The organism is Paraburkholderia sp. BL18I3N2 (assembly GCF_003001875.1).
Classification (GTDB): domain Bacteria; phylum Pseudomonadota; class Gammaproteobacteria; order Burkholderiales; family Burkholderiaceae; genus Paraburkholderia; species Paraburkholderia phytofirmans.
The window spans coordinates 345,182-455,694 of record NZ_PVNC01000005.1; the positions used below are offsets into that span (position 1 = coordinate 345,182).

A 110,513-nucleotide genomic window follows, 5' to 3' on the forward strand; every position below is an offset into this window, starting at 1 on the left:
CCAGACGGCCGCCGATCGCGAGTTGTTCAAGTAATGCTTGCGGTACGTCGAGCCCCGCCGCGGCGATCACGATCGCGTCGAACGGCGCCGCCGCCGGCAGTCCCAGGCGCCCATCGCCGTAATGCAGGCGAATGTTCGGAATGCGCAGCGGACGCAAGTTCGTCTTCGCGCGTTCGGACAACGGCTTGATGCGCTCGATCGAGTAAACCTCGCGCGCGACCTGGCTCAGCACGGCCGCCTGATAACCGCAGCCGGTGCCGATTTCGAGCACGTTGGCGAGCACGCGGCCGGCGGCGGCCAGTTCGATCATTCGCGCCACCACCGACGGCTTGGAGATGGTCTGGTGATGACCGATCGGCAACGCCGCGTCTTCGTAGGCCTGAACCGCGAGACCCGGGTCGACGAACATGTGGCGCGGCACAACCGACATCGCGTTCAACACGCGCTGATCGGTCACGCCGTTCGCACGCAGGCGTTCGACCATGCGTTCGCGAACCCGTTCCGACGTCAGTGCCATCGCGCCGTTCAAAGCGACGTTCGGTGCGGCGCTGCGCTCGCCGGATCGGGCAACAGGTTTGGCCGACGCCGCCGGCTGCGCAGCGGTGCGGGTCGTCGAACTTTGAACGACTGGCTTGGCCGGCGTTTTAACCGAAGGCGCGGCCACCGGCTTCGGCGGCGTCGCCGCCGAGGGCTTGGCTTGCGGTTTAATCTGCGCCGCGGTCTGCGCCCTTGTCGGCCTGGATTGGGATTTACCCGCGGAACCGGGCGGCGCATTCTTCGCGGGTTGCTGACGCGCGTTCAGCGCAGCGCTTGCGGCGAGCGCCGCCGCGCGGATTTCTCCTGGGCGTCCTTCGGGCCGGCGCGGTTCGCGCACCAGGTCCTCGAGGCCGAGCGGAAAGCGCTTGGCGCGCTCGCTGGTCATGAAGCGCCGCCGCCGGCGCGCGCCCAGTCGCGCGCTGCGGGCAGCATTTGCGTGTGGGTCAGGTCGAGCTGCAACGGCGTGATCGACACGTGGCCGTTGGCGACGGCGTAAAAGTCGGTGCCTTCGCTCGCGTCGCGCGCGCTGCCCGCCGGACCGATCCAGTAGATCGGCTCGCCACGCGGGTTGGTCTGGCGGATCACCGGCTGCGACGGATGCCGTTTGCCGAGACGCGTAATCTGCCAGTCGCCGAGTTGTTCGTACGGCAAATTCGGAATGTTGACGTTCAGAAGCGGATGCCCCGGCAACGGCTGCTCGAGATAGTGCGCGACGATTTCAGCGGCGACCCGCACGGCGTCGTCGAGATGCACCCAGTCCTTGTCGACCAGCGAGAATGCGATGGCCGGCACGCCGAACATGATGCCTTCGGTGGCGGCCGCGACGGTGCCCGAATAGAGCGTGTCTTCGCCCATGTTCTGACCGTTGTTGATGCCCGAGACCACGAGGTCCGGCGTATGGTCGAGCATGCCTGTCAACGCGATGTGCACAGAGTCGGTGGGCGTGCCGTTCACGTAGTAGAAACCATTGCCCGAGCGCAGGACAGAGAGCGGTCGCGACAGCGTCAGGGAATTCGACGCGCCGCTGCAATTCTGTTCGGGTGCCATCACGGTGACGTCCGCGATCGGCTTGAGCGCTTCGTAAAGCGCAGCAAGGCCGGGCGCCAGATAACCGTCGTCATTGCTGAGTAGGATTCGCATGCGGCGATTGTAACCGAGGAAAGAAGACGCGCGAACGACACGGCGGGCCGTGCGCATGACGTATGCAACGCGCACGCGTCGGGATCGTGAAAGGCTGGCGCGAGTCGGCGGCCGGACATGCATCGCGCACTTGTCGATCACATGCGAGGCAATAAAAACGCACGGTCGTGCTGATTGTTTTACACTCAGAATACTTGCGAACCCCTGATCGAAATGGAGACACGATGCGCGCGATTCGCTGCAAACAATATGGGCCGCCGGAGAGCCTGATCGTCGAAAACCTGCCGGACCTCGAAGCGCCGCCAGGCCACGTCGTGATCGACGTCAAAGCCGCAGCCGTCAACTTTCCCGACGTGCTGATCATCGAGAACAAATACCAGTTCAAACCGCCCTTGCCCTTCACGCCCGGCTCGGAAGTCGCGGGCGTGGTGCGCGCGGTCGGCGCCGACGTCGCGCAGTTCAAGCCCGGCTCGCGCGTGGTCGCCTTCACCGGTCAGGGTGGCTTCGCGGAGCAGGCGCTCGCGCCGGCCGCGGCGTGCGTACCCTTGGCGGACGATGTCGACTTCGATCTGGCGGCGGCGTTCACGCTGGCGTACGGCACGTCGCATCACGCCGTGGTCGATCGCGGCGCGCTGCAAGCGGGCGAAACGATGCTGGTGCTCGGCGCGGCCGGCGGCGTCGGGCTGGCGGCGGTCGAAATCGGCAAGGCGCTCGGCGCGCGCGTGATCGCGGCCGCGTCGAGCGACGAGAAACTCGCGACCTGCGTCAAGCACGGCGCGGACGCCACCATCAACTACAGCACCGAAGATCTGCGCGAGCGCATCAAGGCGCTCACCGACGGTAAAGGCCCGGACGTGATCTACGATCCGGTCGGCGGTGTGTATGCGGAGCCGGCGTTTCGCAGCATCGGCTGGCGCGGGCGTTATCTGGTGGTGGGCTTCGCCAACGGCGAGATCCCGAGGCTGCCGCTCAACCTGACGCTGCTCAAAGGCGCGAGTCTGGTCGGCGTGTTCTGGGGTGACTTTGCGAAGCGCGAACCGCAGCACAATCACGCGGCGTTCCAGCAGATGACGCGGTGGATCGGCGAAGGCAAGCTCAAGCCGTATGTCTCGGCGCGCTATGCGCTCGAGGACACTGGGCGCGCGTTGCGGGATATGGCGGAGCGTCGCGTGATCGGGAAGGTGGTGGTGACGCCTTAGTTTTCGCGTAACCGATTTGTTCTGGTAGCAACCAAAAGAAACGACGCGCGGGTTTCCAACCGGCGCGTCGTTTCTGTTTCGCTAAGCGTAGTGCGTTGCGTGTTGTGCGTTGCGTGTTGGACATTGAGCTCCGCGCGTATCGAACGCACGCCGCTCTGCCCTACAGCTTCTCCGTGTCGCCCGTCTTGGGCTGCCACTTCATCAAGCGTCGCTCGCCGATGCCCACGATCGCATCCAGAATCAGCGCGAACGCGGTCAACACCAGAATCCCGGCAAACACAGTATTGATATCGAAGGTGCCTTCGGCCTGCAGAATCAGATAGCCGACGCCGCGCGCCGAGCCGAGATACTCCCCCACCACCGAGCCGACGAACGCCAGTCCCACCGACGTATGCAGGCTCGAAAACACCCAGCTCATCGCGCTAGGCAAGTAGACGAAACGCAGCAAATGCTTGCCGTTCGCGCCGAGCATGCGCGCGTTGGCGAGCACGACCGGACTGACTTCCTTCACGCCCTGATAGACGTTGAAGAACACGATAAAGAACACCAGCGTGACGCCGAGCGCCACCTTCGACCAGATGCCCAGCCCGAACCACACGCCGAAGATCGGCGCGAGAATCACGCGCGGCATCGAGTTGGCGGCCTTGATGTACGGATCGAACAGCGCGCTCGCCAGCGGCGAGAGCGCGAGCCACAAGCCCACGCCGAGCCCGAGCGCCGTGCCGAGCGTGAATGCGAGCACGGTTTCGACCAGCGTGATCCATAGGTGCAGATAGATCTCGCCGCCCACGAACCACTCCCAGATCCGCTGCAGCACTTTCTGCGGCTCGCCGAAGAAGAACGCGGCTTTGTTAGGGTCGTCGAAATAGAAAGGCGGCAGCAGCGTCGGGCTGGTCAGCACGTACCAGAGCACGAAGCACAGCACGAGCAGCAGCCATTGCCAGATCACCAGATTCGCCCGGTTCGGGCGCAACGTCTTCCACATGACTCGGTTTGCCTTGGACGATTGATTGACGCGAATACGTGACGCGTTTACGGCGTTTGCGTTTATACGGCGGTGAGTTGCTGCTGATAGCCCTTGAGCACTTCGTCGCGCAGCACGCTCCAGATCTGCGCATGCAACTCGACGAAACGCGGATGCGAACGGATTTCGGCAACGTCGCGCGGACGCGGCAGATCGATCGTGAATTCGCCGATCGGATGCGTGCCCGGCCCGGCCGAGAGCACCACCACGCGATCCGACATCGCGATCGCTTCGTCGAGGTCGTGCGTGATGAACAGCACCGCTTTGCGTTTCGCGGCCCACAGGTCGAGCAACTCGTTTTCCATCAACTGACGCGTCTGGATATCGAGCGCGGAAAACGGCTCGTCCATCAGAATGATGTCCGGATCGAGAATCAGCGTCTGCGCCATCGCGACACGCTTGCGCATGCCGCCCGACAATTGATGCGGATAGCGATCGCCGAAGCCGCCAAGACCGACGCGCTTCAACCACTCGTCGGCTTTGATGCGGGCTTCGGCCGGCGGTACACCGTGGAACGCAAGGCCGGCCATGACATTGTCGATGGCCGAGCGCCACGGCATCAGCGCGTCGGCCTGGAACATATAGCCGGCGCGCCGGTTGATGCCCTTGAGCGGCTCACCGAACACGCTGACCGTGCCCGACGACGGCCCTAGCAAACCGGCGCCGACATTCAACAGCGTGGATTTACCACAGCCGGTCGGGCCGACCACCGAGACGAACTCGCCCGGCGCGATGCGCAGCGTGGTTTCCTTCACCGCCGTGTAGCGCTGCGCGCGGTTGTCGCGCGCAGCGAACGTGCAGGTGATGTTGTCGAGCGCCAGTGCGGCAACGGTCATCGTTCAGCTCGCTTCGAAAGATCGGATTGGTTTGTGATCAGGTCACGTCATGGCACGCGGCGCCGGGACCGAGCGATCGCGACGCGCGTTGCGTCGCCTCGCGGCCCGAATGCCTGTGCTCGACTCAAGCCTTGACAGTAGTCAGCGCTTTCTTGACGAAGTCGTTGGTCCACGTCTTCGACAGATCGATCGGCTTGCCCTGCACGTTCGGATCGAACGCCTGCAAGGTCTTCAGCGACGTCGCGGGACCGTCCGCCGGCATCAGGCCATCGGGCGACATCGCTTCCTTCACGTGCTGCCACGCGTCCAGATACACCGCGCGGTCGCCGAGCAGGTAGCCTTCCGGCACCGTGTTGATCAGTTCGCTGCCGGTCGCCGTTTGCAACCACTTGAGCGCACGCACCATCGCGTTGGTCAGCGCCTGCGTGGTGTTGGGATTCTTCGTGATGAACGTTTGCGATGCGTACAGACACCCCGCCGGCATATCGCCACCGAAGACGCTGCGCGTGTCGGCAAGCGTACGCGTGTCGGACACCACGCGAATCTCGCCGGTGCGTTCGAGCTTGGTCATGACCGGATCGAGATTGGCGATGGCGTCGATCTGCCCCGACTGCAACGCGGCGATCGCGCCGGCGCCCGCGCCGACGCCGATAAACGCCACGTCTTTCGCGCTCAGCCCCGCTTTCGCCAGCACGAAGCTCGCCATGATCGAGGTCGACGATCCCGGTGCGGTCACGCCGATTTTCTTGCCCTTGAGGTCGGCAATCGACTTGTAGTTCGGCATGGTTTTCTTCGAGACCGCGAGCACGATCTGCGGCGCGCGCCCTTGCAGGACGAACTCGCGGAACATCTGCTTTTGCGCCTGCAGCAGCAAGGTATGCTCGAATGCGCCGGACACCACGTCCGCGCTGCCCCCGACCGCCGCCTTCAACGCCTGCGAGCCACCGGCGAAGTCGGAGATTTCGACGTCGAGCCCTTCGTCTTTGAAGTAATTGCGGCGCTCGGCGATGGTGAGCGGCAAGTAGTAGAACAGGTTCTTGCCGCCGACGGCGATCGCCACCTTGCTGGTTTCAGGTTTGCCCTGCGCGAAAGCAAGCGGCGTGGCGGCGAGCGTGGCGCCCGCGAGTGCGGCGGTGCCGGCGAGAAAACTTCTCCGTTGCATGGTCTCGAGTCTCCAAACTTTTGTGGTCCGGCTTTCTGTCCGGCTTTCCGTCCGGCTTTTTTTGCCGGCTTTCTTTGCTGCCGTCGCGCTCGTGAGCGCCGCGTTAGCATCCGCATTCGAGTCACGGCTTGCGCGACGTCGCATGCGCGGCAACCATGAATCACGCGCGGCAGGCATGCCGCGCGGCGCGCTCACTCAAACGATCTGTTGCGCGTGCAACCTTGCAATGTGGTCTGCATCATAACCTAGCGATTGCAGGACTTCATCGGTATGTTCACCCAGTTCCGGACCCAGCCAGCGCGTCTCGCCCGGCGTGGCCGAGAGCTTCGGCGTGACCGACGGCAGCGTAATTTCCTTACCGTCCTGCCACTTGAAACGCTGGATCATCTGGCGCGCCATGAACTGCGGATCGGTGAACATGTCCGCCACACTATAGATGCGGCCCACCGGCACGTCGGCGGCGTTCAGTACGGCGAGTGCTTCGTCGATGGTGCGCGTGGCGAGCCAGGCGGCGATCGCGCCGTCGATTTCCTGGGTGCGCGGCACGCGGCCGTCGTTGTGCGCGAGCGCCGGATCGTTCGCGAGATCCTCGCGCTCGATCGCGATCATCAGGCGCTTGAAGATTGGATCGCTATTGCCGCCAATCACGATGCTGCCGTCGCGGCACGGATACGTGTTGGACGGCACGATACCCGGCAGCGACGCGCCGGTGCGCTCGCGCACCATGCCATACACGCCGTATTCGGGCACCACGCTTTCCATCATGTTGAAGACCGCCTCGTACAGCGCGACGTCGACGACCTGCCCTTTGCCGCCGTTCACCTGCTTGTGATGCAGCGCCATCAGTGCGCCGATCACGCCGTGCAGCGCGGCGATCGAATCGCCGATTGAAATGCCGATGCGCGGCGGCGGCAAATCCGGGTAGCCGGTGATATGACGCAAGCCGCCCATCGACTCGGCAATCGCGCCGAAACCGGGCCGGTCGCGATACGGACCGGTCTGGCCGTAGCCGGACAGACGCACCATGACGAGGCCGGGGTTTTCTGCCGACAGCACGTCATAACCGAGGCCGAGTTTCTCCAGCAAACCCGGCCGGAAATTTTCGATGACGATATCCGCTTCTTTCGCGAGGCGCCGCACGATCTCCTTGCCCTCTTCGGCCTTCAGATTGATCGTGACGGATTTCTTGTTGCGCGCCTGCACGGCCCACCAGAGGGACGTGCCGCCGACTTCCGGATAGAGCTTGCGCCATTTGCGCAGCGGGTCGCCGCCCTTGGGATCTTCGATCTTGACGACGTCGGCGCCGAACTCGCCGAGAAAACGCGCGGCGAACGGTCCGGCGATCAGCGTGCCGAGTTCCAGCACCTTGACGCCGGCGAGCGGGCCGGTTTTATCTTGCGGCGCGGTGCTCGCGCCTGATTCTGGGGTGGCGCTCATGTGTCTCCTTTGTCGACCAGAGTTAGCGCTTTAGCGCTTACTCTGGTCCCATGCAAAGCGGTCGACCAGAGTTAGCGCTTTAGCGCTTACTCTGGTCCCATGCAAAGCTGTCGGCGGGAGTTCGCGCTTTAGCGCGTTACTCCGGTCCCATGCAAAGCACTCATGTCGATCCTGAATCAGCGCTTTATCGCCCTCTCCGGTCCCACAGCGCGCCCTGGTCTCATGCAAGCTGTTTGCTGTTCCGATTCCAACGCGCATGGCGTACCGTTGTAGTTGTTCCCTTGCGCTACATCGAGCGACGGTCGAGCATGGCGCGTGCGATCGTGCCGGCGTCCACGTATTCGAGTTCGCCGCCCACCGGCACGCCACGCGCAAGGCGCGTGACAGCGAGGCCGCGCGCCTTGAGCGTCTGCCCGAGGTAATGCGCGGTCGCCTCGCCTTCGTTGGTGAAATTGGTGGCGAGCACGACTTCCTTGACCACGCCATCCGATGCGCGCCGGACCAGCCGGTCGAAATGAATCTCCTTCGGACCGATGCCGTCGAGCGGACTCAGACGCCCCATCAGCACGAAGTAGAGGCCGCGATAAGTCATTGTCTGCTCGAGCATGATCTGGTCGGCTGGCGTTTCGACGACGCACAGCAAAGTGGGATCGCGCTCCTCATCGAGGCAGACCTCGCAGATCTGCGCTTCGGTGAAGGTGTTGCACTTCTCGCAGTGCTGCAGATGCTCAGTGGCGAACAGCAACGAGCGGCCGAGTTTTTCGGCGCCGTCGCGATCGTGTTGCATCAGGTGGTACGCCATGCGTTGCGCGGACTTCGGCCCGACGCCGGGCAGCGCGCGCAGCGCTTCGACGAGCGCCGACAAGGCGGAAGGTTGTTTCATGCGGATCGGCGTCGAAGTGGGTAGTGCCCGGCTATTCGGGTGGCGATGCGGTTGATTCGATCAGTTTCCATCATTCCGGCAACGGCCGGCTCGAGAGCGCACGATGCACGCCTCGGCCGAACGACGGCCAGTTGGGTCAAGCCGGAACACGCGCGCAGCGAGTGCAGCACCGGCGGCACGCGCAGCGTGCGCAACTCACGCGCTCCGTTCACGCCGCGGCGACAACCGCCACGGCGCCTGACCCGCCGCCTTGCAGCGGTGTCGTTCAGAACGGCAGTTTGAAGCCCGGCGGCAGCGGCAGACCCGAAGTCATGCCGCCCATCTTTTCCTGGGCGGTGGCTTCGGCCTTGCGCACGGCGTCGTTGAACGCGGCGGCGACGAGGTCTTCCAGCATGTCCTTGTCGTCGGCGAGCAGGCTCGGGTCGATCGATACGCGGCGCACGTCGTTCTTGCAGGTCATCGTCACCTTCACGAGACCGGCGCCCGACTGCCCCTCGACTTCGATCAGCGCGAGTTGCTCCTGCATCTTCTTCATGTTTTCCTGCATCTGCTGGGCTTGCTTCATCAGCCCGGCGAGTTGGCCTTTCATCATGGACATGCTCCTTCTTGATAGCGTGAAATTCGGAAATCGGGCGCGCTATGGCGTGTCGCGCGGCGAATCAGTGGACCGACGGCGCGCCGTTCGAACCGGCGTCCGGAGTAATCGGGCGAATCGAGCCAGGCACGATGCTCGCGCCGAACTCGCGAATCAGCGACTGCACGAACGGATCGGCGCCGATCTCGCGCTCCGCCTCCTGTTGACGCTGCGCGCGCAAGGCGGCGTCGTGCGCGGCGGCCGTGCGGCGCGCCGGACCGACTTCGACGAGCACGTCGACAGTCTGGCCGAGCCTGTCGGCGAGCGCGGCTTTCAGTTTAGCGACTTGCGAGGCTTCCGCGTACTGCGGCACCGGCACGTTCAGTTTGAGCGTGCGGCCTTCGAGCGCCATGAGTTCGCTGTTGAACGCGAGCTGATACGAAATGCCCTTGAGCGGCAGATCGACGGCCAAGGCCGGCCAATCACCCTTGAAGCCCAGCGGATCGAGCGGCACGGCGGGCGGCAGTGGACGTTGATCGACCACCGGCGCCGACGCGGGGGCGGCGGAATTCACGCGGACGTCGTCGGGGCCGCTGTCGAACACGGGCATGTAGCCGTCGTCCGGCAGGCCGTAATAGCCTTCGTCCGCGGCGGTGAGCGGCATGTATTCGTCGGGCGGCATGTCGTCCCACGGCGGCGCCGACGCGCCGTTCTGCTCGGCGCCGTTGCGCTGTGCGGGCGCTGAAGATGCGGACGTGCGAGCGGCGGGCGCTGCCGGCGCGGCATCCTGCTGTGGCGCGCGGCGCGGTGCGCCCGGGGTCGGCACGGGAACGACGACGCGCGGCGCAGCCGGTTTTGGCGTAGCGGGCGCAGCGGGCTTCGCGGTCGCGCGGCCACGGTCCGACGACACTTTCAAACCGGCGCTGCGCAAGACGTCGAGCGCGGCGCTTGCGCCACCTGCGCGACGCGGTGCGCTGTCGGCAACGGGCGGCGGCTCCTGCGAATTTTGTGACGGTGTTGTTGCCGCGGCCTGCTCGGTGCGGGCGAGTGCAGCCGCTGCGGGTGCGCTCAACGAAGACGCGGGCGCTGAGTCGTCGAGAAATGTGGCCGCGGCGACATTCGTCTCCGAGCCGTTGGCGACAGCGGTTACGGAAGCTTCGTTCGCGGCCGAGTCGGCGGGCGCGTCATCCCACGGCGCCAAGGCGGCGGTAGGAGTTGCGGGCGACGCGGATGCCGCGGCGGCATCGTCCTCCGCCGACAACGGCGCTGAATTTACCTCGTGAGCAACCGGCGCCGGCTCTGCACCAGGCGATTGCTCTGTCGTTACGCCTTGAGCAGAATCCGGCGGCGTAGCCTGAATTCTGTTACCAGCAGCCTGCACTTCAATTGCGCCATTCGCTTGCTGCGCAGGCTGAACCGATGCGCCGACCGCTGCGCCCTTGTCCAGCACCGCAGCATCGCCAGGCTGCGTCTCACGAACCGGCGTGGTAGCGTTCACGCTCGCTTCACGCGAACTCCCCGATGCGGGTGTCGCGGCTGCCGTCGCCGGCAAACCCGAAGCGCCCTGTTGCGCGGCCACGGCCGGCGCGCCGGTACGTTTCGCTCCGTTCGCCCCCGCCTGGCCCGGCGCACGCGCCGAACCTACGGTGCCACCGCCGCCGCCCGCGGGCGCCGGTTCGAACGCCAGCATGCGCAGCAGCGTCATGGTGAAGCCCGCGTATTCGTCCGGCGCGAGACCCAGTTCGCTTCGACCGATCGTCGCGATCTGATAGAACAGTTGCACCTGTTCGGCGCTCAGCGCTTCAGCGAAGCGGCGCAGGTCGGCCGCCTCGGGCCACTCGTCTAGTACCGACGACGGCGCGAACTGCGCCCACGCGATCCGGTGCAGCAAACTCGCCAGATCCTGCAGCGCCGTCGAAAACGACAGACTGCGCAACGCCATCTCGTCGGCGACCGACAGCACCGCGGCGCCATCGCCGTCCGCGAGCGCGTCGAGCAGACGAATCAGGTAGCTCTGGTCGAGCGCGCCGAGCATGCCACGCACGGCTTCTTCATTGACCTGATTAGCCGAATAGGCGATCGCCTGATCGGTCAGCGAAAGCGCGTCGCGCATCGAGCCGTCGGCCGCGCGCGCGAGCAGACGCAGCGCCTGGGCGTCGTACGGCACCTTCTCTTCGCCGAGAATATGTTCGAGATGCGAGACGATGTGGCCGGCCGGCATCTGCTTCAGATTGAACTGCAGACAGCGCGACAGCACCGTGACCGGAATCTTTTGCGGATCCGTCGTGGCGAGAATGAACTTGACGTGCGCAGGCGGTTCTTCCAGCGTCTTCAACATGGCGTTGAAGGCGTGGTTGGTCAGCATGTGCACTTCGTCGATCATATAGACCTTGAAGCGCGCATCCACCGGCGCGTAGACGGCGCGCTCGAGCAGCGCCGCCATTTCGTCGACGCCGCGATTACTCGCCGCGTCCATCTCGACATAGTCGACGAAGCGCCCTTCGTCGATCTCGCGGCACGCGCGGCACACGCCGCATGGCGTGGAAGTCACGCCGGTTTCGCAATTCAGCGCCTTGGCGAAGATGCGCGACAGCGTGGTTTTGCCGACGCCGCGTGTGCCGGTAAACAGATAGGCATGGTGCAGACGGCCGCCGTCGAGCGCGTGCGTGAGCGCGCGCACCACGTGCTCCTGTCCGACGAGCGAAGCGAAATCCTTCGGCCGCCATTTGCGTGCGAGAACTTGATAGGTCATCTGGAAATTGTATCAGTAACGATGCCACGCAAAACCGATTCGCGACGGCGCGCGAACGCATGCTGTCACTTCATTGGAAGTGGCTAACGGACCGATAGAAAAAAATAGATGAGGCGCGCGAGAAACATCGGCAGAGATGGCTGAATGCCGCGGCGCTCAGGGTAAAACAGGAGATGGAATGCGTTTGCGGAAGAACCCGCGGAGAACAACAAGAACCGGCAGAAGCAATGAGAAAGGAAGGTGACGAGCCCGACCCTCGGCACTGGTGGAAAACGGCTGTGGCTGCTTCGTTCCCGACCTGACCAGGTTGACCATCCCTCCATGCGAGGAGGCCCGTCACGAAACATTCTATCACCGCTTGAGCCGTCGTGCGACTGTTAATACGAGCAAAGCGCCAATGGCGCGCTGAATCGCTACTTCCGCACTATATAGACGAACTCGCGGCGAGTCGCATTGAAGCCACTTGAGTTTGGCCGGCAAGCCACCAGATACGTTGCGTCATGGTTTCACGAATCACGGTGGCACTTCGTCGGCAGCCATTGGCCCCACTGCCCTGATGAGTACTATCGGCCCCGGCAACGCATAGCGAATTAAGCTAAACTGCCGTACGGATGACCCGCAAACGCGAGCCTTCCGCATATTCCGAAACAGGTTTCCCCTTTTTCGGCGTGTGTCGGCAAGGCTGCGGTTGCGGCAAAGCGAACGGAAGTTTCCTTAGGTTTTGACGTATCGTGGCGAGCAATTCAGGCGGGCCTCGAACCGATAGAGGTATTCATAAATGAGCGAACAAATCAAGCATATTAGCGACGCATCGTTCGAACAGGACGTCGTGAAATCCGATAAACCCGTGCTGCTCGATTTCTGGGCCGAATGGTGCGGTCCGTGCAAGATGATCGCGCCGATCCTCGACGAAGTCGCGAAGGATTACGCCGATCGCCTGCAAATCGCCAAGATCAATGTCGACGAACATCAATCGACGCCGGTCAAGTTTGGCGTGCGCGGTATCCCCACGCTGATCCTGTTCAAGAACGGCGCTGTCGCCGCGCAGAAAGTCGGCGCACTGTCGAAGTCGCAACTCACCGCGTTCCTCGACGGTAACCTGTAAAGCTTCACAGCGGCGCGCCGCGAGGCCTCTGAGGCCCGCGGCGCGCTGTGTTGAGCGTGTTGTCAGCCGGCAACACGCTCAACAAGAAAGATGCCATGCCGTCGCACCGGCGGAAACTGGCGTGTGCTATGCTAGAATCCGCAAAACGTCGAAAAGACGTGTAAGTCCTTGAGCGGTTCCGCTCACTCTCCTCCCAGATTCCATTTCGTCGCACCTTCTCCTGCGGGTTCTCCGTATGCATTTATCCGAGCTTAAGACTCTGCACGTGTCCGAATTGATCGAGATGGCCAATGGCCTCGAGATCGAAAGTGCGAACCGCCTGCGCAAGCAGGAATTGATGTTCGCCATTCTAAAAAAACGAGCCAAAACGGGCGACACGATCTTCGGCGACGGCACGCTCGAAGTGCTGCCGGACGGCTTCGGCTTCCTGCGTTCGCCGGAAACCTCGTACCTCGCCAGCACGGATGATATTTACATCAGCCCGTCGCAAATCCGCCGCTTCAACCTGCATACGGGCGACACGATCGAAGGCGAAGTGCGTACGCCGAAAGACGGCGAACGTTATTTCGCGCTGGTGAAGGTGGACAAGGTCAACGGCCAGCCGCCGGAAGCCTCGAAGCACAAGATCATGTTCGAAAACCTGACGCCGCTGCACCCGAACAAGGTGCTGCTGCTCGAACGTGAAATGCGTGGCGAGGAAAACGTCACGGGCCGCATCATCGACATGATCGCGCCGATCGGCAAAGGCCAGCGCGGCCTGCTGGTGGCGTCGCCGAAGTCCGGCAAGACCGTGATGCTTCAGCACATCGCCCACGCGATCAAGCAGAACCATCCGGATGTCGTGCTGTTCGTGCTGCTGATCGACGAACGCCCGGAAGAAGTGACCGAAATGCAGCGTTCGGTGGCGGGCGAAGTGATCGCCTCCACGTTCGACGAACCCGCCGCGCGTCACGTTCAGGTCGCCGAAATGGTGATCGAAAAAGCCAAGCGCCTCGTCGAAATGAAGAACGACGTGGTGATTCTGCTCGACTCGATCACGCGTCTCGCGCGGGCGTACAACACCGTCGTGCCGGCTTCGGGCAAGGTGCTGACGGGTGGTGTCGACGCCAATGCGCTGCAGCGTCCGAAGCGCTTCTTCGGCGCGGCGCGCAATATCGAGGAAGGCGGTTCGCTGACCATCATCGGCACGGCGCTGATCGAAACCGGCAGCCGCATGGACGACGTGATTTATGAAGAGTTCAAGGGCACCGGCAACATGGAAGTGCACCTTGAGCGCCGTCTTGCTGAAAAGCGCGTCTATCCGTCGATCAACCTGAACAAGTCCGGCACGCGCCGCGAAGAACTGCTGATCAAGCCCGAAGTGCTGCAAAAGATCTGGGTGCTGCGCAAGTTCATTCACGACATGGACGAAGTCGAGTCGATGGAATTCCTGCTCGACAAGATCCGCCAGACAAAGAGCAACTCCGAGTTCTTCGACATGATGCGTCGCGGCGGCGGCAGCTAAGTAATTGAGCTGATACAGCCGCAGCAATCGCAGCATACGCACCGCATAGAAAAGCCGCTCGTCGCAAACGAGCGGCTTTTTTTCGCCCTTCGATTTGCCATTCGCGCAGGTGCGCAGACCGCGTCCGGTTGCCGACAGCGACGTTGATTATGGATGCAACCTGTACGTGAACGTACAGGTTGCAGTACAATGCGACCAGTCCGTCATGTCAGTCACACACCTATGCCCAAGGACTCACCCACTCTGCTAACGGTGCGCGACGCCGCCGAACGTCTCGGCGTCACACCCCGCACGCTGAAGTACTACGAGGAACGCGGCCTCGTGTCGCCCACGCGCAGTGAAGGCCGCTACCGGCTTTACGACGAGGACGATCTGAAGCGCTTCGGCCGCATTCTGCGTTTGCGCTCGCTCGGTTTCTCGCTGCACAGCGTCACCGAAATGCTCAAGCGTCCGCTGGAACCCGTCGACGGCGGCCACCGCTACTCGACCGAATCGCTGCAGCAGATTCACGACGCCATCGAGCAACAGGTCGCAGCACTCGACGCGCGCATCGAAAGCGTGCGCCGCGAACTGAAGGAAGCGCAGAAGCTGCGCGCCGAACTGAGCCCCGACCTCGACTACCTGAAACGGCGCCTCGCCGGCGAGAATGCGGAGGCGTTGCTCGAGCAGCGCCGCAATGCGCGCGCCAAGACAGCCAACGCGACATCTTCAAAACAGGCAAAAGAGCCGCACGACCCCACGCCGGGCGAATCCACGCCGGGCGAGCCCACGCCGGGCAAATCCTCATGAGCACCACGTCGCCCCGCGTGTCGTTGTTCAGCGTCGAAAAACTGCGCGGCGATTTCTTCCCCTGGGTGCTGGCCGTCGTCACCGGCCTCGACTATTTCGACAATTCGATCTTCTCGTTTTTCACCAGCTATATCGCCGGCGGCATCAACGCGTCGCCCGATGAACTGGTGTGGGCGTCGAGCGCGTATGCGGTCGCGGCGGTGCTGGGCATCCTGCAGCAGCAATGGTGGGTCGAACGCTTCGGTTACCGGCGTTACGTGGCCGGCTGCATGCTGCTCTATGCCGGCGGGGCAGTGGCCGCGGCGCTGTGCGAATCGTCAATCGAACTGGCGTTCGCGCGTGGCTTTCAAGGCTACTTCATCGGCCCGATGATGGGCACCTGCCGCATCCTGATCCAGATGAGTTTCAAGCCGCAGCAGCGTCCCGCGGCCACCCGCGCGTTTCTCATACTGATCGTCCTGAGCAGTGCGCTGGCGCCGCTGATCGGCGGCCAGCTGGTCGGGCATTTCGACTGGCGCGCGCTGTTCGCCTGCACGGCGCCGGTGGGCGTGCTGTTCGCCGTGCTGGCCTTGCTCGCGTTGCCCGACTCCGGCAACCGTCTGCCGGAGGAACGCGGCTCGGCGCATTTCTGGCCGTACATCATCTTCGCGTTTGCGCAAGGCGCGCTGCAGATCGTGATGCAGCAAGTGCGCTTCCAGTTGTTCAGCGCGTCGCCCGGACTGATTCTGCTGACCGTCGCCGGGATCGCCGCCCTAGGCTGGTTCGCCTATCACCAGTGGCATCATCCCGCGCCGCTCGTGCGCCTTCATGCGCTGCGCGAGAAGGTCTTCCAGGTCGGGCTCGTGCTGTACATGTTCTACTACTACATCTCGACTGTGTTCAGCTACCTGATCTCGCGCTTTCTCGAGAGCGGTCTCGGCTATCCGGTCGAAAACGCCGGGCAACTGGTCGGCGTGACGTCGCTGATTTCGGCGAGCGCGCTGTTCGTCTATTTGCGTTATGCGAAGCTGCTGCCGCGCAAGAAGTGGATCATCGTGCCCGGCTTCGCGGTCGCCGCGTTCGCCGCGGCATTGATGACGCGCATGTCGCCCGGCGTCGGCGAGGCGGCGTTGATGCTGCCGTTACTGTTGCGCGGCTTGCTGCTGCTATTCATCGTGCTACCGGTCGCCAATCTCACATTCAGAATTTTCGCCATCGAAGAATTCACCCACGGCTACCGGCTGAAAAACATCGTGCGGCAACTGACCATGTCGTTCGCGACGGCCTCCGTGATCATCGTCGAGCAACATCGCCAGGCGCTGCATGAAACTCGCCTCGCGGAGTTCGTGAATCCGTACAATCCTGTGTTCCAGAACTCGCTTGCCGCGCTGACGAAAGACTTGGCCGCCGCCGGCCGCTCGCCCTCCGAGGCGCACTCGCTGGCGCTCGTGGAAATCAGCCGCACGGTGGCGCAACAAGCCAGCTTTTTGACCTCGCTGGACGGCTTCTACTTTCTGATCGGCGTGGCGATATGCGGCGGCCTGTTTGCCGCGTGGCAAAAACAGATCGACTAAAGGTTGCTTCAGGCCATGCTCTCGAAACTGACCCAATGGTTCGGCACACGCCGGCGCGAGCGCGCGCTACGCGACTACGCGATCGAGGATTCGCTCTGGCAAGCCACGCTCGACGGCCTGCCGTTCCTCGCGCACCTCGCTGCGCCGGACCTCGTGCGTTTGCGCGAACTGACGAGCCTGTTCCTCGCGCAAAAAGAATTTTCGACCGCGCACGAGCTCGAACTCACCGACGCGATGACCGTGGCGATCGCCGCCCAGGCTTGCTTGCCGGTGCTGAACCTGAGCCTCGATCTGTATCGCGGCTGGGTCGGCGTGATCGTCTATCCGGGCGAGTTCGTGATCCGCAAGACGGTCGAGGACCAAGACGGCGTGGTGCACGAGGTCGAACAGGACGCGAGCGGCGAAGCATGGGAAGGCGGGCCGGTGGTGCTGTCGTGGGAAGACGCGCAAATGACGGACGGCTCGGACGCCTACAACGTCGTGATTCACGAATTCGCGCATAAGATCGACATGCTGAACGGCGAAGCGGACGGCCACCCGCCGCTCATGCGCCGCTGGCACGCGCCGCTCGATTCGCAGGCTTGGGCCGATGTGTTCGACCATGCTTACGACCACTTCTGCGCCAAGGTCGACGCGGTGCCGGAGCGTCGCTGGGCACGCTTCGAGCGCGACTCGTTGATCGATCCGTACGCGGCGGATCATCCGTCGGAATTTTTTGCCGTCTGCAGCGAGGCGCTGTTCGTTCAGCCGCAGGCGTTCGAAGCCGAGTATCCGCAGCTTTACCGGCTGCTCGCGCAATATTACCGGCAGGATCCGGCGCGGGTCGGTATGACGTTCACGCCGCCCGCCTGACGCGAACGCCCGCCAAACAAGGGCCGGCGCCCGATACGCGTGACGACCGCCGAGCGCGCCAGACAGCCGTGAAAACGGCGCGTGCCGCTAGCAAAAAGCCTCTGCAAAAGTCGTCAAGCGACTGATTTTCTGGCATAATCGCCGTTTTTCGACCATAGGCAAGTGGCTCGCGCCTAGATGCGGTTCGTTTAAATACGGCCGCACGCGGGTTGGCTACCGCCAGATTAAAGGAAAGATCATGAAAGAAGGCATTCACCCGGATTATCGCGAAGTTCTGTTCATCGACGTGTCGAACGACTTCAAGTTCGTGACGCGCTCGACCATCCAGACGCGTGAAACCGCCGAATTCGAAGGCAAGACCTACCCGCTCGCCAAGATCGAAGTGTCGTCGGAATCGCATCCGTTCTACACCGGCCAGCAAAAGATCATGGACACGGCAGGCCGCGTCGAGAAGTTCCGCAACAAGTTCGGCTCGCGCGCTACCGGCAAGGCAGCAGCGAAGTAATACCTGGCTCGTCGCCGGCTTTGGCCGGCAGCGAAGCAGGAACAAAAAGGGCAGCGCGAGCTGCCCTTTTTTGTCGCCTGGCTGATCATCCATAGCCAATGCGGCGGCGAAAAGCGCACGAGCACGGCGCGCCACCCAAACCGTGTTACAGCTTTTCCAACCACGTTGCGAGCCGTTACCGGCCGTGACGCGCATCGCACGGCACGACTACAATGCCGGATGCTCCAAATTGGCCTTCGAGCCGGACATGCCGTCCGGTCCCGGCTGCACCGCTTATCCAATACCACACACCGCATGAGACCTGTCGTTCGCCTCACTGCCTCAGCGACCAGTGCGTTGCCGCGCTGGCTGCTGCTGACCATCTGTATCGTCTACGCATCGTTCGGACTATTCGGCCGCGATCCGTGGAAGAACGAGGATGCAGCCGGCTTCGGCGTCATGTGGACCATGGCGAACGGCGGCGCGCACGACTGGCTCCTGCCGAATCTGGTCGGCAAATACCTCACTGAAGACGGCCCGCTCGGCTACTGGTTCGGCGCCAGCGCGATCCGTCTGCTCGCGCCGTGGGTCGACGCGAGCAACGCCTCGCGCGTCTTCACGGGCCTGATGTTCTGCGCGGGCTGCGCGTTCGTCTGGTACGCGGCTTACCTGCTCGGCCGGCGCGCCGAAGTCCAGCCGTTCAAATACGCGTTCGGCGGCGAGCCGGAGCCGCGCGACTACGGCCGCACGCTCGCCGACGGCGCACTGCTGATCCTGCTTGCCTGTTTCGGTCTCGCCGAGCGCGGCCACGAAACCACGCCGCAGCTCGCACAGTTCTTCGGCATCGCGATGCTCGTGTACGGGCTCGTGCGCATGATCGACAAGCCCATTCAGGGCGCGCTGATCTGGGGTCTCGCCATCTCCCTCGTCGTCCTGGCCAGCAGCCCTGTGCTGGTCGGCGCGCTGCTGCTCGGCACGCTGGCGATGACCCTGATCGTGCGCGAAACGCGCTCGCGCTGGCTGCTGCTGGCAGGCCTGCCGGTGGCGCTCGTGTTGTCGGCGGCGTGGCCGATCGCCGCGCTCGCCACCTTCCCCGTCGACGCCGTCTGGTACCTCAATCAATGGGTGCACGTCAGCTTGAGTTCGTTCGCCGGGCCGCCCGGCTCGGTTGCCGGCTACGCGCTGAAAAACCTGCCACTTTTCACATGGCCGGCGTGGCCGCTGGCACTGTGGGCGTGGTTCAGCTGGTCGGGATTGCGGCGCGCACCGCACGTGGCCATTCCGCTTTCGGTGATCGGGCCGCTGTTCGTGCTGGTCGTGTTGCAGAGCCACCAATCGAACCGGCTTTACATGCTGCTGCTGCCGCCGCTCGCCGTGCTGGCCGCGTTCGCGCTGCCCACGCTCAAGCGCGGCGCGATCAATGCAATCGACTGGTTCGCGCTCCTGAGCTTCACGATTCTCGGCAGCTTCGTCTGGCTGGTTTATATCGCGGGGTTGACCGGCTTCCCGCATCCGCTCGCGCGTAATCTCGCGCGTCTCGCGCCGGGCTTCGCGCCGCAGTTCAAGATCCTGTCGTTCGTGTGCGCGGTCGCCGTGACGGTCTGCTGGTTCGTGCTGGTGCAGTGGCGGCTCGCGCGCCACCCGAAAGTCTTGTGGCGCAGCGTGGTGCTCTCGAGCGCCGGCACCACCCTCATGTGGGTGCTGCTCATGACGCTGTGGCTGCCGGTCGTCAACTACAGCCGGACTTATAAGGACGTCGCCGAACAGATCGCCGCCCATCTGCCGGACGACTACACCTGCATCTCGCCGGTGCGCCTCGGCAATGCGCAGATCGCGACCTTCGCCTATTTCGGCGACATGCACTTCTCCTTCGACCAGGACTGCGACGTGATCCTGCGTCAGGATACGCAGGACTACGGCGAACCGAGCGCGATGTCCGACTTCGTCTGGAAGCTGGTGTGGGAAGGCCGCCGCGTGGCCGACCGCGACGAACGCTTCCGTTTGTACGTGCGCATCGACCGTCCGAAGCCGCCGGTCGTCAAACGCCGCAGCTGGCGCAAGAAGTCCGACTGAGCATGTTCGCCGACGTACGGAAAATCGCCGGCCTCGCCTGGCCGGTGCTGATCGGCCAACTGGCGATCATCGCGTTCGGCGTGATCGACACGGCGATGGTCGGCCGTTACTCCGCTGTCGATCTCGCCGCGCTCGGCCTCGGCTCGTCGATCTATATCTCCGTGTATATCGGCCTGACCGGCATTCTGACCGCGCTGCAACCGATTACCGCGCAACTCTACGGCGCGCGCCGCTACATCGAGATCGGCGAGGAAGTTCGCCAGGCCTTGTGGCTTGCGCTGGCGCTGACCGTGATCGGCTTCCTGATCCTGTTCTTCCCGGGCCCCGTGTTGCAGGTCGCGCGCGTGCCCGAGGCGCTGCACGACCGCACCGTCGCCTACCTGCGGATTCTGGCTTTCGGCTTGCCGGCCGGCCTCGCTTTTCGGGTCTACAGTTCGGTCACCAACGCGGTCGGCCAGCCGCGGCTCGTGATGATCCTGCAGATCGGCGCGCTGCTGCTCAAGGTGCCGCTCAATACGTGGTTCATCTTCGGCGGATTCGGCGTGCCGGCGCTCGGTGGGCCGGGTTGCGCGCTCGCCAGCACCACGATCAACTGGGCGCTGGCCGCGCTCGGCATGCTGCTGCTGACGCGCGTCGACATCTTCCGGCCGTTTGCGATCTTCGCGCAGTTTTGCTGGCCGGTCTGGCGGCGCCAGGCGGCGCAACTGCGGCTGGGTATTCCGATGGGCCTGTCGTATCTGATCGAAGTCACCTCCTACACGTTCATGGCGCTCTTCATTGCGCGCTTCGGCACGACGACGCTCGCCGGCCACCAGATCGCCGGCAATATCGGCGCGGTGCTGTACATGACGCCGCTGTCGATCGGCATCGCTTCGTCGACGCTGGTCGCGCAGGCGCTCGGCGCGCATCGTCCGGAAGCGGCGCGCACGCTGTCGCGTCACGGCATCATGATGGCGATGGCGATTGCCTGCTGTTACGGCGCGATCGTGCTGGTGCTGCGGCCGTACATCATCGAAGGCTATACGCCGAATGCGCAGGTCGTGACGGCGGCGTTGCCGCTGGTGTTGATCGTCGTGTGCTATCACCTGTTCGATGCCTTGCAGATCACCACCGCGTTCGTGCTGCGCGCGTACAAGGTGGCGGTCGTGCCGACCGTAATCTACGCGGTGGCGCTGTGGGGCGTGGGGCTCGGCGGGGGCTATGTGCTCGGTTTCAACGTGACCGGCGGCACGCCGGAATGGCTGACCGGCGCGCGTGGCTTCTGGGTGGCGAATACCGCGAGTCTGGCGATTGCCGGCATTGGCTTGCTGATGTACTGGCGCGTGGTGAGCAAGCGGTATTTGCGTGCCGAGGCGGCGCTTCGGGTGGATTCGGCGGCTTGATGGGGCTGTGTAGGCGGCAAGAATTTTGGCTTGCGCGCCGGTAAGCCGCAGTTATCCTGGGCCGGAAAAATTGCCCGGCTTTGCGCTAGTAAGCCTCGGTTTGATCCTTAGCCGGAAAATTGCCGGCTTTGCGCTCGTAAGCCTCGGTTTGATCCTTGGCTGGAAAATTGCCTGCTTACCACTGCGAAGCCTCGGTTTGATCCTTTAGCCAGAAAATTGCCGGTTTCTTACTGATAGCCGTAGTTTGACCCTCGGCCACTGACGCGGAATCGCAGCGGTTGCTCAAAGCAGACCGTTAGTTGCGTCGGCACCTCAACAAAAAGCGGCCGCACAAAGCAGCCGCCTGCCCTACCATTGTTGTCGCGGCGCCTCGCGGATATCAATCCGCGGCCGCGTGGACCCCTTCTTCCACCACCCGGCCGGCACTCGCCGCTTGCACGTCATTCGCCGCCCGATCACGGCGCTCAAAAATCTCGCGCGCGGCAAACAGCGCATTCAGCGCCGCCGGAAAGCCCGCATAGAGCGCCATCTGCATGAACACCTCGACGATCTCCTCGCGCGTGCAGCCGACGTTCAACGCCGCCTCGATATGCACCTTCAACTGCGGCTGCGCGCAACCAAGCGTGGCCAGCGACGCGATCGTAGCAATCTCACGCGCGCGCAGATCGAGTTGCGGCCGGCTGTAAATATCGCCGAAGCCGAATTCGATCAGCAGACGCCCGAAATCCGGCGCGATCGGCGCGAGCGCGGCGATCACCTGTTCGCCAGTCGAGCCGTCGATCTGCTTCAGTTTTTCCCAGCCTCGGGTGTAGCGGTCGTTGTGTGCGTGGTCCATGGTGAGTCCTCTTCCAAATGTAAATGCGCGTGGGTTTCGTCGGTCTGTCGTGGCGAGTGCTCCGCGGCGGGTGCGCGCCCGGCCGCCTCGTAGTACGCGATCTTGTCGACGATCGCGCCGAGGTTGCTCTGCAACTCCGCGATCCGCGCCAAAACCGCATCCCGATGCGCCACCAGCAGGTCGCGGCGCGCGCCCATGGTCGGCTGGCCTTGCGCGCGCAACGCCGCGAACGCCTGCATGCCGGCGATCGGCATGCCAGTCGCCTTCAGGCGCATCACGAACCGCAGCCAGTCGAGATCGGCCGGCGAATACAGCCGATGCCCCGCCTGTGTGCGGCCGACCTCGCGAATCAGCCCGGCCTGCTCGTAATACCGCAGCGTGTGCGTCGAGACGCCGATCGTTTCAGCGACCTGCCCGATGGTGAGTGCTTTCGAGATATTCGACATGACGGAACTCAGGTTAGGACTTCGAGTGCACTCTAAGTCAAGTGCGTCTTGCTGTCATTTGTCTGCGTCGTCATTTTTTACGGCGCATGGATTTGATCGATAAACTCATATCAGCCTAATGACGAGGCAAAAGGTTTAAATCTTGTTCACACTGATTTACTTGTCATGAATCGATCGGTATAAATCGTCCGCGTCGGCAAATAAGGGCGCGCAATTTGTTCTATGCTTAAGCGCAGCGAAAGCTGACAGGATGCTGTCGTCCAGGTTGTGTACGTGTCGTCCCTTCGCGGCTAACTTTTTTGCCCACAATGGAGTGCTTGCCATGCTGAAGAAGCTTTTAATGCTTTGCGTTGCTTTGGCTTTGTCGCTGTCGGCCGGATTTGCGGCGGCCGTCGAAGTGAATTCCGCCGACCAGGCGGCGCTCGAATCGGTCAAGGGTATCGGCCCGGTGCATGCGAAAGCGATCATCGACGAACGCACCAAGAATGGCCCATTCAAGGACGCCGACGATCTCGCCACGCGCGTGAAGGGCATCGGCGCGAAATCGGTAACCAACCTCGAGGCGGCCGGCCTGACGATCAACGGCTCGTCCACGCCGCCGAGCGGCGCCAAGCCCGCCACGAAGCCGAGCAGCACGGCCAGCACCAAGGCAGCGCCGGCGCCTACCGCGCCTACGGCGGCGCCAACCACGGCCGCGAACACGACGCCGGCCGCGCCGGCGGATGCTTCCGGCGCGAAGGCGTCGAAGTCGAAGAAGAAGAGCAAGGCTGCGGCGTCCGACGCGGCGGCGGCTTCCGCTCCGGCCGCGACGACCGCGACGACCGCGGCGGCGCCGGCTAGCGCCTCCGACAGCAGGGCTTCGAAGAAGAAAGCGAAAAAGAGCAAGGCCGCGTCGGCTGCGGCGGCCTCGGGCGGTGCCTGACAGTACGAAACGAGGACCGGACAGAATGAACCGGAGTACGAAACAGGATTGAGCGCCGGCAGCGCGACAGCCCAGGTGATCCGCGCGTGATGCCCACGCGAATGCACGCATCGGCGCCGTCTCGCCACCGCCCGCCTTCCTTCCACGCCGCCGCGCAACCGCGCGGCGTTTTCACCCGCTGACCCGTCAAGCACGTGTCGGCATTCAAGAGAGACCGTCATGAGCCTACTCGACACACTCGGTTCCCTGGTTGGCAAATCCCCCGAAGGCGGTGGCCAGCAAGCCCTGGTTTCGGCCGCACTCGAATTCGTCAATAGCCAGCCGGGCGGCCTGAACGGCCTGATCGAACGCTTCAAGGAAAAAGGCCTCGGCGACGTCGTGACCTCATGGGTCAGCAACGGAGAGAATCTGCCGATCGCGGCCGACGCGCTGCACAGCGTGCTCGGCTCGGAAACCGTGACCAACCTCGCGGCGAAAGCCGGCGTGCAGCCGGACCAGGTCACCGGTCTGCTGTCGCAAATTTTGCCGCACGTCGTCAACGCGGCCACGCCGGAAGGCGAAGTGCCGGCTGAGGGCAAGCTGAACGCCACCACGGTGCTCGGCGCGCTCGGCGGTTTGTCGGCGCTGTTCGGCAAGGGCAACGCGTAACAAAGCGGCCTCGCCTGCCCGTTTTGCGTAATCAGGACGGGCAAGAAAAAACGGCAACGAAGTCGCCTTCGTTGCCGTTTTTTTACGTCGCCAGGAACAGCTCGACTGCCGCGGTTCCTGCCTTCGAAGAAGAACGCGATCCGCTTAATGCACGACGCGCTCGAACACCAGTTTGCCGTCTTCCACTTCGACCGGAATCACATCCTTAGGACCGAACTTGCCGGCCAGGATCAGCTTGGCGACCGGGTTTTCGATCTCTTGCTGGATCGCGCGCTTCAACGGCCGCGCGCCGAACAGCGGATCGTAGCCGACCTTGCCCACATGCTCGAGCGCCGAATCCGACACCACCAGTTGCATGTCGAGCTTGGCGAGCCGCTCATGCAGACGCTGCAACTGGATCCGCGCGATCGACTGGATGTTCGAGCGGTCGAGTGCATGGAACACCACGACGTCGTCGATCCGGTTCAGGAACTCGGGCCTGAAGTGCAGCTTCACTTCTTCCCAGACCGCGTCCTTCACCGCTTCCTGCGGCTCGCCGACCATCGACTGGATTACTTGCGAACCGAGGTTCGACGTCATCACGATCACCGTGTTCTTGAAGTCCACGGTACGGCCCTGTCCATCGGTCATGCGGCCGTCGTCGAGCACTTGCAGCAGCACGTTGAACACGTCCGGATGCGCCTTCTCGATTTCGTCGAGCAGGATCACGCTATACGGCTTGCGACGCACGGCTTCCGTCAGATAACCGCCCTCTTCATAGCCGACGTATCCCGGCGGCGCACCGATCAGGCGCGCGACGCTGTGCTTCTCCATGAATTCGCTCATATCGATACGGATCAGATGATCTTCCGAATCGAACAGGAACGACGCCAGGGCCTTGCACAACTCCGTCTTGCCCACTCCGGTCGGACCGAGGAACAGGAACGAACCATACGGCCGGTTCGGATCCGAGAGACCCGCGCGCGAACGGCGGATCGCGTCGGCCACCGCACTGATCGCCTCGTCCTGGCCGACCACGCGCGCGTGCAGCTTCTCTTCGATCTGCAGCAGCTTTTCGCGCTCGCCCTGCATCATGCGCGACACCGGAATGCCGGTGGAACGCGACACGACTTCAGCGATTTCCTCCGCACCGACCTGCGTACGCAACAGGCGCGGCCGCGTCGGATTGTTCTGCTCGCTGGCCTCGGCCTTGGTCACTTCCTTCAACTGCGCTTCGAGACCCGGCAGCTTGCCGTACTGCAACTCGGCGACCTTCTCCAGCTTGCCTTCACGTTGCAGGCGCGTGATTTCCGCACGCGTCTTTTCGATCTCTTCCTTCAGTTGCGCGCTGCCTTGCACCGCGGCTTTTTCCGCGGTCCAGATTTCTTCGAGGTCCGAATATTCGCGATTCAGCCGCTCGATTTCTTCCTCGATCAATTGCAGACGCTTTTGCGACGCTTCGTCCTTTTCCTTCTTGACGGCTTCGCGTTCGATCTTCAACTGGATCAAACGACGGTCGAGCCGGTCCATCTCTTCCGGCTTCGAGTCGATTTCCATCTTGATCTTCGACGCGGCTTCGTCGATCAGGTCGATGGCCTTGTCCGGCAGGAAGCGGTCCGTGATGTAGCGATGCGACAGTTCGGCCGCCGCGACGATCGCCGGGTCGGTGATATCCACGCCGTGATGCAGCTCGTACTTTTCCTGCAGACCGCGCAGAATCGCGATGGTCGCTTCGACCGTCGGTTCGTCGACCAGCACCTTCTGGAAGCGGCGCTCGAGCGCGGCGTCCTTTTCGATGTACTTGCGATATTCATCGAGCGTGGTCGCGCCGACGCAATGCAGTTCGCCGCGCGAGAGCGCCGGCTTGAGCATGTTGCCCGCGTCCATCGCGCCTTCGGCCTTGCCCGCGCCAACCATGGTGTGAATTTCGTCGATGAAGACGATGGTCTGCCCTTCGTCTTTCGCGATGTCGCTCAGCACGGCCTTCAGACGCTCTTCGAACTCGCCGCGATACTTGGCGCCGGCCAGCAAGGCCGCCATATCGAGCGACAGCACGCGCTTGCCCTTGAGCGTTTCCGGGACTTCGCCGTTGACGATCCGCTGCGCGAGACCTTCGACGATCGCGGTCTTGCCCACGCCCGGTTCGCCGATCAGCACCGGATTGTTCTTGGTGCGGCGTTGCAGGATCTGGATCGAACGACGGATTTCGTCGTCGCGGCCGATCACCGGATCGAGCTTGCCGGCCCGCGCGCGCTCGGTCAGATCCACGGTGTATTTCTTCAGCGCTTCACGCTGGCTTTCGGCGTCCTGGCTGTGCACTTGCGAGCCGCCGCGCACCGCGACGATCGCGCTTTCCAGCGACTTGCGCGACAAGCCGTGCTGACGCGCGAGACGGCCGGCTTCGCCTTTGTCGTCCGCGACCGCGAGCAGGAACATCTCGCTCGCGATGAACGTGTCGTTGAGCTTTTGTGCTTCCTTGTCGGCCTGGTTCAACAACCCGGTCAACTCGCGGCCGATCTGCACGTTGCCGTCCGTGCCCTGCACTTGCGGCAGACGCGTGATGGCGTCGCCGAGCGCCGTTTGCAGCGCCTGCACATGCACGCCGGCACGCGAGAGCAGCGAGCGCGCCGAGCCGTCGTGCTGGGCGACGAGCGCCGACAGGACGTGAACCGGTTCGATATATTGATTGTCGTGGCCGACGGCCAGACTCTGGGCGTCGGCCAGTGCTTCCTGGAATTTAGTGGTGAGTTTGTCGATTCTCATCAAGAGACCTCCAATTTTCGATTACCACCAAAATGAGGCGTTTTATCCAGGTTTCAAGCGTTTTTTTGCCTCAAGCAACAACTATTTAACATTTGACGCACGAGAAATGCCCGGCGCATTCATGCTGTCGACGGCGACTCGTCGCTAGCATGCGCGACCGGCGTGATCGGAATCACATCGCTCAAGCCGAGCAGCGCGGCGAGCGGGCCGTGCGGCTGCGCCACCTCACCAATGGTATGACTGTCGAGCTCGGCGAGGAAGGCATTGCGCGCCGCCTCGAGCACGCCTCGCAAACGGCATTGCGCCGTAATAACGCAGCCTCGGCGCTCGCCGTGCTGGTCCGGAAAGCAACCCACCAGCGCAAAGTCGCTTTCCGTCGCGCGCACGATTTCGCCGACCGTCAGCGCCTTTGTCTGCTCGGCGAGCCGCAGGCCGCCGTTGCGGCCGCGCACGGTCTCCACCCAGCCGAGTTCGCCGAGCTGCTGCACGACCTTCATCAAATGGTTCTTGGAAATGCCGTACGCGTCCGAAATGTCCTGGATCGTCGACAACCCGCTGCCGCGAACGGCGAGGTAGAGCAGGACGCGCAGTGAGTAATCCGTATAGTCGGTCAGTCTCATGAGTGCAGGTAGTGCAATGAGCGCAAGCCGCGATCCGGGAGATAACCGCGTCGATGCAAGGGTTGCCGTGGGCCGTCGCTTCGCCCTAAGATGCAGGCGCTACGCATATTTTCCAATTCTGCGCAGACAGGCGGAGTGCGTGATTCGGCAGTAATGGTAACGTTTCCTGCCTGGGGCATTCATACGAAAAGCGGGGTATTCGCATCCTACTTCCGCACGTTCGGGCTCAATTCGAGGCTATTTCCGACGTTGCGTGGCACCTTGTGGCGATCCGCGATGCATCGCTGCACTTTTTGGAACCTGCATGAACCCGTCCTTCCCTGCCGCGCCCGTGGTCGAGCGCGCCGCCGAGCCCACCGAGGCGAATATCCGCGACCTCGTCTACGGCTTCTACGACCGCGTGCGTGCCGATACGCTGCTTGGTCCGGTCTTCGAGGCGACGCTGGCGGGCCGCTGGGACGATCACCTGCCCAAGATGTGCACCTTCTGGGGCAGCCTCGTGCTGGGCGCCAAGCAATACCGCGGCAACGTGCAACAGGCGCACCAGCCGCTCGAGGGCATCGAGCCGCAGCATTTCAGCCGCTGGCTGTATCTGTTTCTGGACACGGTCGAATCGCGTTATCAGCCGGCTGCGGCGGTGCGCTTCATGGAACCGGCGCTGCGTATCGCGCAAAGTCTGCAGTTGAGCCGTTTCGGCTGGGACTACAAGATCCCGGACGAGCAACAGGCGTTGCTGGACCGTGTCGCGCCGAAACGGCGTGCGCGCGACGGTGAGGATGGCCACGCGGCGCGGCCGCCCGGCGAGCCGTTCCCGACGCGGATCGTCGGCCGGGCGCGGGACGAGTGAGACAGCCCGGTTCTGGCTGACGGCCGCTTTGAACCGCTACGACGGCACGGCGTGAAGTGTAGCTGGCATCCACAGCCTTGGAAGCGTTTCAGACCGGCGTGTGAGACGCGCCAAGACGCTCTCTGACCCGCAGATCGACACGCCCATACCCGCGCCCTATTCCACCGTCCGATTGCCTGACTCGATGCCCCAACGGGCGAGCGCCGCGTCGTCGGTAACGCGCGCATCGACCCAGCGCTCACCGGCCTCGGTCTTTTCTTTCTTCCAGAACGGCGCCTGGGTCTTCAGATAATCCATCACGAATTCGCACGATGCGAAGGCTTCCCCGCGATGCGCGGCCGTGGTCGCCACCAGCACGATCTGGTCGAGCGGATAGAGCTTGCCGACCCGATGCACGATCGACACCTCGATGCCCGGCCAACGCTCGCGCGCGCTCACGATGATCGCCTCCAGCGACTTCTCCGTCATGCCTGGATAGTGTTCGAGCTCCATCGTCTCGACCGTTTTGCCGTCGTTCAGATCGCGCACGGTGCCGACGAAGCAGGCCACGGCGCCGACCTTGGGATTGCGCGCGCGCAACGCGGCGACCTCGGCGGTGAGGTCGAAGTCTTCCGTCTGGACGCGAACGGGCATCTAGGGCTCCTATACGGTTAAGCGGCGTTGTGGCGTGGCGGTTCAGCCGCCGGTAACGGGCGGGAAAAACGCGACTTCGCAGCCTTCGGTGACGCGAGTGCCGGCGCCGGTCATCACGTGGTTGCAGGCCATGCGCAGCGCGCGGCCTTCGGCCAGCGTGTCGGCCCAGATGCCGCCGCGCACGCGCAGCCACGCGCGCACATCGCCGACGGTCGCGATGCCGTCGGGCAGATCGACGGCTTCGTCGGCCAGCTCGAGCGCTTCACGCACGCTCGCAAAATATCGGAGTTGAATCTTCATCGGGATGCCGCCGGTGCTTGCCGGCCTCGCTCAGTTCAGCAATTCGGAAAAAGGAATGAAGCGCACGGTCTCGCCGGCGCTTATCGCGTGATTCGGCGGATTGTCGATCAGACCGTCGCCCCACACTGTCGACGTCAACACGGCCGAACTCTGATTCGGAAACAGATCGAGGCCGCCGGTCGGGTTGATCCGCGCGCGCAGGAATTCGTTGCGGCGGTCGGCCTTGCTCTGCGTGAAGTCCGCCCGCAGCGACAGCGCGCGCGGCGCGACCGTCTGCACACCGGCCAGGCTGAGGATGAACGGCCGCACGAACAGCAGGAAGGTGGCGAAGCTGGACACGGGATTGCCCGGCAGGCCGATAAAGAAGGTTTCTGCCGCGGCCGGGGCTGAAGCCGAAGCCGACCGCTCCGCCACGGTCTCACCGCGCCGCGCCGCGCGCCGCACTGCACCGAACGCAAGCGGCTTGCCCGGCTTCATCGCGATCTGCCACATCGCAAGCCGCCCCTCCGCTTCCACCGCCGGCTTCACGTGATCCTCCTCGCCCACCGATACACCGCCACAAGTCAAGATCAGGTCATGCGCCTCGGCCGCTTCGCGCAGCGTCGCGCGGGTCGCGTCGAGCTTGTCCGCGACGATGCCGTAGTCGGTGACCTCGCAACCCAGCTTCTCCAGCAGGCCGCGCAGCGTGAAACGGTTCGAGTTGTAGATCGCGCCCGGCTTCAGCGGCTCGCCGGGCATGGTGAGCTCGTCGCCCGTGAAGAACACGGCCACCTTGACGCGCCGCCGCACCGCGAGTTCGGCACAGCCGACCGAGGCGGCCAGTCCCAGCGCCTGAGGCGTGAGCCGCGTGCCCGCCGGAAGAATGACCGAACCGCTGCGGATATCCGCGCCCCGCGCCGTGATCCATTCGCCCGGTTGCGGACTGTGCAGGATCGCGACGTCCGCGCCGGCGGCTTCGGTTTGCTCCTGCATGACGATCGCGTCCGCGCCGGGCGGCACCGTGGCGCCGGTGAAAATGCGCGCGGCCGTGCCGGGCTTCAGCGGCTCCGGCGCGCGACCTGCCGGAATGCGCTGCGAGACCGGCAAACGGCTGTTGCCCTGCGCCGTCAGATCCGCCGTGCGGATCGCGTAGCCGTCCATTGAACTGGTGTTCATCGGCGGGACGTCGAGCGGCGACGTGACGTCGGCCGCAAGCACGCGGTTCAGCGCTTCCAGCGTGGGGATCGACTCGGTGCCGGCAATCGGGCTCGCTGCGCTGAGCAGAGTCGCCAAGGCATCGGCGGTGGCGAGCATCGGCGCGCGGGGCGTGGGTGTGGACATCTCAGGTCTCGAAGCCGCAGGTTAAAAGAATATTGTAGCGGTCGAAGCAGATAGCCTGGGCGCTCTGGGGTTGTGCGGGCATTTTTGGGATTCGAGCGCTTGCCCCGAGGTTCCGCGGCAAGCGTCGTTTTGCCGGAGCGCATGGTGCGCGTCTGTTTGCACAGAGCGTGTGAAACAGCGAACGCAGGTACATCGCGTGCCGCTCGCAAAACTGGCGGCGCACATGGACAGCGTGCAGCGCATCAGAAAGTCGGCGTGAGCCGCGGAACCGCTCACGCTGAACGACAGCCGCGGCTTACGCGCCCGCGTTCGCCACAATGAAGTCCTTCACGCGCTGCACGTCCGCCGGCAGCACTTCGAAACGCTGCGGGAGCGCCTCCAGGCCCGAAAACGCCGCGGGTCTCTCCGGCTCGCGCAACAGCGCTTCGCGGATCGTCTCGCCGAACTTGATGGGTTGCGCCGTCTCCAGCACGATCATGGGAATGCCCGGCTGCAGATGTTCGCGCGCCACCTTCAGGCCGTCGGCGGTGTGCGTGTCGATCATCGTGTCGTAACGCTCGAACACATCGCGGATGGTGTCCACGCGGCTGTCATGGCTGCTGCTGCCGGACACGAAACCGAACTCCCGCACGCGCGCGAAATCGCCGCCCGCCGCAAGGTCGAAGCCGCCCTTCTCTTCGACGTCGCGGAACAGTTGCAGCACGCGCGCCGGATCGCGGCCGAGCAGATCGAACACGAAACGCTCGAAGTTCGAAGCCTTCGAAATATCCATGCTCGGACTGCTGGTGTGATACGTCTCGGCCGCCTTGCGCACGCGGTAAATGCCGGTGCGGAAGAACTCGTCGAGCACGTCGTTTTCATTCGTCGCCACGACCAGCTTCTCGATCGGCAGGCCCATCATGCGCGCGATGTGACCCGCGCACACATTGCCGAAGTTGCCCGACGGCACCGTGAACGACACGCGCTCGTCGTTCGACTTCGTGGCCGCGAAATAGCCCTTGAAGTAGTAGACGACCTGCGCCACGACGCGCGCCCAGTTGATCGAGTTGACCGTGCCGATCTTGTACTTCGCCTTGAACGCGTGATCGTTCGAGACGGCTTTGACGATGTCCTGCGCGTCGTCGAACACGCCTTCAACGGCGATGTTGAAGATGTTCGGGTCTTGCAGGCTGTACATTTGCGCGGTCTGGAACGCGCTCATCTTCTTGTGCGGCGACAGCATGAACACGCTGATGCCCTGCTTGCCGCGCATCGCGTATTCCGCTGCGCTGCCGGTATCGCCCGAGGTCGCGCCGAGAATGTTCAGCGTTTCGCCGTGCTTGGTGAGCGCGTATTCGAACAGGTTGCCGATCAACTGCATCGCCATGTCCTTGAACGCGAGCGTCGGACCGTTCGACAGCTCCAGCAGCGACAGCGGCGCGCCGTTCTCGACGCCCAGCGTCTTCAGCGGCGTGATCTGCGCGGCGCTTTCGTCGTCGCGCACGTTGCAGTACGTGGCCGCCGTGTACGTCTTGCGCGTGAGCGCGCGCAGGTCTTCGGCGGGAATGTCGTCGCTGAATTTCGACAGGATCTCGAAGGCGAGGTCCGCGTACGGCAGCGTGCGCCAGCGCGTCAGTTCGTCGGCGCTGACACGCGGATACTCGGCCGGCAAATACAGGCCGCCGTCTTTCGCGAGACCGCCCAGCAGGATGTCGGAGAAGGTGTGGCGCTCGCCGGCTCCGGCGCCGCGCGTGGAGAGATAGTTCATAAGTTCAGCCTAGTTCAGCGCTTCCATGCGCAGCTTCGTGACTTGCGAGACAACGGTCTTCAACGCTTCGATCGTTTTGATCGCGGCGTTGACGTTCTTTTCAACCGTTTCGTGCGTAATCAGGATGATGTCGGTCTCGCCCTTGCCGTTCGCGTCGACCTGCTCCGATTCCTTCTGCAGCAGCGCGTCGATCGAAATGCCGGTGTCGGCCAGAATGCGCGTGATGTCGGCCAGCACGCCGGTCACGTCCGCCACCCGCAGACGCAGGTAGTAGCCGCTCGTGACTTCGTCGATCGGCAGGATCGGGGTGCTCGACAGGCTGTCCGGCTGGAACGCCAGATGCGGCACGCGATGCTCCGGGTCGGCCGTGTGCAGACGCGTCACGTCGACCAGATCGGCCACCACGGCGGAAGCGGTGGGCTCAGCGCCCGCGCCCTTGCCGTAATAGAGCGTGGTGCCGACCGCGTCGCCGTGCACGACCACCGCGTTCATCGCGCCTTCCACGTTGGCCAGCAGACGCTTTTCCGGAATCAGCGTGGGATGCACGCGCAATTCGATGCCTTTGTCGGTACGGCGCGCGATGCCGAGCAGCTTGATGCGGTAGCCGAGTTCCTCGGCATATTTGATGTCGATCGCCGCGAGCTTGCTGATGCCTTCGACGTAAGCCTTGTCGAACTGCACCGGCACGCCGAACGCGATCGCGCTCATGATGGTCGCCTTGTGCGCGGCGTCCACGCCTTCGATGTCGAAGGTCGGATCGGCTTCGGCGTAGCCCAGTTCCTGCGCGGCTTTGAGCGCGGTCGCGAAATCGAGCCCACGGTCGCGCATTTCCGAAAGAATGTAGTTCGTCGTGCCGTTGATGATGCCCGCGATGTACTGGATGCGATTGGCCGTCAGCCCTTCGCGCAGCGCCTTGATGATCGGAATGCCGCCCGCCACCGCCGCCTCGAACGACACCATCACGCCGTTGGCGCGCGCTGCTTCGAAGATCTCCGTGCCGTGCACCGCGAGCAACGCCTTGTTGGCCGTGACCACGTGCTTGCGGTTCTTGATCGCGCGCAGAACGAGGTCGCGCGCCACGCCCGTGCCGCCGATCATTTCGGCCACGATATCGATCGACGGGTCGTCGACCACCGCGTTGAAGTCATCGGTCAGCGCCACGGTGCTGGCTTCGCTGCCGAGCGCCGCGGTCGCCTTGGCGGGATTGCGCACGGCAATGCGCGCAATCTCGATGCCGCGGCCCGCGCGGCGTTTGATTTCTTCCTGATTGCGGCGCAGTACCGTGAAGGTGCCGCTGCCTACCGTGCCGAAGCCCAGCAGTCCAACTTTGATCGGTTCCATGCAGCGTGTGTTTTCGAGTAGATGATTAAAAGGGAAACGGGTGGCGCCCGGCGGACGGCGCGACGCGGTGGGAGCCGCGTCGTACGCTCTATTGTGCGCTAGGCAGAGTGACGCTTGCGGTAACCGTCGAGGAAGCGCGCGATCCGGTTGATGGAATCCGCGAGATCGTCCACGTTCGGCAGGAACACGACGCGGAAGTGATCCGGCGTCGGCCAGTTGAAGCCGGTGCCCTGCACGAGCAGCACGCGCTCTTCCAGCAAAAGGTCGAGGATGAACTGCTGGTCGTCCTGGATCGGATAGATCTTCGGGTCCAGACGCGGGAACATATACAGCGCCGCTTCGGGCTTCACGCAGCTCACGCCGGGGATCGCCGTCAACATGTCATACGCGAGTTCGCGCTGTTTGTACAGGCGCCCGGTCGGTACGATCAGGTCGTTGATGCTCTGGTAGCCGCCGAGCGCGGTCTGGATCGCGTACTGGCCCGGCACGTTCGGGCACAGGCGCATGGAGGCCAGAATGCCGAGCCCTTCGAAGTAGTCTTTGGCGTGACGGCGGTTTTCACCGGCGGTCAAACCCGAGATGAACATCCAGCCGGCGCGATAGCCGCACGAACGGTAGCTTTTCGACAGGCTGTTGAAGGTGACGGTCAGCACGTCTTCGGAGAGCGCCGCCATCGACGTGTGCTTCTTGCCGTCGTAAATGATCTTGTCGTAGACCTCGTCGGCGAAGATCACGAGGCCGTGCTGGCGGGCAATCTCGATCAGGCCGAGCAGCAGTTCGTCCGAATACAGCGCGCCAGTGGGGTTGTTCGGGTTGATGACCACGAGCGCGCGCGTGTTCGGCGTGATTTTCGCGCGAATGTCGTCGAGGTCGGGCATCCAGCTATTCGATTCGTCGCAGATATAGTGCACCGGCGTGCCGCCCGACAGGCTTACGCCGGCGGTCCACAGCGGATAATCGGGCGCGGGCAGCAGCACTTCGTCGCCGTCGTTCAGCAGCCCTTGCAGCGCCATCACGATCAGTTCGGAGGCGCCGTTGCCGATGTAGATGTCGTCCAGCTCGACGCCATGCACGCCTTTTTGCTGCGTGTAATGCATGATCGCCTTGCGCGCGGCGAACACACCTTTGGAATCGGAGTAACCCGACGAACCCGGCAGGTTCAGGATCATGTCCTGAATGATTTCGTCCGGCGCCTCGAAGCCGAAGGGCGCGAGATTGCCGATGTTCAGCTTGATGATGCGGTGGCCCTCTTCTTCGAGCCGCTTCGCATGTTCGAGGACTGGCCCGCGAATGTCGTAGCAGACATTCAACAACTTGTTGGATTTGAGAATCGGTTTCACGGCGGGCACTTCATCCTGGTTGATGGCGGGGGCGAACAGGCGTGCGTTCCTCGGGCGCACCAGCGGTCAATTGCACCGGTACAGCTGCGAGAAGAACCACACAGACAAATGCAGACGAAAGCGGCCGAAAGCGGGCAAAACCAGGCGGGTAGCCGGTGGGCCGCGCCCATGGACTCAGCGCGGCTTGTGGCGGCACATGAGCGAGGGGCGCCGCGAGGCGGCTAAAAAGTTATAATTTAGCGGATTTTGGCCGACTTCCGCAATGCACCAACCGCAACGGCAAGCCTTTTCGGCCGCTTCTGTCCCGCTAGTACCCCATGCGCGTGTCCCACTCGCGTCGAATCGCCCTGCCCCGGCTGCATCGGTCAGGCCGCCCACACGCATGATGTCTCACGACGACTTCGGAAAACCAATTTGAAACTACATCAGGATTCGAGCGGCGCCCTCAATACCGTTACCGGCTACGGCGCCGACTATGTCGAAATCAATCTGGTGCGCCACTCGGGCAGCATTCTCGTGCTGCCGGACGCGCCGGTCATCGCCTGGCCCGTCTCCTCTTTCGAGCAGTTGAGCGCCGAGCACTTCGCCATGCTGATCGACGCCGCGCCCGAAGTGGTCGTGTTCGGCAGCGGCGAACGGCTGCGCTTTCCGCATCCGCGGCTGACCGCCGCGCTCACCGCGAAGCGCATCGGCGTCGAGACGATGGACTTCAAAGCCGCCTGCCGCACGTACAACATTCTGATGGCCGAGGGCCGCAAGGTCGCCGCCGCGCTGCTGATCGAGGCCTAGAGCCCGGGCGGCGCAGGCCTCGTACGCGCGGTTTACGATGCGCTGCGAGGCCGCTGCGCGTCCGTATCTGACGCGTTCGCGCGGCCGGGCTGAACTGCGCGCCCTGGCCGCGTCGCGGCCGATAACGTACACTGCGCGCCATTGATTGCTGGACCGGCAGCTTGAGCACGCCCGCGCGAGCCGAGAGGGATCTGTCGACGGAAGGCGCCGCAGCGCCGCCGTCGAAGCCGACGGCGCGAGGCAAGGCAACCAGAACGCGGCGCGAACAGTCTGATACAAGCCGCCGGCCGCCTCGCGGACAGCCGCGTCCAACCGGTCGCCATTTCCGAACAACACCGCTTCGCCGCCTGCGCGGCGTCGCCATAAAGGTTGAAATCCATGAACGATACGCCGACGAGGCTACCGCTCAACCGCACCACGATTCTGCTGCTGGTGCTGGCCCTTGCCGTGATCTGGTTCGTGCCGCTCGGCTGGCGCCATCTGCTGCCTAGCGACGAAGGCCGCTACGCCGAAATGGCGCGCGAGATGTTCGTCACCGGCGACTGGATCACGCCGCGCTACAACGGCTACAAGTACTTCGAGAAGCCGCCGCTGCAAACGTGGGCGAACGCGCTCACGTTCGCGTGGTTCGGCATCGGCGAATGGCAGGCGCGTCTTTACACGGCGCTGACGGGCTTTGCCGGCGTGCTGCTGGTCGGCTTCACCGGCGCGCGCGTGTTCAACACGGCGACCGGCGTGTTCGCGGCAATCGTGCTGGCGACTTCGCCGTACTGGAACCTGATGGGCCACTTCAACACGCTCGACATGGGCCTGTCGTTCTGGATGGAGCTGACGCTGTGCGCGCTGATGCTCGCGCAGCGCCCCAACCTTCCGACCGGCAGCGTGCGCGGCTGGATGTGGGTGTGCTGGGGTTCGATGGCGCTGGCCGTGTTGTCCAAGGGCCTCGTCGGCGTGATCCTGCCGGGCGCGGTGCTGGTGCTTTACACCGTGATCGCGCGCGACTGGGCCGTGTGGAAGCGCCTGCATCTGATCGGCGGCCTGATCGTGTTCTTCGTGATCGTCACGCCGTGGTTCGTGCTGGTGCAGCAGCGCAACCCGGAATTCCTGAACTTCTTCTTCATCGTCCAGCAATTCAAGCGCTATCTGACACCTGAGCAGAACCGTCCGGGGCCGTTCTATTATTTCGTGCCGGTGCTGATCGTGGGCTTTCTGCCGTGGCTTTCGGTCACGCTGCAGAGCGTGCGTCACGCGTGGCGCCTGCCGCGCCAGCCGAACGGCTTCGCGCCGGTCACGCTGATGCTGACGTGGACCGTCTTCATCTTCCTGTTCTTCAGCGCGTCGCACTCGAAGCTGCTGTCCTACACGCTACCGATCGCGCCGCCGATCGCGCTCCTGATCGGCATGTATCTGCCGCTCGTCACGCGCGACCAGTTGCGCCGCCATCTCGCCGGTTATGCACTTTTTCTCGTAGTCGCCGCGTTCGCCGCGCTGTTCATGTCGCGCTTCGGCAGCGCGCGCAATCCGGCCGAACTGTACGCCGAGTACCGCACCTGGGTGCTGGCGGCGCTGGCCGTCGCCTTCGCGCTGACGCTCGCCGCGTTGTGGCTGAACCGCCGCAGCCGGGCCGGCAGCCTGGGCGCCGTCGCCACCTTCGGCGCGGCGTGGCTGCTGCTCGGCACCATCGCCGGCACGGGTCACGACGTGTTCGGCCGCCTGAGCTCCGGCGCGCCGCTCGCGCCGGCCATCAAAACCGAGATCGCGAAGTTGCCGGCGGATACGCCGTTCTACTCGGTCGGCGTGCTCGACCATACGATGCCGTTCTACGTCGACCACACCATGATCATGGTCGAGCATCCTGACGAACTGGCCTTCGGCGTGTCCGTCGAGCCGCAGAAATGGATCCCCTCCATCGATGCCTGGGTCGAGCGCTGGAAGGCCGACCGTTACGCGCTTGCCCTGATCCCGCCGCAGACCTACGACCGCCTCCTCAAGGAGGGCCTGCCGATGCAGATGATCGCCCGCGACTCGCGTCGCGTGGTGGTGGAAAAGCCGACGGCCACGCCCGCTTTGCCCGGCGCGCCCGTCGCCGAAGCGCCGGCACCGACGCCGGCGTCGGCCCCGGTAGAAAAAGCACAACAATGACCCCATATCAGGATCTAACCGTTCGATGAACCCGATTTCCCTCTTTTGCATTCTTGCTGGCGTTACGTTGAACGCCGGTGCGCAGTTGCTGCTCAAAGCCGGTACGAATGCCGTTGGACACTTCGAATTCAGCCGTGCGAACATCCTGCCCATCGCCTTTCGCCTGGCGACCCAGCCGCCGATCATCGGCGGGCTGGCCTGCTATGTGGTCAGCGTGGCAGTGTGGGTCATCGGGCTGTCGCGGGTGGACGTGTCGATCGCCTATCCGATGCTGTCGCTCGGCTACATCGTCAATGCGTTCGCGGCATGGTACCTGTTCGGCGAAGTGCTGTCGGTACAGAAGCTGATCGGCATCGGCATCATCCTGGTCGGCGTGGTGGTGCTGGCGCGCAGTTAGATGCCTGGGTCCGGCGGCAACGAGGTGCCGGACACAATTTATTACTGTTTCTCGCCAGCGCCGACTGGGGAAGATGCAGACGGCAAAAGATACCGTAAGCGGAGACCCCGGCCGGCTAAGGAATTTGTAAGGTTGACCACGGTATGCTGTGCGGTTGCGCCCTTTTTCGCCGCGGCCCTGGGTTTTGCGCATAGTGTGGTGTCCTGCGCGCCCTTCGGGTAGCGCCCCTTCAATCGAGCGAAGCATTCATGACCCAGTCAACAGTCCCGTTTTTGCCCTTTGTCAAACCCGAGATCGATGAGGAAACGATCCAGGGCGTCGCCGACGTGCTGCGCTCCGGCTGGATCACCACCGGTCCGCAAAACCAGAAGTTCGAAGCGGCGCTTTCCGAGTTCTGCGGCGGGCGTCCGGTGCGCACGTTCAATTCCGGCACGGCGACGCTGGAAATCGGCCTGCGTATCGCCGGCGTGGGCGAAGGCGACGAAGTGATCACGACGCCCGCCTCGTGGGTGTCGACCAGCAACGTGATCTATGAAGTCGGCGCGACGCCAGTGTTCGCCGACATCGACCCGGTCACGCGCAATATCGACCTCGATCTGCTCGAAAAAGCCATCACGCCGCGCACCAAGGCGCTGATTCCGGTGTATCTGTCGGGCCTGCCGGTCGACATGGACCGCCTCTACGCCATCGCCCGCGCGCACAAGCTGCGCGTGATCGAAGACGCGGCGCAAGCGTTCGGCTCGACGTGGAAAGGCGAGCGCATCGGCAAGCTGGGCGACATGGTCTCGTTCAGCTTCCACGCGAACAAGAACCTGACCTCGATCGAAGGCGGCGCGCTGGTGCTGAACAACGAAGAGGAAGCGATCCTCGCGCAGAAATACCGCCTGCAGGGCATCACGCGCACCGGCTTCGACGGCATGGACTGCGACGTGCTGGGCGGCAAGTACAACCTGACGGACGTCGCCGCGCGCGTCGGCCTCGGCCAGCTGCCGCATCTGAAGCGCTTCCTCGCGCAGCGCCGGAAACTGGTGCGCGCGTATTTCGCCGGTTTCGAAGGCGGCGCGGCGGCAAAACTCGGCGTCGGCCTGCCGTTTGCTGACTATGAAAACAGCAACTGGCACATGTTTCAGATCACGCTGCCGCTCGACAAACTGTCGATCGACCGCGCCGGCTTCATGGGTCAATTGAAGGAACGCGGCATCGGTTCGGGTGTGCACTACCCGGCGATCCATCTATTCTCGCTGTATCGCGCGCGCGGCTTCAAGGAAGGCATGTTCCCGCATGCGGAGAAGTTCGGCGCGACCAATGTCACGCTGCCGCTCTTCACATTGATGAACGAAGGCGACGTGGAGCGCGTGTGCCGCGCGGTCAATGAAATTTGCGAACAATACGGAAAATAAGCGGAAATGATTTATTCGGAACATCGCGCTGCAGCGTCGGATACGCCGGAAGTGTCGGTCATCATCCCGGTGTACAACGAGGAAGCCGGTCTGGCCGCGCTGTTCGCGCGCCTGTATCCGGCGCTCGACGCGCTCGGCACCGGTTATGAAGTGATCTTCATCAACGACGGCAGCCGCGACAAATCCGCCGCCCTGCTCGCCGAACAGTTCCGCGCGCGTCCCGACACGACGCGCGTGATTCTGCTCAACGGCAACTACGGCCAGCACATGGCGATTCTGGCGGGCTTCGAGCAGTCGCGCGGCGAGATCGTCATCACGCTCGACGCCGACCTGCAGAATCCGCCGGAAGAAATCGGCAAGCTGGTCAACAAGATGCGCGAAGGCTTCGACTACGTCGGTACGATTCGCCTGCAACGCCAGGACAGCCTGTGGCGCCGCAAGGCCTCGCGCGCGATGAACCGGCTGCGCGAGCGCATCACCCGCATCAAGATGACCGACCAGGGCTGCATGCTGCGCGCGTATAGCCGGCACATCATCGACACCATCAACCGCTGCGGCGAAATCAACACGTTCATTCCGGCGCTCGCCTACACCTTCGCGCAGAATCCGGTGGAAATCGAGGTCGCGCACGAAGAGCGTTTTGCCGGCGAATCGAAGTACTCGCTGTACTCGCTGATCCGCCTGAACTTCGACCTCGTGACCGGCTTCTCGGTCGTGCCGTTGCAATGGCTGTCGTTCATCGGCGTGATCCTGTCGCTCGGCTCCGCGGCGCTCTTCGTGCTGCTGCTGATTCGGCGCTTTATCATCGGCGCGGAAGTGCAAGGTGTGTTCACGCTGTTCGCTATCACCTTCTTCCTGCTCGGCGTGATCATCTTCGCGCTCGGCCTGCTCGGTGAATATATCGGCCGGATTTATCAGCAGGTGCGCGCGCGTCCGCGCTATCTCGTGCAGACCATTCTTGAGCAGCGCGACGGCACGACCGTGACCGAAGCGCCGCGCCAGACCGTCGTGCAAGCCGTGCAGGCCGCGCCGCTCCTCGATCAGGGCCCGAATCCATGAAGCCACGCGCCGTCGTATTCGCGTATCACAACGTCGGCGTGCGCTGCCTGCAGGTGCTGCTCGCGCGCGGCGTGGACGTAGCGCTCGTCGTCACGCACGAAGACAGTCCGAGCGAAAACATCTGGTTCGGCAGCGTCGCCTCGGTCGCGGCCGAGCACGGCATTCCGGTCGTCACGCCGAACGATCCGAAGAGCCCCGAGCTGCGCGCCGCGGTGAGCGCCGCGCGCCCGGATTTCATCTTCTCGTTCTACTACCGCCACATGTTGCCGGTCGACGTGCTGGCGCTCGCCGCACGAGGCGCTTACAACATGCATGGCTCGCTGCTGCCGAAGTACCGCGGCCGCGTGCCGACCAACTGGGCGGTGATTCACGGCGAAACGGAAACCGGCGCGACGCTGCATGAAATGGCCGCCAAGCCGGACGCTGGCGCGATCCTCGCGCAAACGCCGGTGCCGATCCTGCCCGACGACACCGCCGCGCAAGTGTTCGACAAGGTCACCGTGGCCGCCGAGCAAACGCTGTGGCGCGTGCTGCCGTCCCTGCTGGCGGGCGAAGCGCCGCATCTGCCGAACGATATCGCGCACGGCAGCTATTACGGCGGCCGCAAGCCGGAGGACGGCCGCATCGACTGGACGCAAACGGCGCAGCAGGTCTACAACCTGATCCGCGCGGTCGCGCCGCCGTATCCCGGCGCCTTTACAGATATCGGCGAGCGGCGTTTCATCGTCGCGCGCGCGCGCCTGGCCGCGCCCGGCGCGCTTCGCTCGGATTTGCCCCCGGGCCTGCACGTAAGCGATAATGCCGTTTTCGCGATATGCGGCGACGGCCGCGCGATCGCCATCCACGAATTGCGGCACCAGCACGACGGCAGCGAGTCTGTCGTCACTCCGGCCGAATTTGCCCAGCTCATCCAAACTCCCCGTCATCAATGAAAAAAGTCCTGATTCTGGGTGTGAACGGCTTCATCGGCCATCACCTGTCCAAGCGCATTCTCGAAACGACCGATTGGGAAGTGTTCGGGATGGACATGCAGACCGAACGTCTGGGCGACCTCATCAATCATGAACGGATGCACTTCTTCGAAGGCGACATCACGATCAACAAGGAGTGGGTCGAATATCACGTCAAGAAGTGCGATGTGATCCTGCCGCTGGTCGCGATCGCCACGCCCGCCACTTATGTGAAGCAGCCGTTGCGCGTGTTCGAACTGGATTTCGAGGCGAACCTGCCGATCGTGCGTTCAGCCGTCAAGTACGGCAAGCACCTCGTGTTTCCGTCCACGTCCGAGGTCTACGGCATGTGCACGGACGAGCAGTTCGATCCGGAAGAGTCGCAACTGTCGTACGGCCCGATCAACAAGCCGCGCTGGATCTACGCCTGCTCCAAGCAGTTGATGGATCGCGTGATCTGGGGTTACGGCATGGAAGGCCTGAACTTCACGCTGTTCCGTCCGTTCAACTGGATCGGCCCGGGCCTCGACTCGATCTACACGCCGAAGGAAGGCAGCTCGCGCGTGGTCACGCAGTTCCTCGGCCATATCGTGCGCGGCGAGAACATCAGCCTCGTCGATGGCGGCGCGCAAAAGCGTGCGTTCACGGACATCGACGACGGCATCGGCGCGCTGATGAAGATCATCGAGAACAAGGACGGCGTCGCCACGGGCAAGATCTACAACATCGGCAACCCGACCAACAATTTCTCGGTGCGTGAACTCGCGCACAAGATGCTGACGCTCGCCGCCGAATTCCCCGAATACGCGGACACGGCCAAGCAGGTGCAACTGGTCGAAACCTCGTCGGGCGCGTACTACGGCGCGGGCTACCAGGACGTGCAAAACCGCGTGCCGAAGATCGACAACACGATGCAGGAACTCGACTGGGCGCCGAAGTCGACCTTCGACGAAGCGCTGCGCAAGATTTTCGAAGCGTATCGCGGCCACGTCGGCGAAGCGCGCGCGCTCGTCGAACAGCAATAAGGGCTGATCCTTGGCTCGCATCGTCCTGAAGATCGACGTCGACACGCTGCGCGGCACCCGCGAAGGCGTGCCGAATCTCGCTCGCATTTTCGACCGCTTCAAGGCGCGCGCCACCTTCCTCTTCAGCCTCGGGCCCGACCACACCGGTTGGGCCATGCGGCGCGTGTTGAGGCCGGGCTTTCTGAAGAAGGTGTCGCGCACTTCGGTGGTCGAACACTACGGCGTCAAGCAGCTGATGTACGGGGTGCTGCTGCCCGGTCCGGACATCGGCGCCAAGGCCTCGGCGGAGATGCGCGCGATCCATGAAGCCGGCTTCGAATGCGGCATTCATACGTGGGATCACGTGTACTGGCAGGACAACGTGCGCACGAAAGATCGCGCATGGACCGCGGCGCAGATGCAGCAAAGCCACGACCGCTTCGTCGAAGTGTTCGGCGCGCCGCCGGTCACGCACGGCGCGGCCGGTTGGCAGATGAACGGCCACGCATTCGAACAGATCGACGCATGGGGCATGCACTACGCGTCCGACGGGCGCGGCCACTCGCCGTATCTGCCGGTGGTCGGCGGCCGCACGCTCTCGCATGTGCAGATGCCCACCACGCTGCCCACGCTCGACGAAGTGCTCGGCGTGGACGGTGTCGAAACGCACAACGTCGCCGCATGGATGTTGAAGCACACGGAAAACAATCCGCACGACCAGGTGTTCACGCTGCACGCGGAACTCGAAGGGCAAAAGCTCGCGCCGATCTTCGAGCAGCTTCTGGAAGGCTGGCGCGCGCAAGGCCACACCTTCGCGACGATGGGCGATTACTACGCAACGCTAGACCGCAGCACGCTGCCATCGTACCCTGTTACGTGGGGCGAAATTCCAGGGCGCTCCGGCGAGCTGATTGTCCAGCCCTGACTGGTCGATCCGCAGCCGGCCCTGACGATCCGTCCGCCGCGCGAGAGCATGCCGCGCGCCGGCCGCCCCATCCCCCCAAAGTCTCGATGCCAGGCCGACGCCGCCGCATTCATCCGGCGCAGGCCATCACAACCGGAGAACCTCGTGCCCATTGCAGTCGACCAACCCATCCCCGACTTCACCGCCCCTGCTACTGGTGGCGAGATCACGCTGTCCAAGCTGCGGGGCAAGAAGGTGGTGCTGTATTTTTATCCGAAGGACAACACGCCGGGCTGCACGACCGAAGGTCTGCAGTTCCGCGATCTGTATCCGAAGTTCAAGAAAGCCGGCGCGGAAATTCTCGGCGTGTCGCGCGACAGCCTGCGCTCGCATGACAACTTCAAGGCAAAGCTCGAATTGCCCTTCCCGCTGATCTCGGACCCTGAAGAAACGCTGTGCGCGCTCTTCAACGTCATCAAAATGAAGAAAATGTATGGCAAAGAGGTACGGGGAATTGAACGCTCCACATTCCTCATCGACGCTGAAGGCGTGCTGCGCCAGGAGTGGCGCGGCGTGAAAGTGCCGGGCCACGTCGACGATATTCTGGAGGCTGTACAAGCGCTTTGAGGCGCGTTATATTGGGTTGCAATGAGTGCCTGTCCACCCCAAATTTTTGCCGCTGCGCCAGACTTGACGGCCGCTTCCCGTTTCCTGGGTTCCGTCGGAGTCGCGAGGTGCAACGCGAGCACTGTAGGCGAGCCGCTTGCCCCGTACGCCGGGGCGGCGGCTTTTTTAATTGCGCGCAGCCGTTCGTTCACTCGGCCGCGCGCATCCGTTAAGGAGCCGATCGAAGACCAGGCGAACCGGCATCTCTAGACCGAATGCGCGCCTCCGGGCGCAATCTGCGTGCGCACTCACTGGCACCGGCAGAATGCGACAGGCGGCGCACGATATGTGACCCGAATAATCGAGGGAAACCATGCCTTTGCCTACCCCCCCCAGCAAGCTCGGCAATCTCCTGCCGCCTGACGAATACAAGGCCAAAGCCGCCAGCCCGGCGCGCTCTGCCGCGAAGAAACAGGCGGTGGTTGGGGAATCCGCAGAGTCGGCCGACTACGGCCGCGCGAACGTCGCCACGCCGATGGCGCACGCCGCCAATGCCGCGACCACCTTGCGGCCCGTGCCGGCATCGTCGGCTGCCGCTGTTGTGTCCGCGTCCGCTGAACAGGCTGCTCCGGCGCGTGGTCGCAAGACGAAGCAGACCGCCGCACTGCTGCAACCGGTTCCCGCCAGCCGTCCGCAAGCCGAGCCGGCTGCGCAACCTGTCGTCGCCCGCGCGCCGACCGCGAAGCAGGCTGAAGCGAGCACGCCCACGGCTGCCGCGCCGAGCACGCGCGGCACCACCAAGAAACGCGGCGCTGGCACCGAGCCGGTTGAAATGCAGAAGCTTTTCGTGCTCGACACGAACGTGCTGATGCATGACCCGAGCTGCCTGTTCCGCTTCGAGGAACACGACGTCTATCTGCCGATGATGACGTTGGAGGAACTCGACAACCACAAGAAAGGCATGTCGGAAGTCGCGCGCAACGCTCGACAGGTGAGCCGCACGCTCGACGCGCTGGTGGCGAACGCCGGCAATATATCCGACGGCATTTCGCTCGCGCGTCTGGGCAGCCGCGAGGCTTCCGGGCGTCTGTACTTCCAGACCAAGCTCAACGCCATTGAGCCGGTGGAAGGTCTGCCCGAAGGCAAGGCCGACAACCAGATCCTCGGTGTGGTGCGCGCGTTGCAGCGCGACCGGGCGGATCGTCAGGTCGTGCTGGTGTCGAAAGACATCAACATGCGCATCAAGGCGCATGCGCTCGGCCTGCCCGCTGAAGACTATTTCAACGACCAGGTGCTCGAAGACAGCGATCTGCTGTATTCCGGCATCCGCGCGCTGCCGCAGGATTTCTGGACCAAGCACGCGAAGGGCATGGAGAGCTGGCAGGACACCAAGACCGGTACGACGTACTACCGCGTAACGGGTCCGCTGTGCGCCTCGATGCTGGTCAACGAGTTCGTCTATCTGGAGCCGCAGAACGGCGAGCCGGCGTTTCACGCGTTGGTGCGCGAGCTGAACGGCAAGACGGCGCTGCTGCAGACCTTGCGCGACTACGGCCACCACAAGAACAACGTGTGGGGCATCACGGCGCGCAACCGCGAGCAGAACTTCGCGCTGAACCTGTTGATGAATCCGGAGATCGACTTCGTCACGCTGCTGGGTCAGGCCGGCACCGGCAAGACGTTGGTGGCGCTCGCCGCCGGTCTCGCACAGGTGCTGGACGACAAGCGCTACAACGAGATCATCGTGACGCGCGCGACGGTGCCGGTCGGCGAAGACATTGGCTTCCTGCCGGGTACGGAAGAGGAAAAAATGCAGCCGTGGATGGGTGCATTCGACGACAACCTCGAAGTCCTGCAGAAAACCGACGACGCAGCCGGCGAATGGGGGCGCGCCGCGACGCAGGAACTGATCCGCTCACGCCTGAAGGTCAAGAGCATGAACTTCATGCGTGGCCGCACGTTCGTGGACAAGTACCTGATCATCGACGAGGCGCAAAACCTGACGCCCAAGCAGATGAAGACGCTGGTCACGCGCGCGGGTCCGGGCACGAAGATCATTTGTCTCGGCAACATTGCGCAGATCGATACGCCTTATCTGACGGAAGGCAGTTCCGGTTTGACGTACGTGGTGGATCGCTTCAAGGGTTGGGCGCACAGCGGGCATGTGACGTTGGCGCGCGGCGAGCGCTCGCGCCTTGCCGACTACGCATCGGAAATCCTTTAAGTTTCAGACCGTTAGCTTTAGCCAGAAGCCGCACCCGGAGTAATCCGGGCGCGGCTTATTTTCTTGACCCAGCGTTCTCGCCGGGCAACACTTAGCGCACGAACTTCAAGTAATTTGTCAAGAATTCTTGCCGGAGGAAGCACCCAAGGGCTACCATCCGGAAATCGTTCGCCGTTAAATGGGCGTTTACCGCTCTCCTCGTCTTTATGCGCCGACTCGCCTTTTCGCTGCTGATCGTTCTGCTGCTCGCCGCCTGTGCCGGCGCGCCGCAGAAAACGTCGTCGCGCTTGGGTAGCTCGGTCGTGGTGGCGAACGGCGCTTATCATGCTGCGCCGCCCGGCTTCCCGAATTTCGTCGATCACAGCATCGGCCGCGAGGAAATATCGATTCAGGCAATGAGTCTCGTCGGCATTCCATACCGTTGGGGCGGGAATACGCCGGATAGTGGCTTCGATTGCAGCGGATTGGTTCGCTATGTCGTCTTGCGTGCGGCCTCCGTGAACCTGCCGCGCACGACGGCCGACATGAGCGGGCGCGGCGAATCGATCGAGCCGGACGAGATCGCGCCGGGCGATCTGATTTTCTTCAATACGACGGGGCGCGCGCATTCGCATGTCGGCATTTATGTGGGCAAGCTGCGCTTCGTCAACGCGCCGTCGACCGGCGGCACCGTGCGGCTGGACTATCTGACCAATCCTTATTGGGCCAAGCGTTTCGACGGGATCCGCCGCGTGGCCGGCCCGGCCGCGACGCCGGCGCCGTTCGACACACCGAGTTATCAGGCGGCGGCGCCGCAGCCTGAACGTGTCGTTTCGCCGGGGGCGCAGACGGCGCCAGCGTATGCGAGTGTGACCGGTGTGGCTGGCGTGGCTGGTACTGCGGCGACTGCGGGTGCGGGTGCGGGTGCGGGTGCGGGTGCGGGTGCGGGTGCGCCAGCGTATGCGCGTAAGGCGGCGACCGTGGCGCCGACGTCGGCAAAGATTGCTACACAGCCGCCGCCGGTTTATGCCGCTGGCGCGCTGCAGCCCCAACCCCAATGGCAGCAGACAGCGCGCGTCGCGGCAACGTCGCGCGCGCCGTCGACAATCGAGGCGCAATCGACAACGACCGCGGCCGCGCCGCAAGCCGATCCGTTCGAACCGCCACCGCCGGGACTGAGCGCGGCGCAGATGCAGGCGCGTGCTGCAGGCGCGGTGTCACCGACGCCGGTTCCGGCCGCTCAAGCTAGCGCCTTCGACGCCAACGTCGGCGCACCCGCTCAACGACAGGCGGCCGCTTCACGCACGGCGTCGCAGATGGCGGCCTCCCGTGCGCCCGATACAATCGACGCCGCCGCCGACGCGTTCGAGCCGCCGCCGCCCGCTTCCGTCGCCGCGCGCCAGGCTCGCCAGGCACAACAAGCCGATGAAAACAGCAGCGTGCAGATCATGCGGGCTTCGACGGGCGCGCGCGGCATGCCCGCGCCCACGCAAACCAACGACGACCCGATCGCCCGCTTCGCCAACGGCAATTTCTGACGCCGCGACGCGGGCTTGGCGCGCACAAGCGTAGATCAGCCGCTTCTGCGTCGATACTGTGCGACGTAGGCCGCCGCAAGCTTGCGTACGCAAACCCGGCGGCAACTTTCAGCGGTTCAGCATCACGCGGCGCACCATCGCCTCGCGCATCACAACTCGCACTTGGCACTCGAGACCCAGCCCAAATCGGGCCACCCGGCGTCGGTATTTCGTTATACGACCAGCCCGTCGGCGCACGGGCAAAGAGCGACGCTCAGTCGATCACGATCCTCCACCTCACCGCGACCCCACACACGACACCGCCCCCGCTGATCTGCTATCGTCATCGATATTCTTCCGACAGCGGGTGACGACGATGGATCTCGGGCTCAAAGACAAGGTGGTATTGATCACGGGCGGCAGCAAGGGAATCGGGTTCGCCTGCGCCCGCGCGTTCGCGCTCGAGGGCGCGAAAGTCGCGATCGTATCGCGCGATCCCGCCAACCTGGCGCGCGCTTACGAGCAGTTGAAGCAGGAAGGCCTGCACGTGCACCGAACCCGCGCCGATCTGCACGAACCGCACAGCGCCGCCGATATCGTCGAGGAAGTCAGCACCGCGGTCGGCCCGATCGACATACTGATCAACAGCGCCGGCGCCGCGCGCCGCTACGACCCGGAAACGCTCGACGCCGACGCGTTCCGCGCCACCATGGAAGCGAAATACTTCCCCTACATCTATCCCCAGCAGGAAGTACTGCGCCGCATGGCCGAGCGCGTCAAGGGCGGCAACGGCGGCGAGCCCGGCACGGTCGTCAACATCATTGGCATGGGCGGCAAGATCGCGAGCGATATCCATATTGCCGGCGGCGCCGCGAACGCCGCGCTGATGCTCGCCACCGTCGGCCTCGCCCACTATTACGCGCGTTACGGCATCCGCATCAACGCGATCAATCCCGGCGCGACCCTAACCGAGCGTATCGAGGAAGCAGTCAAGCTGGAAGCCACACAGCAAGGCATCGAGAGCGCGGAAGCGCTCGCGCGCGGGCAGGCCAAAGTACCGCTCGGACGCTATGCCAAACCGGAGGAAATTGCCGACGTTGCGCTGTTTCTGGCGAGCCGCCGCGCGAGCTATGTGACGGGCGCGATCGTCCCGATGGATGGCGCCAGCGCGCCGCTGATCTAGACGGCGCGCTTTACACCCAGACAGTTGGATAGCGCGGCGGGCAGCGCCGCCTCGCGCTTTACAGGAAACGGTGGCCGAGCCACCAAGCGGCACCGGAGAGCGCAGCGGAAGCCGGGATCGTCAGAATCCACGCCCACACGATGTTGCCGGCCACGCCCCAACGCACCGCGCTCAACTTCTGCGTCGCGCCGACCCCGACAATCGCGCCGGTAATCGTGTGCGTGGTGGACACCGGAATGCCGAGCCACGAGGCGGTGAACAGCGTGATCGCGCCGCCCGACTCCGCGCAAAAACCGCCGACCGGCTTGAGCTTGGTGATCTTCTGCCCCATCGTGCGCACAATGCGCCAGCCGCCGAACAACGTGCCGACGCCCATCGAAAGATAGCAGCCGCCGATCACCCACAGCGGCGGCGCATCCGCGAAAGACGATGCATAACCGGTCGCGATCAGCAGCATCCAGATAATGCCGATGGTTTTCTGCGCGTCGTTGCCGCCGTGACCTAGGCTGTACAAGCCCGCCGATACCAGTTGCAGGCGCCGGAAACGGCGGTCGACCTTGCTCGGCGGCGTGCGGAAGTAGATCCACGACACCGCCAGCATGAAGAACGAGCCGAGCACGAAGCCGAGCAGCGGCGAAATGAAGATGAAGGCCACCGTCTTCATCAGGCCGTCGAAGTTGAGCGAGCCCCAGCCCGACTTGGCGAGCGCCGCGCCCACGAGGCCGCCGATCAGCGCATGCGAGGAACTCGACGGAATGCCGTAATGCCAGGTGATGATGTTCCAGCCGATCGCGCCAACCAGCGCCCCGAAAATCACGTAGTGATCGACGATGTTCGGGTCGATTGTGCCCTTGCCGACGGTCGCGGCCACTTTCAGGTGGAACACGAAATACGCGATGACGTTGAAGGCCGCCGCGAAGGCCACCGCCTGCTGCGGCTTCAGCACGCCGGTCGAGACGACCGTGGCGATCGAATTCGCCGCGTCGTGAAAGCCGTTCATGAAGTCGAAAACCAGCGCGACGACGACCAGGCCGACGACGACCCAGATTGCGAGTTGTATCGATTGCATTATGCGTTTTCCAGCACGATGCCTTCGATGATGTTCGCTACATCTTCACACTTGTCCGTGATCGTTTCGAGCAATTCGTAGATCGCTTTGAGCTTGATCAGGGTCTTGACGTTGTCTTCTTCGCGGAACAGTTTCGACATGGCCGAGCGCAGCACGCGGTCGGCCTCCGATTCCAGACGGTCGATGTCCTCGCAGGCCTTCAGGATCTGGCTCGCCTGCTTCATGTCGGACAGCAGGCTCACCGCGAACTGCACGCGCTCCGAGGTTGCCGTGCAGATGTGCGCCAACTGGCTCGCCTCGGAGGTCACGGCCTGCACGTCGTACAGCGAAATGGCGGTGGCGACGTCTTCCATCAGGTCGAGGATGTCGTCCATCGTGGTGATCAGCTTGTGGATCTCGTCACGGTCGAGCGGCGTGATGAACGTCTTGTGCAGCAGGTCGATGGTTTCGTGCGTGAGCTTGTCAGCGGCCTTCTCGGCTTTCTGCACGTTTTGCTTATGAGTCTCGGCGTCCTGCAGGTTGTCGATCAGCAACTCGAGTTCGCGGCTTGCCGAGACGATGCACGTTGCGTGCGCATTGAAAATTTCAAAGAACTTGCCCTCGGTGGGCATAAATCGACCGAACATTGGGATCCCGAAAATTGGTCACATTATGGCTGACATAAAACCGCCACATTGTACCGTTGCGAGACCCGACCCGCACTTGTGAAAGCGGCGTTACAACGACGCTCCACTTATCGCTTCACTTCTGCGCGAATTTGCGTTTTTAGTCGCTGTAGAAATTCTGCGCGCCCGCAAAGTTGTCGAACTTCGTGAACTGACCATGGAACGTAAGCCGAACAGGGCCGATCGGACCATTCCGCTGTTTGCCGATGATGATTTCGGCCGTGCCCTTGTCCGGACTGTCCGGGTTGTACACTTCGTCGCGGTAAATGAACAGGATCACGTCGGCATCCTGTTCGATAGCGCCGGACTCGCGCAAGTCGGACATGATCGGCCGCTTGTTCGGGCGCTGTTCGAGACCCCGGTTGAGCTGCGACAAGGCGATCACCGGCACGTCGAGTTCCTTGGCGAGACTCTTCAGCGAACGCGAGATTTCCGAGATTTCAGTGGCGCGATTTTCACCTGACGACGATCCGCTCATCAGCTGCAAATAGTCGATGATGATCAGCCCCAGCTTGCCGCACTGGCGCGACAACCGGCGCGCGCGCGAGCGCAATTCCATCGGGTTCAGACCACCGGTTTCGTCGATGAAAATCTGCGCCTCGCTCATTTTCTGCACGGCATGCGTGAGCTTCGGCCAATCCTCGTCCGTCAGACGCCCGGTGCGCATACGGTGCTGATCCAGCCGTCCGACCGAGCCGAGCATACGCATGGTGAGTTGCGAACCCGGCATTTCCATCGAGAACACCGCGACCGGCAAGCCGTACTCGACCGCCACGTATTCGCCGATGTTCATCGAAAACGCCGTTTTACCCATCGACGGACGGCCAGCGACGATGATCAGCTCACCACCGTGCATGCCCGAAGTCATGCGGTCCAGGTCGACAAAGCCGGTTGGCGTGCCGGTCACGTCGCTCGGATTGGCCGTGTGATACAGCGTATCGATCCGCTCGACGACTTCCGTCAGCAGCGGCCCGATTTCGAGGAAGCCTTGCGTGCCGCGCGCGCCGTCTTCGGCGATCGAAAACACCTTCGACTCGGCCTCGTCCAGCAACTGGCGGACTTCTTTGCCCTGCGGATTGAAGGCGTCGGCCGAGATTTCATCGGCAACTGAGACCAACCGGCGCAGCACCGCGCGATCGCGCACGATTTCCGCGTAGCGGCGGATGTTGGCCGCGCTCGGCGTGTTCTGCGCCAGCGCGTTCAGGTAGGCGAGACCACCGACCTCTTCCGCCTTGCCCGAGGTGCCGAGCGCCTCGTACACGGTGATCACGTCGGCCGGGCGCGTGGCCGCGATCAGCTTGCCGATGTGCTCGAAGATGATGCGGTGGTCGTAGCGGTAAAAATCGCTCTGCGACAGGAAGTCGGCGATGCGGTCCCACGCGGCATTGTCGAGCAGCAGGCCGCCCAGCACCGATTGCTCGGCCTCGATCGAATGCGGCGGGACTTTCAGCGACTCGAGCTGGGGATCTTTGGACGGTGCGTTCATGGAGAGGAATTATCGGGGTAAATGCGCGCGGAGGGAAATCAAAAACCGAGCGTTCGAGCCGCCGAAAGCGGGCACAAAAAAGCAGGGGCCGGTTACCCGGCCCCTGCCTTTCGCCAGCAAACTCCTGGCAGATGCTATCTGATGCGTAGACGCGGTCGGCTTAGACGTGTTCACCGATCACAGCCACCGTCACATCGACGAGAACGTCGGTGTGCAGCGAGATCTGGACTGCGTGCTCGCCAACCAGCTTCAGCGGGCCTTCCGGCAGACGCACTTGCGCCTTTTCCACTGCGAAGCCTTGCTTGACCAAAGCTTCGGCGATGTCAGCGTTCGTGACCGAACCGAACAGACGGCCGTCGACGCCAGCCTTCTGATTGATCTGAACGGTCGAGCCACCCAGCTTTTCGCCTTGAGCTTGAGCTGCAGCCAGCTTTTCAGCGGCGACTTTTTCCAGTTCTGCGCGACGCACTTCGAATTCAGCCAGAGCTTCCTTCGTTGCACGGCGAGCTTGCTTGTTCGGGATCAGGAAGTTACGTGCGTAACCGTCCTTGACCTTCACGATATCGCCCAGGTTGCCCAGATTGACGACTTTTTCCAGAAGAATAATTTGCATTCGGAGACTCCTTATCGCGTCGTCGGGTTAGGCCTTGTGCTGGTCGGTGTACGGCACCAGCGCGAGGAAACGTGCGCGCTTGATTGCCGTATCCAGCTGGCGTTGATAGTGCGACTTCGTACCCGTGAGACGCGCCGGCGTGATCTTGCCGTTTTCGCCGATGAAGTCCTTCAGCGTTTCGAGGTCTTTGTAGTCGATGTGATCGACGCCAGCGGCCGTGAAACGGCAGAACTTCTTGCGCTTGAAGAGCGGATTTTGTTGCTGACGACGCTTGTCGAATTTCTTACCAGTCGGGCGGGGCATGTTCAGTCCTTTCCAATGTCCTGCAATGCTGTGATGTGAAATACCAGAGTTCTTGCGTTGCGGTGTTTCTTCGCCAGGAAGCCTGTGAAGAGCGTTTCCACGCCCATCTGACAACTTTCCAGCTTACCGCTCGCCTCGCCTGCGGCTACCGCCTGCATGGTCAGCTCGACTTGCCGGGCGATGCCGGCTTCGACGACTTCCGTGCGGTGGTGCAACGTGCAGCCTGCAATCGGAACGCCGGCGGGGGTGTACCGCACCGGTTCGCGTTCGACGACGCTGGCCGTAAGTTGCAGCCGATTCATGTAGCCTTCGACGAAAACGACGCTTTGATCTGGTAGCTTAAATAGTGTGTCTTAAGCCTGCGCTTCGGACGGTTGCGTAGCAGCCGACTTCTTGGCTTCTTCGCGCTGCACTTCCTTCATCATCGGCGACGGGCCGGTTTCGGCCTTCTTCATCTTGACGATCAGGTGACGCAGAACAGCGTCGTTGAACTTGAATGCGTGTTCCAGCTCGTCGAGCGTGGTTTGGTCGCATTCGATATTCATGCAGACGTAGTGAGCCTTGGCGAGTTTCTCGATCATGTAGGCCAGTTGGCGACGGCCCCAGTCTTCGATACGGTGGATCTGGCCACCGTGCGAGGTGATCGTGGACTTGTAACGCTCGATCATTGCGGGCACTTGCTCGCTTTGATCCGGGTGCACGATAAATACGATTTCGTAATGACGCATATTCACTCCTTGTGCTGACTTATGGATTAAAGCCACCCGGGCGTCGAACCGGTGTGGCAAGTGAGAAGCCAAAGAGTGTAACCCGATTAGGGCCGGGTTGCAAGATATCCCGTTATTGCGAGGCGCGAATCGGGTGTGTTTTCAAGGGTTTAGGAGGTGGCGCCGCGACCTGAACGGACGCAGCCTCTCGCGCCGGGCAGCCTGAAACGGTTAGCGAGGCCTGAACAGCCAAACCGGCACAGCCCGGCGGCCTGCGGGCCGCCAAGGCCGTACAGTGGCCGTTTTCAGTCAGTCTATGAGCCCGCTTCCGTGCGCTCGCTGCCACTTTGCAGACGCGCCTTCAGCGCCACTTCCAGCCCCTTCAGCGCGTCCGGCGCGGCGTCGGAGATCGCCCACCAGGTCATGCCTTCCGCGTTCCAGTGCGCAATCGAATAGCCTTCGCGGCCGAGCGTCGCCGGCACCGGGCCGCTGGAGGCGGTCTGCGGAAAGACGTACACGTCGATCACGTGCTTCTGGTAGCGGTACACCAGCACGGCCACCCGCTGATGCGCGAGGTAATCGAGGCGGCCGCCCTCCAGCGCGAAGCCGTTCGCCGCGAGATCCTCGACCGGCGGCGAATAGTCGAGCCGGCCGTTGAACCACGGTTTGACCGTGTGCCGATCCGTCGAAATCACGTCGATGTCGCGACCCGAGACCTGCGCGCGCACGTGGCTTTCTATCAGCTCGTCGGTGAATGGTCCGAAATCCGCCGGCCGGCGCAGGTTTAGCGCCACGCCCGCCGCCACCGCGCACAGCGCGAGCACCAGCACCGTCAGCCAGCCGCGGCCGAACACGCCGCCGGAGCCAACCGGGCCGCCGCCTGAGCCGCCGCCCGCGCCCGTCGGCAAGCCGAAGCCACCTTGCGGCGCACGCATGCCGTCCAGCAAACGATCGAGCCAGCCGCGCCGCGCACGTTCGCGCGCCGGCACCTTGACGTCGGCAACCGGCGCCTCGGCCGCCGCGACCGGCTCGTCGACGGACGGCAATCCCGCGATGATCCGCTCGCGCAGCGACTGCGGCGCACGATGGTAAGGCGCCGCACGCACCGCGCCGCTCAAGGCCCGCAGGTTCTCGCTTTCGCGCCGGCAGGCATCGCAGCTCTCGATGTGCTGCTGGACACGCAGGGCATCCGGCGCGGGCAATTCGTGATCGGCGTTCGCGTCGAGGAGCGGCCGCGCTTCATTACAGTCCATCTGGCGTCTCCTGAGCGCTGCCGGCGGCGGTGCCGCCTGGCGTGTTGAGTGGCCGGCCGTTGGCGGACGCCCGCAATGGGGTCACGCTCGCCGTGGCCGATCTGCCTGGGCCGGACGCCGCGCATGCCGACGACCTGTGCGAAGCAGTCGCGCCCCCTTGTTTCTCCGCGAGCAACGCGGCAAGCTTGCGACGCCCCCGCGCGAGCCGGGACATCACCGTGCCGATCGGCACGTCGGCCACCGCCGCGATCTCCTTGTAACCCATTTCCTCCAGCTCCCGCAGCATCAGCACTTCCCGATATTCGACCGGCAGCTGCGCAAGCGCCTCGTGCACGCGCTTCGTGTCCTCGTCGCGGATCAGGAGCGCCTGCGGATCGGCGCCGCCGACGCTCCAGCCGTCGAACGAGGCGTCGTCCATGGTGTCGTCGAACTCCACCGTCTCATGCGACGACGAACGTCGTCGCCATTCCGTGTACCAGGTGCGCCGGACGATCGCCAGCAGCCACGGCCGCGCCGAATCGCCGCGAAACGTGTCGAAGAAGCGGAAGGCGCGCATGAACGCTTCCTGCACGACATCGTCGGCATCGCTCGCGTTACCGCACAACCAGCGCGCAAGGTTGTACGCGGCATCGAGGTGAGGCAGCGCCATCTGCTGAAAGCGCCGGCTCCTCGCTGCTTCGGACTCGCCGTGCGCGCGGACAGGTTCTGAATCGGTCTGGACCACCTCGGCCCTCCAGGGCATTGCGGGCTATGCGATGTAGCTCGTCGGGACACTCTCTGCAACGGATAACCGGCCATTTGCCGAGTTTATTCCCGCCGCCGCGCGGAATCGGCAAAAAATTGACCAGCACCGCGCGGTGCGGCTACGGCTACGGCTAATAAGCCGGGCGGTTCCAGTAATCCTCGCTGGCATAGACCTCTTTCAGATAATCGATGAAGTACCGCACCTTGGCCGGCACATACCGCTGCTGCGGGTAGACGGCGAGAATGTCGTAGTCGGGCAGCGCGAACTCGTCGAGCACGGTTTCCAGCTCGCCGCGCGCCAGCTGCTGCTGGATCTCCCACGTGGAGCGCCAGCCGAGCCCAAGACCTTCCGACACCCAGCGGTGCAGCAATTCACCGTCGTTGCAATCGAGCGTGCCGCCCACCCGCACCGTCGCCAGCTTGCCGTTGCGGCGGAAATACCAGCCGCGGTTCTGGCCCCCTTGCAGATTGAATGCGAGGCAATTGTGGTGCGGCAGGTCTTCGAGCGTTTTGGGCCTGCCGTGCTGGCGAAAATACTCCGGCGTGCCGCACACCACGCGCCGGTTCGACGCCAGCTTGACCGCCACGAAGTTCGGATCGACCGCGCCGCCTATGCGGATCGACAGGTCGTAGCCCTCGCGCACCAGATCCACCACCCGGTCGGTCAGATTGAACGACACCTGCAATTCCGGCTTGTCGGCGAGAAACTCCGGCGCAAGCGGCGCGACGTGCTTGCGCCCGAACGCGGCCGGCGCCGACACGATCAGGTGGCCGTTGACCGCGCGCCGCCCGGCGCTCAGTTCGTTTTCCGCCTGATCCCATTCGGTGAGCAGGCCCCGGCAGCGCTCGAGAAACGCGGCGCCGTCTTCGCTGACCACGAGCCGGCGCGTCGAGCGGTACATGAGTTTCACGCCGAGGCGCTTTTCCAGCGCGTCGATGCGCCGGCCGAGAATCACCGGCGACACGCCCTCCTCCAGCGCGGCCGCCGCGAGGCTGCCGGCATCCGCGACGCGCACGAAGGTTTCGATCTGTTTGAAGCGGTCCATTGTTGTCTCCTCTGTCGATCGGAGTTGGCGCTTTAGCGCCTTACTCCGATCCCATGCAAGGCGGTCGATCGGAGTTGGCGCTTTAGCGCTTACTCCGATCCCACGCAGCGCGCGCCCCGACACCAGTCCGCGGGTCATTCCATACTTTTTGTTTCGAAATAAGCGACCCGGACTGATCTTATCAAACCTTTCCGTCAGGCCTAAAGTGCACTCAACACTTTTAATTCGCCCATCCCCAAGACATTCAGGAGACATTCATGGCCAAGATGAGAGCCGTCGACGCAGCCGTGCTGGTGCTCGAAAAAGAAGGCATCGACACCGCATTCGGCGTTCCGGGCGCAGCGATCAACCCGTTCTACTCGGCCATGCGCAAGGCAGGCAACATCAGCCACGTTCTGGCCCGCCACGTCGAAGGCGCGTCGCATATGGCCGAAGGCTATACGCGCGCTCAACCGGGTAACATCGGCGTGTGTATCGGCACGTCGGGTCCCGCCGGCACCGACATGATCACCGGTTTGTACTCCGCTCAGGCCGACTCCATTCCTATTCTCGCCATCACCGGCCAGGCGCCGCGCGCGCGTTTGTACAAGGAAGACTTCCAGGCCGTCGATATCGAATCGATCGCCAAGCCCGTCACCAAGTGGGCCGTCACCGTGCGTGAACCGGCACTCGTGCCGCGCGTGTTCCAGCAGGCTTTTCACCTGATGCGCTCGGGCCGTCCGGGTCCGGTGCTGGTCGACCTGCCGATCGACGTGCAGCTCGCCGAAATCGAATTCGACATCGACACCTACGAACCGCTGCCGGTCTACAAGCCGAAAGCGACGCGCAAGCAGATCGAAGCCGCGCTCACGCTGCTGAATAATTCGGACAAGCCGCTGATCGTCTCGGGTGGCGGCGTGCTGAACGCAGCCGCTGAAGACCTGCTCGTCACGTTCGCCGAAACCATCGGCGTGCCGGTGATCCCGACACTGATGTCGTGGGGCGCGATTCCCGACGACCATCCGTTGATGGCCGGCATGGTCGGCCTGCAAACCTCGCACCGCTACGGCAACGCGACGATGCTCGCCTCCGACTTCGTGCTCGGCATCGGCAACCGTTGGGCGAACCGTCACACGGGCAGCGTCGAGGTGTACACGAAGGGCCGCAAGTTCGTGCACGTCGACATCGAACCGACGCAGATCGGCCGCGTGTTCGGCCCGGATCTCGGCATCGTGTCGGACGCGAAGGCGGCGCTCGAACTGTTCGTCGAAGTGGCAAAGGAATGGAAAGCCGCGGGCAAGCTGAAGGATCGTAGCGCATGGGTCGCCGATTGCCAGGAACGCAAGCGGACGATGCATCGCAAGACGCACTTCGACAACGTGCCGATGAAGCCGCAGCGCGTCTACGAAGAGATGAACCAGGTGTTCGGCCGCGACACGTGCTACGTGAGCACGATCGGTCTCTCGCAGATCGCCGGCGCGCAGTTCCTGCACGTCTACAAGGCGCGCAACTGGATCAACTGCGGCCAGGCCGGCCCGCTCGGCTGGACGATTCCGGCAGCGCTCGGCGTGCGTGCGGCTGACCCGCAACGTCCGATCGTGGCGCTCTCGGGCGACTACGACTTCCAGTTCATGATCGAAGAATTGGCAGCGGGCGCGCAATTCAAACTGCCGTACGTGCATGTGGTGGTGAACAACTCGTACCTCGGCCTGATCCGCCAGGCACAGCGCGCGTTCGACATGGACTTCTGCGTGCAGCTCGGCTTCGAGAACATCAACGCGCCGGAGATGAACGGCTACGGCGTGGATCACGTTGCCGTCGCCGAAGGTCTGGGTTGCAAGGCGATCCGCGTGTTCAAGCCGGAAGAACTGAAGCCCGCGCTGCAGAAGGCGCAATCGATGCTCTCCGAGTTCAACGTGCCGGTGATCGTCGAAGTGATTCTCGAACGTGTGACCAACATTTCGATGGGCACCGAGATCGACGCGATCAACGAGTTCGAAGAACTGGCTGCGAAGCGCGAAGACGCTCCGACCGCGATCAGCATGCTCGACTGAGCAAATCGACTGATGCATTAAAAAAATCGAGCATCACGTGAGCGCGGTCCGGCAACACCGAACCGCCTCACGAAGCCATTCCACTGACCGACCAGAGAGACAGACGCACCATGCCGAAATTTGCAGCGAATCTCACCATGCTGTTCAACGAAGTCCCGTTCCTCGACCGCTTTGCGGCCGCGGCGGACGCGGGCTTTCACGCCGTCGAATTTCTGTTTCCGTATCCGTATCAGATCGCTGAATTGAGCGAACGTCTGCAGCAGAACCGCCTGAAGCTGGTGCTGCACAACCTGCCCGCGGGCAACTGGGAAGCCGGCGAACGCGGCATTGCCTGCCTGCCGGAGCGTGTGAGCGAGTTCCAGGAAGGCGTGGGCCGCGCGATCGAATACGCGAAAGCACTGAAGGTGCCGCAACTGAACTGCCTCGTCGGCATTCCGACGGCTGGCGTCGATGCGGACAAGGCGCGCTCGACGATCGTCGACAACCTGCGCTTCGCAGCGGGCGAACTGAAGAAGGCCGGCATCAAGCTGCTGGTCGAGCCGTGCAATTCCTATGACATTCCGGGTTTCGCATTGAACCGTTCGGGCGAAGGCCTCGACGTGATTCGCGCGGTCGGTTCGGACAATCTGTTCCTGCAGTACGACATCTACCACATGCAACGGATGGAAGGCGAACTCGCGGCGACCATCAAAAAGAACCTGCCGCAGATTGCGCACATCCAGCTCGCCGACAACCCGGGCCGCAACGAACCGGGCACCGGCGAAATCAACTACCCGTTCCTGTTCGATCTGCTCGACTCGCTCGGCTACGACGGCTACGTCGGCTGCGAATACAAACCGCGCACGACGACCACCGCCGGCCTCGGCTGGGTGCAGAGCGTGGCCGGGCAAACCCGCGGCGCGGCGCACGCCGCCGCCTGAGCGCCGCATTGCCTGATTGCCCGACGGGATCAGGCACTCGACGCCCCGAAGGAAGTCCCTCGAGGGACACCCAACAACACTGGAGATTTAGACACATGGCAAAGATCGGTTTTATCGGCCTCGGCATCATGGGCGCGCACATGGCGCGCAACCTCATCAAGGGCGGTCACTCGCTGTTCGTGAATGGCGCGTACCCGGTGCCGGAAGATCTGAGCAAAACGACGAGCGTCGTCGCGAATTCGACCGCTGTCGCGCAGGCCGCCGACATCGTCATCATCATGGTGCCGGATACGCCGGATGTCGCCAACGTGCTGTTCGCCGACGACGGCGTTGCGGCCGGCCTCTCGAAGGGCAAGCTCGTGATCGACATGAGCTCGATCTCGCCGCTCGACACGCAAGCGTTCGCGAAGAAGATCAATGCGCTCGGCGTCGATTACCTGGATGCGCCGGTCTCAGGCGGCGAAGTCGGCGCGCGTGAAGCGTCGCTGACGATCATGGTGGGCGGTCCGGAAAAAGCGTTCGCCACGGCCAAGCCGCTGTTCGAACTGATGGGCAAGAACATCTCGCTGATCGGCGAGAACGGCGCGGGTCAGACCTGCAAGGTCGCGAACCAGATCATCGTCGCGCTGAATATCGAAGCCGTGGCCGAAGCGCTGCTGTTCGCCTCGCGCTCGGGCGCCGATCCGGAACGTGTGCGCAAAGCTTTGATGGGCGGCTTCGCCTCGTCGCGGATTCTGGAAGTGCACGGCGAGCGCATGACCAAGCGCAAGTTCGACCCGGGTTTCCGCATCGAACTGCACCAGAAGGATCTGAACCTCGCACTCGACGGCGCACGCAAGCTCGGCATCGCCCTGCCGCATACGGCAAGCGCGCAGCAACTGTTCAGCGTGTGCGCGGCGAACGGCGGCAAGGCATGGGATCACTCGGCGATGGTGCGGGCACTCGAAATCATGGCGAATTTCGAAGTCGCGCAAGCGCCGGGCAGCGAAGCCAAGGCAGCGTGAGGAAGTGATATGGACTGCCGTGATCGTTGCGGATCAACGTCATGGCAGTTGAAGGTGGGGCGCCCGCTTCGTCGTGCGACATGCACGGCGGAACGGGCAAATCGTGCCGCTCTGGGCTGAGAGCGGCAAGTGGGGTCCGCAGCGGCACCCGGCGGCGCCGGGGAAGCCTTGGTCGGTCAGACGTCGTCGTCGGGTGTCCGGCTGTCGGATTTCACGTTTAACGATGCTTATGCTTTTTCGGCCAAACTCTCGCAGCGGGTGCATCACGCATGCCGCTCACCGGCGCCTCTACTTGCGGCCCCAATCGTACGCATGCCCGCAAGTCCGCTTGCATTTGCTTGCAACTCCGTCCCCTTTGCTCGACCTTTTTTGACACATCGGTCCGCGCTTTTCTCCTACACTCGTTGAGTCTGGTTGCGGGCGTGTCAGCGTTCCGGTGCGGCTTGCCGATCAAGGCAACGCGTGTCCTCTGCTTCGTTCGCCCGATTCCCAACCAGTGTTCAACCGTGAGCGGCACGTGCTTGCGCCAGTAACCCCTCTGCAAAGGATTTCAGAATGAGCATCTTTGGTGACATCGTACATAAGCTCTTTGGCAAAGCGAAACCGGACCAGCCTGCGCCTGCTGTCGAGCCGACACCGGATCCGGCCGCGGCGCAAGCTGCCGCACCCGCGGCTACCCCGGCGCCCGCGCCGCTTGCCGACGTCGACGTCGCTGTCGTCATGGACCAGTTCGTGAGCGAGAGCGGTCAAACGTTGAACTGGCGCACGTCGATCGTCGACACGCTCAAAGCGCTCGGCGTCGACAGCAGCCTCGAACATCGCAAGGAACTTGCCAAGGAACTGAAGTACACCGGCGACACGAACGATTCGGCGAGCATGAACATCTGGCTGCACAAACAGGTGATGGTGGCGCTGGCGGCGAACGGCGGCAAGTTGCCGCCGGATCTGGCGAACTGACTGCTTGCCGACGCCGCCTCGTTGCGGCGCTAGCGATAAGCCTGAAGCTGAGACGACAACGCGGCGCTCCGGTCGATGACCTGGGCGCCGCGTCGTCATTCAAGCTTCACGTGCGGGACACGGTTCTGACTTTGAAGCCGGCCTGCCCGCGCTGACTCGATCAGTATGTATCGAATAACTTCTGCAACGCCACCGGGCCGGTGGCGCCCGCCGCCAATGCCAGCATCAGCAGCACGCGCGCCTTGTATGGATTCAACGAACCCGCGCTGACGAAACCGAGTGCGTCGTCGGCGGCCGCGCCGTTGCGCATCACGTGCCCCGAACCCACGCGCGACGCGCGCACCACCGCGACGCCTTGCGAGGCGGCATCCGCGAGCGCCTGCTGCACCGAGGCGTGAATCGAGCCGTTGCCGGTGCCCGCCACGACGATTCCGCGCACTCCGGCGGCAACCAGCGCATCCACGGCAACGCGCGACACGCCCGCGTAACTCAGCACGATTTCCACATGCGGCCACTTCGCGCCGATCACGAACTCAGTCGCGAGCGTATGCGGACGCAACACATTGCGCTGGAATTCGACGCGGCCATCCTGCACCCAGCCGAGCGCGCCGATTTCGGGCGAATGAAACGCATCGACCGCATAGGTGCTCGTCTTGACCACGTCGCGCGCGCTGTGGATCCTGTTGTTGAAGGCCACCAGCACGCCCTGCCCGCGCGCGCTTGCCTGGGTCGCGACCGTCACCGCGTTCAGCAGATTCAACGGGCCATCGGCGGAGAGCGCCGAGGCCGGGCGCATGGCCGCCGTGAGCACGACCGGCTTGTCCGACTTGATGGTCAGATGCAGCAGGTAGGCGGTTTCTTCGAGCGTGTCGGTGCCGTGCGTGACCACCACGCCGTCGATATCATCGTCGGCGAGCAACGTATTGATGCGTTGCGCGAGCGTGGTCCACAGCGGCATCGCCATGTCCTTGCTGTCGACGCTGGCGATCTGCTCGCGCTCCATGCGCGCCACCGTGGACAAGGCCGGCACCACGGCCAGCAGTTGCTCGACGCCGATCACACCGGCCTGATAACCCGAGGTGTTGGTGGCGCTCGCGGCCGCGCCGGCGATCGTGCCGCCGGTTGCCAGGACGACGATGCGCGGCAGCAGTGGCGTGGCGCCTTCGTCTGAAGGCATAGCGGAGGAGGAAGAGGTCGAAGTATTCATGGCGGCGATTGTAAGCGATGCGCCGCGCGCCGCCATGCGTGAAAAAACGGATGTCCGTTCGTTTCGGGACTGGATGAGGCCGGCGCTTTGGCGCCACAAGTCAGCGTGGTGTCCGCACCAAGGCCGGCCGCGGCCCGTATGAAGTTCGCACTAACCGGCCGCCGCGATGGATTCGTGCGGCAACGTTCGTGCGTGGCGCCGGACCGCGACGATCCGGCGCATCTATCAAACCGCTTCGCGCAACTGCGCGGCGATATCCGCTTCGTTCAATTGCGGCGCGAACATCTCGATCAATCGGTACGCGTATGCGCGCAGGAACGCGCCCTTGCGCAAACCGACCCGCGTCGTACTCGCCTCGAACAGATGCTGCGTGTCGAGCGCGACCAGTTCGGTGTCGCGCTTCGGATCGTAGGCCATCGCCGCGACCACGCCGATGCCCATGCCGAGTTCCACGTAGGTCTTGATCACGTCGGCGTCGATCGCGGTCAGCACGACGTCGGGCAACGCGCCCGCTTTCGCGAAGGCCTGGTCGATATGCGAGCGGCCCGTGAAGTCCTGGTCGTAAGTGACGATCGGGAATTCTGCGATCTCGTCGAGCGTCAGATTCGGCCGGCCCACCAGCGGATGATCTTTCGGCACAACCACCACGTGATGCCACGAATAGCACGGGAACGTGACGATATCCGGGAAACGGTCGAGCGCTTCGGTGGAGATGCCGATGTCCGCTTCGCCGTTGATGATCATCTGCGCGATCTGTTGCGGACTGCCCTGACGCAGCGCCAGATGCACTTTCGGGAACACCTCGGTAAATTGACGGATCACCTTCGGCAACGCATAGCGGGCCTGCGTGTGGGTGGTCGCCACGACGAGGTGGCCGCTATCCTGATCGGCGTACTGGCGCGCGACACGGCGCAGATTTTCGGCGTCGAGCAGCATCCGCTCGATCAGTTGATGCACGGCCTTGCCCGGCTCGGTAAGGCCGGTGAGACGCTTGCCGCGTCGAATGAAAATGTCGACGCCGAGTTCGTCCTCCAGATCCTTGATCTGTTTCGATACGCCCGATTGCGACGTGTACAGCACGTTCGCCACCTCGGTCAGATTCATGTTCTGGCGCACGGCTTCGCGCACAAAGCGCAATTGCTGAAAATTCATCTTGATGTCTCCGGTTTTGCCAGAGTTAAGTTATTTGAGTTCGATTGAAACGCCGGGTCGTGTTGCTGTTGGTGCGCGCCTGACCGCGCTCACTGCGCCGGAAAAACGCGCAATGCACGCGGCACCGCCGTCACGCCGTCGCCGATGGAGAGCTGCAGATCGCGCCACGCTTCACGATCGAGTTCGGCTTCGAGCAGGTTGCCCTCGCGGCCCGCGAGTTCGACCCGCACCGAGCCGCCCAGCGTCACCACGCGCCGCACGTCGACGACAATGCCTTCACGATGGCCCGACGCCTGCGGATACAACTGCAGATCGTGCGGACGTACATAGGCGAACGCCGGGCCGCTGAAATCGGCTTTGATGGAAACCGGCAACGCCGCGCCGTCCACGACGAAACCGCTCGCGTCGACGTTGCCGTGCAGACGGTTCGCCGCGCCGAGAAACTCGTAGACGAACGAGGTCTGCGGATGGTCGTACACGTCCTGCGGACTGCCCACCTGCTCCACGTGCCCGCGATTGAGCACGACGATACGGTCGGCGACTTCGAGCGCTTCTTCCTGATCGTGCGTGACGAAAATCGTCGAAATATGCAGATCGTCGTGCAGGCGCCGCAGCCAGCTGCGCAGTTCCTTGCGCACCTTCGCATCGAGCGCGCCGAACGGTTCGTCGAGCAGCAGCACTTTCGGTTCGACGGCCAACGCGCGCGCGAGCGCGATACGTTGCCGCTGGCCGCCCGACAATTCCGACGGATAGCGTTGCGCGAGCCAGTCGAGTTGCACGAGCTTGAGCAGTTCATGCACCTTTTCGCGGATCACCGCTTCAGAAGGGCGCTCCTTGCGCGGCTTCACGCGCAAGCCGAACGCCACGTTCTCGAACACCGTCATATGGCGGAACAGCGCGTAATGCTGGAACACGAAGCCCACTTCCCGCTCACGCGCGCCGACCGTCGCCACGTCCTGGCCTTGCAGCACGACCTGGCCGCCGTCGGCGTATTCGAGTCCCGCGATCACGCGCAGCAAGGTCGTCTTGCCGCAACCCGACGGCCCGAGCAGCGCAACCAGTTCACCCGGCGGAAAGTCGAGCGAGACGTTATCGAGCGCGACGAAATCGCCGAAGCGCTTCTGCAGGTTACGAACGGTGATACCCATTACAGCTCTCCTTGCTTGAGCGGGTGTTGCTGCGATGCATGCGTGGCTTGCGTTGCTTGCGTGTGTGTTACGGGTTTTGCATTGTCCGGCGGTGTGACTGGACCCGCGTAAGCGGGCACGTCGCGCGCGGCCGATAGTTCCGCCGACATATGACGCTCGGCGAGCAGCTTCAGGCCGAGCGTCACGAGTGCGAGCAGCGCCAGCACCGACGCCACGGCGAACGCCGCCGAGAAGTTGTATTCGTTGTAGAGAATTTCGACGTGCAAGGGCATCGTGTCGGTCTGACCGCGAATATGGCCCGACACCACCGACACCGCGCCGAACTCGCCCATCGCCCGCGCGTTGCACAGAATCACGCCGTACAGCAGACCCCATTTGACGTTGGGCAGCGTGACGCGGCGGAAAATCTGCCAGCCCGACGCGCCCAGCACGTGCGCGGCTTCTTCTTCGTCGTTGCCTTGCGCCTGCATCAACGGAATCAGTTCACGCGCGACGAACGGGAACGTGACGAAAATCGTCGCCATCACGATGCCCGGCACCGCGAAAATGATCTGCACGTTGTGATCCTGCAGCCACGGGCCGAACCAGCCCTGCGCGCCGAACATCAATACATAGATCAAGCCGGAGATCACCGGCGACACCGAGAACGGCAGATCGATCAGCGTGGTCAGCAGCGCCTTGCCGCGGAACTCGAACTTGGCGATACACCACGAAGCCGCGAGGCCGAACACGAGGTTCAGCGGCACCGCGATCGCGGCGGTGATCACGGTGAGCTTGATCGCCGAGAGTGCGTCCGGATCGGCGAGCGATTCCAGATAGAAACCAAGCCCCTTGTTCAACGCCTGATAGAACACGGCGGCGAGCGGCACGACCAGAAACAGCGCGAGAAACAGCAGCGCGACGCCGGTCAGAATCCAGCGCACGACAGGTGGCTCGGTGACCGGATCGGGCCGGCGCGCAACGTTCAGCGGCGCGCGCGGCGCCACGGCTACTGCCGCGCCTGCATTCTTTACGGAATCGCGGCTCATTGCGCACCTCCGCCGGCACCGATCGCCGCGACACTCGCAACGGCAGGCGCCGGGCCTGCGCCGCCACGGCTCGTGCGCCGTTGCAAATACCACTGCAAGGTGTTGATGAAGAGCAGCATCAGGAACGACACCACCAGCATCACGACCGCCAGCGCCGTCGCGCCCGCATAGTCGTATTGCTCCAGCTTGGTGATGATGAGGAGCGACGTGATTTCCGACTTCATCGGCACGTTCCCGGCGATGAAAATCACCGAGCCGTACTCGCCGAGCGCGCGGGCGAAAGCCAGCGCGAAGCCCGTCAGCAGAGCCGGAAACACCGCCGGCAACACCACACGGCGAAACGTCAGCCAGCGCGAGGCGCCGAGACACGCCGCCGCTTCTTCCTGCTCGCGTTCGAACTCTTCGAGCACCGGCTGCACCGTGCGCACGACGAACGGCAAACCGATAAAGGTCAGCGCGACCAGCACGCCCGCCGGCGTAAACGCGATCTTCAGGCCGAGCGGTTCGAGGAACTGCCCGATCCAGCCGTTGCCCGCGTACACGGCCGCGAGCGAAATGCCGGCGACCGAGGTGGGCAGCGCGAACGGCAGATCGACCACGGCATCGACGATGCGCTTGAACGGAAACGTGTAGCGCACCAGCACCCACGCGACCAGAAAGCCGAACACCGCGTTGATCAGCGCGCCGCCAAGCGCGGAAAAGAATGTCAGCCGATACGACGCGAGCACGCGCGGCGAACTCACCGCGCGCACGAACTGGCTCCAGTCGAGCGTAGCGGTCTTGAGAAAGGTCGCCGCAAGCGGAATCAGCACCACGAGGCTCAGATACGCCACCGTGATGCCGAGTGTCAGGCCAAAACCGGGCAACGCGCTCGGTTTTCGGAAGGTCAACGTCGTCATGCTCGTTACTCGTTCAGGTTGATGCTCGTGTTGCCGGCCGCCGGGCCCTGGCGGCCAAAAGCGCGCCCCATGGGGCGCGCTCGGGAGTGACGCGTTGCCGCGCCGTTTTGCCTATGCCGTTGCCGATTCCGGCAGCGGGCGTGTTACTGCGGTTGATAGATCGAATCGAACACGCCGCCGTCGGCAAAGTGCGTCTTCTGCGCGTTGGTCCAGCCGCCGAACGAATCGTCCACCGTGTAGAGCTTCAGCTTCGGAAACTTGGCGGTCAGCTCGGCCGGCACCTTGTTCGAACGCGGACGGTAGAAGTTCTTCGCCGCGATCTCCTGGCCTTGCTCGCTATACAGGAAGTTCAGATACGCTTCGGCGACTTTGCGCGTGCCGTGCTTGTCGACCACCTTGTCCACCACCGCGACCGGCGGTTCAGCCAGAATGCTGACCGACGGCACCACGATCTCAAACTTCTCCGGACCAAATTCCTTCAGCGACAGGAACGCTTCGTTTTCCCACGCGATCAGCACGTCGCCGATACCGCGTTGCACGAAGCTGGTGGTCGCGCCGCGCGCGCCCGAATCCAGCACGCCGGCATTCTTGTACAGCTTGCCGACGAATTCCTTGGCCTTCTGATCATTGCCGCCCGGTTGATGCTCGGCATACGCCCACGCCGCGAGGTAATTCCAGCGCGCGCCGCCCGACGTCTTCGGATTCGGTGTCACGATCGACACGCCCGGCCTGGTCAGATCGTCCCAGTCCTTAATGTGCTTCGGGTTGCCCTTGCGCACCAGAAACACGATCGTCGACGTGTACGGCGACGCGTTGTCCGGCAAGCGCTTCTGCCAGCCCTTGTCGAGCAGCCCCTTGCCGGCCAGTGCGTCGATGTCGTAGGCGAGCGCCAGCGTCACCACGTCGGCCTGCAGGCCGTCGAGCACCGAGCGAGCCTGCGCGCCGGAGCCGCCGTGCGACTGCTTGAAGGTGATCGTCTCGCCCGTCTTCGCCTTCCACTCCTTGCCGAACGCCTGATTGACGTCCTGATACAGCTCGCGCGTCGGGTCGTAGGACACGTTCAGCAGCGTCGTGTCGGCGGCGTGCGCCTGCGCCATCACGCCGAGCGCGCCGGCCGCGCCCAATGCGAGCGCCGCGATCAGTTTCTTCGTCCTGCCTGCCAGCCCCGTACCTTGGTGATTCATGTCAACTTTCTCCGCGTTGTCCGCTGAAACAGCGTGTGGTGTCTTTTCTCGCGTCGCGGTCACGTGCACATGAGCGCCAACTGGGAGGCCAGTCTATCGAAGGGCTTTCATCATTAAAAATAATGTTTCTTCATTCTTTAATACGCAAAAGTGGTAATGACAGCTGGATAAGGCGTTGCGGCGCGAAAACGGGTGTTGGAGCATCGCTCAACGACGCTGGAACGCCACCCTTCACCCCGAACTTAAAGTAAAGCTTGAATTGCGCCGAATACTGTATAAAAATACAGGCACCTGTTCATACATACAGTGGCGCCATGACCAAACTCACCGCACGACAGCAGCAGGTTTTCGATCTGATCCGCAGGGCTATCGAACGTACCGGCTTTCCGCCCACCCGCGCGGAGATCGCCGCCGAACTGGGTTTCAGCTCGGCCAACTCGGCAGAAGAACATTTGCGCGCGCTCGCTCGCAAGGGCGTGATCGAACTCGCGGCCGGCGCATCGCGCGGCATTCGCCTGCTGGCCGGGCCGGAAGACTCGCCGCACCAGTTCACCCTGCCGCACGCCAGCATCATGCAACTGTCGCTGCCGCTGATCGGGCGCGTCGCCGCCGGCAGCCCGATCCTCGCGCAGGAACATATCTCGCAGCACTACGCTTGCGACCCGGCGCTGTTCTCGAGCAAGCCGGATTACCTGCTGAAGGTGCGCGGGCTGTCCATGCGCGACGCGGGCATCTTCGACGGCGACCTGCTCGCGGTGCAAAAGCGCAGCGAAGCGAAAGACGGCCAGATCATCATTGCCCGGCTCGGCGACGACGTTACGGTCAAGCGCCTGAAGCGCCGGCCGAACGGGCTCGAACTGATCGCCGAGAACCCCGATTACGAAAACATCTTCGTTGAAACCGGCAGTGCGGAATTCGCGCTGGAGGGCATCGCCGTGGGGCTGATTCGGCCCGGCGAGTTCTAACCCGCCTGCCCGTTCGACAGAATAAAAAGCCGCGTCAATGTCGCATTAATGTTGCATAGCGCCGCATCAACGTCGCATCGTCTGGAGAGTCTCATGGAACGTCTTGCCCGCCTGCTGCCCTTTCGCCAGTTCGGTCGTCTGCGCCATCTTCGCAAGCTGGTGCCCTGCTCGTTGATCGAGGCGGCCACGCTCAGCACGCCGTCGCTGTTCGACTCGCCCGAGGCTGCGTCGAGCTTGCCGTCATCGTTGCCGGCGTTTGCCCGCGTGTCGTTGAATTCGGGTTTGAATACGGCCGAACCGGCGCGTCGCGCACCGGTGCGGGTCTATCACGGGCCGTCGCGTCTCATCATGGTCGGCACAATGGACGCGGTTTGCCGCATGATCGACCGCTGCATCGCCGATGAAGCGAACGTGCACGGCGCGGTGTTCGAGTCTTGATGTCCAGGCGGTTCTAGAACGGGGCGGCGAGAGATTGCATTGCGTGGGATCGTTTTCGCGTGGCCGCGGTCCACGTTAGATCACACCTGATGGAGAGTCCCACTCGATGGCAGTTCCGAAACGTATCCAACGCGGCAGCAGAGGCAGCGCCACAAAGCCGCTGATCGTCACGCTAGTCGTAATCGCGGTGATCGCCGCACTGGGGTTTGCTTATGCGTCACCGTACATCGCGCTGAACAATCTCAAACGCGCGGCCGATGCGCGCGACGCGCAAACGGTCAACCAGTATGTCGACTTCCCCGCGTTGCGTGAGAGCCTGAAGGAACAGGTCGCCGGCCTGCTGACACGTCGGCTTGGCGCGCATAGTAACGGCAATCCATTGGCCGCCATTGGCGCGATGATCGGCGTCGCATTGATCGGTCCGCTCGTGGATGCGTACGCCACACCGGACGGCGTGGCGGCCTTGCTGAACGGCATGCCGCCGCGCGGCGATCCGGGTGAACGGCCGCCTGCGCCGGCAGCCGCGAACAATGCGCCGGACGCCACCGCGACTGCGGCAGCACCGGCTGCGCCGCCTGCCGGTAACGCGGCGAATGGAAATACCAACGCCACGCCCCCGCAACCGCCGCAAACCACGGCGGGCTACCGCGGCCTCAACGAGTTCGTTGTCACGTACCAACATGGCGCCGGCGACGCGCGTTACTCGGCGATCTTTCAGCGCGAGGGTGTGTTCACGTGGAAGTTCGCCGCGGTCAATCTGAACGAGTGATCGCGGCAGGTCGGCTTTGTTCGGCGCCGATCCTCTGGTCGCGCCAATTGTTCAGCGAGTCGTGCAGCGACTTCGTTATGACGTCGGGGCCACCAGGTAGGTGAGGCCGGAGTACCCGGCCGCCAGTCGACCACCCGCCCTCAGTGACCGACATGCACCTCACGCCGCCGCTTGCTGCTGCTCCTGCGCCGAAGAGCACGCAACCAGAATGCTGCACGAGACACGGTCGAGCAGCGGCGTATTGCCCGCGCCCATCCACCATCGTGACAAACCCGTGCGGCAGCGGTGGCCGACCACCACCAGGTCGACATGCAGTTCATTGGCGAGGTTGGCGATCTCATCGATCGGATGGCCGAATGCGAAATGCCCTTGTGCGGTCACGCCTCGCTCGGTGAGCCAGTCCACGCCTTCCTGCAGAATATCGCGGGCCGTCTTTTCGAAACTGCCGCAGGCCACATCGGTCAGCAGGCCCGCGCTTTGCGCAATGCTCGAACGCATGTCGACCACCGACAGCAAATGCGTTTCCGCTTTCAGATCCAATGCCAGGTCGGCGCCGCAACGTAATGCTTTGCGGCCTTCGCGCGAGCCGTCGTAGCACAGCAGGATTTTCTGGTAGCTCGCCATGATTTTTTCTCCCTTCGCGCGGGACGCGCGATTCTCAATTAATCATGGTGCGCCGCAATTCAGGTTGCAAGGGATGGAAAACGCTAACTGTGCGCTGAGCGCCCCTAACTACGCCCTAAACAGGTGCGCGAGCCGCCGGGAGGGTCTCCGCGCGCCGATGCCGCAGTGCAAGAAACCAGCTTCGGATTGTCGGGGCAAACCAACAGCGTCCCGCCGATGCCCTAGAATAGGCCGCCTCCCCCGGCCACTCACGTCATTCACGTCTTTCCCCGGAGACTCGTTCGATCCATGCCCGAAGCCGCCATCGAATTTCATCAGGTTAAAAAAAGCTACGGCGAGAAAACGGTCGTCGATGGACTGTCGTTTCATGTCAACGCCGGCGAATGCTTCGGCCTGCTCGGCCCGAACGGCGCGGGCAAGACCACCACGCTGCGCATGCTGCTCGGCATTGCAGCGCCCGATGCGGGCACGATCCGTCTGTGCGGCGAGCCGATCCCAGGCCGCGCGCGCGTGGCGCGGGCGCGCGTCGGCGTGGTGCCGCAGTTCGACAATCTCGATCCCGACTTCACGGTGCGTGAGAACCTGCTGGTGTTCGGCCGCTACTTTGGTTTGAGCGCCGCGCAATGCCGTGCCATGGTGCCGTCGCTGCTCGAATTCGCGCGTCTGGAGAGCAAGGCGGACGCGCGCGTGAGCGAGTTGTCCGGCGGCATGAAACGGCGCCTCACGCTGGCGCGTGCGCTCGTCAACGATCCCGATGTGCTGATCATGGACGAACCGACCACCGGCCTCGACCCGCAGGCGCGCCATCTGATCTGGGAGCGGCTGCGCTCGCTGCTCGCGCGCGGCAAGACCATTTTGCTGACCACCCACTTCATGGAAGAAGCCGAACGCCTCTGCCACCGGCTGTGCGTGATCGAAGAAGGACGCAAGATCGCCGAAGGCGCGCCGAGCGCGTTGATCGCGTCCGAGATCGGTTGCGATGTGATCGAGATTTTCGGACCCGACCCGGTGGCGTTGCGCGATGAACTGGCGCCGCTCGTCGAGCGCACCGAGATCAGCGGCGAGACGCTGTTCTGCTACGTCAACGACGCGCAGCCGGTGCATGCGCGGCTCAAGCAGCGCGCGGATCTGCGCTATCTGCATCGACCGGCGAATCTGGAGGATGTGTTCCTGCGGCTCACGGGCCGCGAGATGCAGGATTAAAGCGCATCGTGCGATACCGGCATCGCACGCAACGCGCTGCAACTACAACGACGCCCTGACGGAAACCATGCAGGGACAGGTACGAGACACGCACGAGACACGCAATGGACGCACGCACTTACGATACCCCGGGCGACACGCCATCGAAACAGGAAGCCTTCGGCGCCTTTCCCGCGAACGCGACGAACTGGATCGCCGTGTGGCGCCGCAACTATCTGGTGTGGAAGAAACTCGCGATCGCCTCGATGTTCGGCAACCTGGCCGATCCGATGATCTACCTGTTCGGCCTCGGCTTCGGGCTGGGGCTGATGGTCGGTCATGTCGACGGCGTGTCGTATATCGCGTTTCTCGCGGCAGGCACGGTGGCTTCGAGCGTGATGATGTCGGCGAGTTTCGAGTCGATGTATTCGGGCTTCTCGCGCATGCACGTGCAACGCACCTGGGAAGCGATCATGCATACGCCGCTCACGCTCGGCGACATCGTGCTCGGCGAGGTGATCTGGGCAGCCAGCAAGTCAGTGCTCTCAGGCGCGGCGATCATGCTGGTGGCAGGCGCATTGGGCTACGCGAATTTTCCGTCGATGCTGCTGGCGTTGCCGGTCGTCGTATTGACCGGGCTCGCGTTCGCGAGCATCGCGATGGTCGTGACGGCGCTCGCGCCTTCGTACGACTTCTTCATGTTTTACCAGACGCTGGTGTTGACGCCGATGCTGTTGCTATCCGGCGTGTTCTTTCCGGTCTCGCAACTGCCTGCGGTTACGCGGGGCGCCACGCAGTTGTTGCCGCTGGCGCATGCCGTCGACTTGATGCGGCCGGCCATGCTGGGCCGGCCCGTCGAAAATGCGCTGTTGCATGTGGCCGTGCTGGCGGCGTATGCGCTCGGCGGGTTTATCGTCTCGGCGATTCTGTTTCGCCGCCGGATGATGAAGTAAGTTTTCCGGCCGTCAACCATACGGACCACAGGCGCCGATCACCACGCTCGACGAAACATCAGCGCCTGCCGCGAGTCCGGCTCACTCAGTCTTCGTCATCCGTCCACGGAATGTCCACGTCCGAAATAAACGCCACCGTGGCGAACGGACCACCGTCCTGACGCCCGATCTTGCCGTCTGCGCGCTGCCACTCGACCCGGAACACCGTGCCCGGATCGTCGGAGATCAGGCGAACCGTGCGCACTTCGTCCGGATCGGCTTCTTCGACGGGACCATCGAGCGAGACCTGCAGTTCCTGCGGCCACAGCCCATCGGCCGGATCGTAGATCTTGTCGCCGTCGGGAATCAGGGTGAAGGCTTCCACGCCGATCGTCGCCGAAGCGTCCACGATCATCTTGCCCAACGCGCGCAGCAATGCGGTGGCCCGCGCCGAATTCGCCTGACGGATGGCCAGGTCCCCGCGCGTCAGCGCCTGCTCAAGTTTTGGGTTTGTTTTTTGTTGCGCCATGTCCTGAGTCCTATCGCTCTGTTGTGGATGGCGCGCGAATTCGAGCGCGCGCCGCTCTCCATTTTTCGGGCTGAATCCTACCATTGGTGTCCTCAAAAAGGACTTCCATCGGCGCGTGCACTGCAGCATTGCCAGCCGTGCAGTCCGCGCCCTCAGCCCGCCCCGTCCACCACAGTTTAGGTCGTGATTCGCGATCCGGCTGGGACATTTGCCTTTCAATTCGCAGCGGTTGGGTCGCTAACGCACGCGTGCCGCCCGGTTGTCTCGCCATGCATGGCCGGCCGCAAACATTGTCTTGCCGCCCGGATGCCGAATGGATTTCGCATGCGTTGCCTTTGTCAGCGCATGCTTCTGCCGCGCTTTCGAGCGGCCTTCGAGACCGTCGCATCCGCCGGCTTCGCACCCGCGATTTCCGCGATCAGATGATCCCGGAACGCCCTCACCGACTGTGGCAGTTCACGCCCCGCCATGGTCTGCACCTGGATGCTGCGCTGGCGCATCTGCGGATGCGTCAGCGGCATCACGACGAAACCGTCGCCGGCGTAACGGTCACGCACGGACAGCAGACCCGTGAACATGATCGCGCCGGACTTCTGCGCGTAGCGATACATGGCGCCGCTGTTGTTGCAACTAAGCTCGGGCTCGAGCAGGACGCCTTCGAGCGCGCAGGTAATGTCGATCAACTGACGAATCGTCGTGCCGGGCTCGGGCAGCACCAGTGGATAGCGCTGCAAGTCGGCGAGCGACACCTTCGCGCGCGCGGCCAGCGGATGATCGGCGCGCAGCAGCGCCAGCACCGGCGCGCGCTCCGTGTGCTCGACTTTGACGCCCTTTTCCGGCGCGAGGCTGAAGGTCAACGCGAGGTCGGCGTCGCCGTCGCGCACCTTGCGGGTCGCCTCGCCCGGCGACATGACCGAGAGCGTGAAGTCGATGCCCGGATACTGAACCCGGAAGCTCGCCATCGCGGTGGGCAGGAAGTCGGCGGCGAAGCCTTCGGAACTCGTCACCTTGATCATGCTGCCGTGCAAGGTCTCGAGGCCGCCGATCTCCTTCATCACATGCTCCGCCTCCAGCAGGCTGCGCTGCGCGTAGGCCAGCAGGCGCTCGCCGGCCTCGGAAAGCGCCATGCCGCGCGGCCGCCGCTCGAATAGCGCGACGCCGAGATCGCTTTCGAGCCGCGCCACCTGCCGGCTGATCGCCGACACGGCGACATGCAGCCGCGCGGACGCGTCGCTGAGCGAACCGGTGCGCGCGACTTCGACGAAATAACGCAGCGCGATGCCATGCAGCGAAAGTGCCATGTGTGATGTCCCATTCAACGGTCAGCGCTGGCGAGCGGATATCCGCCAGCGCATTCAGTACACGCGGTGAGCTTTGCCTTTTCGGCAACGCAAGCTTCGAAAGACGATCATTGTGACAAAAAAAACGGCCTCCTAGAATCGGTTCGAAGCTGTAGGCCGCGTCCAAGCGTCATTAGACAAACGACCCGGCCCGCCCCCACATTCGCCCGCATTGGAGACACGCATGAGCCGCACCCAGGCCATCGAGCACGCCACCCACCATTTCGAATCCGGCGCCTTCCTGGAGACCCTCAACCGACGCGTCGGTTTCCGCACCGAGAGTCAGGAGGACGATCGCTCAGCCACGCTGCTGTCGTATCTGACCGATGAGATCACGCCTGAAGTTAAAAGCCTCGGCTTCACCACGCGCATCGTCGCAAACCCGGTGGACGGCTTCGGACCGTTCCTGATCGCGGAGCGCCGCGAGGGCGACCATCTGCCGACCGTGTTGATCTACGGCCACGGCGACGTGGTGCGCGGCTACGACAGCCAGTGGCGCGCGCCGCTGACGCCGTGGGCCGTGACCATCGAAGGCGAGCACTGGTTCGGCCGCGGCACCGCCGACAACAAAGGCCAGCACAGCATCAACCTCGCCGCGCTGGCGAGCGTGCTGGCCGCGCGCGACGGCAAGCTCGGCTTCAACACGAAGCTGCTGATAGAGATGGGTGAGGAAACCGGCTCACCCGGACTCGACGAAATCTGCCGCGCGCACCGCGAAGAACTGGCCGCCGACGTGCTGATCGCCTCCGACGGTCCGCGTCTCGCCGCGCGCCGCCCCACCGTGTTCCTGGGCTCGCGCGGCTCGGTGAACTTCAAGCTGTCGTTGAATCTGCGCGACGGCGCGCATCATTCGGGCAATTGGGGCGGCCTGCTGCGCAACCCGGCCACGGTACTGGTGAACGCGTTGGCGAGCCTCGTCGACGCGCGCGGCGTGATCGCCGTCGACGGTTTGCGTCCGCCGCCGATTCCCGAGGCGGTGCGCCGTGCGCTCGCCGATATCACGGTAGGCGGCGGCCCGGGCGATCCGGCCGTCGACGAAAACTGGGGCGAGCCGGGCCTCACCGCGCCCGAGCGCGTGTTCGGCTGGAACAGCTTTGAAATACTCGCGTTCAAGGCCGGCAACCCTGAGAACCCGGTCAATGCGATTCCGTCGTCGGCATTCGCGCATTGCCAGCTGCGCTTCGTGGTCGGCACCGATTGGGACAACCTCGAACGGTATCTGCGCGCGCACCTGGATGCGCACGGCTTCTCGCAGGTGCAGATCGACGTCGAGCGCGGCGCGCCCGCCACGCGTCTGAACCCGGACGATCCGTGGGTCACCTGGGCGATCGCCTCGCTCGAACAGACCACCGGCAAGAAGACCGCCGTGCTGCCGAATCTGGGCGGCACGCTGCCCAACGAAGTGTTCGCCGACACGCTTGGTCTGCCGACCATCTGGGTACCGCACTCGTATCCGGCCTGTTCGCAGCACGCGCCCAACGAACACCTGCTCGGACCGGTCGTGCGCGAAGGTCTGCAGATCATGGCGGGCCTCTTCTGGGATCTCGGCGAGAACTCGCCGCGCGCGTCAACCGTCAGCGCAGCCTGAACGCAATCCAGGCGACGCCCGGACGAATCGGGCGCATCACGCCGTTATCCGCATCCGTCACGAGGCACGTCCACGATGAGCACGTCCACTCTGCAAGCCAGCGCCGCGCGGCCGTCCGCCGCGAAGGTCCATCGCATCATTCTCGCGGCGTCGATCGGCAACGCGCTCGAATGGTTCGACCTCGTCGTCTACGGTTTCTTCGCGGTGACCATCGCCAAGCTGTTCTTTCCGGCGCGCACCGAAGCGATTTCGCTGATGCTCACGCTCGGCACCTTCGGCATCTCGTACATGATCCGGCCGCTAGGTGGACTCGTGCTCGGTTCGCTCGCGGACCGCGCCGGACGCAAGGCGTCGCTTCTTCTCTCGATCGCGCTGATGATGATCGGCACCCTGACGATCGCCGTGATGCCGCCGTATGCGGCGATTGGTCTGTGGGCGCCGGCGGGCATCATGCTGTCACGTCTTGTGCAAGGTTTTTCGGCGGGCGGAGAGTTCGGCGCGTCCACTGCGTTTCTGGTCGAGCATGCGCCCGAGCGCCGTGGCTTCATGGGTAGCTGGCAGTTCGCGAGCCAAGGCATGGCGACGCTGCTCGCCTCCGGTTTCGGCGCGCTGCTGACGAGCCAGCTCACGAGCGCGCAACTCGAATCGTGGGGATGGCGCGTGCCGTTTCTGTTCGGCCTCGCGATCGGCCCGGTGGGTTTCTATATTCGCCGTTACGTGGATGAAGGCGCCGAGTTCAACGCCGAGCCGAAAGCCCGCACGCCGCTGCGCGATCTGTTCCGCACGCAGAAGGTCCGCATGCTGCTGGCGGTCGGCTCGCTGATCATTTCGACGGCGGCCAATTACATGATCCTGTACATGCCGACGTACGCGATCAAGCAACTACACCTGCCCGCCTCGACCGGCTTCGCGGCGACGCTCGCCACCGGCGTGGTGCTCACGGTGCTGACGCCGTTCGCGGGTCATCTGTCCGACAGCCTCGGACGCATCCGCATCATGGCGACGGCCGCCGTGCTGATGCTGGTGACGGTGTATCCGGCTTTTGTGTATATGAACGCGCATCCCTCGTTCGTGACGATGCTGCTCGCGCTGATCTGGATCGGCGCATTGAAGGCGACGTACTTCGGCGCGCTGCCCGCGTTGATGTCGGAGATTTTCCCGACGCAGACGCGCGCGACCGGTTTGGCGGTGAGCTACAACATCGGCGTGACGGTGTTCGGCGGTTTTGCGCCGTTCGTGATCACGTGGCTGATCGATGCAAGCGGTAATAAGCTCGCGCCGGGCTTCTATTTGATGTTCTGTGCGGTGGCGAGTTTGCTTGCGCTTTACGCGGTGCGCGGGAAGTTGAAAATTCGCTGAAAGACACTTGAAGTGGAAGAGTTGCCGAGGCGAACCCTCACCACCTCGCGAACGCCCCGGCCACGCAGCCGGGGCACTCGAATTGCCGCATGACTCGAGCCGCACTCGAGCCATGCATCCAACCCTCGCGCCTCAAGGCGCCGGATTCGGCTGCAACTCGTACAGCGCATCGATTTCCGCGAGCACTTCCGGCGAAAGCTTCACCTCGACACTGGCGACGTTTTCCTTCAACTGATCGAGCGAAGTCGCGCCGATCAGATTGCTGGTCACGAACGGCCGGCTATTGACGAACGCGAGCGCGAATTGCGCGGGCGACAAGCCATGACGCTTCGCCAATTCGACGTAACGCGTGATCGCCTGCAGGGCTTGCGGCTTGCTGTAGCGCTGAAAACGCTCGAACAGCGAAATGCGCGCGCCGGCCGGACGCGCGCCGCCTTCATACTTGCCCGTCAGCCAGCCGAAGGCCAGCGGCGAATAAGCCAGCAAGCCGATGTTGTCCCGATGCGCATACTCGGACAGCCCTGCTTCGTACGTGCGATTCAAGAAGCTGTACGGATTCTGAATGCTGACGATGCGCGGCAAGCCGAGCTTTTCGGCCGCCCGCAGAAACTGCGCGACGCCCCACGGCGTTTCGTTCGACACGCCGATGTGCCGCACCTTCCCCGCCTTGACGAATTCAGCGAGCACCGACAGCGTTTCCTCGATCGGCACCGTATAGGCGTCGTCGACCCACGGATACGCCGGGCGGCCGAACGTCATCGTGCTGCGATCCGGCCAGTGCAACTGATACAGATCGACGTAGTCGGTTTGCAGGCGCTTCAGGCTGTCGTCGAGCGCTTCGGTCAGATTCTTGCGGTCGAACTGGTTGCCTTTGCCACGAATATGGGTTGGGTTGTGCGGTTGACGCGCCGGGCCGGCGATCTTGGTGGCAAGCACGATCTTCTCGCGCGCGCTGCGATGCCGCGCGAGCCATGTGCCGATGTAGCGCTCCGTCGCCCCTTGCGTCTCCGCACGCGGAGGCACCGGGTACATTTCAGCGGTGTCGATCAGATTGACGCCATGATCGAGTGCGTAGTCGATCTGCGCGTGCGCTTCCTGTTCCGTGTTCTGCTCGCCCCACGTCATGGTGCCGAGACCGATCAGGCTAACCTGCACATCGGAGTCGCCGAGTCTGCGGTATTCCATTGAACTTGTCCTGTTGATTGGTTGAACGGATTGGTTGAACGAAAAGCGCTGACGTTACCATGTCCGCACCAGCTCTGCCTGGCGCGCTAAAATGCGGTTCCAGCGACCGTCACTTGTGTTTTTCCGCGCGAATATTTCGCTGCGGCTTCCCTGCGCCGACCTGTCTGCCATGAATCCCGAACACCTCGAACTGCTGGTCACGCGCATCATGCCTTACGGGAAATATAAAGGCCGCGTGATTGCGGACCTGCCCGGTCATTATCTAAACTGGTTTGCTAGCCAGGGCTTTCCGCCGGGCGAAATCGGCCGGCTGCTGGCGTTAATGCACGAGATCGATCACAACGGTTTGAAGTCGCTGCTCGAGCCTTTGCGCAAGCGCTGATCGCCTCGCGGCGAAAGCGGTGTGAAGCGCCGTGAAGCATGGATGAAAGTCACCCAGTAGGCATCGTGCAAGCAATGTCGGCCTGTACAAACTTAAATAGTCTTTTGCTTGTACCTTGGCCGCTGAATGGACTTTAATCCACGTAGGTCTTCGCGCGAACTACGTGGTTCGCGTCATCATCCGTCATCTTGCCTGTCTGTCCATGTCTGAATTCAGCTTGTCCGCGCTGCTCGAATTTATTGGCCACGACCTCTCGCCCGTGAGGGCGGTGATTCTCTTCTTCCTGATCGGCTACCTCGTCGTCGGACTGCCTATGCATTTCCGCCAGGGCGCCGCATCGCGCGATATCTGGGGCACCGCTGCCGGCGTGACGATGGCTGCGATCTATGCGGCGTTCATTATCGGCGTGTACCCGGCTTTGCATCATTCGGCCGGGTTGTTGCGGTAACGCGAAGCGGCTTTGAAGCGCGCCGAGCAGGAGCGCGTGCCTGCGCTCGGCGCGCATCGCTCAAACCGGCGACACCTTCGGCAGATGCCAGCCGTAAGTCACGGCGAGCACGCGCAAGACGAAGCACGCCGAACCGCCCACCAACGCCGCGGCGCCAGCCGGCAAACCGGCACGACGCGCCACCACCACGACCAACGCCCCCGCGAACGCGGCCGTTGCATAGATGTCGGCATGCAGGACGAGTGGCACGCGCGCCAGCAGCACATCGCGTATCACGCCGCCGCCCACGCCCGTGACCGTGCCCATCAACATCGCGATAAACGGACGGATGCCGAACAGCAGCGCTTTTTCCACGCCGGCCACGGCAAATAGCGCGAGCCCCGCCGCGTCGAGCACGGTGACGAGCGCGACGGGAACCTGTTGCGCCGTCGAATGGAAAATAAAGGTGAGCAGCCCGGTGAGGAAGGTAAGCGCCGGATAGCGCCAGTCGCGGATCGCGTTCGGCGGCGAATCGCCGATCAGCAGATCGCGGATCACACCGCCGCCGAGCGCCGCGACAAACGCAATCACCATCACGCCCAACAGGTCGAGACCGCCGCGGATCGCGCTGAGCGCACCCTCGACCGCGAACACCACCGTGCCCGCCAGGTCGGCTGCCAGCACCAGTGTTTCGACGTTCTGCCTGATTTTTCGCATCGAGAATGTCGGCATCGGCGCTACACCCTTTCTGTCCCCGAGAAATCGAAACGGTATAGCGAAACGTCGCGGGCCGGGTGAAAAATCTGCGTGTGCGGTTGGCGCTGCGCGTCGCGCGCCGCGCTTCAGGACGAAGCGCGCTAACCGCCAGGACGCCCCGCCGCGGCCAGATGCGCAAGCAGGCGATCGACTGACTCGTCGACCGGCGTCCGGTCGCTCTCGATCACGACATCCGGCGCGAGCGGCGCTTCGAAGGGTCCGGAAATACCGGTGAAATGCGGAATCTCACCGCGCCGCGCGCGAGCGTAAAGCCCTTTGGCATCGCGAGCTTCGCAGACGGTCAGCGGAGCATTCACGAACACTTCGACGAAACCGTCGCCGACGATTTCACGCGCCGAGCGCCGGTGCCGATGCTCCGGCGAAATCACCGCGGCAATCACAACGAAGCCTTGCTGCATGAATAGCGCCGCGACGTGCGCGATCCGCCGCAAGTTCTCGGTACGGTCCTCGGGAGTGAAGCCGAGATCGGCGTTCAGTCCGCGCCGCAGCACGTCGCCATCGAGCACGACCGCGGCGCGCCCCGCTTCCTTCAGACGCTGATGCAAAGCGTTGGCAAGCGTCGATTTGCCGGCGCCGGAAAGCCCCGTCATCCAGATCACGGCGCCGCGCGACGCGCTCATGAGCGATGCTCCGTGCCGCTTGCCGCGACCTCGCCGGCCTCGTCACGATGCGCCGGCGCCAACTGCGTGCCCAAGCCATCGAGCAGCGGTTGCAGCAACGCTTGCCGCGGCTGCCAGCGTTGCAGCGACGTCTTATACAGCGGCCGGCGCACCTGCGCGGAACTGGCCGTATTCACCTGGCGCGCGGTCTGATAAAACGACAGACAGCGGTCGTCCCATTCGAGCCCGCAATGCACGAGCAGGCGGCGCACATTGGCTTCGAAATCGTCGACCAGTTCTTCATACTTGAGCTCGATCATCACACCTTCGGGGAGCACGCGTTGCCAGTGCGCCATTAACGCGTCGTATGCGCGATAGTAGCGGCCCAGTTCGCCGAGATCATAGCTGAACGGCACGTCGTGAAAGATCCGCGAAAAAATCGACAGGCAGGTTGGCAACGGTGCGCGGCTGCTGTGAATGAAGCGGGCATTCGGCAACGCGAGATGGATCAGGCCGAGGTTGATGAAGTTGAACGGATACTTGTCGGTGAAATGCGTGAAGTGCGTGAAGTTCGCGGCCGGATTGCGCTCGTCGTTTTGCGCCAGGCTCTGCAGTTCCGGCAACGCATTGCGCATGCGGCGCAGATAGTCCGCGCCGAGCGCGCGCAATGGCGCGGCGCCGGCTTTTTCCAATGCCTCGATATCGATCCGCAACGGATCACCCGGATCGCGGCGGATGCAGTTCACCAGCGCCTCGCCGAATTCCGTGCGCTCGCCCGCGCCGAACACTTGCGGGTGGCTCGCGAGAATCTGTTCGATCAAGGTCGAACCCGAGCGCGGCATACCGACGATAAAAATCGGCGTCTGCGACGCGTCGCCGAGACCGCGCTTCGACGCCAGCAGATCGGCAGTCATCAGTTCGGGCAGATGCGCGAACAGCCCTAGCGTTTCCGCTTCGTTGTAATGCACGCCGGCGCGGTGCAGCGCATTGCCCTTCAGGAAGTGATCGAACGATGCGTCGTTGCGGCCCACGTCGGACAGCGCCTGGCCATATGCGAAGTGAAGCTCCGCCTGATCGGCCGGCGTGAGGGAAGCGGCATCGCCGACGAGACGCTCCATCGCGAGGAACTCCAGATCGTCGGCGGCGAGGCGCTTGGACTGCACGAAGTTGCGGTAATACAGCGGCACTTGCGGCGCGGCTTCGATTGCACGGCGATACGCTTCGTGCGCTTCGTCGAAACGGCCGAGTGCCTGCAGGCAATTGCCCATGTTGTTGTGCGAGCCGTCGGCCCGTGGATTCACGCGCGTCGCCTCGCGATAGGCGTCCACCGCCTGTTCGAGGCGATGCATCTGCTCGAGCGTCCAGCCGAGGCCATGATGCGAATCCGTGTCGCGCGGATCGAGCGCGATCGCTTCGTGATAGCGGACGACAGCTTCGGGAAACCGGTTCAGCGCGGCGAGCGTGGCCGCGAGGCGCTGCTGGACGAGCGCGTCAGTAGGATCAAGGGCGCGGGCGCTTTCGTAACGTCGGAGCGCGGCGTCGAGTTCGCCGCGCGCGGCACAGGCGTCGCCTTCGGCGCGCAATTCTGATGCGATAGCCGGCGGTGGATCTTGCTTCATTGACGGCTGGATATTTGGCAGGCTTCGCATCGAGCGGTCCTGACAGTGAGCGAGTGCGATCTTGTCATCCGGCCCGGCAAGCGGCGCGGTCGGGAGTCGAAGGTAATTGTCTGAAGGCAACTTAACAGCCGCGCCCTACAGTTTCGTTTCGAAAATTTAACTAACTGTTACAGCACCGGGTGTGAGTAACTAGTGGAAAGCTTGTCGCCGCGCCTGACTGCCATGACCTTCGATCGCCATGCTTGTACGATCGACGCGGCATGGCATGCGCAAACCGTAATTTGCGGACACAAATGCTGCTGAACTCCTGAGCACGCGGTCTTTCTCAATCACATACGAAGGAGAAAATCGTGAGCAGGCTCATTGCATCAATGGCACTGTTGGCGGTGACGGCCAGTCTGACCGGATGCGCGGTTGCGCCCGGATACGACTATGGCTACGCACAACCTTATTACCCCGACTACGGCTATGCGTACGGGCCACCGTATGCGCCGGTTTATGGCAGCGTCGGCATCTATGGCGGCTGGGGTGGCTCCTGCTGTTATCACGGCGGGTACTGGCATGGCGGCCATGGGTGGCACGGCGGGAACGGCTGGCACGGCGGAGGCGGTGGCTGGCATGGCGGCGGGTACGGCGGTTCTCACGGCGGCAGCAGCGTTAGCGGCGGGGGAAGTTCGTGGAGCGGCGGCGGTGGCGGCCATGGAGGACGTGGGCGTTGAAATCGAAAACCCAAAACAAAAACGGCGTTGTGATTTCTCACAACGCCGTTCGTAAAACTTTCACTGCTGGAATTCTTTGGGGTGGCTGATGGGGCTCGAACCCACGACAACAGGAATCACAATCCTGGACTCTACCAACTGAGCTACAGCCACCACTGACATCTGCTTGACTTGCCGTAAAACTTGGCTCGTCGATGAAGAAACGAGATTATACGAACAAGAATCCCGTTTGCCTAGTCCTTTATTCAAAAATTTCGATGGGCTCGCGCAGATGCTGTCTTGCCTCATCGAAGATGGTCAGATCGCGCGCGGCGAGGCGCTTGCTATCGGACAACACGCGTCGCCATCCACGCGCCCCCGCCTCACCACGATAGAGGCCAAGCGCATGGCGCGTGATGGCGCCGAGATACGTGCCACGCGCCATTTCGGCGGCGCAATACTCGATCAATTTCGCCTCGACCTGCTCGCGTGTGAGCGGCGTTTGCGCCGCTCCATAGAAGCGTGCATCGACATCGGCCAGCACATAGGGATTGTGATAAGCCTCGCGCCCGAGCATCACACCGTCGACGTGTTGAAGATGCGTCTCGACTTCATCGAGCGTCTTGATGCCGCCATTGATGATGATCTCCAGTTGCGGAAAGTCGCGCTTCAATTGATACGCGTACTCGTACTTGAGCGGCGGAATCTCGCGATTTTCCTTCGGGCTCAAGCCCTTGAGAATCGCGTTGCGCGCGTGCACGATGAACACATTGCAACCCGCGTCCGCAATCGTGCCGACGAAATCGCGCACGAACCCATACTCTTCCACGACATCCACGCCGATGCGGTGCTTCACGGTCACTGGCACCGACACCGCATCGCGCATAGCCTTCACGCAGTCGGCGACGAGCTGCGGCTCGTTCATCAGGCACGCACCGAATGCGCCGCGTTGCACACGCTCGGACGGGCAGCCGCAGTTCAGATTGATTTCGTCGTAGCCCCATTGCTCGCCCAGCTTCGCCGAGCGCGCGAGGTCGTCGGGTTCGCTGCCGCCGAGTTGTAGAGCGACCGGCGCTTCTTCGGGCGTGAATGCGAGATGGCGCGGCACATCGCCGTGCAGCAGCGCGCCGGTCGTCACCATTTCCGTGTAAAGCCACGTATGACGAGAGATCACGCGATGCAGGGAACGGCAATGACGATCGGTCCAGTCCATCATGGGTGCGACCGATACGCGGCGCGGACTGGGAGTGTGAGGTGAAGACATGGGGCGGCCAAACGGCTTGATTCAAAACACCGATTTTACCGCAAGGCGTGAATTCGCCGGACCGGCGGCGATACTCGTCGCGCGCGCTTCGGTTGTTTGATACCCAACCGCCGAGCTTCAGCGAGTCGCCCCCGACACGTTTGTTCCGCCCTCATCCGTTCTAGCCTTCAGCAACCCGGTATTGAGCATGGCCGACAGCACGTCCTCGATTCGCGCGTCTTCGAGCAGGCGTCGACCGGCGCGCAGACGTCGTGCGTTCGTCAAATCGATGGCGCGCTGCAGATCGGAGGTCTCGGCGGCGATATACACGGCCATCCCGTAGCCGTATCGATCGGCGAGCCTGGAGTCGAAGAAATATTTCATGCTCACGTTTTCGGCAGCCGCGCCGAAAACTTTACAGCCAGGTTCACGACGGCATCAGAAACGGTTACCCCTCGCAGAACGGTCTCGCCATCAGTGCTGCCCCGCGTTCAGCAACAGCCATATCTGCTTTCGAGGCTCACCGGCAAGGACGCGCGCGAACGCCGCTCTACAACGCACGCACGTGTAGTGCTCCTCCGCCCGCTCGTCCTTCACCGCTCCACGACTATTCAACGTCAGGTTGTCATGCGGGCGATGCGCAGACGGCAAGCCATAAAGCTCGAAGCAATCCGCGCAGGGTTGAATCCACAGGTCCATCGAAGTGCTCTCCAAGGTGACGAACCGACCCGAAGTTCGATTCACACCACGCTATCCATCGGCGATTAACCCGCACCGCGGCGCGGGTCTTTAACGCCTCAAACCGCTTGGCCCGCAGGGTCGGACCACCGCTGACGCTTGCCCCGCCTCCCCTCAGCCGATTATTTCAGATCCAAGAACAGTAATTTCGGATTATCGGCACAAATTTTCGATAGTAGGGGTATACACTGCCTTCCATCGACGTTGCAGACACACCTCACCGGCCCCCTGCGACGCCTTCCTGAACTGAAATCGAAACGTTATCGGAGTCACACCATGAAGACCAAGCTCATCGCCGCCCTGCTGGTTGCTGTTTCTGCCTCGATCGCCGCCCCCGCTTTTGCTAGCGGCTATGGCCCGGCACCGTTCTACCGTCCGTCGGTGGGCGCCCCGGCTTCGCAACAAGGCCAGAACGCACAAACCGTGGCAGCTGAACGCGCCAACGCTGAATCGAATGCCTACGGCGGCGTGAACAACGTGTCGTCGCAATCGGGTGCCAAAGAGCCGGTTTCGGGCCCGCAATCGGTTTTCTTCGGCCACTAAGCAGTTGCCGTTGAACCGGCTGCCTCACGAGGGCAACCGGTAAACTGGGCGCCGCGCATGCAGTAATGATGCCGGCGCCCAGTTGCGTTTACGCGCCATTGCAACCGCATCGAGGCACTCATTTCACCGCCCGGCGACCGATCACGCGCCTATTCGCCCTTCGGCGATTCGCAAAACCGGATCCGGTTGCCAAATGGATCGACCGTCTCCAGCACCCTTCCCCACGGCAACGTTTCTACGCCCGGCTTCCCGTATTTGTAGTCTTTGCGCTGAAGTTCGGCATGTAACGCGTCGATGTCCTGCATCGGCACGAAAATCGTCGAGCCCGGCGTGGCGTCGCCATGATGCTCGCTCAAGTGCAGAATCAGATCGGAACGCCGCACCTGCGCATAGAGCGGGAAATTCTCGTCGAACCGATGCTCCCATTCGACGGTGAAGCCGAGAAAGTCCACGTAAAATTCGCGGGCTTTTTCCTCGGAGAAGATACGGATGATCGGGATGGCACGTGCGAGATGCACAGCGGTCTCCGGCTAGTCATGGCGGGACAGCCAGCTTAATCGAAGACGGGCGCGATTTCACCCAGATGCGGAAGGAACGCGCGGCGAGGCGGCAAGACCACCCGCGTCGATCACTTCACGCGCCGCGCGGAAGCCCGCTTCGGCCGCGGCATGCTCAGTGCACCATAAGGTGTCGATATGCACGAGCCGCCAGTCGATCACCACCGCCTCGCCCCGCAACACCCGGAAATGCGCTTTGACGCCCGTCAGCAGCTGTTCGACGGCGACCTCGATGTCGTAGTCCTGATAGCGCTCCTGGTAGTCCCCCATGTCGAGACCCTTCGGCTCCATCTTCGCCTCCATGGTGTCGCCGCCAATGTGACGGCCAGACTTGTCCGGCGAGCACGCTCGACGGCTCGCGGATCGATTCGACCCGAACGTCAGGCCGACTTCGCGCTGACGATCAATCGCAATCGCCAGAAAGATATTGCCGGCCGTTGCAGGTGATTTCGACGTCGCCGCCGCTCGCCTCGGCAACCAGGCCGCCGGCCAGCAGCTCGGCTGTCACGGACTGCGCCAGCTTCGGCGCATCCTGTCCGACACCCACGTCGTTCAGACGCCGTAAGGCTTCCACCGCTTCGGGACTCAATGACTTTGACATGGCTGTCTCCGTCTGCATGTTCAATTCATCCTAGCAAGTTTTGGGGGCGTATGCAGGCGTGCGCCGAGGCACACGAAATGCGTGGCGAAGATGATTCCACCAGCAAGGCGGCGCCAAACCGTGAGGCGATATCGCCAGGGAGGACGGATATGAAGCGAAGCAGATGGGCGGGATTGATAACGGGCGTCGCGCTGGCGGCGGGCCTCGGCATGAACGGCACCATGACGGCATTCGCACAGACGGCGAAACCGGTACAAGCGCAGCCAAAACCGGCGCAGACAGCGCCGCAAAACGACAATTCGTCGATGGCCAAGCCGCCCGAGGCCGCCTCCGGCTCAGGCGGTTCGAGCAATCCTGACAACATGCCGATCAAGCGTCCCAGCAAGCCGACCAACGACAAAATGATGCACGCGCCGCCTGCCAGCGGCGCCAATGCGAAATAGCGCGAGCTTCACAGACGCGCGATCGACACCTCCGTAGACTTCACCAGCGCGATCACTTCCGAGCCAACCGTCAGCTCGAGTTCGTCGATGGAGCGCGTGGTGATCACCGAGGTGACGATACCGAACGGCGTATCCACATCGACTTCGGAAACGACCGGTCCGCGGATGATTTCCTTGACCTTGCCTTTGAACTGATTGCGTACGTTGATTGCGGAAATGCCCATATCGAGTGACTCCAGAAAAGCGATTTAGAAACAGTCAGTCAAGCATGTCAAACGGCCCAGCGAACCTCTGTCGGCCGCCTGAGACGGCCTTCGTCACGTGCGTCGTACGCATGATGGGATAGCGCGTCGTCATTCGGCGCCGTCTTCAGTACGCGTTGCAACACATGTTCTTCGAGCGCGGCGAAACCGGCCGACGCGCGCGCCCGTGGACGGGCAAGCGGCACCGGCTGATCGAGCGCGATGCGCCCTTCTTCGATCAGCAGAATCCGGTCGCCGAGCGCCACGGCTTCATGCACGTCGTGCGTGACCAGCAGCGCGGTGAATCGATGTTCGCGCCACAGGCGCTCGATCAGCGCGTGCATTTCGATGCGCGTCAACGCGTCGAGCGCGCCGAGCGGTTCGTCGAGCAACAGCAATTGCGGCCGATGAACGAGCGCCCGCGCCAACGCCACCCGCTGACGCTGGCCGCCGGAAAGCTGCGCGGGCCAGTCGTTGGCGCGTTCCAGCAGGCCGACTTCGGCGAGCACGGCGCGTGCGTCCTCGCGCGCGCTGCGGCCGAGGCCGAGCATCACGTTTTGCAGCACACTCTTCCAGGGCAGCAGGCGTGCGTCCTGAAACATGATGCGGGTGTCGATCGGGCCGCCGTCTTCGGTGCGCTTTTCGAGCACGCCCGAGGTCGTCTTCTCCAGCCCGGCGACGAGCCGCAGCAAGGTCGATTTCCCGCAGCCGCTGCGGCCGACGATCGCCACGAAACTGCCGCGCTCGATCGACAGATTGAAATCGGTCAGCACCTTGCGTTCGCCGTAGCTTTTGCCTACGCCGCGCAATTCCACCGAATAATCCGCGGCACGGCGCGCGTCGTTGCGTGCGAGCGCGCCGGCCGATGGCCCCGCATCGACGCGCGATTGATGATGATGCGTCGCATCGGCATATTCGAGGTCAGCGGCTTCGTGCGCGTCATGATCGACGTTACGATCGTGCGCCAACTCGGCTTCGAGATCGCTGCCGGCAATCCCGCTGAACGAGGCACACAAGGTCGTTGCGTTCATGATTTCGCTCCTCGTTGATAAGCCGGATGCCAGCGCAGCGAGACGCGTTCGAGGCTTTTCGCCAGCACGTCGGCGAGTTTGCCGAGTGCCGCGTAGAGCAGAATGCCGACCACCACTACATCGGTTTGCAGGAATTCGCGGGCGTTCATGGTCATGTAGCCGATGCCCGATTGCGCGGAAATGGTTTCGGCGACGATCAGCGTGACCCACATCAGCCCGAACGCGAAGCGCACGCCGACCAGAATGGACGGCAACGCGCCCGGCAGAACCACGTGCCGGTACAGCGCGAAACCCTTCACGCCATAACTGCGCGCCATCTCGATCAGATTGGCGTCCACCGAGCGGATGCCGTGAAAAGTGTTCACGTAGATCGGGAAAAACACGCCCAGCGCGACGAGAAACACCTTCGCCTGCTCCTCGATGCCGAACCACAGAATCACGAGCGGAATCATCGCCAGCGCCGGGATGTTGCGGACCATCTGCACGGTCGAGTCGAGCGCGATCTCGGCGGGCTTGAACAGACCGGTCGCGAGTCCGAGTACGAGGCCGATGCCGCCGCCGATCGCAAAACCCGACACCGCGCGCCACGTGCTGACCTTCACGTCCGCCCACATTTCGCCGGACTGGATCAGCGACCACGCGGCCTTGACGACCGCGAGCGGTTCAGGGAGCACGCGCGTCGACAGCACGCCGCTCCTCGCGGCGAATTCCCACGCCAGCAGAATCGCGAGCGGCGCGAGCCACGGCGCGAGATGCGCGCCGATCCGGCGCAACGTTTTCAAACCCGAGCCGGCCTCCGCGCCTTCATGCCGCGCGGCGCTCACAGTGGATTCAGCCATGCTTCTCGTTCCTCATTGCTTATCGATGGGCATGCATGCGGAGTTCGAGACTCAGCTCGAACTCGCCGCCTTCGGCAGATAGTTGTTACCGACGATCTCGCCGAACGGCCCCGACAGCGGTCCATTCGACACCTTTTGCGACGGTTCGGCAGCAACGGAAACACGAGTTCGGCGAAGCGATAGGACTCTTCCAGATGCGGATACCCCGACAGAATGAAGGTGTCGATGCCGAGATCGGCGTACTCCTTCATGCGCGCCGCCACCTGCTCCGGATTGCCGACCAGCGCCGTGCCCGCGCCGCCGCGCACGAGGCCCACGCCCGCCCACAGATTCGGATAGACCTCGAGTTCCGCGCGGCCGCCACGCTTGCCGCCGTGCAGAGCGGCCATGCGGCGCTGGCCTTCGGAGTCCATCTTCGAGAACGAGGCCTGGGCACGCGAGATGGTTTCGTCGTCGAGCTTGCTGATCAGCTTGTCGGCGGCGGCCCATGCTTCTTCTTCGGTCTCGCGAACGATCACGTGCAGACGAATCCCGAACTTGATCTGGCGGCCATGCGCCGCGGCGCGCGCGCGAATGTCGGCGATTTTCTTCGCGACTGCGGCGGGCGGCTCGCCCCACGTCAGATAGGTATCGATATGCTCGCCCGCCATGTCGTGCGCGGCCGGCGAGGAGCCGCCGAACCACAGCGGCGGATGGGGGTTCTGCACGGGCGGATACAACGCCTTGCCGCCTTTCGATCTCAGATGCTTGCCCTCGAAATCGATCGCGTCGTTGGTATGCGCGGCAGTGAGCAGCTTGCGCCAGATGTGCAGGAACTCGTCGGTGATTTCATAGCGCGTGTCGTGGTCGACGAACACGCCGTCGCCTTCCAGCTCCGCCGCATCACCGCCGGTCACGACATTGATCAGCAGCCGCCCGTTCGACAGCCGGTCGAAGGTCGCCGCCATGCGCGCGGCCAATCCCGGCGACGAGATGCCCGGGCGAATCGCCACCAGAAACTTCAACCGTTTGGTCGCGGCGATCAGGCTCGACGCGACGACCCATGCGTCCTCGCACGAGCGGCCCGTCGGCAGCAGCACGCCCTCGTAGCCGAGCGTATCGGCGGCGACGGCGATCTGCTGGAAATAGTCGTAATCGGCTGCGCGTGCGCCTTGGGACGTACCGAGATAGCGGCTGTCGCCGTGAGTCGGAATGAACCAGAACACATTCATTTGCTGCTCCTGCAGGTTCGAAACTGGATTAAATGAAAACGGTGCGTCGAGCGTTCGCGCACACGCCGGCCGCGCGCACGCCTCCAGCACACAGCCGGACGGTGCAGCGCAAAGAGACGGAAAAATGCGGTGCCGGTGCGCGCTAGCGGCGACAACGGCCCGGCCGGCGCGCGTGCGCCATGCGGCGGATGAAGATCGGCATCAGGCAGGACATCGCGACGGCTTCCCTCGACCAAACGTGCGCGCCATGCGCTCGATTAAACGGCGACGGCGGCAAACGCCGTCTGCATGGAGAAACAGTCTATGGATCGGGCTGCGGCTTTTGAACGATTTTTTTTAGCTTAGGTTTTCCACTTTCGTGATTAGCCTGACGCTAAAGCATACGGATGTTGCGCGGCGTGTACGCTGGAAAGGGGGTACGTCTATATATAATGGCGCACGTTTTCCGAATAATCCGGTACAGGCCATGCGAACCACGCCGCCTGTATCCTGGCGGTGCAATGCATGCAAAAACTCATCCTGCCGTTCGTCGCCGGTTTTCTGGCCTCCCTGTTCTTCCACGAATCGACGCTGGCGCTGCTGCACGCAGCCGGGATGATCGAACCGACCGGTTTTTCCACTGCCCCCTTTTTACCGCTCGGCTTGCCTGAGTTCATCGCCAACGCGATCTGGAGCGCGTTCTGGGCCGTGCTGATGGCGTGGCTGTTGCGCGTCGCGCCGCATCGGCGTGCCCCGTGGGTGCCGGCTTTCGTGTTTGGCGGCATTGCGTTGACGGCCGCGAGCGTGTTCGTGATCGACCCGCTGCGCGGCATCTGGCCGAGCGGCAACATGCTGCCGCGCCTCTCCGTGGGGTTCGCTGCGAATGCGATGTGGGGCTGGGGCGCGCTGGTGTTCATGCGCGCCTTCATGGCGAGCGAAGACGAGGAATGAGCGGCGCGGCGGCTTAGCCGCCGGTCGTTTGCAACGGCGCTATGCCGCGCGCTACGGCGTCATAGCTTGCCGCCCGGCTTCGATTCTTCGGGTTTAACCGCGCAGATCGCGCAGCGGATGTTCGTTCGCCGGCCACGGGCTCTCGAACATCTTCTCGACTTCGGCGGCGTTCACGTCCTCGATGCGCGCAAAGCGCCAGCGCGGCGCGTTGTCCTTGTCGATGATGCGCGCGCGAATGCCTTCGATCGTGTCGCCGTGCAGAAAGCTCGAGCGCGTCAGATCGAGATCGCCACGCAGCACGTCGCCCATCGAACCTTCGGCGCGAGTCACCACTTCCAGCGACACCGCCATCGACAACGGCGAACGTTCGCGCAATACCGCAATTATCTGTTCGGCCCAATCGGCGGCGTCGCGATCGCTTTGGAGCGAAGCGAGAATGCGCGCGACATCGGGCAACGCGAAGTGACGATCGATCAACGCGCGCCCGTTCGCCAGCGACGACGCCTCCGGTTGCGGCACGACCTGATGTGCGAGCGCCTCGCGTTCAATGCACGCCACCACGTCCGCGCCACGCTCGAAACGCTCGCTGCGCAAGGTGTCGACCAGCGCGGGCAAAGCCGCGTCGTCCATGTAAATGTCGGCGAGACCCGCGTAAAGCGCGTCGGCCGCGCCGATCGTTTCGCCGGTCACCGCCAGATAGCGGCCGATCGCGCCGGGCGTGCGGGCCAGAAACCAGCCCGCGCCGACATCGGGAAACAGGCCGATGCGGGTTTCAGGCATCGCCATCTTCGTCGAGTTCGTGACGACTCGCAGACCGCCGGTGCGATGCGCGCCCTGCGAAATACCCATGCCGCCGCCCATCACGACGCCGTTCATCAACGCGATATACGGCTTCGGGAAGGTGAAGATTGCGTGATTGAGCCGGTATTCCTCGATGAAAAACGTGTCGCGCGCATCCTGCTCGCCGCGCTGCGCCGATTCATAGAGAAAGCGGATGTCGCCGCCCGCGCAGAACGCGCGCGGGTGCTGGCTGCGCACCACGACGGCAAGCACGTCCGGATCTTCGCGCCACTGGTCGAGCGCCGCGTGCATCGCGCGAATCATGCCGGTCGACAGCGCGTTGAGCGCCTTTGGCCTGTCCAGTTCGATGAAACCGATGCGGTTGGCTACGTAAGTCGCGACTTCGTCGCTGACGGCGGGCGAGGCGGAAATGGACATGGAGAGCTAAGCGCAACCGCGCAGATTGAGGTGGAATTGAACGTTATCACGCGCTCGTGGTTTTGCGCCTGGCGGGCGGCGCGGTGGAACCGCTCGCTGTGGCTTTCGCCGGTTTCTTAGCTAACGGTTGAGCGGCGAGATCGTTGTCCGGTTGCGCTGCCGATTCCGTGCGCGTTTCTGGCGATTTTTTCTTGCGCGTGCCGGCGCTGGCCACGGCGCCCGTCGGAGCTCGTTCTGCGTGCGATGCGCCCAACCAGGCGTCGAGCGCAACGCCTACCACCGTATCGAGCGGCGCGGTTGGAAACACCGGGCAAGTCAGATTCAGTGCGACGATGCCGTGCAAGTTCGCCCAGAACGCCTCGGCCCACACCGCCACATCCATCGACGCCGACAGACGCCCCGCCGCTTTGAGTTCGTCGAGCGCGGAAATCATGATGTGCAACGCGGCTTCTCCGGGGTCGGCCTCGGTAGCGGTCGTTTCGCTGCTCGCTTCGTCAGCCGCCGCGGCTTCGGTGTCCTCGCTCGTCGCCGCACCGGCGTTGACCGGCTCCGCCACCGCCTTACTCTTCACCACGCCGCCCAACGCCGCTCCCGTGTAGCTCGGATCTTCCATGAAGATCAGCCGGTACGTTTCCGGATGCGTGACGCCAAATGCCACATACGCCCGGCCGAGCGCCTTGAGCCGCTCGGCCGGATCGGCAATGCCCGCGAGCGGCACGAACGTTTCCAGTAGTTGCGCATAGCCTTCCGCGCACAAGGCCTGCGCGATCTCGTCGCGGCTTGCGAAGTGCAGATAAAGCGTGGCCGGTGAATATTCGATGGCGTCGGCGATTTTGCGCATGGACAACGCGGCAAACCCTTCGCGCATCACGATGCGCCGCGCGGCATCGAGGATGCGTTCGCGCAGTGCCTGTTTCTGGCGGTTCTTTCGTTCAGCGATTCCCATGACGAACATTCTCCGGTTGACAAACTGAAAAGTCAAATTAAACTGAACACTGTTCACTGAACGGTGTTCACTAAATTTCTCGTCATCAGTCACAAAATCATGCGGACGCGATGCGGCGCCGCTTCAAGGAGTGGTCATGCAAGAGACAGGCAAGGTGGGTTTATTCGGGGCCGCAGGCGCGGCCGGCCAGATCATCGCGGCGGCGCTCGGCGCGGCGGGCCGCGATTACCGGGTGGTCGGCCGCTCGCGTCAGCCGCTCGAGGCTGCGTTCGGCCACGATCCGCACGCGGAGATCGTCACGTGGAATCCGGACGACCCCGCTTCGATCCGCGCGGCTTCGCAGGGTCTGCAGACGGTGATCTATCTGGTCGGCGTGCCCTACGACCAGTTCGCCGCGCATCCACCGCTCATGGAGAGAACGCTTGCGGGCGTGACGGCGGCGGGCGTCGAGCGCTTCATTCTGATCGGCACGGTGTATCCGTACGGTCGCGCGCGCGGCAACCCGATCCGCGAAAATCATCCGCGTGAGCCGCACACGTTCAAGGGCCAAATGCGGCTCGCGCAGGAAAATCTGGTGCTGGCGGCGCATGGTCACAATGGCCTCTCGACGCTTGTGCTGCGCCTGCCTGACTTCTACGGCCCCAATATCGAGCGCAGTCTGCTGAACGGCGTGTTCGAAGCCGCGGCGAACGGCAAGCGTGCGCAGGTGATCGGCCCGGTGGATGTGCCGCATGAATTCATCTATCTGCCGGATATCGGGCCGGTGCTCGAAAAGCTCACGCGCACGCCCGAGGCATATGGACGCTGGTGGCACCTCGCCGGCGCGGGCACCATCACGCAGCGCGAAGTGGCGCGGCAGGCCTATGCGCTGGCGGGCCGCCAACCGAAGCTGATGGTGGCCGGCAAGACCCTGCTGCGCGTGCTCGGCCTGTTCAATCCGTTGATGCGTGAACTGGTGGAAATGAATTACCTGATGACCGAACCGGTCGTGCTCGACGACTCGGCGTTGACCGAACTGATTGGCCCGATCGCCAGGACGTCTTACGAAGAAGGGATCCGCCATGCATTCGATGCCGCGCGCGAGGCGGCATCGGCAAATGCGGGAGCAAACGGAAGCGCCGCGAGCGCGGCTTGAACAACAGCGCGAAGGTCGTTGGGGTGTGGCAAGTGGCGTTGGCGGGCACCGTGGTGATTTGCGGCGTCTCCGGCACTTCAGGTCAACGCGTGCAAATTCCCTATGGCTCGCACGGCGCGCTCAGTCGCAACTGTTCACCAGCCAGTCGGGGGTGGCGGGCGGCGTTAGCGAGCTGCGCGATGATTTGCAGCGTGCGGCACTTCAGGTCAGCGCATGCAAACGCGCCATGGCTCGCTCAGTCGCAACTGCTCATCAACGAGAGCGCGTCTGACCGCCCAATCCGCTGCCGTTGCGATAGGGACCGCGTAGCCACATTCTCTTTCGGACAGCGCCATCACCCCGCCACATTGCCCGGCGGAAAGTGGCCGCTCTTCAGCAACACAGGCGTGCCGTTACTGATCTGCAAGTGCTCGCGCGCGACCGCTTCGATGCGCGGACGTCCGGCGTCGAAAGCGCGCATCCAGCCTTCCAGGTCCTCGGAGTAGGCGCCGAAGTGATCTTCGAGCGCTTCCACGGAAATCGCGCACGGCACCGGCTCGCCGTCCACCAGTGCGGGAAAGACAACGGTCAGATTCGAGTCGCGGTAAGCGGGCGCGTCCGCGGGAAACCGAATTTCCATGGCTGCCTCATCAGAAATATCCGGCGGGAGACCGGCGCCGGCGAGAACCGGCCGGCCCCGGAGAACGTCGATATGGTACTCGCGCGGCCGGATCGAGGTCCAGCCTGGGGCCGCGCTTTCATCAGCGGTTTTGCCAACACGCCCGGCGACGCGTTGCTCCACCTTAGGCCTCGCCATCAAGCGCCTCCCAGCAAGCGGTCGATGTAATCGCGCGCCGCCTGCTCGACGAAGACCAGCGCCTCCTCTTCGCTGCCGAAGCGCTGGCCGTCGCCGAGTTCGAGCAAGGTTTCCATGCGGCGAGGATCGTCCGGACCGTGTTCGGCCAGGCTCACCGAGCCGACGTAAGTCCCGCTCGCGCCGCCTGCGGTCGTGGCCGGCGCGTCGGCCGCCGGTACGAGGCGCGCGGCGGCGCTGATGTAATAACCGCGATAAGGGCCGCTGACCCGTTCAGCCATATTCGTTCTCCTCGTTGCAATTCAGGGTGGATGCCGCGCGGAGCAGCGTTTGATGCGCCTGCCTGTGCGTCGACCTCCATGTCGCCGGTTGCGTCCGCGCGGCCGGTGCAACACCCGCATCGGCGCACGGCCAACCAGTATGTAAGGCGCGTCACGAGCCGATTAGTTCTGCAGCGCCGCACGGCGATGCAACCGATCGCACTTGTTCGGCCCGCGCCGGTCGAACCGGATCATCGGCACGGACCGTGCTGCCGCGACGACGCCTTTTCGAGTTCAGCGAGCGCAATATGGGAAAATATTTTCTGCAAAACCACGAATTGCCCGAGCCGGATGCGGCGAACACATGGTTTGCGTACGCCGAAAGTCACGGCATCGACATTCCAAAAGCCATCAGCATCTGGGAAGACGCGGCCACGAACGAAGGCGAGGAAAGCCGCCGGATGGTCAGCGCGGCGGGCATTACGATCGAAACGCCCTGATCTGCTCCCGAGCGTCTATAGGCGCTCCCGGACCACGTGGCGACCGAATATCAATCTGAAAGGAAACATCACGATGCATTTCATGACGCAACTGCGCCGCGCCGGCCGCTTCAACCGCCTTCGAACCGGCGCAGCGCTTGCTCTCGTTCGCCGCAGCCCGCTCGCGGCCGCCCTGCCCGCCGCCGTGCTGCTCGGCGCGGCGAGCCTCGCCGGCTGCGCATCGTCGAACACCACGTCGCTGATCAATCTGCCGAACGGCCAGACCGGCTTCGCCGTGAATTGCAGCGGCGCCGACGCCGCTTCCAGCTGGGCGTCGTGCTACGTGCAGGCCGGCAAGGCTTGCGGCGCGACGGGTTACGACATCGTGTCCAAAGACAATGACGAAGGCGGCACGGCGGGCGGCAGCGTCACGAACGTCGTCTCGGCCAACGTGAAAAACCGTTCGATGATCGTGCGCTGCAAGTAAGCACCCGCGGCGCCTGTGGCGATGCAACGGCTCAGTGCGCCTGCATCTTCGAAAACATGTTCAGCACGGCAACCCCGGCAATGATCAGCCCGAGTCCGATGACGGCCGGCACGTCGGGCATCTGCCGGTACAGCAGCACCGCGACCAGCGTGATCAGCACGATGCCGGCGCCGGACCACACCGCGTAGACGATGCCGACTGGAATGCTCCTGAGCGTGAGCGACAGGCAATAGAACGCCACGCCATAGCCGAGCACGACCACCGCCGAAGGCAGGAACCGCGTGAAGCCTTCCGACGCCCGCATCGCGGAGGTCGCGATCACTTCGGCCACGATGGCGATGCCGAGCAAGGCATAAGGAGGCAGCCGCATCGGCTCAGGCCTTTGCAAGCGCGAGCTTGCTGTAGTCGTGGCCAAGATGCGCGCACAGCGCTTCCACCACCAGTTCGTGATCGGCGCGCTGCGGCAGACCCGACACCGTGATCGAACCGATCACGCCCGCGTGTGCCAGCGTCAACGGAAACGCGCCGCCATGCGACGCATATTCCGAGGCGGCCAACGCGTGCTTGTCCGCGAGCGTGCCGCCGGCCTGCTGCAACTTCAGGCCGATCGCGTACGAACTGCGGCGGAAATGCGCGACCGTGTTGCTCTTGCGGCGCACCCAATCGACATTGTCCGGCGTTGCGCCGTCGAGCAGACTGAAAAACAGCGGCTGACCGAAGGTGCGCACGTCGATGGCGACGGGGATACCACGCGCCTTGGCGACCTCGTGCAGATAAGCGCCGACTTGCCACGCGCGGTCGGCGTCGAATTGTGGGAACACCAGCGTGTGTTCCTGAGCGGCAATCACTTGCAGATCGTGAGCGATATCCATGGAGTTCAGAGCAAGGTAAGAGGTGGAGCGCGCGCCGCCGCGCGTGCAGGCGGCGTCGCGAGAGAAATCTGGATTCTAGCGCAGCGCCTTACGCAGGCCTTCCGGCATGCGACGCAACCAATGCGTGCGGCGACTTCCGCGCTCGCGCGCCGACGCGTGGCGGATGGTTTGAAGCCGGTTCTTAAATAGCTATTGCAACCCTATCCGCTTTGTTCTATAATCTTTTCTTCGACGGACGCGGGGTGGAGCAGTCTGGCAGCTCGTCGGGCTCATAACCCGAAGGTCGTAGGTTCAAATCCTACCCCCGCAACCAAGCGCACCAAATTGGTTGGAGACGTCGAAAACAACATTAAAGGCTTGCCTAACCGGCAGGCCTTTTTTGTTTCTTCCAGCTGTTTTCGACGCGTAGAGCATTGCCGGCCACAGTTGTGTCGCTTCCCTTTCAGCGCCGATCCCACCACTGGCTTGCGATGCAGATCATCCGCCCGCGACGCCATGCATGCCCAAGGATCAAGCGCTCGCGCGCCAGATACTCCGGATTCCGAACAAAACGGTTGCGCCGCATGCACGCAGTGTTCGGCTTGTTCCTCCGCATCGACCTCGCCTCCCGCCAAATCCCGCGCGCCGCCATTTTGCGACCTGAGAAAAACTTCGCCCCGGTGATAAACTCCTATCACCCTTTCTCGTCCCCCTCCTATGAAATTCTGTTCTGTCTGCGGCCAGGGCGTCAGCCTGAGCATTCCGCCTGGCGACAACCGCGAGCGCTTCGTATGCGGCAGTTGCGGCACGGTGCACTATCAGAATCCGCGCAACGTGGTCGGCACCGTCCCGGTGTGGGACGACAAAGTGCTGCTGTGCCGTCGCGCGATCGAACCGCGCTACGGCTACTGGACGCTGCCTGCGGGCTTCATGGAAATGGGTGAGACGACCGCCGAAGCGGCATCGCGCGAAACGCTGGAAGAAGCCGGCGCGCGCGTCGAAGTGCAAAACCTCTTCTCGCTGCTGAACGTGCCGCACGTGCATCAGGTGCACCTGTTCTATATGGCGCGCCTGCTCGATCTCGACATTGCCGCCGGCGAAGAAAGCCTCGAAGTGAAGCTCTTCGAAGAACACGAAGTCCCTTGGGACGAGATTGCCTTTCCCACCGTCGGCCAGACCCTGCGTTTCTTTTTCGCCGACCGCGCCGCCGGCAGTTTCGGCCTGCACACGGGCGACATCTTCCGCTCGCTGCGCGAAGGTTGAGCGGCGCGCATGGTTCCCTGGCTCGGACCTGACGATCCGTTTCCACCCGTCGAACGCGCCCTCGGCGCGACCAGCGGCGCGCCCGGCCTGCTCGCCGCCAGCGGCGACCTGCTGCCGTCGCGCCTGATCGACGCCTATCGGCGCGGCATCTTCCCGTGGTATTCGGACGGTCAGCCGGTGTTGTGGTGGAGCCCCGACCCGCGCATGGTCCTGCGCCCCACTGAATTCAAGGTGGCGCCGTCGCTGCGCAAAACGCTCAGGCGCGTGCTGCGCGAAGACGCGTGGGAAATCCGCGTCGACCATGATTTCGCCGCGGTGATGCGCGCCTGCGCGCAGGCGCCGCGACGTGGACAGCGCGGCACCTGGATCACCGCAGATGTGGTCGAAGCGTACTCGTCGCTGCATCGCGTAGGCGACGCGCACAGCATCGAAACCTGGTTCGAAGGCAAGCGCGTGGGCGGTTTGTACGGCGTGTCGTTCGGCAAAATGTTCTTCGGCGAATCCATGTTCGCGGAGGTCACGGATGCGTCGAAAATGGCGCTGGCCGCGCTTGTCGGACACTTACGCCGTCACGAAATAGAAATGATAGACTGCCAGCAGAACACGTCGCATCTGGCGTCGCTAGGCGGTCGCGAGATAGCGCGCAAGGCGTTCATCGCGCATGTTCGCGCGTCGGTCGAGGCGCCGCCGATTCCCTGGCGCTTCGACAAGACCGCGTTGCTCGAGGTCGTCGCGCCGGCGTCGTAGGAAAGAATCAGGCCGAATCCGGATCCGCCGCCTACCGAGCCGCGGGTCGTGAGCCGCGCGTCGTCAACCGCAAGGCGCCGGGTTTGCATTACCAGAGACGCTTCGAGAGCTGCCAACGTGACTCATCCCAACGAGCTGCCTCTTTCACCGCTTTCGGCGCTGCAATTTTATGCAACGGCGCCCTATCCCTGCAGTTACCTGGACGGGCGCATTGCGCGCTCGCAAGTCGCCACCCCCAGTCACCTGATCAACTCCGACGTCTACACCGACCTCGTCAAGGCCGGCTTCCGGCGCTCGGGCGTGTTCACGTACCGGCCGTATTGCGACGGCTGCCGCGCCTGCGTGCCGGTGCGCGTGCCGGTCGACCAGTTCGAGCCGAACCGCACGCAGCGCCGCGTCTGGAAGAAACACGGCGAACTGGTCGCCACCGTCGCGCCGCTCCACTACGACGAAGAGCACTATGCGCTCTACATGCGTTATCAATCGGCACGGCATGCGGGCGGCGGCATGGATCGCGACAGCCGCGACCAATATGAACAGTTTCTGCTGCAGAGCCGGATCAACTCGCGGCTGGTCGAATTCCGCGAACCGCTGCGCGATCGTCCGGATGCCCCGGGCATTCTGCGCATGATCAGCATGATCGATATCCTCGGTGACGGGCTCTCGTCGGTTTACACGTTTTTCGAACCGGGGCTGCCCAACACGAGTTTCGGCACCTACAACATCTATTGGCAGATCGAGCAGGCGCGCAGCCTCAAGCTGCCCTACGTGTACCTCGGTTACTGGATTCGCGAGAGTCCGAAGATGGCGTACAAGGCGAATTTCCGGCCGCTCGAGGGTTTGATCGACGGCGCCTGGCGCGTGCTCGATCCCACGGGCGTAGACCTGCCGCCGGTCGACCTGGCGATACACGGCAAGCGCCCGCCGCTCAAGCCGTAGCCGCGCCGTTGCAAAGGCGCGAGCCGGACGGGCCGCGCCGATCCCGCCAGTCGGTCTCATTCAAGCGCCAAAGCCGGTAAAATGGCGGGTTCCCATTTTCCGGCCGCCCGGCTTCGTCCCGTGTTCAGTTCCCTCTACCCGCTTGTACGCGCCCAACTCTTTCGCATGGACGCGGAAGACGCTCACCATCTCACCTTGCGCATGCTTGGCGCCGCCGGGCGCACCGGCTTGGCCGGCGCGCTCGCGCCGCGCGTGCCGGATGCGCCGCGCACCGTGATGGGACTGACATTCCGCAACCCGGTCGGGCTCGCGGCGGGTCTCGACAAGGACGGCGCCTGCATCGACGGCCTGGCCGCGCTCGGCTTCGGCTTCATCGAAGTGGGCACGGTCACGCCGCGCGCCCAGCCGGGCAATCCGCGCCCGCGCATGTTCCGCCTTCCGCAGGCGAACGCCGTGATCAACCGGATGGGCTTCAACAACGCGGGCGTCGACCAGTTCGTAAAGAACGTGCAGGCCGCGCGCTATCGCGGCATTCTCGGCCTGAATATCGGCAAGAACGCCGACACGCCGATCGAGCGCGCCGCCGAAGATTATCTGTACTGCCTCGAACGCGTGTATCCGTTCGCCAGCTATGTGACGGTCAATATCTCGTCGCCGAACACGAAGAATCTGCGCCAGTTGCAAGGCGCGGGCGAACTCGACGCGCTGCTCGCGGCGCTCAAGGACAAGCAGCAGCGTCTCGCCGACATGCACGGCAAGCTCGTGCCGCTCGCGCTGAAGATCGCACCGGACCTCGACGACGAGCAGATCAAGTCGATCGCCGACACGTTGTTGCGTCATCAGTTCGAAGGCGTGATCGCCACCAACACCACGCTGTCGCGCACGGCCGTCGCCGGCATGCAATACGGCGACGAAGCCGGCGGCCTGTCGGGCAAGCCCGTGTTCGACGCGTCGAATGAAGTGATCCGCAAGCTGCGCGCGGAAGTCGGCGAAACGGTGCCGATCATCGGCGTCGGCGGGATTTTTTCGGGAGACGATGCGCGCGCGAAGATCGCGGCCGGCGCGTCGCTGGTGCAACTCTATACCGGGTTTATCTATCGCGGACCGGCGCTGGTCGCCGAATGTGCGCAAGCGCTGCGTTAAACACGGCTGCGCGGAGCGTCGCGCCTGCCTTGCGACGCTACGCCCGGGGACCGCGTTAGCGCCCCGCGCCAGTAATATAGACATAAACAAACGATATTTTAATTTCGATAGTCTGCTTTGTTATGCTTTCGTCTGCTGAAACGCCAGACGAACAAAAAAAGGAACTCGATGAAATTTGGCTTGCTGAAAAAGATTCTCATCGCCGGTCTGATCGGCGCGTCGTTCACCGCCGTCGCCGCCCACGCCGACGACCTGCTCGATCAGGTCAAACAGCGCGGCACACTGCGCGTCGGGCTGGAAGGCACCTTCCCGCCATTCAATTCGAAAGCGCCGTCGGGCGAACTGGTCGGCTACGACGTCGACATCGCCAAGGCGGTCGCCGCCAGGCTCGGCGTGAAACCGGAATTCGTCACAACGGAATGGAGCGGCATCATTGCCGGTCTGCAGGCGAACAAGTTCGACGTGATCGTCAACCAGGTCGGCATCACCGACGCACGCAAGCAGGCGCTCGACTTCTCGCCGGCCTACACGTATTCGGCCGCGCAACTGATCCAGCGTAAGGACGACACGCGCCAGTTCAAGTCGCTCGACGATCTGAAGGGCAAGAAGCTCGGCGTCGGTCTGGGCACGAACTACATGGACATGGCGAAGTCGGTGCCGGGCATCGACGTGAAGACGTATCCGGGCGCGCCCGAGTACCTGCGCGATCTGGCCGCCGGGCGTCTGGACGCGGCGCTCAACGACCGTCTGATGCTCGCCTACCTGATGAAGAACTCGCAGTTGCCGCTGCGCACCAGCGCGACTGTGGGCGCGGGCAACCCTTCCGGCATTCCGTTCAGAAAGGGCAACCCGAAGTTCGCCAAGGCGATCGACGACGCGATGACCCAACTCGAAGCGGACGGCACGTTCTCGAAGATCTCGGACAAGTGGTTCGGCATCGACGTCAGCAAGCCGATCAAGTAACACACGCTGACTGAACCGAAGGGCGGCATCGTCGACGATGCCGCCCTTCGCGCTTCTACGGCAAAGTTTATGATGTGCGCTTTTGCGCGCCTAACCCGTCCTCCGCTCAGCTCATGTCCACCACTTCCCTGCTCGTTGAATCGCTGCCCGTGCTCGCGCAGGGCGCCGTCCTGACGGTCAAGTTCGCGGTTCTGTCGATGATCTTCGGCCTGATTGCCGGCGCCGTGCTCGCGTTGATGGGCGTCAGCCACAACCGCGTGCTGAACTGGATCGCGCGCATTTATGTGAGCGTGATGCGCGGCACGCCGCTGCTGGTGCAGATTTTCGTGATCTATTACGGCTTGCCGAGTTTCGGCATTTCACTCGACCCGACGCCGGCCGGTGTAATCGCGTTGTCCGCGAATGTGGCCGCGTATCTGTCGGAGAGCATGCGCGGCGCGATCCTGGGGATCCACAACGGCCAATGGCTCGCGGCCTATAGTCTCGGACTCTCGCGACGCCAGACGCTGCGCTACGTGATCGCGCCGCAGGCTTTGCGCATTGCCGTGCCGAGCCTGTCGAACAGTCTGATCAGCCTGATCAAGGACACTTCGCTGGTGTCGGTGATCACCGTGACCGAACTGCTGCGCAGCGCGCAGGAGATCATCGCATCGACCTATCAGCCGCTGCCGTTGTATCTCGCCGCGGCCGCCGTTTACTGGCTGCTGTGTCAGGTGCTCGAAAGCGTGCAACGCTGGTACGAACGGCGCCTTGCGCTGCCGTCGCGCCACTGAGCGCCCGAAGCTCTTGATTTAGCGGCTGGCGACAGAAGATGCCGCATCCAGCGGCGCGCCGAAGCGTTCGAAGCGCGGCGTGTAGTAGTGGTCCGGATCGAGCGAAAACGCGACATGGCGCGTGCGGCCCATCAATTCCTTGCGCGGAAAGAAGCCGAAGTAACGCGAATCAGCGCTGTCGTCGCGATTGTCGCCGAGCATCAGATACTCGCCGGGCGGCACGACCACTGGCCCGAACGAATCCCGCGGGCTCGGCGCCTGCGGCGCGAGCCGCACCGTATGCGTGACGCCGTCGAAGCGCTCGGTCAGATAGTCGCCGGGCGATGCGGCGTCGCCAGGCAGCGGCTTGAGCTTGAGCGGCCGGTAATCGGCGCGCACGCCGTTCACATACAGCACGTTCTCTCGCATCGCCACGCTGTCGCCGGGCAAGCCGATCAGACGCTTGACGATCAACTCATGCGCCGCCGACGAATCGATCGTCACGATATCGCCACGCTGCGGATCGTGTAGATGCGCGATCGCGATATGCGTGAGCGGCACGCGCAAATCGTAGGCCATCTTGTCGACGAAGATCCGGTCGCCCTCGCGGATCGTCGGCAGCATCGAGCCGCTCGGCACGACGTTCCAGTCGGCCACGGCGCTGCGAAACAACACCATCAGGAAGAGAAACGCGACGACGCTCTTGTTGTCGCGCCACAGTTTTCCGAGCATGCGCATGGCAGGCGGCTCCATTGGAAGGAATTCGAAAGCGGCGGGCACGTGGAGCGTTTTTTCTCTCCGCATGCCCGCGCAAATGCTACCACCGCTGCTGCGCGTAATGCGGCAACGCCGGCGACGCTACTCTCCCGCGAACTTCAACCCGAGCGCCGCGCGCGCCGCGTCAGCCATCGCGATCATCTGCAGCGACTTGCCATGCGGCATTACCGGACTTTCCATTCGCCCCGCCCGGATCAGTTCGCAGAAGTGCGCGGTCTCGTAGTTCAGGCCGCCGCCTTCGAACGGTTCGTCGAGTTCGACCACGCGTCCATCGGTATAACGGATCGTCGCGCGCGACGGATTCCACCATGGCTCGTGAATCGTGACGTGGCCCCCTTTGGCCATCAGCAGCGCATCGCCCTTGCCGTGCAGATCGAGTCCGCAGAACAACTGGGCGATGCCGCCCTCGTGCCGGCTGTTCAGGCTCGCGAACGTATCGACGCCCGTCGCCCCGAGCCGCCCCAGCGTCTGCACCTCGAGCGGCGCGCCTAGCCAGTCGACGGCGAGAAACATCTCGTAGATGCCGATGTCGAGCAGCGCGCCGCCCGCATGCTCGAACGACAGCGACGGATGATCGTCCGGCACGCCCGGCACCGAGCAGCCGGCCCGCACCAGCCCGACCGCGCCGATCGGATCGGCATCTAGATGCGCGCGCAACTTTCTGTAGAGCGGATAAAAGGGCGGCTTCATGGCTTCCATGAAGAGCCGCTCTGCGCCGCGCGCGGCGTCGAGCACGCGCTCGAGCTGCGGCTGATTGATGGTGGCGGGTTTTTCGCACAACACGTGCAGACCGGCTTGCAGCGCGGCGATCGCGTAGTCGGCGTGACTGTCCTGGACGGTGGCGATATAGAGCGCGTGGATACCGCTGGCGAGCAGCGCGTCGAAACTGGCGCACACCTCGCCGCCGAATTCCCCGGCAAATGCCATGGCCGGTTCCGCGCGGCGCGACCACAGCGCGGTCAGTTGCGCGTTCGGCACATGAGCGAGACCTGCCGCGAAGCGACGGGCAATGCGGCCCGTCCCGACGATTCCCCAACGGATCGTGCCGTCCGGGGGGATTTCCTGCGTTGCGATTGTCATCGTTCCTTCGAGTCCATGCAGTTCAGAACAGGCGCTATTGTCGCGCATGCCACACGCTCTCGCGTGGGCGTGAACGCGCGCCCTTCCGTATCGCACAGTCTCACAAGGAAAAAATAAAAGACCCAGCGTGCCGCCGCGGCGGCGACGCTCAACTGCGTGCCGGCGGTTCCGCTGAAAACTGGCCGCTGACTTCTTCCGCGGTGTAGTCGATCATTGCAAGCGAGGCGAGTTCCGCTTCCTTCGGATCGCGCCGTTCGATCGCTTCGACCACGCGTTGATGGGATTTCACCGCCGTTTCCCACAGTCCCTCTCCGTCTCTTTCGGTGACGATGGGATTGACGGTCGAGAGCGCGCCGCGAATGATCGCCGCCATCTGCTTGAAGAACTGATTGCCGCTCGCCACCACGATGCGGGTGTGGAACAGTTCGTCCGCTTCCTGATAGCCCGGCTCGCCTGGGCGGATCGGGCGGAACGCCTCGAACGCCTCGCGGATCGCGGCAATATCCGCCGCGCTGCCGCGCGCGGCCGCCTGCGCCGAGGCGCGCGGTTCGATAAGGATCCGAAACTCGATCACGTCGCGCAGAAACAGCGGATCGGGTTTCGCGCGAAAACGCCAGTTCACGACGTCTTCGTCGATCATGCGCCAATCGCTCATCGGCCGGATGCGCGTGCCGATTTTCGGCCGCACGTCCAGCATGTCGCGCGCGAGCAGCATCGACAGCGCCTCGCGCATGACGGTGCGGCTGACGTCGAACTCTTTCGACAGCACATCCTGCGGTGGCAGTATGGCGCCGTATTTCTCTTCGACGATGCCCGTGACCAGCCCATCCATGACTTTGCTCACGAGCGATCGATCTTTGTTTGCCTGTTCCATGACACTCTCCCCGAAGCGGTGTTTGCCCCCGCGTAGCCTGTTGGTCGTGCGGCCCTTATGTCTCGTTTTATTGATGTCACTTAGTTCTTCTACGATACGTTGCTAGCTTCAAAACGGTTGCGCCAGTTGGGAGACTTCCTGACAGGGTTATCCCTCTGAAGAATTGTTTCTTCCTTGTAACGCCGCATATTTTGACGGGCCATAAGCTTGCGCCTCAAGCGTGCCTGCGTTGCAGAATTTGCATAGTGCGAAGACGCACGTTGCGAGACGATTTGTCTGATCCACTCCGCGTCGGCGGATAGGAACTGGCGGGAAACGACGGATGACGTTCGCATCAGGAGGCGCTCGCGGCAATTGGCGGCGAGTCCTGCGCGGATGCCGCGGTCGATCGCTGAATAGAATCCGGCGCCGCCACCGATCCATAACGTCCGCCGAAAAAGATCAGCGGCGCGTGTTCATCGAGCGAGAACACCAGCACCTCGCCGACGAACAGCGTATGGTCGCCGCACGGATGCCGGTCCACCACGCGCGCGGCGAAACGCGCCGCCGCGTGTTCGAGCAGCACCACGCCCGCGAGCCCCTCGACCGGCGCGAAGCGCGGCGCGAGCCGGCTCTGCGGCTCGCCGGCAAAGTGGCGGCTATGCGGCTCCTGCGCCTCCGACAACACGCTCACACCGAATAGCGCGCTGTCCATCAGACGCTCGTGCATGCGCGCCCGGTGCCCGACCGAGACGACGATCAGCGGCGGCTTGAGCGAACCCGCCATGAAGGCGTTGGCGGTCATCGCATGCAGATCGTCGCCGCTGCCGGTCGAGATCACCACCACGCCGGTCGCGAAGCGTCCCAACGCGTGGCGAAAGCGCCGCTCGTCGAAAGTCGACTGCGAGACGAACGGCGTCTCAGCGTGAAGTACCTTTGCGTGCATGAGCGCTCTCCAGATTGCGACCGAACGGGTTCTCGAAACGCACGATGTCGTCTTCGTCCGGATGGCCGCCTGATTGGACCTCGATCATTTCTCGCGGCGTCCTGCCCGCAGTTTCCAGCCGGTGCGTGACGCCGGGCGGAACATACGCCGACGGGTTTTTCTCCACGAGCATGAAGCATTCCTCGCCGCGCGCGGCGCGCATCACCGAATCCCAGCCGCTCACTTCCGCGCGTCCCGCGACGAACGGCACGGTGACGCCTCCCACGCGCGCGTCGGTGCCGACGCGCTCCATCACCGCGTAGTCGATTGAACGGGACGGGCACAGGGCCAACTGATCGCGCGCGACATGCAGCGTGCCGTCGCCGTCGACCGTGGCACGCTCGAACGCGGCCGCGCAAGCCTCGGCGATCGCCGGCTGGCAGAGCGCGAGCGCCGCGAGCCACACCGACGCGCGCACCACGAACATGCCGCTGTTCCACCAGTAATTGCCGGAGGCGGCATAGCGCTCGGCCAGTTCCGGATCGGGCTTCTCGACGAACCGTTCGATGGCGCGCGCGCCCCGTTTGCCGAGCGCCGCCCCGGTGCGGATATAGGCATAGCCGGTTTCCGCGCGTTTGGGCGGCACGCCGAGTGCGACGATCGCGCCATGCGTCGCGTGCTCGAGCGCCTCGGCGAGCGCCACGCCGAACGCAACGTGATCGGCAATCAGATGATCCGCCGGCAATGCGACGATGAGCGGATCGTCGCCCTCCACAGCCGCCGCGCGCGCGGCGAGCGCAGCGATGGTCAACGCGGGCGCGGTATCGCGTGGCATGGGTTCGAGCACCACGCGCACCGGTCGGCCCGATCGGGCGAGCCGCTCCAGCGGTTCGAGCATTTGCCGATGCAGGTCCTCGCAGCAGACCATCAGCGGCGTCGCAATGGATCGCGGGCCGCATACCGGCGAAGCGTGTTGCGCCGCGACGAACGACGCGTCGAGCCGGCTCAGCGTGGTTTCGAGGAGCGACGCGTCGCCCATGAGGTCGATCGACCGTTTCGGATTGCGTTCGCGCGACAACGGCCACGATCGTGTGTCGGAGCCATCCGCGAGAATCACCGGTTGCACGGATAAACGTGTGGCCGTTTCGCTGACGTCCGCGGTCGACGCAAGCGGATTGCCTAGTTCTACGATGCGATTCATGTGCGGGTCCCCTATCCGGACTAACTAGTCCGGTTCATTGTTCTATGTTGCCGTGCGTACTACCGTGCTACCTATACAGCGTGCCTTCGCCCAATGGTCATCGTCAGTCGAAGCGACAAGCGGCGAGCGGTTTGTGCGCGATGAAGTGAAACCACCACGCGTCGCTCTCTTCCACGTCGTCCGGAATGCGATCGCCGCCGGAACTGCCGAACACGGCGTCGATTTGCAAGCCGACTTGCGCCAGTTGCCGGCGCTGCTCGCGCAGCGTCGTGTAGACGATCACAATGCCGAAGTTGTGAGCCGCCGCGGTCTTGACCGCGTAGCCGCCGTAGTCGTGATTCAGCTTCACGTTGCGCAGATAGTTCAGCGTGCCGAGCTGGAAGCGCCGTGCGGAGCGCAGCGTGCGCCAGCCGAGTCTGAGCGGGTTGAATGAGAATTGCGGCAGCAGCTGCCAGATGTTCTCGCGGTAGCCGGGGCCGCCGCGGTTGTGCGACGAAAACAGCACATACCCGCCGGGCCGCACAACCCGATACATCTCTTCGAGAATCCTCACGCGATCGTCGTAGTCGACGCAGTCGATGCCGTTCCAGCTAAATTCGGCAAGCCCGTAATGATCCGAAGGCAGCGCGGACATGTCACGCGCGTCCATATGCCGAAGGTCGCGTTCGGGATGGCGCGCCTTCGCGAGATCGAGCAGCTTCTGTGTGTAGTCGACGCCGATGTAGTCGTCGGAGATGGACGTCATCAACGGAATCGTGCGGCCGGCGCCAATCCCGATATCGAGTAAAGGCTGACCCGCGCAACGCGGTGCAAGCCAATCGAAGGCAGCCTGTTCCCCGGGATCGGAGTAGTTCTTCCCGAACGTCATCACGCGTTCGGCGTCCGACGAATTCCATGCAACTCGGTTGATGCGGTCCAACTCGGATTGACTGTTCACTACGCGCTCCCCTTAGCGTATGTGCGCTGGACAATCCTTGCGCATGCATTACGCTTCCCCGAATAGACGAAACCTGCGCGAGCGCTTTACAAAGCGTTGCGTGGCCGTGACCTTGGGCCGGCCGCCGCCCGGCCCGCTCGCCGGATGGCACCAACCGAACCGGTCATCGAACGCTGCTGGCCGCACGCCACGCTCCTCACAAGGTCCCCGCTTTCAAACCATTACAACAAACACGGCATAGTTGATATGTACGTCCCGCCACATTGGCTCGGAGTCCGATGCAAAGGTGCTTGTGCGTCGCACGCGTCACTGGAAACATGGCAATGCAGTCGGTTGCCATACGGCCCGCACCGCGCGAACGTCGAGCGCCCTGC

The 110,513-nt window shown here is 63.5% G+C and carries 112 protein-coding genes, 2 tRNA genes, 1 other RNA gene and 2 pseudogenes (1 of these 117 cut by a window edge); 51 read left to right on the top strand and 66 right to left on the bottom strand.

Going from position 1 to position 110,513, the window contains the following annotated elements:
* Both B0G75_RS17020 and surE read right to left on the bottom strand, forming a co-directional pair.
* On the bottom strand, nt 1–922 hold the 5' portion of the coding sequence (locus B0G75_RS17020) for a protein-L-isoaspartate(D-aspartate) O-methyltransferase (protein ID WP_106307656.1). The gene continues 131 nt to the left of window position 1, outside the view; only the first 922 of its 1,053 coding nucleotides appear in the window; its start codon is at nt 920–922; its stop codon lies off the left edge, out of view.
* A complete protein-coding gene (surE, locus tag B0G75_RS17025) occupies nt 919–1,677 on the bottom strand; it encodes a 5'/3'-nucleotidase SurE (RefSeq protein ID WP_106308037.1) in 759 nt (252 codons plus the stop codon). Before surE ends, B0G75_RS17020 begins: the two co-directional genes overlap by 4 nt.
* 224 nt (nt 1,678–1,901) lie before the next feature.
* Here surE and B0G75_RS17030 point away from each other — a divergent pair, with 224 nt between their 5' ends.
* Nucleotides 1,902–2,876, top strand: a complete 975-nt coding sequence (locus B0G75_RS17030; protein WP_106307659.1) for an NADPH:quinone oxidoreductase family protein — start codon at nt 1,902–1,904, stop codon at nt 2,874–2,876.
* A gap of 160 nt (nt 2,877–3,036) precedes the next feature.
* Here the strand turns inward: B0G75_RS17030 and B0G75_RS17035 are convergent, their stop codons facing one another.
* From B0G75_RS17035 to ffs, 8 genes are all read right to left on the bottom strand, one after another.
* The gene (locus B0G75_RS17035) at nt 3,037–3,861 is read right to left on the bottom strand and encodes an ABC transporter permease (protein ID WP_106307662.1); all 825 of its coding nucleotides are present in this window, start codon (nt 3,859–3,861) and stop codon (nt 3,037–3,039) included.
* 62 nt (nt 3,862–3,923) lie between these two features.
* Entirely contained in the window at nt 3,924–4,736 is an 813-nt protein-coding gene (locus tag B0G75_RS17040; protein WP_106307665.1) for an ABC transporter ATP-binding protein, read from the bottom strand.
* Nucleotides 4,737–4,860: 124 nt separating this feature from the next.
* Complete coding sequence (locus B0G75_RS17045; RefSeq protein WP_106308040.1) at nt 4,861–5,898, bottom strand: ABC transporter substrate-binding protein; 1,038 nt, start codon at nt 5,896–5,898, stop codon at nt 4,861–4,863.
* A 195-nt stretch (nt 5,899–6,093) separates the two neighbouring features.
* Complete coding sequence (locus B0G75_RS17050; protein ID WP_106307668.1) at nt 6,094–7,335, bottom strand: CaiB/BaiF CoA-transferase family protein; 1,242 nt, start codon at nt 7,333–7,335, stop codon at nt 6,094–6,096.
* A 286-nt stretch (nt 7,336–7,621) separates the two neighbouring features.
* Nucleotides 7,622–8,218: a recombination mediator RecR gene (recR, locus tag B0G75_RS17055; protein ID WP_011488245.1), complete on the bottom strand. Its 597-nt coding sequence runs from the start codon at nt 8,216–8,218 to the stop codon at nt 7,622–7,624.
* 265 nt (nt 8,219–8,483) lie between these two features.
* A complete protein-coding gene (locus B0G75_RS17060) occupies nt 8,484–8,810 on the bottom strand; it encodes a YbaB/EbfC family nucleoid-associated protein (RefSeq protein WP_007182071.1) in 327 nt (108 codons plus the stop codon).
* Between the two features lie 67 nt (nt 8,811–8,877).
* Entirely contained in the window at nt 8,878–11,544 is a 2,667-nt protein-coding gene (locus B0G75_RS17065) for a DNA polymerase III subunit gamma/tau (protein WP_106307671.1), read from the bottom strand.
* 239 nt (nt 11,545–11,783) lie between these two features.
* An RNA gene (ffs, locus tag B0G75_RS17070) (signal recognition particle sRNA small type) lies at nt 11,784–11,882 on the bottom strand.
* 440 nt (nt 11,883–12,322) lie between these two features.
* On the opposite strand from ffs, the gene trxA reads away from it, so the two are divergent.
* The 8 genes from trxA (at nt 12,323) to B0G75_RS17110 (ending at nt 21,286) form a co-directional block, all read left to right on the top strand.
* Entirely contained in the window at nt 12,323–12,649 is a 327-nt protein-coding gene (gene trxA, locus B0G75_RS17075) for a thioredoxin TrxA (protein ID WP_006048864.1), read from the top strand.
* A gap of 235 nt (nt 12,650–12,884) precedes the next feature.
* Nucleotides 12,885–14,153, top strand: coding sequence for a transcription termination factor Rho (gene rho, locus B0G75_RS17080; protein ID WP_006048863.1), 1,269 nt, complete (start codon nt 12,885–12,887; stop codon nt 14,151–14,153).
* Nucleotides 14,154–14,375: 222 nt separating this feature from the next.
* Nucleotides 14,376–14,942: a MerR family transcriptional regulator gene (locus B0G75_RS17085; protein ID WP_106307674.1), complete on the top strand. Its 567-nt coding sequence runs from the start codon at nt 14,376–14,378 to the stop codon at nt 14,940–14,942.
* Nucleotides 14,939–16,495 carry an MFS transporter gene (locus B0G75_RS17090; protein WP_106307677.1) on the top strand — a complete coding sequence of 519 codons (1,557 nt, stop codon included), beginning with the start codon at nt 14,939–14,941 and terminating at the stop codon, nt 16,493–16,495. The genes B0G75_RS17085 and B0G75_RS17090 overlap by 4 nt, the downstream gene beginning before the upstream one ends.
* 15 nt (nt 16,496–16,510) lie before the next feature.
* Nucleotides 16,511–17,347, top strand: coding sequence for a zinc-dependent peptidase (locus B0G75_RS17095; protein ID WP_106307680.1), 837 nt, complete (start codon nt 16,511–16,513; stop codon nt 17,345–17,347).
* 238 nt (nt 17,348–17,585) lie between these two features.
* Nucleotides 17,586–17,852 (top strand): type B 50S ribosomal protein L31, encoded by a 267-nt coding sequence (locus B0G75_RS17100; RefSeq protein WP_106307683.1) that lies wholly within the window; start codon nt 17,586–17,588, stop codon nt 17,850–17,852.
* A gap of 294 nt (nt 17,853–18,146) precedes the next feature.
* On the top strand, nt 18,147–19,904 hold the full coding sequence (locus B0G75_RS17105) for a glycosyltransferase family 39 protein (protein ID WP_106307686.1): 1,758 nt from the start codon (nt 18,147–18,149) through the stop codon (nt 19,902–19,904).
* A gap of 2 nt (nt 19,905–19,906) precedes the next feature.
* Nucleotides 19,907–21,286 carry an MATE family efflux transporter gene (locus B0G75_RS17110; RefSeq protein ID WP_106307689.1) on the top strand — a complete coding sequence of 460 codons (1,380 nt, stop codon included), beginning with the start codon at nt 19,907–19,909 and terminating at the stop codon, nt 21,284–21,286.
* 379 nt (nt 21,287–21,665) lie between these two features.
* Here B0G75_RS17110 and B0G75_RS17115 read toward each other — a convergent pair whose 3' ends face one another.
* Nucleotides 21,666–22,121, bottom strand: a complete 456-nt coding sequence (locus B0G75_RS17115) for a carboxymuconolactone decarboxylase family protein (protein ID WP_106307692.1) — start codon at nt 22,119–22,121, stop codon at nt 21,666–21,668.
* A complete protein-coding gene (locus tag B0G75_RS17120) occupies nt 22,073–22,567 on the bottom strand; it encodes a MerR family transcriptional regulator (RefSeq protein ID WP_106307695.1) in 495 nt (164 codons plus the stop codon). Before B0G75_RS17120 ends, B0G75_RS17115 begins: the two co-directional genes overlap by 49 nt.
* Before the next feature lie 322 nt (nt 22,568–22,889).
* Between B0G75_RS17120 and B0G75_RS17125 the strand changes: the two genes are divergently transcribed.
* Entirely contained in the window at nt 22,890–23,489 is a 600-nt protein-coding gene (locus tag B0G75_RS17125) for a helix-hairpin-helix domain-containing protein (protein WP_106307698.1), read from the top strand.
* A 186-nt stretch (nt 23,490–23,675) separates the two neighbouring features.
* A pseudogene (locus tag B0G75_RS17130) lies at nt 23,676–24,137 on the top strand (YidB family protein); the annotation flags it as partial.
* 144 nt (nt 24,138–24,281) lie between these two features.
* Here the strand turns inward: B0G75_RS17130 and clpB are convergent.
* Both clpB and B0G75_RS17140 read right to left on the bottom strand, forming a co-directional pair.
* Nucleotides 24,282–26,879, bottom strand: a complete 2,598-nt coding sequence (gene clpB / locus B0G75_RS17135; protein WP_012432827.1) for an ATP-dependent chaperone ClpB — start codon at nt 26,877–26,879, stop codon at nt 24,282–24,284.
* Between the two features lie 119 nt (nt 26,880–26,998).
* The gene (locus B0G75_RS17140) at nt 26,999–27,499 is read right to left on the bottom strand and encodes an Rrf2 family transcriptional regulator (protein WP_106307704.1); all 501 of its coding nucleotides are present in this window, start codon (nt 27,497–27,499) and stop codon (nt 26,999–27,001) included.
* 304 nt (nt 27,500–27,803) lie between these two features.
* Between B0G75_RS17140 and B0G75_RS17145 the strand changes: the two genes are divergently transcribed.
* Nucleotides 27,804–28,346, top strand: coding sequence for a group III truncated hemoglobin (locus tag B0G75_RS17145; protein ID WP_106307707.1), 543 nt, complete (start codon nt 27,804–27,806; stop codon nt 28,344–28,346).
* 156 nt (nt 28,347–28,502) lie between these two features.
* On the opposite strand, the gene moaE is transcribed toward B0G75_RS17145, so the two are convergent.
* The 6 genes from moaE to B0G75_RS17175 form a co-directional block, all read right to left on the bottom strand.
* Nucleotides 28,503–28,979 carry a molybdopterin synthase catalytic subunit MoaE gene (gene moaE / locus B0G75_RS17150; RefSeq protein WP_106307710.1) on the bottom strand — a complete coding sequence of 159 codons (477 nt, stop codon included), beginning with the start codon at nt 28,977–28,979 and terminating at the stop codon, nt 28,503–28,505.
* A gap of 42 nt (nt 28,980–29,021) precedes the next feature.
* The gene (gene moaD / locus B0G75_RS17155; protein ID WP_106307713.1) at nt 29,022–29,279 is read right to left on the bottom strand and encodes a molybdopterin converting factor subunit 1; all 258 of its coding nucleotides are present in this window, start codon (nt 29,277–29,279) and stop codon (nt 29,022–29,024) included.
* 30 nt (nt 29,280–29,309) lie between these two features.
* Nucleotides 29,310–30,599, bottom strand: coding sequence for a gephyrin-like molybdotransferase Glp (gene glp / locus B0G75_RS17160; RefSeq protein WP_258194515.1), 1,290 nt, complete (start codon nt 30,597–30,599; stop codon nt 29,310–29,312).
* A gap of 295 nt (nt 30,600–30,894) precedes the next feature.
* Entirely contained in the window at nt 30,895–32,346 is a 1,452-nt protein-coding gene (gene thrC / locus B0G75_RS17165) for a threonine synthase (RefSeq protein WP_106307715.1), read from the bottom strand.
* Between the two features lie 9 nt (nt 32,347–32,355).
* Nucleotides 32,356–33,687, bottom strand: a complete 1,332-nt coding sequence (locus B0G75_RS17170) for a homoserine dehydrogenase (protein WP_106307718.1) — start codon at nt 33,685–33,687, stop codon at nt 32,356–32,358.
* A 98-nt stretch (nt 33,688–33,785) separates the two neighbouring features.
* Nucleotides 33,786–35,036 (bottom strand): pyridoxal phosphate-dependent aminotransferase, encoded by a 1,251-nt coding sequence (locus B0G75_RS17175; protein ID WP_106308047.1) that lies wholly within the window; start codon nt 35,034–35,036, stop codon nt 33,786–33,788.
* 405 nt (nt 35,037–35,441) lie between these two features.
* Between B0G75_RS17175 and B0G75_RS17180 the strand changes: the two genes are divergently transcribed.
* The 12 genes from B0G75_RS17180 to B0G75_RS17235 all read left to right on the top strand — a co-directional run bounded on the left by B0G75_RS17180 (nt 35,442) and on the right by B0G75_RS17235 (nt 49,181).
* The gene (locus tag B0G75_RS17180; protein ID WP_012432818.1) at nt 35,442–35,816 is read left to right on the top strand and encodes an Mth938-like domain-containing protein; all 375 of its coding nucleotides are present in this window, start codon (nt 35,442–35,444) and stop codon (nt 35,814–35,816) included.
* Nucleotides 35,817–36,194: 378 nt separating this feature from the next.
* Nucleotides 36,195–37,958, top strand: a complete 1,764-nt coding sequence (locus B0G75_RS17185; RefSeq protein WP_106307721.1) for a glycosyltransferase family 39 protein — start codon at nt 36,195–36,197, stop codon at nt 37,956–37,958.
* A gap of 25 nt (nt 37,959–37,983) precedes the next feature.
* Nucleotides 37,984–38,355: a multidrug efflux SMR transporter gene (locus B0G75_RS17190; RefSeq protein ID WP_106307724.1), complete on the top strand. Its 372-nt coding sequence runs from the start codon at nt 37,984–37,986 to the stop codon at nt 38,353–38,355.
* Nucleotides 38,356–38,603: 248 nt separating this feature from the next.
* Entirely contained in the window at nt 38,604–39,755 is a 1,152-nt protein-coding gene (locus B0G75_RS17195; RefSeq protein WP_106307727.1) for a DegT/DnrJ/EryC1/StrS aminotransferase family protein, read from the top strand.
* A 6-nt stretch (nt 39,756–39,761) separates the two neighbouring features.
* Nucleotides 39,762–40,814, top strand: coding sequence for a glycosyltransferase (locus B0G75_RS17200; RefSeq protein WP_106307730.1), 1,053 nt, complete (start codon nt 39,762–39,764; stop codon nt 40,812–40,814).
* Nucleotides 40,811–41,746 (top strand): formyltransferase, encoded by a 936-nt coding sequence (locus tag B0G75_RS17205; RefSeq protein WP_106307733.1) that lies wholly within the window; start codon nt 40,811–40,813, stop codon nt 41,744–41,746. Before B0G75_RS17200 ends, B0G75_RS17205 begins: the two co-directional genes overlap by 4 nt.
* On the top strand, nt 41,743–42,789 hold the full coding sequence (locus B0G75_RS17210) for a bifunctional UDP-4-keto-pentose/UDP-xylose synthase (RefSeq protein WP_012432812.1): 1,047 nt from the start codon (nt 41,743–41,745) through the stop codon (nt 42,787–42,789). Before B0G75_RS17205 ends, B0G75_RS17210 begins: the two co-directional genes overlap by 4 nt.
* A gap of 10 nt (nt 42,790–42,799) precedes the next feature.
* Nucleotides 42,800–43,693 carry a polysaccharide deacetylase family protein gene (locus B0G75_RS17215; RefSeq protein ID WP_106307736.1) on the top strand — a complete coding sequence of 298 codons (894 nt, stop codon included), beginning with the start codon at nt 42,800–42,802 and terminating at the stop codon, nt 43,691–43,693.
* A gap of 144 nt (nt 43,694–43,837) precedes the next feature.
* Entirely contained in the window at nt 43,838–44,299 is a 462-nt protein-coding gene (locus B0G75_RS17220) for a peroxiredoxin (RefSeq protein WP_073426815.1), read from the top strand.
* 352 nt (nt 44,300–44,651) lie between these two features.
* On the top strand, nt 44,652–46,502 hold the full coding sequence (locus tag B0G75_RS17225; RefSeq protein ID WP_106307739.1) for a PhoH family protein: 1,851 nt from the start codon (nt 44,652–44,654) through the stop codon (nt 46,500–46,502).
* A gap of 206 nt (nt 46,503–46,708) precedes the next feature.
* The gene (locus tag B0G75_RS17230) at nt 46,709–48,019 is read left to right on the top strand and encodes an NlpC/P60 family protein (RefSeq protein ID WP_106307742.1); all 1,311 of its coding nucleotides are present in this window, start codon (nt 46,709–46,711) and stop codon (nt 48,017–48,019) included.
* A gap of 355 nt (nt 48,020–48,374) precedes the next feature.
* Complete coding sequence (locus tag B0G75_RS17235; protein WP_106307745.1) at nt 48,375–49,181, top strand: SDR family NAD(P)-dependent oxidoreductase; 807 nt, start codon at nt 48,375–48,377, stop codon at nt 49,179–49,181.
* Nucleotides 49,182–49,239: 58 nt separating this feature from the next.
* On the opposite strand, the gene B0G75_RS17240 is transcribed toward B0G75_RS17235, so the two are convergent.
* The 10 genes from B0G75_RS17240 to B0G75_RS17285 form a co-directional block, all read right to left on the bottom strand.
* On the bottom strand, nt 49,240–50,250 hold the full coding sequence (locus tag B0G75_RS17240; protein ID WP_106307748.1) for an inorganic phosphate transporter: 1,011 nt from the start codon (nt 50,248–50,250) through the stop codon (nt 49,240–49,242).
* A complete protein-coding gene (locus B0G75_RS17245) occupies nt 50,250–50,876 on the bottom strand; it encodes a DUF47 domain-containing protein (protein ID WP_012432805.1) in 627 nt (208 codons plus the stop codon). The genes B0G75_RS17240 and B0G75_RS17245 overlap by 1 nt, the downstream gene beginning before the upstream one ends.
* A 139-nt stretch (nt 50,877–51,015) precedes the next feature.
* Nucleotides 51,016–52,401 carry a replicative DNA helicase gene (locus B0G75_RS17250; protein WP_012432804.1) on the bottom strand — a complete coding sequence of 462 codons (1,386 nt, stop codon included), beginning with the start codon at nt 52,399–52,401 and terminating at the stop codon, nt 51,016–51,018.
* A 160-nt stretch (nt 52,402–52,561) separates the two neighbouring features.
* Nucleotides 52,562–53,014: a 50S ribosomal protein L9 gene (gene rplI, locus B0G75_RS17255; protein ID WP_106307751.1), complete on the bottom strand. Its 453-nt coding sequence runs from the start codon at nt 53,012–53,014 to the stop codon at nt 52,562–52,564.
* 27 nt (nt 53,015–53,041) lie between these two features.
* Complete coding sequence (rpsR, locus tag B0G75_RS17260; protein ID WP_007182109.1) at nt 53,042–53,317, bottom strand: 30S ribosomal protein S18; 276 nt, start codon at nt 53,315–53,317, stop codon at nt 53,042–53,044.
* 2 nt (nt 53,318–53,319) lie between these two features.
* Entirely contained in the window at nt 53,320–53,619 is a 300-nt protein-coding gene (gene priB / locus B0G75_RS17265) for a primosomal replication protein N (protein WP_007182110.1), read from the bottom strand.
* A 51-nt stretch (nt 53,620–53,670) separates the two neighbouring features.
* Complete coding sequence (gene rpsF / locus B0G75_RS17270; RefSeq protein WP_006048823.1) at nt 53,671–54,045, bottom strand: 30S ribosomal protein S6; 375 nt, start codon at nt 54,043–54,045, stop codon at nt 53,671–53,673.
* Between the two features lie 293 nt (nt 54,046–54,338).
* A complete protein-coding gene (locus tag B0G75_RS17275; protein ID WP_106307754.1) occupies nt 54,339–55,277 on the bottom strand; it encodes an anti-sigma factor in 939 nt (312 codons plus the stop codon).
* Entirely contained in the window at nt 55,267–56,001 is a 735-nt protein-coding gene (locus B0G75_RS17280; protein WP_106307757.1) for an RNA polymerase sigma factor, read from the bottom strand. Before B0G75_RS17280 ends, B0G75_RS17275 begins: the two co-directional genes overlap by 11 nt.
* Nucleotides 56,002–56,152: 151 nt before the next feature.
* Complete coding sequence (locus B0G75_RS17285; protein ID WP_106307760.1) at nt 56,153–57,067, bottom strand: LysR family transcriptional regulator; 915 nt, start codon at nt 57,065–57,067, stop codon at nt 56,153–56,155.
* Nucleotides 57,068–57,324: 257 nt separating this feature from the next.
* Here B0G75_RS17285 and gcl point away from each other — a divergent pair, with 257 nt between their 5' ends.
* The 4 genes from gcl to B0G75_RS17310 all read left to right on the top strand — a co-directional run bounded on the left by gcl (nt 57,325) and on the right by B0G75_RS17310 (nt 61,981).
* On the top strand, nt 57,325–59,100 hold the full coding sequence (gene gcl, locus B0G75_RS17290; protein WP_106307763.1) for a glyoxylate carboligase: 1,776 nt from the start codon (nt 57,325–57,327) through the stop codon (nt 59,098–59,100).
* A gap of 110 nt (nt 59,101–59,210) precedes the next feature.
* A complete protein-coding gene (gene hyi, locus B0G75_RS17295) occupies nt 59,211–60,020 on the top strand; it encodes a hydroxypyruvate isomerase (RefSeq protein ID WP_106307766.1) in 810 nt (269 codons plus the stop codon).
* A gap of 95 nt (nt 60,021–60,115) precedes the next feature.
* Nucleotides 60,116–61,024, top strand: a complete 909-nt coding sequence (locus tag B0G75_RS17300; protein WP_106307769.1) for a 2-hydroxy-3-oxopropionate reductase — start codon at nt 60,116–60,118, stop codon at nt 61,022–61,024.
* 555 nt (nt 61,025–61,579) lie between these two features.
* Nucleotides 61,580–61,981, top strand: a complete 402-nt coding sequence (locus B0G75_RS17310; RefSeq protein WP_106307777.1) for a DUF3597 domain-containing protein — start codon at nt 61,580–61,582, stop codon at nt 61,979–61,981.
* Nucleotides 61,982–62,141: 160 nt separating this feature from the next.
* Here B0G75_RS17310 and B0G75_RS17315 read toward each other — a convergent pair whose 3' ends face one another.
* From B0G75_RS17315 to B0G75_RS17340, 6 genes are all read right to left on the bottom strand, one after another.
* The gene (locus B0G75_RS17315; RefSeq protein ID WP_106308050.1) at nt 62,142–63,188 is read right to left on the bottom strand and encodes an asparaginase; all 1,047 of its coding nucleotides are present in this window, start codon (nt 63,186–63,188) and stop codon (nt 62,142–62,144) included.
* Between the two features lie 225 nt (nt 63,189–63,413).
* A complete protein-coding gene (locus B0G75_RS17320) occupies nt 63,414–64,340 on the bottom strand; it encodes a CysB family HTH-type transcriptional regulator (RefSeq protein ID WP_106283582.1) in 927 nt (308 codons plus the stop codon).
* 89 nt (nt 64,341–64,429) lie between these two features.
* The gene (locus tag B0G75_RS17325) at nt 64,430–65,488 is read right to left on the bottom strand and encodes a sulfate/molybdate ABC transporter ATP-binding protein (protein WP_012432793.1); all 1,059 of its coding nucleotides are present in this window, start codon (nt 65,486–65,488) and stop codon (nt 64,430–64,432) included.
* Entirely contained in the window at nt 65,488–66,516 is a 1,029-nt protein-coding gene (gene cysW / locus B0G75_RS17330; RefSeq protein WP_106307780.1) for a sulfate ABC transporter permease subunit CysW, read from the bottom strand. The genes B0G75_RS17325 and cysW overlap by 1 nt, the downstream gene beginning before the upstream one ends.
* Nucleotides 66,513–67,415: a sulfate ABC transporter permease subunit CysT gene (cysT, locus tag B0G75_RS17335; protein ID WP_106307783.1), complete on the bottom strand. Its 903-nt coding sequence runs from the start codon at nt 67,413–67,415 to the stop codon at nt 66,513–66,515. The genes cysW and cysT overlap by 4 nt, the downstream gene beginning before the upstream one ends.
* A 143-nt stretch (nt 67,416–67,558) precedes the next feature.
* Complete coding sequence (locus B0G75_RS17340) at nt 67,559–68,599, bottom strand: sulfate ABC transporter substrate-binding protein (protein WP_106307786.1); 1,041 nt, start codon at nt 68,597–68,599, stop codon at nt 67,559–67,561.
* Nucleotides 68,600–68,913: 314 nt separating this feature from the next.
* Here B0G75_RS17340 and lexA point away from each other — a divergent pair, with 314 nt between their 5' ends.
* The 3 genes from lexA to B0G75_RS17355 all read left to right on the top strand — a co-directional run bounded on the left by lexA (nt 68,914) and on the right by B0G75_RS17355 (nt 70,771).
* Entirely contained in the window at nt 68,914–69,564 is a 651-nt protein-coding gene (gene lexA, locus B0G75_RS17345) for a transcriptional repressor LexA (protein ID WP_012432789.1), read from the top strand.
* A gap of 93 nt (nt 69,565–69,657) precedes the next feature.
* Entirely contained in the window at nt 69,658–70,002 is a 345-nt protein-coding gene (locus B0G75_RS17350) for a hypothetical protein (protein ID WP_106307789.1), read from the top strand.
* Between the two features lie 106 nt (nt 70,003–70,108).
* On the top strand, nt 70,109–70,771 hold the full coding sequence (locus B0G75_RS17355; RefSeq protein ID WP_106307792.1) for a DUF2939 domain-containing protein: 663 nt from the start codon (nt 70,109–70,111) through the stop codon (nt 70,769–70,771).
* Nucleotides 70,772–70,930: 159 nt separating this feature from the next.
* Here the strand turns inward: B0G75_RS17355 and B0G75_RS17360 are convergent, their stop codons facing one another.
* Complete coding sequence (locus B0G75_RS17360; RefSeq protein WP_012432786.1) at nt 70,931–71,395, bottom strand: universal stress protein; 465 nt, start codon at nt 71,393–71,395, stop codon at nt 70,931–70,933.
* Nucleotides 71,396–71,683: 288 nt separating this feature from the next.
* On the opposite strand from B0G75_RS17360, the gene nodI reads away from it, so the two are divergent.
* Nucleotides 71,684–72,598, top strand: a complete 915-nt coding sequence (gene nodI / locus B0G75_RS17365; protein ID WP_012432785.1) for a nodulation factor ABC transporter ATP-binding protein NodI — start codon at nt 71,684–71,686, stop codon at nt 72,596–72,598.
* A gap of 104 nt (nt 72,599–72,702) precedes the next feature.
* Nucleotides 72,703–73,530 carry an ABC transporter permease gene (locus tag B0G75_RS17370; protein WP_106307795.1) on the top strand — a complete coding sequence of 276 codons (828 nt, stop codon included), beginning with the start codon at nt 72,703–72,705 and terminating at the stop codon, nt 73,528–73,530.
* 85 nt (nt 73,531–73,615) lie between these two features.
* On the opposite strand, the gene B0G75_RS17375 is transcribed toward B0G75_RS17370, so the two are convergent.
* Complete coding sequence (locus B0G75_RS17375) at nt 73,616–74,038, bottom strand: hypothetical protein (RefSeq protein WP_012432783.1); 423 nt, start codon at nt 74,036–74,038, stop codon at nt 73,616–73,618.
* Between the two features lie 338 nt (nt 74,039–74,376).
* Complete coding sequence (locus B0G75_RS17380; protein ID WP_106307798.1) at nt 74,377–75,339, bottom strand: LysR family transcriptional regulator; 963 nt, start codon at nt 75,337–75,339, stop codon at nt 74,377–74,379.
* A gap of 223 nt (nt 75,340–75,562) precedes the next feature.
* Here B0G75_RS17380 and B0G75_RS17385 point away from each other — a divergent pair, with 223 nt between their 5' ends.
* Together B0G75_RS17385 and B0G75_RS17390 are read left to right on the top strand one after the other, a co-directional pair.
* Nucleotides 75,563–76,966: a M20 family metallopeptidase gene (locus B0G75_RS17385; RefSeq protein ID WP_106307801.1), complete on the top strand. Its 1,404-nt coding sequence runs from the start codon at nt 75,563–75,565 to the stop codon at nt 76,964–76,966.
* Between the two features lie 75 nt (nt 76,967–77,041).
* Nucleotides 77,042–78,325: an MFS transporter gene (locus B0G75_RS17390; protein ID WP_106307804.1), complete on the top strand. Its 1,284-nt coding sequence runs from the start codon at nt 77,042–77,044 to the stop codon at nt 78,323–78,325.
* Between the two features lie 132 nt (nt 78,326–78,457).
* Here the strand turns inward: B0G75_RS17390 and B0G75_RS17395 are convergent, their stop codons facing one another.
* A complete protein-coding gene (locus B0G75_RS17395; protein ID WP_106307807.1) occupies nt 78,458–79,510 on the bottom strand; it encodes an NADP(H)-dependent aldo-keto reductase in 1,053 nt (350 codons plus the stop codon).
* 169 nt (nt 79,511–79,679) lie between these two features.
* Between B0G75_RS17395 and B0G75_RS17400 the strand changes: the two genes are divergently transcribed.
* Both B0G75_RS17400 and B0G75_RS17405 read left to right on the top strand, forming a co-directional pair.
* Nucleotides 79,680–79,892 (top strand): DUF3820 family protein, encoded by a 213-nt coding sequence (locus B0G75_RS17400; protein ID WP_012432778.1) that lies wholly within the window; start codon nt 79,680–79,682, stop codon nt 79,890–79,892.
* A gap of 202 nt (nt 79,893–80,094) precedes the next feature.
* Nucleotides 80,095–80,340 carry a hypothetical protein gene (locus B0G75_RS17405; RefSeq protein ID WP_106307810.1) on the top strand — a complete coding sequence of 82 codons (246 nt, stop codon included), beginning with the start codon at nt 80,095–80,097 and terminating at the stop codon, nt 80,338–80,340.
* Nucleotides 80,341–80,400: 60 nt separating this feature from the next.
* On the opposite strand, the gene B0G75_RS17410 is transcribed toward B0G75_RS17405, so the two are convergent.
* The 3 genes from B0G75_RS17410 to B0G75_RS17420 form a co-directional block, all read right to left on the bottom strand.
* A complete protein-coding gene (locus tag B0G75_RS17410; protein WP_258194519.1) occupies nt 80,401–81,036 on the bottom strand; it encodes a trimeric intracellular cation channel family protein in 636 nt (211 codons plus the stop codon).
* 140 nt (nt 81,037–81,176) lie between these two features.
* Nucleotides 81,177–81,716 carry an adenylyl-sulfate kinase gene (cysC, locus tag B0G75_RS17415; RefSeq protein WP_106307814.1) on the bottom strand — a complete coding sequence of 180 codons (540 nt, stop codon included), beginning with the start codon at nt 81,714–81,716 and terminating at the stop codon, nt 81,177–81,179.
* Nucleotides 81,713–83,314 (bottom strand): sulfotransferase, encoded by a 1,602-nt coding sequence (locus tag B0G75_RS17420; RefSeq protein WP_106307817.1) that lies wholly within the window; start codon nt 83,312–83,314, stop codon nt 81,713–81,715. Before B0G75_RS17420 ends, cysC begins: the two co-directional genes overlap by 4 nt.
* A gap of 350 nt (nt 83,315–83,664) precedes the next feature.
* Here B0G75_RS17420 and B0G75_RS17425 point away from each other — a divergent pair, with 350 nt between their 5' ends.
* Entirely contained in the window at nt 83,665–84,033 is a 369-nt protein-coding gene (locus tag B0G75_RS17425; protein WP_106307820.1) for a hypothetical protein, read from the top strand.
* Between the two features lie 77 nt (nt 84,034–84,110).
* On the opposite strand, the gene B0G75_RS17430 is transcribed toward B0G75_RS17425, so the two are convergent.
* The 4 genes from B0G75_RS17430 to B0G75_RS17445 all read right to left on the bottom strand — a co-directional run bounded on the left by B0G75_RS17430 (nt 84,111) and on the right by B0G75_RS17445 (nt 85,954).
* Nucleotides 84,111–84,186, bottom strand: a tRNA-His gene (locus B0G75_RS17430).
* 88 nt (nt 84,187–84,274) lie between these two features.
* Nucleotides 84,275–85,276 (bottom strand): tRNA dihydrouridine(20/20a) synthase DusA, encoded by a 1,002-nt coding sequence (gene dusA / locus B0G75_RS17435; RefSeq protein ID WP_106307823.1) that lies wholly within the window; start codon nt 85,274–85,276, stop codon nt 84,275–84,277.
* A 117-nt stretch (nt 85,277–85,393) separates the two neighbouring features.
* On the bottom strand, nt 85,394–85,639 hold the full coding sequence (locus B0G75_RS17440; RefSeq protein ID WP_012432771.1) for a hypothetical protein: 246 nt from the start codon (nt 85,637–85,639) through the stop codon (nt 85,394–85,396).
* A gap of 90 nt (nt 85,640–85,729) precedes the next feature.
* Entirely contained in the window at nt 85,730–85,954 is a 225-nt protein-coding gene (locus tag B0G75_RS17445) for a hypothetical protein (protein WP_106307826.1), read from the bottom strand.
* A 315-nt stretch (nt 85,955–86,269) separates the two neighbouring features.
* On the opposite strand from B0G75_RS17445, the gene B0G75_RS17450 reads away from it, so the two are divergent.
* Nucleotides 86,270–86,536, top strand: coding sequence for a hypothetical protein (locus B0G75_RS17450; RefSeq protein WP_091794641.1), 267 nt, complete (start codon nt 86,270–86,272; stop codon nt 86,534–86,536).
* A 149-nt stretch (nt 86,537–86,685) separates the two neighbouring features.
* Here B0G75_RS17450 and B0G75_RS17455 read toward each other — a convergent pair whose 3' ends face one another.
* The 3 genes from B0G75_RS17455 to B0G75_RS17465 form a co-directional block, all read right to left on the bottom strand.
* Nucleotides 86,686–87,054 carry a glyoxalase superfamily protein gene (locus B0G75_RS17455; protein WP_106307829.1) on the bottom strand — a complete coding sequence of 123 codons (369 nt, stop codon included), beginning with the start codon at nt 87,052–87,054 and terminating at the stop codon, nt 86,686–86,688.
* 57 nt (nt 87,055–87,111) lie between these two features.
* Complete coding sequence (locus B0G75_RS17460) at nt 87,112–87,384, bottom strand: hypothetical protein (RefSeq protein WP_106307832.1); 273 nt, start codon at nt 87,382–87,384, stop codon at nt 87,112–87,114.
* Nucleotides 87,385–87,496: 112 nt separating this feature from the next.
* Nucleotides 87,497–87,694 carry a hypothetical protein gene (locus tag B0G75_RS17465; protein ID WP_041758893.1) on the bottom strand — a complete coding sequence of 66 codons (198 nt, stop codon included), beginning with the start codon at nt 87,692–87,694 and terminating at the stop codon, nt 87,497–87,499.
* A 149-nt stretch (nt 87,695–87,843) separates the two neighbouring features.
* On the opposite strand from B0G75_RS17465, the gene B0G75_RS17470 reads away from it, so the two are divergent.
* Entirely contained in the window at nt 87,844–88,137 is a 294-nt protein-coding gene (locus B0G75_RS17470) for a hypothetical protein (protein WP_106307835.1), read from the top strand.
* 8 nt (nt 88,138–88,145) lie between these two features.
* Here B0G75_RS17470 and B0G75_RS17475 read toward each other — a convergent pair whose 3' ends face one another.
* From B0G75_RS17475 to ssuD, 4 genes and pseudogenes are all read right to left on the bottom strand, one after another.
* A complete protein-coding gene (locus B0G75_RS17475) occupies nt 88,146–88,361 on the bottom strand; it encodes a molybdopterin-binding protein (RefSeq protein WP_012432764.1) in 216 nt (71 codons plus the stop codon).
* Between the two features lie 47 nt (nt 88,362–88,408).
* Nucleotides 88,409–89,410: an ATP-binding cassette domain-containing protein gene (locus tag B0G75_RS17480; RefSeq protein WP_106307838.1), complete on the bottom strand. Its 1,002-nt coding sequence runs from the start codon at nt 89,408–89,410 to the stop codon at nt 88,409–88,411.
* A complete protein-coding gene (gene ssuC / locus B0G75_RS17485; RefSeq protein WP_106307841.1) occupies nt 89,407–90,249 on the bottom strand; it encodes an aliphatic sulfonate ABC transporter permease SsuC in 843 nt (280 codons plus the stop codon). Before ssuC ends, B0G75_RS17480 begins: the two co-directional genes overlap by 4 nt.
* A 51-nt stretch (nt 90,250–90,300) precedes the next feature.
* Nucleotides 90,301–91,460 (bottom strand): annotated as a pseudogene (gene ssuD / locus B0G75_RS17490) (FMNH2-dependent alkanesulfonate monooxygenase).
* A 504-nt stretch (nt 91,461–91,964) separates the two neighbouring features.
* Between ssuD and B0G75_RS17500 the strand changes: the two are divergent.
* Nucleotides 91,965–92,390, top strand: coding sequence for a hypothetical protein (locus tag B0G75_RS17500; RefSeq protein WP_106307847.1), 426 nt, complete (start codon nt 91,965–91,967; stop codon nt 92,388–92,390).
* A gap of 93 nt (nt 92,391–92,483) precedes the next feature.
* On the opposite strand, the gene B0G75_RS17505 is transcribed toward B0G75_RS17500, so the two are convergent.
* Together B0G75_RS17505 and B0G75_RS17510 are read right to left on the bottom strand one after the other, a co-directional pair.
* Nucleotides 92,484–93,608: an enoyl-CoA hydratase/isomerase family protein gene (locus tag B0G75_RS17505; RefSeq protein WP_106307850.1), complete on the bottom strand. Its 1,125-nt coding sequence runs from the start codon at nt 93,606–93,608 to the stop codon at nt 92,484–92,486.
* A 46-nt stretch (nt 93,609–93,654) separates the two neighbouring features.
* Nucleotides 93,655–94,554 (bottom strand): TetR/AcrR family transcriptional regulator, encoded by a 900-nt coding sequence (locus tag B0G75_RS17510; protein WP_106308056.1) that lies wholly within the window; start codon nt 94,552–94,554, stop codon nt 93,655–93,657.
* 136 nt (nt 94,555–94,690) lie between these two features.
* Between B0G75_RS17510 and B0G75_RS17515 the strand changes: the two genes are divergently transcribed.
* Nucleotides 94,691–95,689, top strand: a complete 999-nt coding sequence (locus B0G75_RS17515; protein ID WP_106307853.1) for an NAD-dependent epimerase/dehydratase family protein — start codon at nt 94,691–94,693, stop codon at nt 95,687–95,689.
* A 334-nt stretch (nt 95,690–96,023) separates the two neighbouring features.
* Here the strand turns inward: B0G75_RS17515 and B0G75_RS17520 are convergent, their stop codons facing one another.
* Both B0G75_RS17520 and B0G75_RS17525 read right to left on the bottom strand, forming a co-directional pair.
* Nucleotides 96,024–96,308, bottom strand: a complete 285-nt coding sequence (locus B0G75_RS17520; protein ID WP_041758889.1) for a DUF1488 domain-containing protein — start codon at nt 96,306–96,308, stop codon at nt 96,024–96,026.
* Nucleotides 96,309–96,484: 176 nt separating this feature from the next.
* Complete coding sequence (locus tag B0G75_RS17525; RefSeq protein ID WP_106307856.1) at nt 96,485–96,763, bottom strand: hypothetical protein; 279 nt, start codon at nt 96,761–96,763, stop codon at nt 96,485–96,487.
* Between the two features lie 287 nt (nt 96,764–97,050).
* Here B0G75_RS17525 and B0G75_RS17530 point away from each other — a divergent pair, with 287 nt between their 5' ends.
* Entirely contained in the window at nt 97,051–97,242 is a 192-nt protein-coding gene (locus B0G75_RS17530) for a hypothetical protein (protein ID WP_106307859.1), read from the top strand.
* Nucleotides 97,243–97,315: 73 nt separating this feature from the next.
* Nucleotides 97,316–97,708, top strand: coding sequence for a hypothetical protein (locus B0G75_RS17535; protein WP_106307862.1), 393 nt, complete (start codon nt 97,316–97,318; stop codon nt 97,706–97,708).
* Nucleotides 97,709–97,739: 31 nt separating this feature from the next.
* Here the strand turns inward: B0G75_RS17535 and B0G75_RS17540 are convergent, their stop codons facing one another.
* Nucleotides 97,740–98,072, bottom strand: coding sequence for a DMT family transporter (locus B0G75_RS17540; protein WP_374956902.1), 333 nt, complete (start codon nt 98,070–98,072; stop codon nt 97,740–97,742).
* Nucleotides 98,073–98,082: 10 nt separating this feature from the next.
* Nucleotides 98,083–98,580: a heme-degrading domain-containing protein gene (locus B0G75_RS17545; protein ID WP_106307868.1), complete on the bottom strand. Its 498-nt coding sequence runs from the start codon at nt 98,578–98,580 to the stop codon at nt 98,083–98,085.
* A gap of 236 nt (nt 98,581–98,816) precedes the next feature.
* On the opposite strand from B0G75_RS17545, the gene B0G75_RS17550 reads away from it, so the two are divergent.
* From B0G75_RS17550 to B0G75_RS17580, 7 genes are all read left to right on the top strand, one after another.
* Nucleotides 98,817–98,893: transfer RNA gene (locus tag B0G75_RS17550), tRNA-Met, on the top strand.
* 383 nt (nt 98,894–99,276) lie between these two features.
* Complete coding sequence (locus B0G75_RS17555) at nt 99,277–99,822, top strand: NUDIX hydrolase (protein WP_012432750.1); 546 nt, start codon at nt 99,277–99,279, stop codon at nt 99,820–99,822.
* 9 nt (nt 99,823–99,831) lie between these two features.
* On the top strand, nt 99,832–100,569 hold the full coding sequence (gene aat, locus B0G75_RS17560; RefSeq protein WP_106307871.1) for a leucyl/phenylalanyl-tRNA--protein transferase: 738 nt from the start codon (nt 99,832–99,834) through the stop codon (nt 100,567–100,569).
* Between the two features lie 117 nt (nt 100,570–100,686).
* The gene (locus tag B0G75_RS17565; RefSeq protein WP_106307874.1) at nt 100,687–101,508 is read left to right on the top strand and encodes an arginyltransferase; all 822 of its coding nucleotides are present in this window, start codon (nt 100,687–100,689) and stop codon (nt 101,506–101,508) included.
* A gap of 165 nt (nt 101,509–101,673) precedes the next feature.
* Nucleotides 101,674–102,651, top strand: coding sequence for a quinone-dependent dihydroorotate dehydrogenase (locus B0G75_RS17570; RefSeq protein WP_374956903.1), 978 nt, complete (start codon nt 101,674–101,676; stop codon nt 102,649–102,651).
* Between the two features lie 168 nt (nt 102,652–102,819).
* Nucleotides 102,820–103,614, top strand: a complete 795-nt coding sequence (locus tag B0G75_RS17575; protein WP_106307880.1) for a cystine ABC transporter substrate-binding protein — start codon at nt 102,820–102,822, stop codon at nt 103,612–103,614.
* A 113-nt stretch (nt 103,615–103,727) separates the two neighbouring features.
* Nucleotides 103,728–104,387: an amino acid ABC transporter permease gene (locus B0G75_RS17580; protein ID WP_106307883.1), complete on the top strand. Its 660-nt coding sequence runs from the start codon at nt 103,728–103,730 to the stop codon at nt 104,385–104,387.
* 18 nt (nt 104,388–104,405) lie between these two features.
* Here B0G75_RS17580 and lepB read toward each other — a convergent pair whose 3' ends face one another.
* The 6 genes from lepB to B0G75_RS17610 all read right to left on the bottom strand — a co-directional run bounded on the left by lepB (nt 104,406) and on the right by B0G75_RS17610 (nt 110,139).
* Complete coding sequence (gene lepB / locus B0G75_RS17585) at nt 104,406–105,104, bottom strand: signal peptidase I (protein ID WP_106307886.1); 699 nt, start codon at nt 105,102–105,104, stop codon at nt 104,406–104,408.
* A gap of 120 nt (nt 105,105–105,224) precedes the next feature.
* Entirely contained in the window at nt 105,225–106,223 is a 999-nt protein-coding gene (locus B0G75_RS17590) for a Gfo/Idh/MocA family protein (protein ID WP_106308061.1), read from the bottom strand.
* Nucleotides 106,224–106,371: 148 nt separating this feature from the next.
* Nucleotides 106,372–107,097, bottom strand: a complete 726-nt coding sequence (locus B0G75_RS17595; protein WP_106307889.1) for a FadR/GntR family transcriptional regulator — start codon at nt 107,095–107,097, stop codon at nt 106,372–106,374.
* 334 nt (nt 107,098–107,431) lie between these two features.
* Nucleotides 107,432–108,022, bottom strand: a complete 591-nt coding sequence (locus B0G75_RS17600; RefSeq protein WP_106307892.1) for a flavin reductase family protein — start codon at nt 108,020–108,022, stop codon at nt 107,432–107,434.
* Entirely contained in the window at nt 107,997–109,202 is a 1,206-nt protein-coding gene (locus B0G75_RS17605; protein WP_106307895.1) for a sugar phosphate nucleotidyltransferase, read from the bottom strand. The genes B0G75_RS17600 and B0G75_RS17605 overlap by 26 nt, the downstream gene beginning before the upstream one ends.
* A 103-nt stretch (nt 109,203–109,305) precedes the next feature.
* On the bottom strand, nt 109,306–110,139 hold the full coding sequence (locus B0G75_RS17610; protein WP_106307898.1) for a class I SAM-dependent methyltransferase: 834 nt from the start codon (nt 110,137–110,139) through the stop codon (nt 109,306–109,308).
* Nucleotides 110,140–110,513 lie beyond the last annotated feature (374 nt).

Coding starts and splice junctions, on each gene's coding strand:
- B0G75_RS17085 (WP_106307674.1), top strand. CDS start 14,376: ATGCCCAAGGACTCACCCACTCTGCTAACGGTGCGCGACGCCGCCGAA.
- B0G75_RS17525 (WP_106307856.1), bottom strand. CDS start 96,763: ATGGCTGAACGGGTCAGCGGCCCTTATCGCGGTTATTACATCAGCGCC.
- B0G75_RS17575 (WP_106307880.1), top strand. CDS start 102,820: ATGAAATTTGGCTTGCTGAAAAAGATTCTCATCGCCGGTCTGATCGGC.
- nodI (WP_012432785.1), top strand. CDS start 71,684: ATGCCCGAAGCCGCCATCGAATTTCATCAGGTTAAAAAAAGCTACGGC.
- B0G75_RS17210 (WP_012432812.1), top strand. CDS start 41,743: ATGAAAAAAGTCCTGATTCTGGGTGTGAACGGCTTCATCGGCCATCAC.
- B0G75_RS17045 (WP_106308040.1), bottom strand. CDS start 5,898: ATGCAACGGAGAAGTTTTCTCGCCGGCACCGCCGCACTCGCGGGCGCC.
- B0G75_RS17145 (WP_106307707.1), top strand. CDS start 27,804: ATGAACCCGTCCTTCCCTGCCGCGCCCGTGGTCGAGCGCGCCGCCGAG.
- B0G75_RS17480 (WP_106307838.1), bottom strand. CDS start 89,410: ATGAACGCAACGACCTTGTGTGCCTCGTTCAGCGGGATTGCCGGCAGC.
- B0G75_RS17460 (WP_106307832.1), bottom strand. CDS start 87,384: ATGGAGCCGAAGGGTCTCGACATGGGGGACTACCAGGAGCGCTATCAG.
- B0G75_RS17310 (WP_106307777.1), top strand. CDS start 61,580: ATGAGCATCTTTGGTGACATCGTACATAAGCTCTTTGGCAAAGCGAAA.
- cysT (WP_106307783.1), bottom strand. CDS start 67,415: ATGACGACGTTGACCTTCCGAAAACCGAGCGCGTTGCCCGGTTTTGGC.
- B0G75_RS17250 (WP_012432804.1), bottom strand. CDS start 52,401: ATGAACGCACCGTCCAAAGATCCCCAGCTCGAGTCGCTGAAAGTCCCG.
- B0G75_RS17225 (WP_106307739.1), top strand. CDS start 44,652: ATGCCTTTGCCTACCCCCCCCAGCAAGCTCGGCAATCTCCTGCCGCCT.
- B0G75_RS17370 (WP_106307795.1), top strand. CDS start 72,703: ATGGACGCACGCACTTACGATACCCCGGGCGACACGCCATCGAAACAG.
- B0G75_RS17325 (WP_012432793.1), bottom strand. CDS start 65,488: ATGGGTATCACCGTTCGTAACCTGCAGAAGCGCTTCGGCGATTTCGTC.
- B0G75_RS17090 (WP_106307677.1), top strand. CDS start 14,939: ATGAGCACCACGTCGCCCCGCGTGTCGTTGTTCAGCGTCGAAAAACTG.
- rplI (WP_106307751.1), bottom strand. CDS start 53,014: ATGCAAATTATTCTTCTGGAAAAAGTCGTCAATCTGGGCAACCTGGGC.
- B0G75_RS17395 (WP_106307807.1), bottom strand. CDS start 79,510: ATGGAATACCGCAGACTCGGCGACTCCGATGTGCAGGTTAGCCTGATC.
- dusA (WP_106307823.1), bottom strand. CDS start 85,276: ATGTCTTCACCTCACACTCCCAGTCCGCGCCGCGTATCGGTCGCACCC.
- B0G75_RS17105 (WP_106307686.1), top strand. CDS start 18,147: ATGAGACCTGTCGTTCGCCTCACTGCCTCAGCGACCAGTGCGTTGCCG.
- B0G75_RS17200 (WP_106307730.1), top strand. CDS start 39,762: ATGATTTATTCGGAACATCGCGCTGCAGCGTCGGATACGCCGGAAGTG.
- trxA (WP_006048864.1), top strand. CDS start 12,323: ATGAGCGAACAAATCAAGCATATTAGCGACGCATCGTTCGAACAGGAC.
- B0G75_RS17405 (WP_106307810.1), top strand. CDS start 80,095: ATGTCTGAATTCAGCTTGTCCGCGCTGCTCGAATTTATTGGCCACGAC.
- B0G75_RS17530 (WP_106307859.1), top strand. CDS start 97,051: ATGGGAAAATATTTTCTGCAAAACCACGAATTGCCCGAGCCGGATGCG.
- lexA (WP_012432789.1), top strand. CDS start 68,914: ATGACCAAACTCACCGCACGACAGCAGCAGGTTTTCGATCTGATCCGC.
- B0G75_RS17515 (WP_106307853.1), top strand. CDS start 94,691: ATGCAAGAGACAGGCAAGGTGGGTTTATTCGGGGCCGCAGGCGCGGCC.
- B0G75_RS17570 (WP_374956903.1), top strand. CDS start 101,674: ATGGACGCGGAAGACGCTCACCATCTCACCTTGCGCATGCTTGGCGCC.
- B0G75_RS17400 (WP_012432778.1), top strand. CDS start 79,680: ATGAATCCCGAACACCTCGAACTGCTGGTCACGCGCATCATGCCTTAC.
- B0G75_RS17380 (WP_106307798.1), bottom strand. CDS start 75,339: ATGGCACTTTCGCTGCATGGCATCGCGCTGCGTTATTTCGTCGAAGTC.
- B0G75_RS17470 (WP_106307835.1), top strand. CDS start 87,844: ATGAAGCGAAGCAGATGGGCGGGATTGATAACGGGCGTCGCGCTGGCG.
- gcl (WP_106307763.1), top strand. CDS start 57,325: ATGGCCAAGATGAGAGCCGTCGACGCAGCCGTGCTGGTGCTCGAAAAA.
- B0G75_RS17450 (WP_091794641.1), top strand. CDS start 86,270: ATGAAGACCAAGCTCATCGCCGCCCTGCTGGTTGCTGTTTCTGCCTCG.
- B0G75_RS17170 (WP_106307718.1), bottom strand. CDS start 33,687: ATGGAACCGATCAAAGTTGGACTGCTGGGCTTCGGCACGGTAGGCAGC.
- B0G75_RS17440 (WP_012432771.1), bottom strand. CDS start 85,639: ATGAAATATTTCTTCGACTCCAGGCTCGCCGATCGATACGGCTACGGG.
- B0G75_RS17040 (WP_106307665.1), bottom strand. CDS start 4,736: ATGACCGTTGCCGCACTGGCGCTCGACAACATCACCTGCACGTTCGCT.
- B0G75_RS17555 (WP_012432750.1), top strand. CDS start 99,277: ATGAAATTCTGTTCTGTCTGCGGCCAGGGCGTCAGCCTGAGCATTCCG.
- B0G75_RS17350 (WP_106307789.1), top strand. CDS start 69,658: ATGGAACGTCTTGCCCGCCTGCTGCCCTTTCGCCAGTTCGGTCGTCTG.
- surE (WP_106308037.1), bottom strand. CDS start 1,677: ATGCGAATCCTACTCAGCAATGACGACGGTTATCTGGCGCCCGGCCTT.
- B0G75_RS17320 (WP_106283582.1), bottom strand. CDS start 64,340: ATGAATTTTCAGCAATTGCGCTTTGTGCGCGAAGCCGTGCGCCAGAAC.
- B0G75_RS17140 (WP_106307704.1), bottom strand. CDS start 27,499: ATGAGACTGACCGACTATACGGATTACTCACTGCGCGTCCTGCTCTAC.
- B0G75_RS17590 (WP_106308061.1), bottom strand. CDS start 106,223: ATGACAATCGCAACGCAGGAAATCCCCCCGGACGGCACGATCCGTTGG.
- moaD (WP_106307713.1), bottom strand. CDS start 29,279: ATGAAGATTCAACTCCGATATTTTGCGAGCGTGCGTGAAGCGCTCGAG.
- B0G75_RS17360 (WP_012432786.1), bottom strand. CDS start 71,395: ATGGCGAGCTACCAGAAAATCCTGCTGTGCTACGACGGCTCGCGCGAA.
- aat (WP_106307871.1), top strand. CDS start 99,832: ATGGTTCCCTGGCTCGGACCTGACGATCCGTTTCCACCCGTCGAACGC.
- B0G75_RS17300 (WP_106307769.1), top strand. CDS start 60,116: ATGGCAAAGATCGGTTTTATCGGCCTCGGCATCATGGGCGCGCACATG.
- B0G75_RS17115 (WP_106307692.1), bottom strand. CDS start 22,121: ATGGACCACGCACACAACGACCGCTACACCCGAGGCTGGGAAAAACTG.
- B0G75_RS17195 (WP_106307727.1), top strand. CDS start 38,604: ATGACCCAGTCAACAGTCCCGTTTTTGCCCTTTGTCAAACCCGAGATC.
- B0G75_RS17125 (WP_106307698.1), top strand. CDS start 22,890: ATGCTGAAGAAGCTTTTAATGCTTTGCGTTGCTTTGGCTTTGTCGCTG.
- B0G75_RS17375 (WP_012432783.1), bottom strand. CDS start 74,038: ATGGCGCAACAAAAAACAAACCCAAAACTTGAGCAGGCGCTGACGCGC.
- B0G75_RS17385 (WP_106307801.1), top strand. CDS start 75,563: ATGAGCCGCACCCAGGCCATCGAGCACGCCACCCACCATTTCGAATCC.
- hyi (WP_106307766.1), top strand. CDS start 59,211: ATGCCGAAATTTGCAGCGAATCTCACCATGCTGTTCAACGAAGTCCCG.
- recR (WP_011488245.1), bottom strand. CDS start 8,218: ATGAAACAACCTTCCGCCTTGTCGGCGCTCGTCGAAGCGCTGCGCGCG.
- B0G75_RS17510 (WP_106308056.1), bottom strand. CDS start 94,554: ATGGGAATCGCTGAACGAAAGAACCGCCAGAAACAGGCACTGCGCGAA.
- B0G75_RS17120 (WP_106307695.1), bottom strand. CDS start 22,567: ATGTCGAATATCTCGAAAGCACTCACCATCGGGCAGGTCGCTGAAACG.
- cysC (WP_106307814.1), bottom strand. CDS start 81,716: ATGAGCGCGTCGCGCGGCGCCGTGATCTGGATGACGGGGCTTTCCGGC.
- priB (WP_007182110.1), bottom strand. CDS start 53,619: ATGAATCGGCTGCAACTTACGGCCAGCGTCGTCGAACGCGAACCGGTG.
- moaE (WP_106307710.1), bottom strand. CDS start 28,979: ATGCCCGTTCGCGTCCAGACGGAAGACTTCGACCTCACCGCCGAGGTC.
- B0G75_RS17185 (WP_106307721.1), top strand. CDS start 36,195: ATGAACGATACGCCGACGAGGCTACCGCTCAACCGCACCACGATTCTG.
- B0G75_RS17110 (WP_106307689.1), top strand. CDS start 19,907: ATGTTCGCCGACGTACGGAAAATCGCCGGCCTCGCCTGGCCGGTGCTG.
- B0G75_RS17465 (WP_041758893.1), bottom strand. CDS start 87,694: ATGTCAAAGTCATTGAGTCCCGAAGCGGTGGAAGCCTTACGGCGTCTG.
- B0G75_RS17230 (WP_106307742.1), top strand. CDS start 46,709: ATGCGCCGACTCGCCTTTTCGCTGCTGATCGTTCTGCTGCTCGCCGCC.
- B0G75_RS17580 (WP_106307883.1), top strand. CDS start 103,728: ATGTCCACCACTTCCCTGCTCGTTGAATCGCTGCCCGTGCTCGCGCAG.
- B0G75_RS17475 (WP_012432764.1), bottom strand. CDS start 88,361: ATGGGCATTTCCGCAATCAACGTACGCAATCAGTTCAAAGGCAAGGTC.
- B0G75_RS17095 (WP_106307680.1), top strand. CDS start 16,511: ATGCTCTCGAAACTGACCCAATGGTTCGGCACACGCCGGCGCGAGCGC.
- B0G75_RS17520 (WP_041758889.1), bottom strand. CDS start 96,308: ATGGAAATTCGGTTTCCCGCGGACGCGCCCGCTTACCGCGACTCGAAT.
- B0G75_RS17245 (WP_012432805.1), bottom strand. CDS start 50,876: ATGTTCGGTCGATTTATGCCCACCGAGGGCAAGTTCTTTGAAATTTTC.
- B0G75_RS17340 (WP_106307786.1), bottom strand. CDS start 68,599: ATGAATCACCAAGGTACGGGGCTGGCAGGCAGGACGAAGAAACTGATC.
- B0G75_RS17605 (WP_106307895.1), bottom strand. CDS start 109,202: ATGAATCGCATCGTAGAACTAGGCAATCCGCTTGCGTCGACCGCGGAC.
- B0G75_RS17285 (WP_106307760.1), bottom strand. CDS start 57,067: ATGGACCGCTTCAAACAGATCGAAACCTTCGTGCGCGTCGCGGATGCC.
- B0G75_RS17545 (WP_106307868.1), bottom strand. CDS start 98,580: ATGGATATCGCTCACGATCTGCAAGTGATTGCCGCTCAGGAACACACG.
- lepB (WP_106307886.1), bottom strand. CDS start 105,104: ATGCGCATGCTCGGAAAACTGTGGCGCGACAACAAGAGCGTCGTCGCG.
- B0G75_RS17205 (WP_106307733.1), top strand. CDS start 40,811: ATGAAGCCACGCGCCGTCGTATTCGCGTATCACAACGTCGGCGTGCGC.
- B0G75_RS17420 (WP_106307817.1), bottom strand. CDS start 83,314: ATGAAGCAAGATCCACCGCCGGCTATCGCATCAGAATTGCGCGCCGAA.
- B0G75_RS17410 (WP_258194519.1), bottom strand. CDS start 81,036: ATGCGAAAAATCAGGCAGAACGTCGAAACACTGGTGCTGGCAGCCGAC.
- ssuC (WP_106307841.1), bottom strand. CDS start 90,249: ATGGCTGAATCCACTGTGAGCGCCGCGCGGCATGAAGGCGCGGAGGCC.
- clpB (WP_012432827.1), bottom strand. CDS start 26,879: ATGAGAATCGACAAACTCACCACTAAATTCCAGGAAGCACTGGCCGAC.
- B0G75_RS17275 (WP_106307754.1), bottom strand. CDS start 55,277: ATGGACTGTAATGAAGCGCGGCCGCTCCTCGACGCGAACGCCGATCAC.
- B0G75_RS17500 (WP_106307847.1), top strand. CDS start 91,965: ATGCAAAAACTCATCCTGCCGTTCGTCGCCGGTTTTCTGGCCTCCCTG.
- B0G75_RS17535 (WP_106307862.1), top strand. CDS start 97,316: ATGCATTTCATGACGCAACTGCGCCGCGCCGGCCGCTTCAACCGCCTT.
- rho (WP_006048863.1), top strand. CDS start 12,885: ATGCATTTATCCGAGCTTAAGACTCTGCACGTGTCCGAATTGATCGAG.
- rpsR (WP_007182109.1), bottom strand. CDS start 53,317: ATGCCCCGCCCGACTGGTAAGAAATTCGACAAGCGTCGTCAGCAACAA.
- rpsF (WP_006048823.1), bottom strand. CDS start 54,045: ATGCGTCATTACGAAATCGTATTTATCGTGCACCCGGATCAAAGCGAG.
- B0G75_RS17595 (WP_106307889.1), bottom strand. CDS start 107,097: ATGGAACAGGCAAACAAAGATCGATCGCTCGTGAGCAAAGTCATGGAT.
- B0G75_RS17030 (WP_106307659.1), top strand. CDS start 1,902: ATGCGCGCGATTCGCTGCAAACAATATGGGCCGCCGGAGAGCCTGATC.
- B0G75_RS17240 (WP_106307748.1), bottom strand. CDS start 50,250: ATGCAATCGATACAACTCGCAATCTGGGTCGTCGTCGGCCTGGTCGTC.
- B0G75_RS17060 (WP_007182071.1), bottom strand. CDS start 8,810: ATGATGAAAGGCCAACTCGCCGGGCTGATGAAGCAAGCCCAGCAGATG.
- B0G75_RS17100 (WP_106307683.1), top strand. CDS start 17,586: ATGAAAGAAGGCATTCACCCGGATTATCGCGAAGTTCTGTTCATCGAC.
- B0G75_RS17600 (WP_106307892.1), bottom strand. CDS start 108,022: ATGCACGCAAAGGTACTTCACGCTGAGACGCCGTTCGTCTCGCAGTCG.
- B0G75_RS17190 (WP_106307724.1), top strand. CDS start 37,984: ATGAACCCGATTTCCCTCTTTTGCATTCTTGCTGGCGTTACGTTGAAC.
- B0G75_RS17315 (WP_106308050.1), bottom strand. CDS start 63,188: ATGAATACTTCGACCTCTTCCTCCTCCGCTATGCCTTCAGACGAAGGC.
- B0G75_RS17390 (WP_106307804.1), top strand. CDS start 77,042: ATGAGCACGTCCACTCTGCAAGCCAGCGCCGCGCGGCCGTCCGCCGCG.
- B0G75_RS17035 (WP_106307662.1), bottom strand. CDS start 3,861: ATGTGGAAGACGTTGCGCCCGAACCGGGCGAATCTGGTGATCTGGCAA.
- B0G75_RS17065 (WP_106307671.1), bottom strand. CDS start 11,544: ATGACCTATCAAGTTCTCGCACGCAAATGGCGGCCGAAGGATTTCGCT.
- B0G75_RS17445 (WP_106307826.1), bottom strand. CDS start 85,954: ATGGACCTGTGGATTCAACCCTGCGCGGATTGCTTCGAGCTTTATGGC.
- B0G75_RS17050 (WP_106307668.1), bottom strand. CDS start 7,335: ATGAGCGCCACCCCAGAATCAGGCGCGAGCACCGCGCCGCAAGATAAA.
- B0G75_RS17505 (WP_106307850.1), bottom strand. CDS start 93,608: ATGTCCATTTCCGCCTCGCCCGCCGTCAGCGACGAAGTCGCGACTTAC.
- B0G75_RS17355 (WP_106307792.1), top strand. CDS start 70,109: ATGGCAGTTCCGAAACGTATCCAACGCGGCAGCAGAGGCAGCGCCACA.
- cysW (WP_106307780.1), bottom strand. CDS start 66,516: ATGAGCCGCGATTCCGTAAAGAATGCAGGCGCGGCAGTAGCCGTGGCG.
- B0G75_RS17235 (WP_106307745.1), top strand. CDS start 48,375: ATGGATCTCGGGCTCAAAGACAAGGTGGTATTGATCACGGGCGGCAGC.
- thrC (WP_106307715.1), bottom strand. CDS start 32,346: ATGAACTATCTCTCCACGCGCGGCGCCGGAGCCGGCGAGCGCCACACC.
- glp (WP_258194515.1), bottom strand. CDS start 30,599: ATGTCCACACCCACGCCCCGCGCGCCGATGCTCGCCACCGCCGATGCC.